Origin of the sequence: Kribbella sp. NPDC050470 (genome assembly GCF_044458365.1) — a bacterium.
Taxonomy (GTDB): domain Bacteria; phylum Actinomycetota; class Actinomycetes; order Propionibacteriales; family Kribbellaceae; genus Kribbella.
Genome location: NZ_JBITHV010000015.1, coordinates 1 through 114,266, shown reverse-complemented (window position 1 = coordinate 114,266; position 114,266 = coordinate 1). Strand labels below are relative to the sequence as shown.

101 protein-coding genes and 1 riboswitch (1 of these 102 running past the window's edge) are annotated in these 114,266 nt (G+C 69.5%); of the genes, 58 read left to right on the top strand and 43 right to left on the bottom strand.

Features of this window, described 5'->3' with window-relative positions:
- Positions 1-519: the 5' end (the start) of an MFS transporter gene (locus ACIBGM_RS39180; protein WP_360534536.1), read on the bottom strand. The gene continues 774 nt to the left of window position 1, outside the view; the window shows 519 of its 1,293 coding nt (coding positions 1-519); the start codon lies at positions 517-519; the stop codon falls past the left edge of the window.
- Between the two features lie 93 nt (positions 520-612).
- On the opposite strand from ACIBGM_RS39180, the gene ACIBGM_RS39175 reads away from it, so the two are divergent.
- Complete coding sequence (locus tag ACIBGM_RS39175; protein ID WP_360534538.1) at positions 613-1,290, top strand: DUF2848 domain-containing protein; 678 nt, start codon at positions 613-615, stop codon at positions 1,288-1,290.
- A 2-nt stretch (positions 1,291-1,292) separates the two neighbouring features.
- On the top strand, positions 1,293-1,625 hold the full coding sequence (locus ACIBGM_RS39170; protein WP_396388422.1) for a cupin domain-containing protein: 333 nt from the start codon (positions 1,293-1,295) through the stop codon (positions 1,623-1,625).
- Here ACIBGM_RS39170 and ACIBGM_RS39165 read toward each other — a convergent pair.
- A complete protein-coding gene (locus ACIBGM_RS39165; protein ID WP_396388421.1) occupies positions 1,614-3,110 on the bottom strand; it encodes a leucyl aminopeptidase in 1,497 nt (498 codons plus the stop codon). The two genes, ACIBGM_RS39170 and ACIBGM_RS39165, sit on opposite strands and share 12 nt — an antisense overlap.
- A gap of 98 nt (positions 3,111-3,208) precedes the next feature.
- Here ACIBGM_RS39165 and gcvT point away from each other — a divergent pair, with 98 nt between their 5' ends.
- From gcvT to ACIBGM_RS39125, 8 genes are all read left to right on the top strand, one after another.
- Entirely contained in the window at positions 3,209-4,312 is a 1,104-nt protein-coding gene (gene gcvT / locus ACIBGM_RS39160; RefSeq protein ID WP_360534544.1) for a glycine cleavage system aminomethyltransferase GcvT, read from the top strand.
- A 65-nt stretch (positions 4,313-4,377) separates the two neighbouring features.
- Complete coding sequence (locus tag ACIBGM_RS39155; protein WP_360534546.1) at positions 4,378-4,584, top strand: BTAD domain-containing putative transcriptional regulator; 207 nt, start codon at positions 4,378-4,380, stop codon at positions 4,582-4,584.
- A complete protein-coding gene (locus ACIBGM_RS39150; RefSeq protein ID WP_396388420.1) occupies positions 4,532-5,422 on the top strand; it encodes a hypothetical protein in 891 nt (296 codons plus the stop codon). Before ACIBGM_RS39155 ends, ACIBGM_RS39150 begins: the two co-directional genes overlap by 53 nt.
- A 404-nt stretch (positions 5,423-5,826) precedes the next feature.
- Entirely contained in the window at positions 5,827-6,834 is a 1,008-nt protein-coding gene (locus ACIBGM_RS39145; RefSeq protein ID WP_396388419.1) for an ABC transporter permease, read from the top strand.
- Between the two features lie 41 nt (positions 6,835-6,875).
- Positions 6,876-8,630 carry an ABC transporter substrate-binding protein gene (locus ACIBGM_RS39140; RefSeq protein WP_360534552.1) on the top strand — a complete coding sequence of 585 codons (1,755 nt, stop codon included), beginning with the start codon at positions 6,876-6,878 and terminating at the stop codon, positions 8,628-8,630.
- A 98-nt stretch (positions 8,631-8,728) separates the two neighbouring features.
- The gene (locus tag ACIBGM_RS39135) at positions 8,729-9,721 is read left to right on the top strand and encodes an ABC transporter permease (protein ID WP_360534554.1); all 993 of its coding nucleotides are present in this window, start codon (positions 8,729-8,731) and stop codon (positions 9,719-9,721) included.
- Positions 9,718-10,818 carry an ABC transporter ATP-binding protein gene (locus ACIBGM_RS39130; RefSeq protein WP_360534556.1) on the top strand — a complete coding sequence of 367 codons (1,101 nt, stop codon included), beginning with the start codon at positions 9,718-9,720 and terminating at the stop codon, positions 10,816-10,818. The genes ACIBGM_RS39135 and ACIBGM_RS39130 overlap by 4 nt, the downstream gene beginning before the upstream one ends.
- 19 nt (positions 10,819-10,837) lie before the next feature.
- The gene (locus ACIBGM_RS39125) at positions 10,838-11,899 is read left to right on the top strand and encodes an ABC transporter ATP-binding protein (protein WP_396388418.1); all 1,062 of its coding nucleotides are present in this window, start codon (positions 10,838-10,840) and stop codon (positions 11,897-11,899) included.
- Between the two features lie 43 nt (positions 11,900-11,942).
- On the opposite strand, the gene ACIBGM_RS39120 is transcribed toward ACIBGM_RS39125, so the two are convergent.
- The 14 genes from ACIBGM_RS39120 to ACIBGM_RS39055 all read right to left on the bottom strand — a co-directional run bounded on the left by ACIBGM_RS39120 (position 11,943) and on the right by ACIBGM_RS39055 (position 26,607).
- Positions 11,943-13,157, bottom strand: coding sequence for a low temperature requirement protein A (locus ACIBGM_RS39120; RefSeq protein WP_360534560.1), 1,215 nt, complete (start codon positions 13,155-13,157; stop codon positions 11,943-11,945).
- A gap of 87 nt (positions 13,158-13,244) precedes the next feature.
- A complete protein-coding gene (locus ACIBGM_RS39115) occupies positions 13,245-14,549 on the bottom strand; it encodes a sugar ABC transporter permease (protein WP_396388417.1) in 1,305 nt (434 codons plus the stop codon).
- Positions 14,546-15,361, bottom strand: coding sequence for an ATP-binding cassette domain-containing protein (locus ACIBGM_RS39110; RefSeq protein WP_396388416.1), 816 nt, complete (start codon positions 15,359-15,361; stop codon positions 14,546-14,548). Before ACIBGM_RS39110 ends, ACIBGM_RS39115 begins: the two co-directional genes overlap by 4 nt.
- A 160-nt stretch (positions 15,362-15,521) precedes the next feature.
- Entirely contained in the window at positions 15,522-16,592 is a 1,071-nt protein-coding gene (locus tag ACIBGM_RS39105) for a substrate-binding domain-containing protein (RefSeq protein WP_360534566.1), read from the bottom strand.
- Positions 16,593-17,590: 998 nt separating this feature from the next.
- Positions 17,591-18,772: an ROK family protein gene (locus ACIBGM_RS39100; protein ID WP_396388415.1), complete on the bottom strand. Its 1,182-nt coding sequence runs from the start codon at positions 18,770-18,772 to the stop codon at positions 17,591-17,593.
- 167 nt (positions 18,773-18,939) lie between these two features.
- Positions 18,940-19,704: an adenosylcobinamide-GDP ribazoletransferase gene (gene cobS / locus ACIBGM_RS39095; RefSeq protein ID WP_396388413.1), complete on the bottom strand. Its 765-nt coding sequence runs from the start codon at positions 19,702-19,704 to the stop codon at positions 18,940-18,942.
- Positions 19,705-19,733: 29 nt separating this feature from the next.
- On the bottom strand, positions 19,734-20,264 hold the full coding sequence (locus tag ACIBGM_RS39090) for a bifunctional adenosylcobinamide kinase/adenosylcobinamide-phosphate guanylyltransferase (protein ID WP_360535250.1): 531 nt from the start codon (positions 20,262-20,264) through the stop codon (positions 19,734-19,736).
- A complete protein-coding gene (locus ACIBGM_RS39085; protein ID WP_360535248.1) occupies positions 20,257-21,066 on the bottom strand; it encodes an ECF transporter S component in 810 nt (269 codons plus the stop codon). Before ACIBGM_RS39085 ends, ACIBGM_RS39090 begins: the two co-directional genes overlap by 8 nt.
- Entirely contained in the window at positions 21,063-22,673 is a 1,611-nt protein-coding gene (locus tag ACIBGM_RS39080) for an ATP-binding cassette domain-containing protein (protein WP_360535246.1), read from the bottom strand. The genes ACIBGM_RS39085 and ACIBGM_RS39080 overlap by 4 nt, the downstream gene beginning before the upstream one ends.
- Complete coding sequence (locus tag ACIBGM_RS39075; RefSeq protein ID WP_360535244.1) at positions 22,670-23,767, bottom strand: CbiQ family ECF transporter T component; 1,098 nt, start codon at positions 23,765-23,767, stop codon at positions 22,670-22,672. The genes ACIBGM_RS39080 and ACIBGM_RS39075 overlap by 4 nt, the downstream gene beginning before the upstream one ends.
- Positions 23,768-24,490 (bottom strand): SCO2322 family protein, encoded by a 723-nt coding sequence (locus tag ACIBGM_RS39070; RefSeq protein ID WP_396388412.1) that lies wholly within the window; start codon positions 24,488-24,490, stop codon positions 23,768-23,770.
- Positions 24,491-24,602: 112 nt separating this feature from the next.
- Positions 24,603-24,670, bottom strand: a riboswitch (cobalamin riboswitch).
- An 89-nt stretch (positions 24,671-24,759) separates the two neighbouring features.
- The gene (locus tag ACIBGM_RS39065) at positions 24,760-24,969 is read right to left on the bottom strand and encodes a hypothetical protein (protein ID WP_360535240.1); all 210 of its coding nucleotides are present in this window, start codon (positions 24,967-24,969) and stop codon (positions 24,760-24,762) included.
- On the bottom strand, positions 24,966-25,976 hold the full coding sequence (locus tag ACIBGM_RS39060) for an aldo/keto reductase family protein (RefSeq protein ID WP_360535238.1): 1,011 nt from the start codon (positions 25,974-25,976) through the stop codon (positions 24,966-24,968). Before ACIBGM_RS39060 ends, ACIBGM_RS39065 begins: the two co-directional genes overlap by 4 nt.
- A gap of 43 nt (positions 25,977-26,019) precedes the next feature.
- Positions 26,020-26,607: a DUF3043 domain-containing protein gene (locus ACIBGM_RS39055; protein ID WP_396388411.1), complete on the bottom strand. Its 588-nt coding sequence runs from the start codon at positions 26,605-26,607 to the stop codon at positions 26,020-26,022.
- A 169-nt stretch (positions 26,608-26,776) separates the two neighbouring features.
- On the opposite strand from ACIBGM_RS39055, the gene ACIBGM_RS39050 reads away from it, so the two are divergent.
- From ACIBGM_RS39050 to ACIBGM_RS39035, 4 genes are all read left to right on the top strand, one after another.
- Positions 26,777-27,589 (top strand): PspA/IM30 family protein, encoded by an 813-nt coding sequence (locus ACIBGM_RS39050; RefSeq protein ID WP_360535234.1) that lies wholly within the window; start codon positions 26,777-26,779, stop codon positions 27,587-27,589.
- Positions 27,586-27,861 (top strand): hypothetical protein, encoded by a 276-nt coding sequence (locus ACIBGM_RS39045; protein ID WP_360535232.1) that lies wholly within the window; start codon positions 27,586-27,588, stop codon positions 27,859-27,861. Before ACIBGM_RS39050 ends, ACIBGM_RS39045 begins: the two co-directional genes overlap by 4 nt.
- A 267-nt stretch (positions 27,862-28,128) precedes the next feature.
- Positions 28,129-29,658 carry a sugar transferase gene (locus tag ACIBGM_RS39040; RefSeq protein ID WP_396388410.1) on the top strand — a complete coding sequence of 510 codons (1,530 nt, stop codon included), beginning with the start codon at positions 28,129-28,131 and terminating at the stop codon, positions 29,656-29,658.
- A 131-nt stretch (positions 29,659-29,789) separates the two neighbouring features.
- Positions 29,790-30,347 carry a sigma-70 family RNA polymerase sigma factor gene (locus tag ACIBGM_RS39035; protein ID WP_360535228.1) on the top strand — a complete coding sequence of 186 codons (558 nt, stop codon included), beginning with the start codon at positions 29,790-29,792 and terminating at the stop codon, positions 30,345-30,347.
- Between the two features lie 82 nt (positions 30,348-30,429).
- On the opposite strand, the gene ACIBGM_RS39030 is transcribed toward ACIBGM_RS39035, so the two are convergent.
- From ACIBGM_RS39030 to ACIBGM_RS38995, 8 genes are all read right to left on the bottom strand, one after another.
- On the bottom strand, positions 30,430-30,804 hold the full coding sequence (locus ACIBGM_RS39030; RefSeq protein WP_360535226.1) for a hypothetical protein: 375 nt from the start codon (positions 30,802-30,804) through the stop codon (positions 30,430-30,432).
- Positions 30,805-30,809: 5 nt separating this feature from the next.
- Complete coding sequence (locus ACIBGM_RS39025; protein WP_360535224.1) at positions 30,810-32,447, bottom strand: right-handed parallel beta-helix repeat-containing protein; 1,638 nt, start codon at positions 32,445-32,447, stop codon at positions 30,810-30,812.
- A 32-nt stretch (positions 32,448-32,479) separates the two neighbouring features.
- Complete coding sequence (locus tag ACIBGM_RS39020; RefSeq protein WP_396388409.1) at positions 32,480-33,682, bottom strand: glycosyltransferase; 1,203 nt, start codon at positions 33,680-33,682, stop codon at positions 32,480-32,482.
- Entirely contained in the window at positions 33,679-34,917 is a 1,239-nt protein-coding gene (locus tag ACIBGM_RS39015; RefSeq protein WP_360535220.1) for a hypothetical protein, read from the bottom strand. The genes ACIBGM_RS39020 and ACIBGM_RS39015 overlap by 4 nt, the downstream gene beginning before the upstream one ends.
- Positions 34,914-36,545, bottom strand: coding sequence for a hypothetical protein (locus ACIBGM_RS39010; RefSeq protein WP_360535218.1), 1,632 nt, complete (start codon positions 36,543-36,545; stop codon positions 34,914-34,916). The genes ACIBGM_RS39015 and ACIBGM_RS39010 overlap by 4 nt, the downstream gene beginning before the upstream one ends.
- On the bottom strand, positions 36,542-37,759 hold the full coding sequence (locus ACIBGM_RS39005) for a Wzz/FepE/Etk N-terminal domain-containing protein (protein ID WP_360535216.1): 1,218 nt from the start codon (positions 37,757-37,759) through the stop codon (positions 36,542-36,544). The genes ACIBGM_RS39010 and ACIBGM_RS39005 overlap by 4 nt, the downstream gene beginning before the upstream one ends.
- An 83-nt stretch (positions 37,760-37,842) precedes the next feature.
- Positions 37,843-39,804 carry an alginate lyase family protein gene (locus ACIBGM_RS39000; RefSeq protein WP_360535214.1) on the bottom strand — a complete coding sequence of 654 codons (1,962 nt, stop codon included), beginning with the start codon at positions 39,802-39,804 and terminating at the stop codon, positions 37,843-37,845.
- Positions 39,801-42,050, bottom strand: a complete 2,250-nt coding sequence (locus ACIBGM_RS38995; protein WP_396388408.1) for a bi-domain-containing oxidoreductase — start codon at positions 42,048-42,050, stop codon at positions 39,801-39,803. Before ACIBGM_RS38995 ends, ACIBGM_RS39000 begins: the two co-directional genes overlap by 4 nt.
- A gap of 102 nt (positions 42,051-42,152) precedes the next feature.
- Between ACIBGM_RS38995 and ACIBGM_RS38990 the strand changes: the two genes are divergently transcribed.
- Entirely contained in the window at positions 42,153-43,349 is a 1,197-nt protein-coding gene (locus ACIBGM_RS38990; RefSeq protein WP_396388407.1) for an RNA-guided endonuclease InsQ/TnpB family protein, read from the top strand.
- 19 nt (positions 43,350-43,368) lie between these two features.
- Here the strand turns inward: ACIBGM_RS38990 and asnB are convergent, their stop codons facing one another.
- Genes asnB through ACIBGM_RS38975 form a run of 3 tightly spaced genes read right to left on the bottom strand, consistent with a single transcriptional unit; the run spans position 43,369 to position 47,836 of the window.
- Positions 43,369-45,288: an asparagine synthase (glutamine-hydrolyzing) gene (gene asnB / locus ACIBGM_RS38985; protein WP_360535207.1), complete on the bottom strand. Its 1,920-nt coding sequence runs from the start codon at positions 45,286-45,288 to the stop codon at positions 43,369-43,371.
- Positions 45,288-46,517, bottom strand: coding sequence for a glycosyltransferase family 4 protein (locus ACIBGM_RS38980; protein WP_396388406.1), 1,230 nt, complete (start codon positions 46,515-46,517; stop codon positions 45,288-45,290). The genes asnB and ACIBGM_RS38980 overlap by 1 nt, the downstream gene beginning before the upstream one ends.
- Complete coding sequence (locus ACIBGM_RS38975) at positions 46,514-47,836, bottom strand: nucleotide sugar dehydrogenase (RefSeq protein WP_360535203.1); 1,323 nt, start codon at positions 47,834-47,836, stop codon at positions 46,514-46,516. The genes ACIBGM_RS38980 and ACIBGM_RS38975 overlap by 4 nt, the downstream gene beginning before the upstream one ends.
- Before the next feature lie 189 nt (positions 47,837-48,025).
- Here ACIBGM_RS38975 and ACIBGM_RS38970 point away from each other — a divergent pair, with 189 nt between their 5' ends.
- From ACIBGM_RS38970 to ACIBGM_RS38925, 10 genes are read left to right on the top strand one after another with little or no spacing between them, the layout of a single operon-like run.
- On the top strand, positions 48,026-49,120 hold the full coding sequence (locus ACIBGM_RS38970) for an NAD-dependent epimerase/dehydratase family protein (RefSeq protein ID WP_396388405.1): 1,095 nt from the start codon (positions 48,026-48,028) through the stop codon (positions 49,118-49,120).
- Positions 49,120-50,352 carry a methyltransferase domain-containing protein gene (locus ACIBGM_RS38965; RefSeq protein WP_396388404.1) on the top strand — a complete coding sequence of 411 codons (1,233 nt, stop codon included), beginning with the start codon at positions 49,120-49,122 and terminating at the stop codon, positions 50,350-50,352. Before ACIBGM_RS38970 ends, ACIBGM_RS38965 begins: the two co-directional genes overlap by 1 nt.
- Before the next feature lie 26 nt (positions 50,353-50,378).
- Entirely contained in the window at positions 50,379-51,233 is an 855-nt protein-coding gene (locus ACIBGM_RS38960) for a glucose-1-phosphate cytidylyltransferase (RefSeq protein ID WP_360535197.1), read from the top strand.
- A complete protein-coding gene (locus ACIBGM_RS38955) occupies positions 51,233-51,883 on the top strand; it encodes a PIG-L family deacetylase (RefSeq protein WP_360535195.1) in 651 nt (216 codons plus the stop codon). The genes ACIBGM_RS38960 and ACIBGM_RS38955 overlap by 1 nt, the downstream gene beginning before the upstream one ends.
- A gap of 17 nt (positions 51,884-51,900) precedes the next feature.
- Entirely contained in the window at positions 51,901-53,022 is a 1,122-nt protein-coding gene (locus tag ACIBGM_RS38950; RefSeq protein ID WP_396388403.1) for a class I SAM-dependent methyltransferase, read from the top strand.
- A gap of 12 nt (positions 53,023-53,034) precedes the next feature.
- Positions 53,035-54,312 carry a hypothetical protein gene (locus ACIBGM_RS38945; RefSeq protein ID WP_360535191.1) on the top strand — a complete coding sequence of 426 codons (1,278 nt, stop codon included), beginning with the start codon at positions 53,035-53,037 and terminating at the stop codon, positions 54,310-54,312.
- Positions 54,309-55,256: a glycosyltransferase family 2 protein gene (locus tag ACIBGM_RS38940; RefSeq protein ID WP_360535189.1), complete on the top strand. Its 948-nt coding sequence runs from the start codon at positions 54,309-54,311 to the stop codon at positions 55,254-55,256. The genes ACIBGM_RS38945 and ACIBGM_RS38940 overlap by 4 nt, the downstream gene beginning before the upstream one ends.
- Positions 55,257-55,258: 2 nt before the next feature.
- Positions 55,259-56,512 carry a polysaccharide pyruvyl transferase family protein gene (locus ACIBGM_RS38935; protein ID WP_396388402.1) on the top strand — a complete coding sequence of 418 codons (1,254 nt, stop codon included), beginning with the start codon at positions 55,259-55,261 and terminating at the stop codon, positions 56,510-56,512.
- An 8-nt stretch (positions 56,513-56,520) separates the two neighbouring features.
- Positions 56,521-57,069 carry a dTDP-4-dehydrorhamnose 3,5-epimerase family protein gene (locus ACIBGM_RS38930; protein ID WP_360535185.1) on the top strand — a complete coding sequence of 183 codons (549 nt, stop codon included), beginning with the start codon at positions 56,521-56,523 and terminating at the stop codon, positions 57,067-57,069.
- Complete coding sequence (locus ACIBGM_RS38925) at positions 57,066-58,382, top strand: glutamate-1-semialdehyde 2,1-aminomutase (RefSeq protein WP_396388401.1); 1,317 nt, start codon at positions 57,066-57,068, stop codon at positions 58,380-58,382. The genes ACIBGM_RS38930 and ACIBGM_RS38925 overlap by 4 nt, the downstream gene beginning before the upstream one ends.
- Here ACIBGM_RS38925 and ACIBGM_RS38920 read toward each other — a convergent pair.
- Complete coding sequence (locus tag ACIBGM_RS38920) at positions 58,354-59,034, bottom strand: phosphatase PAP2 family protein (RefSeq protein ID WP_396388400.1); 681 nt, start codon at positions 59,032-59,034, stop codon at positions 58,354-58,356. The genes ACIBGM_RS38925 and ACIBGM_RS38920 overlap by 29 nt on opposite strands.
- Before the next feature lie 230 nt (positions 59,035-59,264).
- Here ACIBGM_RS38920 and ACIBGM_RS38915 point away from each other — a divergent pair, with 230 nt between their 5' ends.
- From ACIBGM_RS38915 to ACIBGM_RS38895, 5 genes are read left to right on the top strand one after another with little or no spacing between them, the layout of a single operon-like run.
- A complete protein-coding gene (locus tag ACIBGM_RS38915; RefSeq protein ID WP_360535177.1) occupies positions 59,265-60,773 on the top strand; it encodes a sugar transferase in 1,509 nt (502 codons plus the stop codon).
- On the top strand, positions 60,773-61,702 hold the full coding sequence (locus ACIBGM_RS38910) for a GDP-L-fucose synthase (protein WP_360535175.1): 930 nt from the start codon (positions 60,773-60,775) through the stop codon (positions 61,700-61,702). The genes ACIBGM_RS38915 and ACIBGM_RS38910 overlap by 1 nt, the downstream gene beginning before the upstream one ends.
- On the top strand, positions 61,699-62,682 hold the full coding sequence (gene gmd, locus ACIBGM_RS38905) for a GDP-mannose 4,6-dehydratase (RefSeq protein ID WP_360535173.1): 984 nt from the start codon (positions 61,699-61,701) through the stop codon (positions 62,680-62,682). Before ACIBGM_RS38910 ends, gmd begins: the two co-directional genes overlap by 4 nt.
- A gap of 1 nt (position 62,683) precedes the next feature.
- Positions 62,684-63,454: a WecB/TagA/CpsF family glycosyltransferase gene (locus ACIBGM_RS38900; protein ID WP_360535171.1), complete on the top strand. Its 771-nt coding sequence runs from the start codon at positions 62,684-62,686 to the stop codon at positions 63,452-63,454.
- A 9-nt stretch (positions 63,455-63,463) separates the two neighbouring features.
- Entirely contained in the window at positions 63,464-64,726 is a 1,263-nt protein-coding gene (locus ACIBGM_RS38895; protein WP_396388399.1) for a hypothetical protein, read from the top strand.
- Between the two features lie 1,272 nt (positions 64,727-65,998).
- Here ACIBGM_RS38895 and ACIBGM_RS38890 read toward each other — a convergent pair.
- From ACIBGM_RS38890 to ACIBGM_RS38880, 3 genes are all read right to left on the bottom strand, one after another.
- A complete protein-coding gene (locus ACIBGM_RS38890) occupies positions 65,999-67,495 on the bottom strand; it encodes a fibronectin type III domain-containing protein (RefSeq protein ID WP_360536927.1) in 1,497 nt (498 codons plus the stop codon).
- 130 nt (positions 67,496-67,625) lie between these two features.
- On the bottom strand, positions 67,626-69,146 hold the full coding sequence (locus tag ACIBGM_RS38885) for a fibronectin type III domain-containing protein (RefSeq protein WP_396388398.1): 1,521 nt from the start codon (positions 69,144-69,146) through the stop codon (positions 67,626-67,628).
- Positions 69,147-69,296: 150 nt separating this feature from the next.
- Entirely contained in the window at positions 69,297-71,510 is a 2,214-nt protein-coding gene (locus ACIBGM_RS38880) for a LamG-like jellyroll fold domain-containing protein (protein WP_396388397.1), read from the bottom strand.
- A 176-nt stretch (positions 71,511-71,686) separates the two neighbouring features.
- Between ACIBGM_RS38880 and ACIBGM_RS38875 the strand changes: the two genes are divergently transcribed.
- Both ACIBGM_RS38875 and ACIBGM_RS38870 read left to right on the top strand, forming a co-directional pair.
- A complete protein-coding gene (locus tag ACIBGM_RS38875; protein ID WP_360536921.1) occupies positions 71,687-73,312 on the top strand; it encodes a Wzz/FepE/Etk N-terminal domain-containing protein in 1,626 nt (541 codons plus the stop codon).
- A 2-nt stretch (positions 73,313-73,314) separates the two neighbouring features.
- Entirely contained in the window at positions 73,315-74,595 is a 1,281-nt protein-coding gene (locus ACIBGM_RS38870; protein ID WP_396388396.1) for an O-antigen ligase family protein, read from the top strand.
- A 137-nt stretch (positions 74,596-74,732) separates the two neighbouring features.
- Here the strand turns inward: ACIBGM_RS38870 and ACIBGM_RS38865 are convergent, their stop codons facing one another.
- Complete coding sequence (locus tag ACIBGM_RS38865) at positions 74,733-76,259, bottom strand: right-handed parallel beta-helix repeat-containing protein (RefSeq protein ID WP_396388395.1); 1,527 nt, start codon at positions 76,257-76,259, stop codon at positions 74,733-74,735.
- Between the two features lie 70 nt (positions 76,260-76,329).
- The gene (uxaC, locus tag ACIBGM_RS38860) at positions 76,330-77,736 is read right to left on the bottom strand and encodes a glucuronate isomerase (RefSeq protein ID WP_360536915.1); all 1,407 of its coding nucleotides are present in this window, start codon (positions 77,734-77,736) and stop codon (positions 76,330-76,332) included.
- A 179-nt stretch (positions 77,737-77,915) separates the two neighbouring features.
- On the opposite strand from uxaC, the gene ACIBGM_RS38855 reads away from it, so the two are divergent.
- From ACIBGM_RS38855 to ACIBGM_RS38830, 6 genes are all read left to right on the top strand, one after another.
- A complete protein-coding gene (locus tag ACIBGM_RS38855) occupies positions 77,916-78,911 on the top strand; it encodes a LacI family DNA-binding transcriptional regulator (RefSeq protein WP_396388393.1) in 996 nt (331 codons plus the stop codon).
- A 60-nt stretch (positions 78,912-78,971) separates the two neighbouring features.
- The gene (locus ACIBGM_RS38850; protein WP_360536911.1) at positions 78,972-80,186 is read left to right on the top strand and encodes an extracellular solute-binding protein; all 1,215 of its coding nucleotides are present in this window, start codon (positions 78,972-78,974) and stop codon (positions 80,184-80,186) included.
- Positions 80,183-81,229: an ABC transporter ATP-binding protein gene (locus ACIBGM_RS38845; RefSeq protein ID WP_396388392.1), complete on the top strand. Its 1,047-nt coding sequence runs from the start codon at positions 80,183-80,185 to the stop codon at positions 81,227-81,229. Before ACIBGM_RS38850 ends, ACIBGM_RS38845 begins: the two co-directional genes overlap by 4 nt.
- A gap of 76 nt (positions 81,230-81,305) precedes the next feature.
- Positions 81,306-82,190: an ABC transporter permease gene (locus ACIBGM_RS38840; protein ID WP_396388391.1), complete on the top strand. Its 885-nt coding sequence runs from the start codon at positions 81,306-81,308 to the stop codon at positions 82,188-82,190.
- Positions 82,187-83,026 carry an ABC transporter permease gene (locus tag ACIBGM_RS38835; RefSeq protein ID WP_396388390.1) on the top strand — a complete coding sequence of 280 codons (840 nt, stop codon included), beginning with the start codon at positions 82,187-82,189 and terminating at the stop codon, positions 83,024-83,026. Before ACIBGM_RS38840 ends, ACIBGM_RS38835 begins: the two co-directional genes overlap by 4 nt.
- Positions 83,027-83,039: 13 nt before the next feature.
- Positions 83,040-84,422, top strand: a complete 1,383-nt coding sequence (locus tag ACIBGM_RS38830; protein WP_396388389.1) for a mannitol dehydrogenase family protein — start codon at positions 83,040-83,042, stop codon at positions 84,420-84,422.
- On the opposite strand, the gene ACIBGM_RS38825 is transcribed toward ACIBGM_RS38830, so the two are convergent.
- Both ACIBGM_RS38825 and ACIBGM_RS38820 read right to left on the bottom strand, forming a co-directional pair.
- Positions 84,397-85,971 (bottom strand): right-handed parallel beta-helix repeat-containing protein, encoded by a 1,575-nt coding sequence (locus tag ACIBGM_RS38825; protein ID WP_360536901.1) that lies wholly within the window; start codon positions 85,969-85,971, stop codon positions 84,397-84,399. The genes ACIBGM_RS38830 and ACIBGM_RS38825 overlap by 26 nt on opposite strands.
- Before the next feature lie 126 nt (positions 85,972-86,097).
- Positions 86,098-87,693, bottom strand: coding sequence for a right-handed parallel beta-helix repeat-containing protein (locus ACIBGM_RS38820; protein WP_360536899.1), 1,596 nt, complete (start codon positions 87,691-87,693; stop codon positions 86,098-86,100).
- Positions 87,694-87,877: 184 nt separating this feature from the next.
- Between ACIBGM_RS38820 and ACIBGM_RS38815 the strand changes: the two genes are divergently transcribed.
- From ACIBGM_RS38815 to ACIBGM_RS38795, 5 genes are read left to right on the top strand one after another with little or no spacing between them, the layout of a single operon-like run.
- On the top strand, positions 87,878-89,089 hold the full coding sequence (locus ACIBGM_RS38815; RefSeq protein WP_396388388.1) for a glycosyltransferase: 1,212 nt from the start codon (positions 87,878-87,880) through the stop codon (positions 89,087-89,089).
- A gap of 19 nt (positions 89,090-89,108) precedes the next feature.
- Positions 89,109-89,534 carry an adenylyltransferase/cytidyltransferase family protein gene (locus tag ACIBGM_RS38810; protein WP_360536895.1) on the top strand — a complete coding sequence of 142 codons (426 nt, stop codon included), beginning with the start codon at positions 89,109-89,111 and terminating at the stop codon, positions 89,532-89,534.
- A complete protein-coding gene (locus ACIBGM_RS38805; RefSeq protein WP_360536893.1) occupies positions 89,531-90,262 on the top strand; it encodes a CDP-alcohol phosphatidyltransferase family protein in 732 nt (243 codons plus the stop codon). Before ACIBGM_RS38810 ends, ACIBGM_RS38805 begins: the two co-directional genes overlap by 4 nt.
- Positions 90,262-90,678, top strand: a complete 417-nt coding sequence (locus ACIBGM_RS38800) for an adenylyltransferase/cytidyltransferase family protein (RefSeq protein WP_396388387.1) — start codon at positions 90,262-90,264, stop codon at positions 90,676-90,678. The genes ACIBGM_RS38805 and ACIBGM_RS38800 overlap by 1 nt, the downstream gene beginning before the upstream one ends.
- On the top strand, positions 90,678-91,865 hold the full coding sequence (locus ACIBGM_RS38795; RefSeq protein WP_360536889.1) for a glycosyltransferase family 4 protein: 1,188 nt from the start codon (positions 90,678-90,680) through the stop codon (positions 91,863-91,865). The genes ACIBGM_RS38800 and ACIBGM_RS38795 overlap by 1 nt, the downstream gene beginning before the upstream one ends.
- Here ACIBGM_RS38795 and nadA read toward each other — a convergent pair.
- Positions 91,862-93,052: a quinolinate synthase NadA gene (nadA, locus tag ACIBGM_RS38790; protein WP_360536887.1), complete on the bottom strand. Its 1,191-nt coding sequence runs from the start codon at positions 93,050-93,052 to the stop codon at positions 91,862-91,864. The genes ACIBGM_RS38795 and nadA overlap by 4 nt on opposite strands.
- 73 nt (positions 93,053-93,125) lie before the next feature.
- Here nadA and ACIBGM_RS38785 point away from each other — a divergent pair, with 73 nt between their 5' ends.
- The 8 genes from ACIBGM_RS38785 to ACIBGM_RS38750 all read left to right on the top strand — a co-directional run bounded on the left by ACIBGM_RS38785 (position 93,126) and on the right by ACIBGM_RS38750 (position 101,788).
- Complete coding sequence (locus tag ACIBGM_RS38785; protein WP_360536885.1) at positions 93,126-93,809, top strand: NTP transferase domain-containing protein; 684 nt, start codon at positions 93,126-93,128, stop codon at positions 93,807-93,809.
- 38 nt (positions 93,810-93,847) lie between these two features.
- Positions 93,848-94,723, top strand: a complete 876-nt coding sequence (locus ACIBGM_RS38780; protein ID WP_360536883.1) for a MoxR family ATPase — start codon at positions 93,848-93,850, stop codon at positions 94,721-94,723.
- Positions 94,720-95,811: a VWA domain-containing protein gene (locus tag ACIBGM_RS38775; protein ID WP_360536881.1), complete on the top strand. Its 1,092-nt coding sequence runs from the start codon at positions 94,720-94,722 to the stop codon at positions 95,809-95,811. Before ACIBGM_RS38780 ends, ACIBGM_RS38775 begins: the two co-directional genes overlap by 4 nt.
- A complete protein-coding gene (locus ACIBGM_RS38770; RefSeq protein WP_360536879.1) occupies positions 95,804-96,925 on the top strand; it encodes an XdhC/CoxI family protein in 1,122 nt (373 codons plus the stop codon). Before ACIBGM_RS38775 ends, ACIBGM_RS38770 begins: the two co-directional genes overlap by 8 nt.
- A gap of 315 nt (positions 96,926-97,240) precedes the next feature.
- Positions 97,241-97,711 (top strand): (2Fe-2S)-binding protein, encoded by a 471-nt coding sequence (locus tag ACIBGM_RS38765; RefSeq protein ID WP_396388487.1) that lies wholly within the window; start codon positions 97,241-97,243, stop codon positions 97,709-97,711.
- A complete protein-coding gene (locus ACIBGM_RS38760) occupies positions 97,708-100,158 on the top strand; it encodes a xanthine dehydrogenase family protein molybdopterin-binding subunit (protein WP_396388386.1) in 2,451 nt (816 codons plus the stop codon). Before ACIBGM_RS38765 ends, ACIBGM_RS38760 begins: the two co-directional genes overlap by 4 nt.
- Positions 100,155-101,009, top strand: a complete 855-nt coding sequence (locus tag ACIBGM_RS38755) for an FAD binding domain-containing protein (RefSeq protein WP_396388385.1) — start codon at positions 100,155-100,157, stop codon at positions 101,007-101,009. The genes ACIBGM_RS38760 and ACIBGM_RS38755 overlap by 4 nt, the downstream gene beginning before the upstream one ends.
- Positions 101,006-101,788, top strand: coding sequence for an SRPBCC family protein (locus ACIBGM_RS38750; RefSeq protein WP_360538226.1), 783 nt, complete (start codon positions 101,006-101,008; stop codon positions 101,786-101,788). The genes ACIBGM_RS38755 and ACIBGM_RS38750 overlap by 4 nt, the downstream gene beginning before the upstream one ends.
- On the opposite strand, the gene nfi is transcribed toward ACIBGM_RS38750, so the two are convergent.
- Both nfi and ACIBGM_RS38740 read right to left on the bottom strand, forming a co-directional pair.
- Positions 101,774-102,427 carry a deoxyribonuclease V gene (gene nfi / locus ACIBGM_RS38745; protein WP_360538224.1) on the bottom strand — a complete coding sequence of 218 codons (654 nt, stop codon included), beginning with the start codon at positions 102,425-102,427 and terminating at the stop codon, positions 101,774-101,776. The genes ACIBGM_RS38750 and nfi overlap by 15 nt on opposite strands.
- A gap of 26 nt (positions 102,428-102,453) precedes the next feature.
- Positions 102,454-103,023, bottom strand: a complete 570-nt coding sequence (locus tag ACIBGM_RS38740; RefSeq protein ID WP_396388384.1) for a CGNR zinc finger domain-containing protein — start codon at positions 103,021-103,023, stop codon at positions 102,454-102,456.
- 85 nt (positions 103,024-103,108) lie between these two features.
- Between ACIBGM_RS38740 and ACIBGM_RS38735 the strand changes: the two genes are divergently transcribed.
- Positions 103,109-103,759 carry a LacI family DNA-binding transcriptional regulator gene (locus ACIBGM_RS38735; RefSeq protein ID WP_396388383.1) on the top strand — a complete coding sequence of 217 codons (651 nt, stop codon included), beginning with the start codon at positions 103,109-103,111 and terminating at the stop codon, positions 103,757-103,759.
- On the opposite strand, the gene ACIBGM_RS38730 is transcribed toward ACIBGM_RS38735, so the two are convergent.
- Entirely contained in the window at positions 103,756-104,154 is a 399-nt protein-coding gene (locus ACIBGM_RS38730) for a VOC family protein (protein WP_396388382.1), read from the bottom strand. The genes ACIBGM_RS38735 and ACIBGM_RS38730 overlap by 4 nt on opposite strands.
- 166 nt (positions 104,155-104,320) lie before the next feature.
- On the opposite strand from ACIBGM_RS38730, the gene ACIBGM_RS38725 reads away from it, so the two are divergent.
- Both ACIBGM_RS38725 and erpA read left to right on the top strand, forming a co-directional pair.
- Positions 104,321-105,415, top strand: a complete 1,095-nt coding sequence (locus ACIBGM_RS38725) for a glycerate kinase (RefSeq protein ID WP_360538216.1) — start codon at positions 104,321-104,323, stop codon at positions 105,413-105,415.
- 215 nt (positions 105,416-105,630) lie between these two features.
- Positions 105,631-105,987 carry an iron-sulfur cluster insertion protein ErpA gene (gene erpA, locus ACIBGM_RS38720; RefSeq protein WP_360538214.1) on the top strand — a complete coding sequence of 119 codons (357 nt, stop codon included), beginning with the start codon at positions 105,631-105,633 and terminating at the stop codon, positions 105,985-105,987.
- Positions 105,988-106,049: 62 nt separating this feature from the next.
- Here the strand turns inward: erpA and ACIBGM_RS38715 are convergent, their stop codons facing one another.
- Positions 106,050-107,516 carry a DHA2 family efflux MFS transporter permease subunit gene (locus ACIBGM_RS38715; protein WP_396388381.1) on the bottom strand — a complete coding sequence of 489 codons (1,467 nt, stop codon included), beginning with the start codon at positions 107,514-107,516 and terminating at the stop codon, positions 106,050-106,052.
- A 94-nt stretch (positions 107,517-107,610) separates the two neighbouring features.
- Between ACIBGM_RS38715 and ACIBGM_RS38710 the strand changes: the two genes are divergently transcribed.
- Together ACIBGM_RS38710 and ACIBGM_RS38705 are read left to right on the top strand one after the other, a co-directional pair.
- Entirely contained in the window at positions 107,611-108,321 is a 711-nt protein-coding gene (locus ACIBGM_RS38710) for a TetR/AcrR family transcriptional regulator (protein ID WP_396388380.1), read from the top strand.
- A 344-nt stretch (positions 108,322-108,665) separates the two neighbouring features.
- Positions 108,666-110,054: an MFS transporter gene (locus ACIBGM_RS38705; protein ID WP_396388379.1), complete on the top strand. Its 1,389-nt coding sequence runs from the start codon at positions 108,666-108,668 to the stop codon at positions 110,052-110,054.
- Positions 110,055-110,175: 121 nt separating this feature from the next.
- Here ACIBGM_RS38705 and ACIBGM_RS38700 read toward each other — a convergent pair whose 3' ends face one another.
- The 3 genes from ACIBGM_RS38700 to ACIBGM_RS38690 all read right to left on the bottom strand — a co-directional run bounded on the left by ACIBGM_RS38700 (position 110,176) and on the right by ACIBGM_RS38690 (position 113,430).
- Positions 110,176-111,429: an aspartate aminotransferase family protein gene (locus ACIBGM_RS38700; RefSeq protein WP_396388378.1), complete on the bottom strand. Its 1,254-nt coding sequence runs from the start codon at positions 111,427-111,429 to the stop codon at positions 110,176-110,178.
- A 628-nt stretch (positions 111,430-112,057) separates the two neighbouring features.
- Positions 112,058-112,705: a GntR family transcriptional regulator gene (locus tag ACIBGM_RS38695; RefSeq protein WP_360538204.1), complete on the bottom strand. Its 648-nt coding sequence runs from the start codon at positions 112,703-112,705 to the stop codon at positions 112,058-112,060.
- Complete coding sequence (locus tag ACIBGM_RS38690) at positions 112,702-113,430, bottom strand: maleate cis-trans isomerase (protein ID WP_396388377.1); 729 nt, start codon at positions 113,428-113,430, stop codon at positions 112,702-112,704. Before ACIBGM_RS38690 ends, ACIBGM_RS38695 begins: the two co-directional genes overlap by 4 nt.
- 163 nt (positions 113,431-113,593) lie before the next feature.
- On the opposite strand from ACIBGM_RS38690, the gene ACIBGM_RS38685 reads away from it, so the two are divergent.
- Both ACIBGM_RS38685 and ACIBGM_RS38680 read left to right on the top strand, forming a co-directional pair.
- The gene (locus ACIBGM_RS38685; RefSeq protein ID WP_396388376.1) at positions 113,594-113,878 is read left to right on the top strand and encodes a hypothetical protein; all 285 of its coding nucleotides are present in this window, start codon (positions 113,594-113,596) and stop codon (positions 113,876-113,878) included.
- Positions 113,839-114,072: a hypothetical protein gene (locus ACIBGM_RS38680; RefSeq protein ID WP_396388375.1), complete on the top strand. Its 234-nt coding sequence runs from the start codon at positions 113,839-113,841 to the stop codon at positions 114,070-114,072. Before ACIBGM_RS38685 ends, ACIBGM_RS38680 begins: the two co-directional genes overlap by 40 nt.
- The last annotated feature ends 194 nt before the right edge of the window (positions 114,073-114,266 follow it).

Below are 114,266 nucleotides of genomic sequence, written 5' to 3'. Positions count from 1 at the left end.
AGCAAGTACGCCGTTCGCCATCAACGTCCCGAGCGGCGGCCCCACCTGCGCCGCTGACGCCCAGAACCCGCGCTCGCCGGGCTTGCTGAACTCACTACTCAGCAGCACGGCTCCACCCCACTCGCCGCCCACGCCGACGCCCTGCGCGAAGCGGAGCGCGACCAGCAGCGTCGGCGCGATCGCCCCGGCCTGAGCGTGGGTCGGCAGCAGGCCGATGAAGAACGTGGCCACGCCGATCAGCAGCAGCGTTGCGACCAGCACCCGCTTGCGGCCGATCACGTCGCCGAGCCGGCCGAAGAAGATCCCGCCGAGCGGACGGGCGACGTACCCGACCGCGTACGTCGCGAAGGCCTGCAACGTGCCGGTGAGCGGGTCACTGCCGGGGAAGAACAAGTCGCCGAAGACGAGCGCGGCCGCGGAGGAGTAGACGGCGAAGTCGTACCACTCCAGCGAGGTGCCGGACAGGCTGGCGGCGAAGGCCTTGTAGAGGCCCCGGCGTTCTGACGGGGAGTTGGACATCGAGGTGGACCTCCTTGGGGGGATGCTCCATACTCGTTGTATACGACGTGTTCACGCAAGCGCTGACTGCAGAAATTTCGGAGGAGTCACCAGATGAGCCAGACCCTGCGCTTCACCCTGCCCGACGGCAGTGAGCGGGAGATCGCCGTCCGCTACGCCCTGAACGCCGGGTACGCCGGACGCGACACCGAGCAGGTCCAGCACCACGTGGACGAGCTGGCCGAGCTTGGCGTACCGGCGCCGCGCCGGATTCCGACCCTGTACCCGCTGTCCGCGTCGCTGGTCGGGCGGCCGGAGGTTGTCCAGGTCGCCCACGCCAAGACGTCGGGCGAGGCGGAGTGGGCGCTGGTGGTCGGGGAGAGCGACGTGCTGCTCACGGTCGCGTGCGATCACACCGACCGCGCGCTCGAGGTGCACGGTGTTGCCTGGAGCAAGCAGTCCGCGCCGGATGTGCTCGGCGACGTGGCCTGGCCGCTCGCCGACATCGAGGACGAGCTGGACCAGTTCACGCTGAAGGCGTGGGTCCGGCACGGCGACACCGAGCAGCTGATTCAGGACGGCACCCTCGCCCAGTTGCTGCCGCCGGCGTACTGGCTGAAGGAGCTCGGCGACCGGGTCGTCCCGGGCACCGTCCTGCTGAGCGGGACGATCCCGATGATCGCGGGCGTCGACCAATTCGCCGACGCCTGGCGGGTCGAGCTCACCGACCCGCGCGGCCTCACGAGCCGGATCAACTACACGGTCGAAGAGCTCGCGCCGGCCTGGGACTGACAATGAAGGCCGAGCGGGAATTCTTCGCGACGACAGAGCTGACCTGGACCGACGCAGGGGGCGGGATCACCCAACGCATCCTCAGCCAGGACCCCGAGGACGGGACGCTCACGCGCATTGCGCGCTGGGCGCCCGGCACCAGGTCGGGCGACGAGGTGATCAGGCACGAGTACGTCGAAGAGGTGTACCTGCTCGAGGGTGAGCTGACCGATCTCACCCTCGAGCGGACGTTCGGCCCAGGCGACTACGCCTGCCGGGCGCCGGGGATGCCGCACGGCCCGTACACGACGGCCGACGGCTGCGTGATGCTCGAGATCCGCTACTCAGCCGGCTGACGCGGCCAGCTCCACCAGGGTGCGTACGGCGTAACCGGTGCCGCCGGCCGGGGTGTAGCCGGAGGCGGAGCCCTCGTTGAACGCCGGGCCGGCCACGTCCAGGTGCACCCAGTCGATGCCATCAGCAACGAAGTCGCCGAGGAACGCGGCCGCCGCCAGCGCGCCGCCCCACGGCTCGCCGGTGATGTTGGCCAGGTCGGCGACCTTGGAGTGCGACTTCAGCTTGTCCAGCATCTCGGCCGGGATCGGCAGCGGCCACATCGCCTCGCCGGCCGCGACCGCGGCGTCCACCACCCGGTCCCGGGCGGTGTCGGTGTTCGCGAACGCGCCGGCCACCTTGGTGCCCAGGGCAACGACGCAGGCGCCGGTCAGGGTGGCCACGTCGATGATCAGGTCCGGCTGGTCCTCCGACGCCCGGACCAGGGCGTCGCCGAGGACGAGCCGGCCCTCGGCGTCGGTGTTCAGCACCTCGACGGTCTTGCCGCCGTACATGGTCAGGACGTCGGACGGGCGGGCCGCCGAGCCGGACGGCATGTTCTCGGCCATCGCGGCGTACGTGGTGACCTGGACCGGCAGGCCGAGCCGGGCGATCGCGACGGTCGCGCCGATCACCGCGGCGGCACCGGCCATGTCGGCCTTCATGCTGATCATCCCGCTGGCCGTCTTCAGCGACAGGCCGCCGGAGTCGAAGGTGATGCCCTTGCCGACGAACGCCAGGTGGGTGACTGCCTTCTTCGGGGTGTAGCTGATCCGGATCAGCCGGGGCGGGTTGGCCGACCCCTGGCCGACGCCGAGGATGCCGCCGTACCCGCCCTTGGTCAGCGCCTTCTCGTCCAGCACCTCGACCTTGACGCCGTGCTCCTTGCCGAGCTTGACCGCCTCGGCGGCGAAGTCGGCCGGGTTCAGGTCCGACGGCGGGGTGTTCACCCAGTCGCGCACCTGGCGGACCGCGTCCGCGGTCACCTCGGCGCGCTCGAGCGCGGTCCGGGCGACCTTGTTCCGGGCCAGGTCGGTCAGCACGGTCAGGTTGCCGGTCGCCTCCGGGGCGGAGTCGGAGGACTTGTACGCCGTGAACGCGTACCGCCCGAGCAGGGCGCCCTCGGCGATCGCGCGGATGCAGTCGGCGTCCGGGGTCGGCAGCGCGAAGGCGACCGACTGCGACGTCTTGGCGGCCCGGACGCCGGCGCCGGCCGCCGTCCGCAGGTCCTCGGTCTTCAGCGCACCGTCAGGCGCCTCGCCGAGGCCGACCGCGATCAGGGTCGCCGACTTGCCCGGCTTCGGCCCGGGCACCTTGGTGACCTCGCCGGCCTTGCCGGTGGCGCCGAGACCGGACAGCACCTCCACCAGCTTCCCGCCGTACGCGGCGTTCAGCGACTCGGTGCCGGCCGGCAGGGTGACACCGCCGCCGACCTTGACCACGCCGATGACGACGGCGTCGGTCCGGACGCCGGCCGCATCGGCCTTGCTCAGGGTGATGGTGCTCACGAAAATCTCAGTCCTCCTTGACCGGCGGGCGCAGCGGCCGGTCGTGACGGTACGTGAATGCTGCCTCCGCATGCTACGCGTCGGGTAAGTTCCGCTCCATGACCCCGTCTGATCTCAAGAAGTCCCCGCTGCACGAGCGCCACGTCGCCCTCGGTGCGAAGTTCGCCGAGTTCGGCGGCTGGGAGATGCCGCTGGAGTACTCCGGTGTCGTCGCCGAGCACACCGCGGTCCGCACGTCCGTCGGTGTCTTCGACGTGAGCCACCTCGGCAAGGCGACCGTGCAGGGCCCGGGCGCGGCGGCGTACGTGAACTCGTGCCTGACCAACGACCTGGGCAAGATCGCGCCCGGCCAGGCGCAGTACACGTTGTGCTGCAACGAGCGCGGGGGAGTGGTCGACGACCTGATCGCCTACCTGCACGCCGACGACGACGTGTTCCTGATCCCGAACGCGGCCAACACCGCCGAGGTGGTCCGGCTGCTGCAGGCCTCCGCGCCGGAGGGCGTCGTGGTCACCAACACGCACGACGACTACGCGATCCTCGCCGTCCAGGGCACGAACAGCGACGACGTCGTGAGCGCGATCGGGCTGCCGACCGGGCACGATTACATGTCGTTCGCGACCGCGGACTTCGCCGGTACGACGGTCGTCGTCTGCCGGACCGGCTACACGGGTGAGCGCGGTTACGAGCTCGTCGTACCGAACGCGGCCGCGGTCGCGGTGTTCGACGCGCTGCTCGAGGCCGGGGCGCAGTACGGGATCGTGCCGGCCGGGCTGGGCGCGCGGGACACGCTGCGGACCGAGATGGGCTACCCGCTGCACGGGCAGGACATCTCCCCGGATATCACGCCGGTGCAGGCGCGGTCCGGCTGGGCCGTCGGCTGGAAGAAGGAGCACTTCTGGGGTGACGAGGCGCTCCGGGCGGAGAAGGAGCGCGGCGCGGCCCGGGTTCTGCGCGGCCTGCTCGCGGCCGGCCGGGGCATCCCGCGGCCGCACATGACAGTGCTCGATCAGTCCGGCACGGCGCTCGGTGAGGTGACGTCCGGCACGTTCTCGCCGACGCTGAAGAAGGGCATCGCGCTGGCGCTGCTGGACGCGACGATCAAGGAAGGCGACCAGGTCGTAGTCGACATCCGTGGCCGCCAGGAGGCGTTCGACGTGGTCAAGCCGCCGTTCGTCACGGTGCACGTGCGGGAGAGCTGACCAGCGGCTGGGCGGCAGTCTCTGCTGCCGCCCGCCGCCTGATCGACCTGCTGTGGCCGGATGCCATGCCGAACAACCCGAGGCGGGCGCTGCAGGTCTACATGTCGCGGCTGCGGTCCGTGCTGGCGGCCGAGGCGCGTCTGACGACCGCCGAGCCGGCGCGGGAGACGTTCGCCGCGGCGACGATGCTGGCGCTGTACCGGTCCGGTCGACAGGCTGATGCCCTGGCCGCGTACGCCGAGCTGGTTTCTCGCGATCCGCGACGACCGTGAGACCCGGTACGAGGTTCTCCAGTCGGCCAGGGATGCTGTTGCTGGAGGCAACGAGGCCGAGCTCGAAGCAGAGCTCGACAGATCCTTGTTCGGCGCCTTGGCACAGGCCGGGACACCCCCGGAAGGCCTGCTGCAGCAGGCGGAACGCGGACTCGCGTCGGCCGAGCGGACCGGGCGCGTGGCCTTGCGCATCGCCGCGATGAACCAGCTCGCCTGGGCCTCGTCGGCGCAGGGAGACTTCCAGCGGTCGTTGCAGGTTGCGGAAGCGATAGTCGCGCTGGTCGACGGGGCCCCCGAGGCCGAGTCCTCGCGACCGCGAGCGATGGACCAGTTGGGCGGAGCGCTCGTGATGCTCGGCCGGATCCCAGAAGGCCAGGCGGCTCGCCGGGAGGCTTGTGCGCTCAGTGCTCCGGGCACCCGCCTGCACGCGATCCGCCTTGTCATGCTTGCCGAAGCGCTGCTCGCCGACGAGGATCTCGGTGCTTCGCACGTGTCCGAGCTGACGTCGATCCTGGCGGAGGCGCGCGAGATCGTCACCCGGATCGGCGACGAGCTCGGTACGGCGCACGTCGACAACACCGAGGCCCAGTTGCTGATCCTCACCGGAGACCGGGACGGCGGAGACACCTTGTTGCAGCGGGCGGCCGAGGTGCTGACCCGGCGCCCGGACGCGTCCGGGGCAGCAGCCAACGCGATCGGCCGGGCCCGGCTGAACGTCGCGCGCGGACGGCCCGCCGAAGCCCGCCGAATCCTCGAGACCGCGATCGCCGACGACCCCGCCGTCGGACACGCAGTCCAGGAAATCCAGCACCAGCAGAGACTCCTCGGCTGCGGCTGAAAGCCCCGCCGGCCTGTTGAACAGCTCACATTCACCCGAATTTGCTACTCAGCGTAGCGTCGACAGTCCGCAAGATTTGACTACGCTGTGTCAAAACGTGGCACAAAATGGACGCTGGCGAGGCTGTGCCGATGCTATTCGCAGCCGAATGACTGCACAGCGTGATTCTTCGATGGAAAAGTTCGGTTCCTTTTGAAGTTCCGGTAACGATTCGTGCATTCGAACCCAAGGCCGCTGGCTAGGGGTCGATGGCGTCGGGCAGGCTAGCGCGCGGTTGAGGCGGGGCCGGTCGTCAACCGAATTTGACGCGAGCCCGCCATCGGCCGAGGCTCTACCCCGATCTACAGATCGTGGCTGGTCCCCTCCCCGTACGAAATCTGGCTGACAGAGCTGACGGAGCGCGAATGAGCATCGGTTCACCCGACTCGACAGTTGGTGTCGAGGACCACCCGGCATCCGCCGAGCCGGTTCGGGATTCCGCCGTACCGCACGGCAAATCGCCGACCCGGATCGCGATGGACCGGCTCCGCAAGGACAAGGTCGCCGTCACCTGCGCCGCCATCGTGCTGTTCTTCATCCTGGTGGCGGTGCTCGCGCCGGTGCTGACCAAGATCGAGGGCGGTGACATCGGCACCTTCCACCCCGAACTGGTCGACGAGTACGGGTTCCCGACCATCGTCGCGAACGCCGAGCACTGGTTCGGTGTCGAGCCGAAGACCGGCCGGGACAACTTCGCCCGCTGGGTGTACGGCGCCCGCCCGTCGCTGATCGTTGCCTTCACCGCGACCGCGTTCGGCACCATCGTCGGCGTCGTGATGGGCCTGCTGGCCGGCTTCCTCGGCGGCTGGGTCGACCGGGTCATCTCCTGGGTGATCGACTTCGTGCTGAGCCTGCCGTACCTGCTGTTCGCGATCGCGATGGTGCCGATCGTGGAGAGCATGCGCGGCGGGTCCTTCAACCTGTCGCCGGGTGAGCAGGCCTCGACCCGGTTCTTCGTGCTGATCTTCGTGCTCTCGTTCTTCGGATGGGCGGGCCTGGCCCGGATCATCCGCGGCGAGGTGCTGTCCCTGCGCGAGCGTGAGTTCGTGCTCGCGGCGAAGGCGATCGGTGTCCCTACGTCGCAGGTGCTGTTCAAGGAACTGCTGCCGAACCTGGTCGCGCCGATCGTGATCTCGGCCTCGCTGGCGCTGCCGGCGTACGTCACCGCCGAAGCCGGCCTGTCCTTCCTCGGTGTGGGACTGATCGAGCCGATCCCGTCGTGGGGTCAGACGATCGCCACCGCGACCAACTGGTTCAAGGCGGATCCGCTGTACCTGTGGCTGCCCGTGCTGGGCATCACGGCGCTGGTGCTGTCCCTCGCCCTGCTCGGAGACGCCGTCCGCGACGCCTTCGACCCCAAGACCCGCCGGTAGCCCGGCGTTGCCCCAGCGGCAGAAAAGGAGAATCACGACAAATGCAGTGGAAACGGATCACCGCCGTTGTGGCGACGGTCATGCTGGCCGCGGTGGCTTGCGGCAGCCCGTCGTCGAACAACAACAGTGACGCCAACACGGGCGACGCGGGCACGGCCCAGGAGAAGGCCACCGACGCGACGGCCAAGGGCCCGGCGAAGGAGCTCGAGGGCGCGAAGAAGGGCGGCACCATCACCGTCCTGTCCGACGTCACGCCGGACACGCTGGACCCGACGAACATCTACTTCACCGACGGGAACCAGATCGGCAAGCTGATGTACCGCGCGCTGACGCAGTACAAGCTGGACGAGAAGACCCAGAAGCCGACCCTGGTTCCGGACCTCGCCGAGGACCTCGGCACCAAGTCCGCCGACGGCCTCACCTGGACGTTCAAGCTCAAGCAGGGCATCAAGTACATGGACGGCACGCCGGTGAAGGCGGCCGACTACGCGTACGCGATCAAGCGCTCCTTCGCGCACGACCTGTACGACGCCGGACCGACGTACCAGAACGAGTACTTCAAGGACGGCAAGACCTACAAGGGCCCGTACGCCAGCGGTGACAACTACGCCGGCGTCGAGACGCCGGACGACAACACGCTGATCATCCACCTGGCGAAGAAGTTCGACGACCTGCCGTTCTACGCCGCCTTCCCGATGTTCACGCCGATCCCGAAGGCGAAGGACACCAAGAAGAGCTACGACCTGAAGCCGATGGCGACCGGTCCGTACATGGTGGACCTGTACAACCCGGGCACCGAGCTGAAGCTCAAGAAGAACCCGCACTGGGACCCGAACACCGACCCGGTGCGCTACCAGTACCCGGACGCCTGGGACTTCAAGTTCGGCCAGGACACCCTGAAGGTGCAGCGCCAGGTGCTGGCCAGCTCCGGTCCGGACGCGAACGCGATGAACTACTCCGACCTGGACGCCAGCCTCATCCCTGAGCTCAAGGACAAGAGCCAGATCGTCAGCGGCGCCCAGCCGTGCACCCAGGTCTGGGGCCTGGACACCCGGAAGATCCCGATGGACGTCCGGCAGCTGATCGCCAAGGGCTACCCCTTCGACACCTACCGGAAGGTGGCCGGCCTGAGCCCGGAGAGCGCGATTCCGGCCTCGACGATCCTGCCGCCGGCCGTTCCCGGCCACGAGAAGTACGAGCTGCCGGGCCTGACCGGCAAGGGCAAGGGCGCCGAGGACCCGGCGGTCGCCGAGGAGATCAAGTCCAAGCTGAAGGAGCTCGGCAAGGAGAACTTCGAGCTCAGCTGGTACTACTCCAACGACGACAAGATCGCCACTCAGGTCAACCAGCTGCGCACCCAGGTCTACACCGCGGCCGGCTTCAAGGTGAACGCGATCGGTGTCCCGAAGGCCAAGATCCGGACCATGCGCAACGACCCGGCCGCGCCGGTGAACATCGGCCAGGGCCCGTCGGGCTGGTGCTCGGACTGGCCGTCCGGTGGTAGCTGGTTCCCGGTCCTGTTCCGCTCCGACGCCGTCGAGCTGAGCAACAGCATCGGCATGATCCAGGACAAGACCCTGGACGCCGAGATCGACCGCGTGAACGGCCTCGCTCCGGACCAGCAGCTCAAGGAGTGGCCGAAGATCGACAAGACGATCATGGAGAAGTACCTGCCGCTGATCCCGCTGTACTACACGGCCAGCTACTACCCGGTCGGCAAGAACCTCGGGCACGTCGTCAACGACCCGACCCAGGGCCTGCCGGAGTTCACCTCGATGTACCTGAAGCAGCCCTGATCCGGACTGCCGTAGTACCTGCAGTCTGATCATCTGATGGTGGGGTGGTGACCGGGCCCCGGTCCGGTCACCACCCCGATCGGTGAGGAGAAACCCTCGTGCTCTACTTCGTGGCGCGCCGGCTGGTGAGCGCGCTCAGCGTCGTGCTGGTCACGCTGATCGCGACCTTCACGCTGTTCTTCGTCGCCCCGACCGACCCGGCCGCGGCGATCTGTGGCGATCGCAACTGCACCCAGGAGCGATACAACGAAATCAAGGCCAACCTGCACCTCGACCGGCCCAAGGTTCAGCAGTTCGCGGAGTACACGGTGGGCATCGTCGCCGGGCGGACCTTCGAGACGGCCGGCGTGAAGCAGGAGTGCAACGTGCCCTGCCTGGGCTTCTCCTTCAAGAACGACCGGCCGGTCACCCAGATGCTGAAGGACCGGCTGCCGGTCACGGTCTCGCTGGTGCTCGGGTACGCCGTGATGGTCCTGACCATCGGTGTCTTCGTGGGCTCGATGGCTGCGAAGAGACGGGGCACCGTCGGCGACCGCGCGCTGATGAGCAGCACGCTGATCCTGAGCTCGGTGCCGTACTACATCGTCGCCCTGATGGTCTCGCTGTACCTGACGATCCTGTACCCGGTCCTGCCGCGCGGCGGCTACACGCCGTTCAGCGACAACCCGGGCGCCTGGTTCGCCGGCCTGTTCACCCCCTGGCTGGTGCTGGGCATCTACAACTGCACGCAGTACGCGCGCTACTCCCGCGGCTCGATGGTCGAGGCGCTCAGCGAGGACTACATCCGGACCGCCCGGGCCAAGGGCCTGTCGGACCGGCAGGTGACCTACAAGCACGCGCTGCGCTCCGGGATGATCCCGGTGATCACGATCTTCGGCCTGGACATCGCCGGCAGCCTGGCCGGCGCGATCTTCACCGAGCGGATCTTCGACCTGCCCGGCCTGGGCAACCTCGTGCTGGAGAGCCTGAACAACTACGACCTGCCGGTGATCATGGGCACCGTCCTGGTCGCCTCGGTGATCCTCGTCGCGATGAACTTCCTCGTCGACGTCGGCTACAGCCTGATCGACCCCCGAGTGAGGCTGACATGAGCATCAATGATGAGCTGAAGCGGCCGTCGGTCGTCACCCGCGAACGCCGTCAGGGGGCGATCAACCCCAGCGGCGAGACGCCGTACCTGGTGGTCCGGGACCTGACCGTGAAGTTCCCGACCGCCGACGGTGTGGTCAGCGCGGTGAACGGACTGAACTACTCGGTCCCGCTCGGGCGCACGCTGGCGATCGTCGGTGAGTCCGGCTCCGGCAAGTCGGTGTCGAGCATGGCCGTGATGGGCCTGCACGACCGCCGGCGGACCCAGATCACCGGATCGATCACGCTCGGCGGCGACGAGATCGTCGGCCTGCCGGAGAGCGAGCTGATGAAGGTCCGCGGCGACGCCGTCGCGATGGTCTTCCAGGACCCGCAGTCCTCGCTGCACCCGCTGTACCCGGTCGGCAACCAGATCGTCGAGGCGTACCGGGTGCACCACAACGTCAGCAAGGAGGTCGCGAGGAAGCGCGCGATCGAGATGCTCGACCTGGTCGGCATCCCGAACCCGCAGCGCCGGTTCTCGCAGTACCCGCACGAGTTCTCCGGCGGGATGCGGCAGCGCGCGATGATCGCGATGGGCCTGGTCAACGACCCGAAGCTGGTGATCGCCGACGAGCCGACCACCGCGCTCGACGTGACCGTGCAGGCGCAGATCCTGGACCTGCTGAACAACCTGCAGAAGGAGTTCGGCTCCGCGATCGTGCTGATCACCCACGACCTGGGTGTGGTCGCCGAGATGGCCGACGACGTGCTGGTCATGTACGCCGGCCGCTGTGTCGAGTACGGCACCGCCGAGGACGTGCTGGCCCGCCCGCGGATGCCCTACACCTGGGGCCTGCTGGAGTCGATCCCGACCGTCTCGGCCGCGAACGAGCGGCTGCGCCCGATCAAGGGCCTGCCGCCGAGCCTGCTGAACCTGCCCACCGGTTGCTCCTTCAACCCGCGCTGTCCCTACAAGGACCGGGTGAAGGGCGAGCGCTGCACCACCGACCTGCCCGAGCTGATGCCGGTCGACGGCGCCGGCGCCCACACGTCCCGTTGTCACCTGCACGACAAGGCCTCGATCTACGAGGCCGAGGTCGCGCCGAGACTGGGCTGAGCGGGGGCTGAGGAGAGAGATGAGCGACAACGTGCGTACGGTCGACGCCGTGCCGGCGGCCGCGGGAGCCCCGCTGCTGCAGGTCCGCGATCTGAAGATGCACTTCCCGATCAAGGAAGCGGCTGGGCTGGGCCGGACCAAGAAGGTGGTCCAGGCCGTCGACGGCGTCAGCTTCGACCTGAAGGCCGGCGAGAGCCTCGGCCTGGTCGGCGAGTCCGGCTGCGGCAAGTCGACCACCGGCCGGATGATCACCCGGCTGCTGACGCCGACGGCGGGCGAGATCAGGTTCAAGGGCACCGACATCGCGCAGCTGAGGGAGCGGGAACTGCGCCCGTTCCGCCGCCAGTTGCAGATCGTCTTCCAGGACCCGTACAGCTCGCTGAACCCGCGGCAGACGGTCAGCAACATCATCAGCACGCCGCTGCGGGTGCACAACCTGGTCAAGAAGGGCAAGGAGCTCGACCGGGTCCAGGAGCTGCTCGAGCGGGTCGGCCTGAACCCCGAGCACCACAACCGGTACCCGAACGAGTTCTCCGGCGGCCAGCGGCAGCGGATCGGCATCGCCCGGGCGCTCGCGGTGGAGCCGGAGGTGATCATCGCCGACGAGCCGGTGTCCGCGCTGGACGTGTCCATCCAGGCCCAGGTGATGAACCTGCTGGAGGACCTGCGCCGCGACCTCGGCATCGCGTTCGTGTTCATCGCGCACGACCTCGGTGTGGTCCGGCACTTCTGTGACCAGGTCGCGGTGATGTACCTGGGCAAGATCGTCGAGCAGGGTCCGCGGGAGCAGATCTACGGCGCTCCGCAGCACCCGTACACCCAAGCGCTGCTGTCCGCCGCACCCGACCTGGGCACCATCCGCGGTGTCCCGCCGAAGGAGCGGATCCGGCTGGTCGGCGACGTACCCTCGCCGATCGACCCGCCGAGCGGCTGCCGGTTCCGGACCCGCTGCTGGAAGGCCGAGGACATCTGCGCGACCCACGAGCCGCCGCTCGAGGCCAAGCCGCAGTCCCCGGCCGGGCACTCCGCCGCCTGCCACTTCGCGGAGCCGAAGGTGGACCTGACGGCCGCCACAGCCTGAGCTCTTCGCAGAAGGCCCCCGCACTGCGGGGGCCTTTCTTTCTTCAGGTGTGCTGCTCGCCGTGCTTCAATTCGTCACGCTCCTGCGCGAACCGGATCGACTCGAAGGTGACCAGCCCGGCCAGCAGGACAGTCAGTACGGCGAGCTGCCCGAGCGCGGGCACCTTCGCGACCAGCGGTATGGCGACCAACACGAGCGCAGCGGTGACGAGCCGGGACACGCTCAACCGGTGCATCGTCCGCCACTTGAAGCCGACGTGTCCGAGCAGATAGAAGATGACGCCGACGAACAGCGCCCAGAGGCCGATGCCCTTCAGGGGGTCGTCGAGGCTGTGGTGCTCGGTGTCACCGACGTACTCGAGCACCTTCTTCAGGCCGAGGGCGAGCAGGATGATTCCGGCGATCATCGGGAAGTGCAGGAAGGTGTACGCGTCGCGGGCGAGGGCCGCCCGGGTGTCCTCCGGCTCGGACGCCAGCGCGTGCTCGCCGTACAGAACAGTCGCGTCGAAGTAGATCCACCACAGTGCGGACGACACCATCAGGCCGAGCACGGAGGCGATCAGGATCGGCCACGAGATCGGCAGGTCGGTCACGCCGACACCGATCGCCACGATCGACTCGCCGAGCGCGATGATGATGATCAGCCCGTGCCGCTCGGCGAAGTGCGTCGCGGAGTGGAACCGCCAGCCGTGTGCGTCGATCAGGTACGTGCCGCCGTAGTCGACGGCGAGCGCGGCGGCCCACAGCAACGTCTGCGTCCGGCCGTCGTACTGCGAAGCGACCAGGAGCAGCGCGCTGGCGCCGAGCATCGAGAGGGAGAAGCGGAGCAGCGTACGGCGTAGCTGCTGGTCGCCCTCGGCGATCAGCCAGAAGAGCACCAGGTGGAGTGCCCGGAAGAGGAAGTACGCGCCGGCGATGACCACCGGTCCGGGCAGACCACCCGGTAGGTCGTGGAAGGCCTCCGGGATCGCGAGTGCGATCAGGAACATCGCCGCCATCGCCGCCAGCATCACGCCGCGGACTGCGCCCTCGTCGGCCTTGACCAGGTTGCACAGCCAGGAGAAGCCGATCCAGCTCCACCACAACAGCCCGGTCAGCAGGAGGCCGCGGCCTACGCCGTGCCAGGTGAGGTCGTGGGCCATCAGCGCGGTGACCTGGGTCAGCGCGAAGACGAACACCAGGTCGAAGAACAACTCCAGCGTCGTGACGGTATGACCCTCGCCGGTCTGCTCCGCCTTGATGGGTCTTCTGGACTTCATGCGGCACATCCTGCCACCAGAACAGGCTGCCGGAATGGAAACGGCGGGCTCCCACCTGGTCAGGGTCAGGGGAGAGCCCGCCGTGCTCTAGGCGCGGCCGTGAGCCTGGCGGCTGCGGCGGCTGAGGGAGTCGATGGTGACGGCGATCAGCAGGACGCCGGCGGTCACCATGTAGCGGACGCTGGAGTCGAGGCTGAGCAGGGCCAGGCCGTTCGAGATCGACATGATCACCAGGGCGCCGAGGAGCGCGGAGTACGCCGAACCGCGGCCGCCGAACAGGCTGGTGCCGCCGATCACCGCAGCCGCGATCGCGTTCAGGTTGGTGTCCGCGCCGCCGCTGCTCTGGTTCACCGCGACCAGCCGCGCGGCGGCCAGTAGTCCGCCGACCGCGGCGAAGGTGGAGCAGGCCGCGAACACCGACAGGTAGATCATCCGGACGTTGATACCGGCTCGCCGGGCAGCCTCCACGTTGCCGCCGACGGCGACGACCGAGCGGCCCCAGCGCGTCCGCCGGATCGCGAAGTCGGTCGCCACCACGAGGCCGAGGAAGAGCAGGAACATCGACGACACCCCGCGGTCGCCGTTCAGGATCACGACCGGGATCAGCAGGACGACGGCGAGCGCGGCGGCCTTGATCGCGATGACCGAGTTCGGCGCCGCCGACAACCCGGCCGCCACGCGGGCGGCTCGGCCGCGCAGCCTGGTCAGCAGGTACACCGCGACGACCACCGCGACCAGCCCGTAGGCCAGCGCGGGGGAGAGGAAGCTGCGGGTGCCGAACCCGACGAGCGCGGAGTCGAAGGGCAGGTTCAGCGAACCCTCCTTGCCGAGCACCAGCAGCTGCAGGCCAAGGAAACCGAGCAGGCCGGCCAGCGTGATGACGAAACTCGGCACGCCGAACCTGGTGTAGAGCGCGCCGTAGAAGAGCCCGATCACCAGCCCGAGCGCGACCCCGACCAGCAGCGACAACGCCAGCGGCCAGCCCTTGTTCACGAACGTGACCCCGAGTACGGCGGCCGACAGCCCGCTGACCGAGCCGACCGAGAGGTCGATCTCGCCCAGCAGCAGGACCAGGACGATGCCGATGGCAATCACCCCGACGGACGTGGTCTGCAGGGTGAGGTTGACCAGGTTGCGGCTGGACAGGAACGAGCTGTTCGCGATCTGGAAGACCGCCCAGATGATGATCAGGCCGACCACCACCGGGACCGAACCGAGGTCGCCGGACCGCAGCCGCGCGGTGAACGCCGAGACGGCGCCGCTGATGCCGTGGCTGGCGATCAGCCGCTCGTCCTGCAGGTCGGCGGGCAGCTCGGTGCTGCCGCCGTTTCCGTTTCCGCTGCTCGGGCGTGGAGCGTCCTGCGGCCGGATCTCGGATCCGTGCAGCGTCATGATGCGGTCCCCTCCTCACGGGTCCGGCGCGCTGCGCGCTCAGAGACCGCGTTGTTTGTGGCGCCGGTGATGGCGGCGATGATGTCCTGCGTCTTGGTCTCGCTGACCACGAAGACGCCGTTGTTCCGGCCGAGCCGCAGTACGGCGACCCGGTCCGCGACCGCCATCACGTCGGCCATGTTGTGGCTGATCAGGATCACCGCGAGACCGCGCTCGCGGAGCCGCTCGACCAGGTTGAGGACCTCGGCGGTCTGAGCCACGCCGAGAGCCGCGGTCGGCTCGTCCAGCATCACGACCTTGGGCTGGCCGAGCAGCGAGCGGGCGATCGCGACGGTCTGCCGCTGGCCGCCGGACAGGCTGGCGACCGGGATCCGGACCGACGGGATCTTCGCCGACAGCTGCCGCAGCAGCTCCCACGACGAGCGTTCCATCTCGACCTCGTCGAGCACCTTGCCGGTGCGCAGCTCGCGGCCGAGGTACAGGTTCGCGACCACGTCGAGGTTGTCGCACAGGGCCAGGTCCTGGAAGACCGTGGCGATGCCGAGCTGCTGCGCCTCGGCCGGACTGCCGACCCGCACCTCCCGGCCGTCGAAGACCATCGTGCCGTCGTCGGCGGTGTAGACGCCGGCGATCGTCTTCACCAGCGTCGACTTGCCGGCGCCGTTGTCGCCGACCAGGGCCAGCACCTCACCGGCCCGGACGTCCAGCTCGATGTTCTTCAGGGCCTGCACCGCGCCGAAGCGCTTGGAGATGCCCCGCAGCGACAGCACCGTGGTGGTGCCGACCGGGGCCGGTGTGGGGGTGACAGTCACTCGATCAGCCTCCTGGGCTTTGTCTTCAGGCCATGATCGCGGCGTTCCGCCGCCCGGGACAGCCTTCTTGGTTCCGGAACCGCCCGGCATCGCCCCGCTCCCTTCGCTCCTCAGTCCAGGCCGGGAGGCCCCATGAAGCGGGGCGACACCAGGGGGCGGGTCAGCTGAGGCCGGCGGCGGTGCAGGCGGCGGCGAACGACGCGGTGCAGATGTCGGTCACCTTGTAGATGTTGTCCTTCACCACGGTGTCCTTGATGTTGGCCTTGGTGACCGCGACCGGGTCGAGGATCGTCGACGGCACGCCGTTCTTGTCCGTGGTCGATTCCGGCTTGCCGCCGTTGGCCAGCGCGACCGCGCCCTTGGCGGCCGCCTCGGCCTGCGGCTTCACGGCCTTGTAGATGGTCATCGCCTGGTCGCCGGCCACGATCCGCTGGATCGCGGCGAGCTCGGAGTCCTGGCCGGTGACCGGCGGCAGCGGGGTGACGCCACCGCCCTTGAGCGCTGCGATCGCGCCGCCCGCCGTACCGTCGTTGGCCGCGTACACACCGACCAGGCCGTTCTTGATCGCGCTGAGCTGGCCCTCCATCCAGGCCTGCGCCTTGTCCGGGCTCCAGTCCGGGGTGTCGAACTCGGCGGCGACCTTGTAGCCGCTGGCGTCGAGCACGCTGTGCGCGCCCTTCTTGAAGTCGGCCGCGTTCGGGTCGGTCGGCGAGCCGTTGATCATGGCCAGGTTGCCGGAGGTCTTGCCGGCCGCCTTCAGGGCGTCGACCAGGGTCTGCGCCTGGAGCTTGCCGACCGCCTCGTTCTCGAACGAGACGTAGTAGTCGGCGTTCTCGATGAACCGGTCGTAGGCGATCACCGGGACGTTCTGGCCCTTCGCGGAGGCGACCACCGCGGCGGCGGCCTTGCCGTCGACCGGGTCCAGCACCAGCACGTTCGCGCCCTGGGTCAGGGCCGCCTCGGCCTGCTGTTGCTGCTTGGCCGCATCCTGGTCGGCGTTGCTGTAGATCAGCTCGCAGTTGGCGCAGGCCGCCTTGAGCGCCTCGGTGAAGAGCGGCCGGTCCAGCGCCTCGTACCGGGTGGTCTTCGACTCGGGCAGCAGCAGCGCGATCTTCTTGGCCTCGCCGGAGCCTCCGGCGGCGGGTTCGTCCGACCCACAGGCCACCAGAGACAGGGCGAGGGCCGAGACGGTCAGGCCGAGCCCGACGAGACGGGATGGAGAGACGAACATGTGGCGGCTCCTTGACGTGATGGCCCGAGTAGGCCTGACCGAAGTCAAGCCGCGCGAAGCTTTGACGTCAAGACTTGAATTCAAGAAATAGACATATTGGCGTGACAACCCCGGAACTCAACCACCCACAACCGCCCCTCACCCCCCGAGCGGCCACGCGCGAGGTTGCCCACCGAACTCGGGGGTTGCCCACTGAGAATTTCGATGGGCAACCCCTCACCTGAGGGGCAACCCCCCAGGTGAGGGGTTGCTCGGCCGATCGAGGGGTTGCCCCGCCAGGTGATGGGTTGCCCACTGAGAATTTCGGTGGGCAACCCATCAGTTGAGGGGTTAACCGGCTCTTGTGACACATGTGTGGGTCGGCTTGGTGCCCCAGTTCGCCACCCAGGTCGGTCGAGTGCACCCACCTCCGACCACTCCGCCCCTGCGAACGGGATCCCGATGCTGCGGACCGCCAGGCCATCACAATCACCACCTCCACCCCGGCACCCTGCCTGCCACCGTCGACGCCGACCGACTGTGATGGCCTGGCGGTTCGCCCCTCGACGCGCCCACACCCAACGGCGTGCGCCCGCTCACCCCGCGCCCACCCTTCCGCCAGAAGAGCGGATATCCGTCCGTGTTGTGCCTTCTCCTCTCGTGTATCGAGGGAGAAGGCACAACAGCACCGGATATCCCCGCCACAGGAGCCCCGCCGGCCGCGGCCCGCAGGCTGGCAGGTGTGGTGGCGTCCGGCGGCGGGCGACGTTGCGTGGGCGGCCGGGGACAGATGGACAGGTAGTGCAGCGGCGAGACGCCGTACACACCGAGCCGACCGCGCTCAACCGCACTACCGGCGGCTGGGCACTACCTGATGAAATGCACGTCTCGCCGCCACCGCAGACTCACGCACGGCCCGGCCAGATCAGCGCACCGCTCGCCCGCCAAACCAACCCACCCACACGTCAGTCACATGAGCCGGTCAACCCCCCGGGTGAGGGGTTGCCCCCGACGTGGGGTCAGGCGAAGGACTTGGTGGCTGTGGTGTGGCTGAGGACTGAGGCTAGGTGGATGGCGCCTTGGATGTCGGCTTCGTCGCCGAGTTCGGCGGGGCGGAGCTCGACGGTGGCGGCGGCGCTGGGGATGGCGCAGCGGTCCAGGGCCTCGCGGAGCGGGGCGAGGATCAGGTCGCCGGCTTCGGCCATCAGGCCGCCGACGACGATCACCTCGGGGTTCAGCAGGTTCACCAGCCCGGCCACCGCGACCCCGACCCGGCGGCCCGCGTCCTCGATCACCCGGCGGCAGCCGAGGTCGCCATGCAACGCCCGGGAGACGATGTCCTTCAACCGCAGCGGACCGTGCGACGCGGCCAGGCTGTTGATCAGCGCCCGCGACCCGACGAACGTGTCCAGGCACCCGCGGTTCCCGCACCGGCAGATCGGCCCGTTCTCGTCGATGGTGACGTGCCCGATCTCACCCGCCGTACCGGCAGACCCGCGGAACACCTCGCCGTCCAGGACGATCCCGGCGCCGACGCCGTACGAGAACTTCAGGTAGCAGCCGTGCCGCACGCCGCGCAGCGCGCCGTTGCGGAGCTCGCCGAGCGCGGCCAGGTTGGCGGTGTTGTCGAGCGCGACCGGCGCGCGCAGATGCCCGGCCATCGCCTCGGCGACGTTGACGCCCCGCCAGCCCGGCAGTACGGCGTCCGACCCGGCCTCACCGCTGACCGAGTCGACCGGCGCGGGTAGGCCGAACCCGATCGCGGCGATGTCCTCGACGCCCGAGCTGACCGTCTCGGCCAGGTCGGCGAGCAGCCGGGCGGCGCGTTCCATCCCGTCGTCGGCGACGTGGTCGGCCTGCAGCGGCATCAGTTGCTGGGCGAGGATCTCGCGGGACTCGTTGGCGATCGCGACCCGGACGTCCCGCTCGCCGAACGCGACTCCGGCGAGCAGCCCGCCGCCGGACGCGAGCGACACCAGTACGGCGCGGCGGCCGTTGCGGATGCTCCGGGACAGGCCGACCATTCCGGCCTGGTCGAGCTCGCGGACCATGTTCGACACGGTCGCGGCGGACAGGCCGGAGGCGGCGGCGATCTCGACCTGGGTCAGGGGGCCGTGCTGCCGGACGACTCCCAGAACGCGCTCGCGGTTGGCTTCGCGCAGCGAAGCCTGCGACCCAGGCGCCGGGCGGGTTGCGTTCATTACATAAACATAACGGATCGCGAGGCCTTCGTTGCCAACTGCCGCTGAACAACCCTCAACATCGCCATCCGACCTCGCCAATCACTGCCCCACAGCTGCGTCCCCGGTGACAGTAATGCACGGAGGCCGCGCGGGGGTGCGGGCACGCCAGGAGGGCTCGCGCCGCATCAGACGGTGAGCGCCAGGGTGAGAAGAGTGACTGGTAGAGCCAGCTCGATGGCAGCGCCGAGTACGTCGCCGGTGACACCACCGAGCGCCGATCGAGCCCGCCGGGTGACGAGCAGGCTGACTACGACAGCCAGCAGTACGGCGCTCGCGCTGCCGACCAGTCGCGCGCTGTCAAACCAAGCGAGGGCGAGCGCCCCGGCCAGTACGACGATGGATGTGAGGACTGCTGCGATCGGTCGGACGGTCGCGGCGACGGTTGCGCCGAGACCACCGGGACGTGCGGACGGGACCGTCGTACGGCAGGTCCAGGGGAGCGTCAGGCGGCTCGCGGTGACGGCGATGAGCGCGGCCTGCCAGCCGAAGCCGGCCTGGATGCACGCCGTGAGCGCGGCGACATCGAGCAGCAGCACCGCGACGATCGCGACCACTCCGAACGGGCCGATGTCGCTCTGCTTCATGATCCGAAGCATCGTCTCGCGGTCCCGCCGGCTCCCTAGCGCATCCGAGAAATCGGCCAGCCCATCCAGGTGCAACCCGCCGGACACCACCACAACCACCAGCACCCCCAGCACGCCGGCCAGGTACTCCGCATCCGGCCGCAAGAGTTGAGCCAGCGCTACGACACCCGCTGAGATCGCGCCGATCAGCGCCCCGACCGCGGGTGCCAGGATCATCGCCCGTCCGCCCACCACCCGATCCACCCGCGACGGCATCCGAGCCGGCAACACGGTGAGCGTCCCAAGTGCCAACCAGGTGCCGTCCACCCATCCACCCCGCCCGCTGCCGCCGGAGCTCACGTGAGCGGGATGGTTCGGCCGGCCACGGTCCAAAGGACAGTGGTGGAGTTGAGGGAGATGGTGGTGTTGAGGCGGCCCATGAGGTCGCGGAAGAGGCGGGTGCCGGGGTCGGCGGGGACCACGCCGGAGCCGACGTCGTTGCTGACGGCAACCACCAGGCGCGGGGTGCCCGACCAGGCTTCGGCGAGGGATTCGATGGCCTGGTCGACCAGGCCGGCGCGGCCGAGGTCGGACCAGATGTCCAGGGCGTCCATCGTCCGCGACAGCCACAGGGTCAGGCAGTCGATCAGCAGCGGCGGACCGGGGGAGGCGAGCAGCGGGACCAGATCGATCGTCTCGGCCAGGCCCCAGGACGCCGACCGGCGGGCGCGGTGCTTGGCGATCCGCTCGGCCCACTCCGGGTCCGACGAGCCGTCTCCGCCGGTGGCGACGTACAGGACCTCGGGCTCGTCGCTCAGCAGCCGCTCGGCGGCGATCGACTTGCCGGACCGGGCGCCGCCCAGGATCAACGTGCGCTGCTCAGCCATCAGACCTCCTCGACTCGAACACCACTGGTACGTCGAAGGCCGCCTTCCGCGCCGTACGACGGAAAGCCGCCAGCACCGGCCGCCCCAGCAGCAGAACCATCACCGCGGACAGCACCCCACGCGGGATGTCCCACCCGAGCGACGTCGCCACCACAAACAGCAGGTACCGGTGCAGGTTCTCCGTCAGCGCGTCGCCCGGGATGAACGAGAAGTCGCTGCCGAACGTCGCGTAGGGCCAGAACCACAGGTTCATCAGCACGCCGTACAGCACCCCCGACACGAGCGCGTACGCCCCCAGCACCAGCAACTCGAGCCGCCCAGCCGCCCGCGGCAGCAGCCCGGCCAGGCACCCCACCCACGCGCAGGCGAACATCTGGAACGGCATCCATGGCCCGACCCCACCACTGATCAGCGCCCCACCCAGCAACGACACAGCGCCCAGTACGAATCCGAACCCGGCCCCGAACGCCCGGCCCGCCAGCACCAGCAGGAAGAACCCAGGCTCCAGCCCAGCCGTGCCAGGACCGAGCGCCCGCAGCGCAGCGCCCACCGCCGCCAGCATGCCGAGCAGCGAAATCACCTTGGCGTCGATCCCCGACTCGGACAGCTCAGCCAGTACGACGGCCACCAGCAACGGCAGCAGCAACACGAACAGCCACGGCGCATCAGTGGTGTGCCCGATCGCCGACTCACCCGCCTGGTCGGTGATGTACAGCAGCGGCCACCCGAAAGCCAGCAACCCGACCAGGGAGGCGATCAGCAGGGCCGCAGTACTGCGTGGCTTGAGCCGGACAAGCTTCACGACGCGCGTTCCAGAGCTGTGGCGACCTCACCGACGGTCAGGAACGGCAACGGCGCAAGGATCTTCGCCACCTGCGGCGCAAACGCCGGCGACCCCGCGATCACGGTCGCAGTCTCCCCGTCACTCACCAGCTCACCCTCAGCCAGCACCAGCACCCGGGTGGCCACCTCAGCCACCATCTCCACGTCATGCGTAGACAGCACGACGGCATGACCCGCGGCAGCCAGCTCCCGCAGGATCGCCACCAGCCGCCGCTTGGCCCCGTAGTCCAGCCCTCGCGTCGGCTCGTCCAACAGCAACAGCGGAGGAGCACCACACAGTACGACGGCCAGCGCAAGACACAGCCGTTGTCCCTCGGACAGGTCCCGCGGATGCATCGCCACGTCGATGTCCGGAGCCAGCCGCTTCAGCAGCGCCCGGCAGCTACCCGCCGGGACCCCGAAGTCCTCGTCGGCCCCGGCGCACTCGTTAGCCACCGTCGCCGCATACAACAGGTCAGCCGGCTCCTGGGGGACCAGCCCAACCGCCTTCACCAGCTTGGAAGGCGGCGTACGGCGCGGGTCCGCCCCAGCCGCAGCTGCCGTCCCCGACCGCGGCGGCACGATCCCGACCAACGCATTCAGCAGCGTCGACTTGCCGGCGCCGTTGCGACCCATCAGCGCAACGACCTCACCGGCCTGAATGCTCAGCGACACCCCACGCAACGCAGTGACCCCGCCGTACCCGGCCACTAGGTCCTTGCAACGCGCCAGCTCGACGCCAGGGTCTGCCGATGACCGCTGCGGCACAGCCGAGTCCAACCGGGTGCGCAGCGAGACCGCAGCCCGCCGCGCATCCCGCACCGACAGCGGCAGCGGGGACCAGCCGGCAAGCCGTCCCAACTCCACCACGGGCGGTGCGACCGGCGCAGTGACCATCCGCTCGGCTGGAAGCCCAGTAGCGACAGCAGCCGAGCCGCCTGGGACCTCGATCACCCGGTCGGCGTACTGGATGACTCGCTCGAGCCGGTGCTCAGCCATCACCACAGTGACGCCCAGGTCGTGCACCAGCCGCTGCAACGCGGCGAGCACTTCCTCAGCCGCCTGCGGGTCCAGAGCCGACGTCGGCTCGTCCAGCACCAAGACCGCGGGGTGAGAGGTGAGGGCAGCGCCGATAGCGGTCCGCTGCCGCTGTCCGCCGGACAGAGAGGTCAACGCACGATCCCGTACGTCGGCCAGCCCCAGCAGATCCAGCGTCTCCTCGACTCGGCGTCGCATCACGTCCGGAGCCACCCCGAGCGACTCCATGCTGTAGGCGAGCTCGTCCTCGACCGTGTCGGTGACGAACCCGGCCATCGGGTCCTGACCGACCATGCCGACCACATCGGCCAGGTCACGCGGGCGGTACTCGCTGGTGTTCCGGCCGTTGACGACGACCCGGCCGGACAGCGTGCCGCCGGTGAAGTGCGGCACCAGGCCGTTGATTGCCCGCAGCAACGTGGACTTGCCGGAGCCGGTCCGCCCGATCACCAGGGCCAGCTCACCCTCAGGCACCATGAAGCTGACGTCCTGCAGCGCAGGCGCCTCGGCGCCGTCGTAGGTCATCGTGACCCGGTCGAACTCGATCATGCGGTCACCAGCTCACGTCGAGAGGGCAAGGGCGGCGCGACCACCGCGGGAGCCAATCCGAGCAGGATGCCGATCACTGGCAGCGCCGGGACCGGTGGCACGACCAGCGGACCGGCCAGCACCAGCCCTTCGACGCCCCGAGTCGCGGCGGCGATCATCGACCCAGCAGCCAGGGCACCGGACAAGGTCACCAGCCACTCCGGCAAGGCCCACGGGTCCGGTCGATAGCGCGTGCGTGTCACTCGCTGCCGCCCGACCGCCATGGCACCCACCGCCAGCAGCAGTCCGACCAGCAACACGCTAGCGGCGAACGGAAACGCCATGGAGTCGGTCAGCAACGCATAGACACCGAGCAGGATGCCCAGCAACCCCAGCAGCACGCACAGCCCGGTGATCCGGCGCTGAAGTCGTGGGACATGCGCCGTACGGCCGTAGCCGCGGGAGTCCATCGCGGCGGCGAGCTCCACGGAGCGGTCCAACGCGCCTTCCAGCACGGGCATGGCTGTCGTACGGAAGGAGCCGCGGGTGCGGCCGCGGAGCCGGCGGGCGGCGCGGATCCGACGGGCGTCGGTGACCAGTTGCGGTGCGAAGGTCAGCGCGACCACACAGGCCACGCCCATCTCGTAAAGGGCTCCAGGCAACGACTTGAGCAGCCGCCGTGGACTGGCGAGTGCGTTGGCCGCGCCGATGCAGCAGAGCATCACGGCCAACTGAAGGCCGTCGTACAGCGCGGTCAGCAACGCCTCGAGCGTGACCTCGCCGCCGAGCTTCACGCCGTTGGCCCAGGCAGGCAACGGGACGTGGGGGAGGACGAACAGGACTGTGTTGCCCTGTGAGCGTGTCGACAGCAACGCCTGCAGCACCACGCGGACGGCGATCACCGCCAGGCCGAGCTTGAGGAACGCGGCGTAGCTGTGGGCCCAGGGAGCGTCGCTCCGCCGGGCCGACACCACGAAGCCGGTCACCACGAGGATCAGCACCAGCAGTACCGGGTTGCGCGTCCTGCTGGCGGCCACTGCCATGCCCAGCGCCCACAACCACCAGGCCCCCGGGTGCAGAGCCCGGGGGAGCGTCAGGTGATGGACAGTACGCACCTAGCTCTGCTGACTCGCACGCCGACGGTTGAGCGCCAGACCGCCACCAGCCAGTACGACGACCACCACCGCGGCGATGATGATGCCGGTCCACGGCGCGCCACCGGAGTCGGAGGAGCTGGCAGCCGGCGACGTGGTCGGCGAGGGCGCGGCGCTGGACCCGACCGCGGCGCCGATCTGCAGCGTGACCGGGTCGTCGGTGGCCGGGACCTGGATGTTCTTCACCTGGTCACCACAGCCCGCGGACGGGTAGCCGGCGATCCCGCAGGTCAGGCCCTTCTCGATGCGCACCGGGGCAACGGCCGCCAGGATCTTCGCGCCGGTCGCCTGCGCGTCCGTGACCACGCAGGTGCCGGTGGCAGGTCCCGGAGTCTGACCGTTCAGCGCGTCGGCCGGCGTACCCGGGTCGACCACCAGAGCCACCCGCTTCTTGCCGGACTCCGCCGGGGTGCTGCCGCAGATCGCCTGGAAGTCACCGGCTGCGCGCGGCACCCGCGGCTTGGCGCCGCCCAGGGCGTACCGCCAGCCCTCCACGGCTCCATCGGCCGGTACGACGCCGTCGGCGCCCTTCTGCGCGAAGGCCCACTGGCCGCCGCTCCACTGGTAGTAGCCCCAGAACCGGTAGCCGTCCTCGGCCTGCGCGGTGGTGGCGACTGTCCCCGCCAGCAGGAGACCCGCCAGCAGGCTGAGGACCAGTCGTACGGTCCGGCGATATGCAGTCATGTCATGTCCTCGATCGGGCCGTGCCCGGTGGAGGAAGTCCCGCCTGCGTCGGCAGGGTGGGGCTCCACCCGCGGACCACGGCGGGTAGCTGAGCCTGTCTGCCTGCGTCACAGTGTTCCGGCTCGCCACCGGGGAGGTGGCCTACGGTTGCGGGTCAGCGCCGGACTTGGACCGGCTTCCCTGCGAACACAGGAGTGGTTCAGCCGCAGCTTAACAAGCAGGAACCCGTACGACGCCGCCCAGGACGTCGTACGGGTTCCAACTGCTGCTTACTCCGGGGCGGCGAGGCTCATCGGGCCGTAGACCTCGCGGCCGTCCTCGAGCAGGAAGACCTGGCCGATTCCGTGCTCGGCCAGATCGCGCCAGCTCTCGCCGAGCCAGCTCTCCGCGTCGCCCTGGGCGGAGAACTCGGCCCCGCCGACCTCACCCGGGTCGACGACGGCGCCGGAAGCGGTCTCGAACCGCCAGCTCCAGCTCATGAGCCCGGCCGGGTCTGCGGAGCGTTCTGCTCGGTCTTGGCCGGGTCGCGCTCGATGATGCTGCCGAGCACCTCGTCGATCTGCTTCAGCAGGCCCTCCTCGAGCCGGACGCCGGAGGCCTTCACGTTCTCGACGACCTGCTCGGGCCGGGAGGCGCCGATGATCGCCGAGGAGACGTTCGGGTTCTGCAGCACCCAGGCGATGGCCAGCTGGGACAGCGACAGCCCGGCCGACTCCGCCACCGGCTTGAGCTCCTGCACCCGGCTGAGCACGTCGTCGTTGAGGAACCGCTTGATCATGTTCGCGCCGTTGGAGTCGGTGGCCCGGGAGCCCTCCGGCGGCTGCTGGCCGGGCAGGTACTTGCCGGTCAGCACCCCCTGCGCGATCGGCGAGAACACCACCTGGCCGATGCCGAGCTCCTCCGACGCCGGCACCACCTCGGCCTCGATCACCCGCCAGAGCATGCTGTACTGCGGCTGGTTCGAGACGAACGGGATGCGCAGCTCACGGGCCAGCCGGTGGCCCTCCTGCAGCTGCTCCGCGGTCCACTCCGACACCCCGATGTAGAGCGCCTTGCCGGACCGGACGACGTCGGCGAAGGCCTCCATCGTCTCCTCCAGCGGCGTCTCGGAGTCGTACCGGTGCGCCTGGTAGAGGTCGACGTAGTCGGTCTTGAGCCGCTTCAGCGACGCGTTGATCGACTCGTGGATGTGCTTGCGGGACAGGCCGACGTCGTTCGGTCCGCCCGGGCCGGTCGGCCAGTAGACCTTGGTGAAGATCTCCAGCGACTCGCGCCGCTCGCCTTCCAGCGCCTCGCCGAGCACCGACTCGGCCTTGGTGTTGGCGTAGACGTCGGCCGTGTCGAACGTGGTGATGCCGGCCTCCAGCGCCGCCCGCACACACGCCTTGGCCTGATCGTTCTCCACCTGGGAACCGTGCGTCAGCCAGTTCCCGTACGAGATCTCGCTGACCTTCAAACCACTGTTGCCGAGATAGCGGAAGTCCATACCCCGACCCTACTGCCCGTGCCCGCGTCGTTCCCGTCGAGTCTCAGCTGGGCTTCTCGCCGCGCTTGACCATCGGCTTGGGCAGCCGCCAGCGGCGCATCTGCATGGTCCGGCGGACCGCGTAGAAGCCGACGCCCTTGGCCGAGTCGTTCGGGAACTTCACCGAGACCGCCTTCTTCAGGCCCGCGGTGAGCAGGAACCAGTCCGCCGCGATCAGCAGGATCATCGCCAGGAACAGCAGGTTGACCGTCCCGGCCAGCCACGGGAAGGCCGGTGAGAAGACCACGCCGAGCAGCGACACCACCAGCAGGATCGGCAGCGCGAACTCCATCACCGAGTAGCGGGCGTCGACGTAGTCCCGGGCGAACCGCCGGACCGGGCCCTTGTCGGCGGCCGGCAGGTACCGGTCGTCACCGGTCTGCATCGCCGACTGCATCTTGGCGCGCTCGGTGCGCATCTTCTCCCGCCGGAGCGCCGACGCCTCCTTGCGGTTGCGCGGCTTCTTGAACGACGCCTTCCGGGCCGCCTCGGCTTCCCGGCGGCTCGGGGTGGGGCGTCCCTTACCGCCCGGCTTGGCCTGGGGCTCGGCGGGTACGGTGGTATCTGTCTCAGACTTGGTACGACGGAACACGGGGTCTGAACCTCATTCGGCAGGGCAGGTCGCGACTCGGGGGAGTCCCCGGAGCTGACCACCACTTTATCCGGGCCGGTCCTGATGGTGTGGTGACCCGTGGAGACATAGGGTGGTTGACACGCACGCCGGGTCGACTGTCGCCGGCACAGAAGGGGTACGGATATCGATGAGCATCTTCAAGAGGATGTCGACGATCTTCAAGGCCAAGGCGAACTCCGCCCTGGACAAGGCCGAGGATCCTCGCGAAACCCTTGACTACTCGTATCAGAAGCAGCTGGAGCTGTTGCAGAAGGTGCGGCGGGGTGTGGCCGACGTGGCCACCAGCCGGAAGCGGGTGGAGCTGCAGGCGTCTCAGCTGCAGTCCCAGTCGGCCAAGCTGCAGGAGCAGGCCCAGAAGGCGCTCTCGATGGGCCGTGAGGACCTGGCCCGGGAGGCTCTGACCCGCAAGTCCGGGCTGCAGGGCCAGATCGACGACCTGCAGACCCAGCACGCCCAGCTGCAGGGCGAGGAGGAGAAGCTGACGCTCGCCTCCCAGCGGCTGCAGGCCAAGGTCGAGTCGTTCCGGACCCGCAAGGAGACCATCAAGGCCACCTACACCGCGGCCGAGGCGCAGACCCGGATCAACGAGGCGTTCTCCGGCATCTCCGAGGAGATGAGCGACGTCGGCCTCGCGGTCCAGCGGGCCGAGGACAAGACCCAGCAGATGCAGGCCCGGGCCGGCGCGATCGACGAGCTGCTCGCCTCCGGCGCGCTCGACGACGCCACCGGCACCAGCAAGGACAGCATCACCCTGGAGCTGGAGCGGATGTCGTCCAACTCCGACGTCGAGGACGAACTGGCCGCGATGAAGGCCCAGATCTCCGGCGGCAGCGCCCCCAAGGAACTGTCCGGTGACGCCACACCGGGATCCGCCCAGGCACAGCCCACGCAGCAGCCGGCCGCCGAGCCGGTGCGACCTCAGGACGGAGACGCCCGATGATCGTTCGGATCATGAGTGAGGGCCAGTGGCGACTGGCCGACGAGAAGCTGGACGAGCTCAACAAGGTGGACGGCGAGCTCGAGAAGGCTGTCTCAGCCGGCGACGAGGAGGCCTTCAAGGCCGCCTTCGCCGCCCTGCTCGAGTTCGTCCGGGCCGGCGACCGGCTGCCCGACGACGAACTGCACGACTCCGACGCGATCCTGCCGCCGAGCGACAGCTCGCTGGCCGAGATGCGCGAGCTGATCAGCGGCGACGGCCTGATCGCCGGCTGACAGCCACCCCGATCGGCGCCCCGACCCGGCGGCCGGTCACCCGAAGTAGTCGAAACGAGACCCCTGGGACCCGTATCTGGGCCCCGGGGGTCTTTCTCTTGCTTGGTGATTGCGCACGGGTAAACACTCGCGATTGCTACTGTGCGCAGCCGCTGTGACGTAGTACTCTCTGGATCACGCCGTTGTGGGGGCGGCGTTTCATCGAAGTTCGTGACGGGGTGTGGGTTGGTCACGTGCTTCGGATTCACCTGTGGGGGGTGACTGTGCGTGACTGAATTTGTCATGTCCGAGGAAGGGTTGGCCGATTCGGCTGCCCTTCGGCCGGCGCCGTCGGGGGAACGACGCCGGCCGGTCTGGGTCGTACCGGACGAGGTCCCGGCAATCGTGCCGCGGGCTGCCCGGCTCACCGAGGCGCGCTGGGTGTCGAAGTACCGGTGGGCCGCGCTCGCCGGCGACGTCGCCGCCGCGCTGGTCGGTGGGTCGCTGGCCCTCGTCGCCCGGTTCGGCGGCCAGATCAACCTCGGCTACTTCATACTCGGCGCCGTGCTGCCGATCGCCTGGCTGGCGTGCGTGGCGCTCGAACGCGGCTACGAGAGCCGGTACTTCGGCACCGGTCCGGAGGAGTTCCGCTCGATCATCCGGGCCGCGGTGGCACTGACCGCGCTGGTGGCGATCACGTCGTACGCCATCAAGCTCGAGGTCGCCCGTGGTTTCGTCGTGCTGGCGGTCCCGATGACCTGCCTGGCGGCGATGTTCCTGCGCTGGCTGCTGCACCGCGCCATCTCCCGGCGGCGGTTCGACGGCCGGTGCATGCGCCACGTGCTCGTTGTCGGACGCAACGACCAGGTGACCACGCTGCGGCGGCACCTGGAGGAGCGGCCGGCCGACGGGTACGTCGTGGTGGCCAGCTGCCTGCCGCGCGGGGACGCGTTCGACGAGGCCGAGCCCGAGCAGCTGGGCCGGACCGAGATGGACATCCTGGCCGCGGTCGACCAGTTCGAGGTCGACGTGGTCGCGGTGGCCGCCGACCCGGAGCTGGCCGGGCACTCGCTGCGCAAGCTGTCCTGGGCGCTCGAGCAGCGCGGGGTCGAGCTGATCGTCTCGCCCGGCATCGTCGAGGTCGCCGGCCCGCGGATCTCGATCCGCCCGGTCGCCGGCCTGTCGCTGCTGCACCTGGAGCGGCCGTCGGTGAGCGGCGGGCCGCACCTGCTGAAGAGCATCTTCGACCGGATCGTCGGCGGCCTGATCCTGGTCGGCGTGCTGCCGGTCCTGCTGGTCACCGCGTTCCTGGTGAAGATCACCAGCCGCGGACCGGTGCTGTTCAAGCAGACCCGGGTCGGCCACGCCGGCGAGCGGTTCCAGATGCTGAAGTTCCGCACCATGGTGGTCGACGCCGAGGAACGCAAGTCGGAGCTGCAGAAGCTGAACGAGGGCAACGGGGTGCTGTTCAAGCTCCGTGACGATCCGCGCGTGACGAGGGTCGGCAAGTACCTGCGCCGGTTCTCGATCGACGAGCTGCCGCAACTGGTGAACGTGCTCCGGGGGGACATGTCACTGGTCGGGCCCCGGCCGCCGCTACCGGCCGAGGTGGCGCGCTACGCGATCGAGGACGAGCGGCGGATGCTCGTGAAGCCCGGACTGACCGGCCTGTGGCAGGTCAGCGGGCGCAGCGACCTGACGTGGGAGGAGTCCATGCGGCTCGACCTGCGGTACGCCGACAACTGGTCGATCGCGCTGGACCTGCTCATCTTGTGGAAGACCGCCCGCGCTGTCCTCGGACGCGACGGCGCCTACTGAATCCGCCCCCGGCCATCTGCCGGCCGGGCGGCATCACAAGCACCACACATCTGAGGACGACAGCGGTGCATTCCCGAGGGGGGAATCCAATGTTGCAGCAACTCAGTGCCCCATCAGGCACTGACGAACCTATGCCCGGCGACCAGTCCGGCCGGTCCGAGGCCGCGAACCTGGTGATCCAGGCCGCGTCCGGCGACCAGGGCGCGTGGAGCCGGTTGGTCGACCACTACGCCCGGCTGGTCTGGGCGGTCACCCGCAGCTTCCGGCTCAGCGACAGCGATGCCGCCGACGTCTCCCAGATGGTCTGGTTGCGGTTGCTCGAGCACATCCACCGGGTCGACCCCGAGCGGGTCGGCGCCTGGCTGGTCGTCACCACCCGCCGGGAGTGCCTGCGGGTGCTGGCGTTCCGCAAGCGGGTGCTGCTGACCTACGAGTCCGCCGCGTTCGAGGGCGTGGCCGGTGACCAGCCGGAGCTGGACGCCGACCTGCTCGCCGACGAGCGGGCCGATGACGTACGGCGGGCTTTGCAGAGCCTCCCGGATCGGTGGCAGCAGCTGATGGGCATGCTGATGGCCGACCCGCCGGCGCCGTACGCCGAGATCTCCGCGACGATCGGGATCCCGATCGGCAGCATCGGCCCGATCCGCGGCCGGTGCCTGGAGAAGCTCCGGATGCTGCTTGCCTCCTGAAGCAGCAGACGGGCCCGGCCCGGCAACTCCCTGCGGATTGCCGGGCCCGGCTTAGCCGGCGGCCGGTTTCGGGCCGCGCGAGTCAGAGCATGACCCACGCGGTTCGGACCGGCCGCTGTGCCGTGCCCGGCCAGCGCAGCAGGAAGCTCACCAGCCGGGCGTTCGTCGGGCCGTCCTCCGAACCTCGGGACTCGACCACCACCGGTCCGGCGGGGGAGACGCGCAGTTCGACGGTCAGGTCGCCGCGGCCCCGGACGTCGACGTCCAGGGTGATGCCGTGGCCTGCGAAGCGCAGCGCCCGTACCTCGTCGCGGCAGCTCTCCGGGGCGTCCACCAGGCTGTCGAAGACCAGGTCGAGGACGTCGAGGTTCCGCTCGTGCCGCCCGAACGCGGCGTAGCCGACCGAGCGGAGCAGTGCGATCTGCTCGCCGGCGGCACGCTCAGGAGGCCCGATCATCGCGCTCAGCGCTCCCCTTGCACCTTGATCACGCTGTCCGGGTCCTGCCCGTACGGCGCGCCCTGCCAGGCCGCCCAGTTCACCCGGTTGCCCTGCTCGTGCACGATGAAGTTCCACGGGCCCGCGTAGGTGTTCTCGTAGAACTTGTTGCCCTGCTTGTAGGTGATGGCATCCTGCACGGTGGCCTTGTGGTACGGCGACCAGGTCGGGAACGTGCCCCAGTTGGAGAACAGGCCGTTGTAGCCGCAGCCGGCCCGGGACGCGCAGGTCTTGCCGATCTTGTCCGGGTCGAGGGAGAACACGTTGTCGTGCACTCGCACGTTCTGCGTCTTCCACCGGCAGTCGCTCAGGTACGGCTCGTTCCGGATGTTGTCCGCGTTGCAGGTCTTGGCGGTGACGACGGCCGGGTTGACCAGGGTGCCGGCGCCGGTGCTGGTGTTGGCCGCCGAGCCGGAGAACCGGTCGGAGTTCTCCCACAGGATCACGCCGGACCAGTTGTCGGTGAACACGTTCCCGGCGATCTCGAAGGTCTGGTTGAACACGCTCTGCACCCGGTTGTCGCTGCCGGACTCGGAGATGTACACCGCGGGGGTCGGGAAGCCCTGGTTCAGCGGGCCCTTGCCGAGGCCGTTGCGGACGAACGAGTTGCCCCGGATACCGGCGTTGTAGCTGGTCTCGTAGACGATGCCCTCGGCCAGGTTGTTCGAGATGTAGTTGCCCTCGATCACGAAGCCGGAGTTGTTGGTGTCCGCCCACAGCCCGGCGCTGAGGTTGTCGTGCACCCAGTTGTTCCGGATGATCGCGCCGGTGACCTCCCAGAACTTGCCGCCGCCGGTGCAGCCGCAGCCGACCTTCAGCTTCTCCCAGTCGTCGGTGTTGTTGCCGGCGATCTCGTTGCCCTCGATGGTGATGCCGTTGACCTTCTCCGGGTGGTAGGCGTTGAACCCGTACTGGCCGTTCTGCTGCAGGCAGTTGCCCTTGACAACGTTGTGGTCGCCGACCATCACCCCGGCGCCGGCGTTCAGCCGGATCGTGTTGGCCTGGATCGTCCAGCGGCCGGACGCGTTGTGGTTGACCACGCCCTCGTCGTTGTTGCTCCGCGGCGCCCCGAAGTTCTGGATGGTCAGGTTCTTCACCGTGACGCCGTTGGCGTACCCGGTGAACGCGTACCGGTTGCGCTTGCGGCCGTCCAGGACCGCGCCGGGTGCGCCGACGTAGGTGTTGCCCTCCTTCGGGATCACCTGGGCGTACGGGCCGTTGCCGAGGATGTGCGTGCCGGCGGTGAGGTAGAACGTCGTGCCGGCCGGGCTCGCCTCGGTGAGCTGGTTGAGGTTCTGGGTCGTGCTGACCACGACTGCGCCGGCCGGGGCCTGGGCCGGTCCCGCCAGCGCGGTGGTGTTGCCGCAGATCTTCGCCGGCGGCGTGGCCGGAGCGGGCGGCGCCGGCTGGTTGTGCGGCGCGGTCGGCGTCGTCGCCGGACTGGCCTGTGCCTCTTCCTGTGCCGGATCACCGCCGGTGACGGCGAGGCCGATCGCCACCAGTGCGGCGACGACGATCAGCGCCGCGGCGCCGAGGATCCGACGGTCGCGGTACCACGCGGTGCTCCGCCCAGGGGCCGGAGGGGGCGGGTCGCGATGCTCCATGACACATCCTTCAGGGGCAGTTGTTCCGGGACTCAGCGGTGCGCCGAGGCCGGGTTGCGGACGGCGAACCGGTAGATCTCGAGCAGTTGCTCGAGGTTGTGCTCTGGCTGGTGCTTCTCCTCGTAGGTCTTGCGGGCGCGGCGGCCGAGCTCCTCGTACCGGTCCGGCGTGGTGTCGACGTCGAGCAGCAGCTTGGCCAGCGCGTCCGGCCGGCCGGGCTCGAACAACATGCCGTCGACCTCGTGCTCGACCAGGTCCGGGAACGATCCGTGACCGGACGCCAGCACCGGTACCCCGACCGCCATCGCCTCGACCACCACGAGCCCGAACGTCTCCTCCCACTCCGACGGCAGGACGACGGCCCGGGACCGGCTGATCAGCTCGAAGACCTCCTGCTTGCTCATCAGGCCGCCCAGCTGGACCGACGGCCGCTCGGCGGCCCAGGCGGTCACCTCGTCCTGCAGCGGCCCACCGCCCGCGACGACGAGTTGGAGGGCGTCGTCCCCGGCGATCGCCCGGTACGCGTCCCAGCCCTTCATCAGCAGCGGAGCACCCTTGGCCGCGTCCAGGCGGCCGACGTAGCTGACCTGCCGATCCCGGGCGCCGCCGAGTGGTCCGTCGTACGGGACCATGTTGTGCTTGACGAACGAGCGGTGCGGGTCGAAGTCCATCCCGTTCATGAGTAGCCGCTGCGACTCGGAGATGAAGACGTACGCCGAGACCAGATTGCGCCACGTCCGTCGATGGCCGCGGGTGTTGAGCACGGTGGTCGCGGTCGCGAGCTTGGAGCCGCGGTAGCAACCGTGCTTCACCCCGGGGAGCGGGTTGCCGCCGGCGCAGTCGTGGCAGACCGCGCCGTCGCGGAAGAAGTCGCCGCTGGCGCAGAGCAGCTTGTAGTTGTGCAGCGTGATCACGACCGGCACGCCCGCGTCGCGGCAGGCGTACAGCACCGACGGGCTGAGCAGCGGGAACGTGTTGTGCACGTGGACGACGTCCGGCCGGAAGCGCTCGAGCTCCGCGGCGAGGTCGCGCTTGCTGGCCGGGTTCCACACCACCCGGGCCGGCAGCGTGGCCTTCTGCCAGGCCGGCCAGTCCTCGATCTCGTCGCTGAACCGCTCGAAGTGCCGGACATCGTGGCCGTGCTCGGCCAGCGCCGCGCTCTCCTGGTCGACCACGCGGTTCTCCCCGCTCGGAGCGGTCGACCGGTACCTGTTGTGCACCAGCAGGATCTTCATCGCGCTCCCTCACGGGTGTTCACGTTGTACACGAGCGACGCCGCCAGCGTCAGTTCGAGCAGGTACGGCGAGGCCTCGCTGAGACCGCTCTCGGTGAAGGACGCGACCACGCAGTAGGCGACCAGGAACAGCGCCAGCGCGCGCTGCGGTCCCTGCGGCCGGAACCACGCGGCGGTCAGCACGAACAGCACGAGCATGATCGTGATCGCCACCCCGACCAGGCCCACGTCGTAGTACGTGCCGAGCCAGTTGCTGTCGATCGGGAGCCCGTTGAACGACTTGTTGGACAGGCCGAACCCGAAGAACGTCTCGAACGTCGACCGTGGCGCGGCCAGGATCGACTCCCAGACCGCCCGCCGCCCGGTCAGCGCGGTCACCTCTTCGGAGTCCTGCCCACGCGCCAGCCAGGTGGTCACCACCGAGCCGAGCGTCAGCGCCCCGACGGTGAAGACGATGACACCGACCGCGAGGAACCGCCGGGCCCGGGTGCGCGCGGTGAACAGGCTCAACCCAGCGATCAGTACGCCGGCCAGCAGCGCGACCAACGCGGTCCTGGTGTGGGTCAGCAGCAGCACCGGGACGGCCACCAGCACGCTGGCCAAGGCGACACTGCGTCTCAGCAGTCCGGAGAACCACAGCACGACCGTCAGACCCGTCGCCACCGCGGCGTAGTGCCCGACCTGGGTCGGCGGGATCGGCCAGATGACTCCGTGCAGCCGCTCCTCGAACATCGCGGTGCCCGGCGATACCAGCAGTCCGAGCACGACCGTGCCGAGGATGCCCCACAACGCCATCAAGTGGGTCCGGACCAGCAGCAGGTCGCGCCGGGTCCACCACGGCGTCAGCAGCCACAGCACCATCGCGAACGTCAGCAGCCGGCCGGCCCGGAACAGCGCGCCGAACAGGAACTCGGCCCGGATGCTGGACAGCAACGCCACGGACGCCAGCAGAAGCAGCAGGAAGATGAAGACGCTGGGCCGGACCCGGACCGGCCGGTTGACCATCAGGACGACCACCAGGGCGCCCACCAGCGCACCCTGGGCGATGAGCTTGCCGATCATGCCCGGGATCGGGAGCAGGTACGGCGCGCCGGCGAAGAACGTCATCACGTTCAGCACCAGCAGCGCCCAGACCAGCTGGACGCGGCGACGCCGGCGAACTTCGGGCGCGCGCACCCGCCGGGTCGGCCGGCGGCCGATCCGGGTCGCCAGTCGTTCGCTGAGTCCGGTCGTCATCGGCCGAACATCTCCACATCCACGGTCCGGGCGGGGGCCGCCTCTGCCTCGGCGACGCCGACGGTCTCGTCGGTGCGGTCCGGCCGCAGTACGACGGCGGTGTCGATCTCGAGCCCGGCCAGCCGCAGCATCTCGCCGGTGGCCTGGATCTTGGCGGTGGTCGACCGGCCGGCGGTCACGACGACCGCGGCGTGCGAGGCCCACGTGCCCAGGTGGTCCGCGCCCAGCTCCGGCGTCAGCGTGGCCAGCGTCAGCACCACGTCGGCGACCTCCCAGGCCGCGTCGAGCGCGATGTCACCGCTGCTCTCCGGCCGGCTGGTCTCGCTCAGCCGCAGGTAGCAACCCTGCGCCGGACCGCCGTCCGGATCGGGCAGGTAGACGTCGATCCGCCGCTGCGGCTCGCTGAACCGCGACTCGCGCGTACCCGGCGCCTTGACGCCGAGCATCATCGCCAGCAGCCGGGTCTCGCTGAGGTCGGCCACCAGGACGTGCTTGCCTTCCTCGGCCAGCGAGACCGCCAGCGCGGCCACGACCAGCGCGGAAGTGCGGACGTCGTCGACGCTCACCACGACGGTGGCCGGCGTGGGCCGTTCACCCCAGAAGATGCGCTGGCCGAAGTGCTGAACCATCAGCCGGACTTCCGGGTTCCGCCGCTGGGACGAACGCAGGTAGCGCGGGAACGGCAGCAACTGCAGGCGGGACGGCCGGGGACTGCTCAGCCGGACCCGCGCGCCGAGGGCGCCGGCGATGTCCTGCCGCTTCCACAGCCGATCGGAGATCAGCGCCCGGACGATCACGAAGGCGATGCCGATGAACAGGCCGGCGAGCAGGCCGGTGCCGGCGTTGATCGCCAGCGTCCGCTTGGCCGACACGGGCACCGGCGCGGCCACGTCGAGGATCCGGCTGCTGTTCATCCGGGAGGCCTGGACCTCCTGGTCCAGCATCTGCTGGCGGACGTACTGCAGCCGGTCCCGGGCAACCCCGAGCCGGATCATCTGCGTGCTGTTCGGTCGGTCCGGTTCGTCCGGGTTGTCGCCGGCCGCCCGGACGGCCGCCTCGGCCACCGAGACCGCCGAGGTCGCAGCGGTCAGGTCGCGGCCCAATGGCACGTCCTGCAGCGCGATCTGCTCCTTGCGGAAGATCAGGAACACCTGGGCGATGACGGTCGCCTGCCTGGTGGCCTCGTCGGTCGTCTTGGCCTGGACGGCGACCTCGAGCACCCGGTCGGTCTTCGGGGTCGCGGTGTACCGCTTCAGCAGGTCGTCCGGCGTCTCCGGCAGCTTGAGCAGGTCGATCACCCGCTGCGCGACTGTGTGCGTGGTCGCCAGGCTGACGTCCGTCGCCATCGCCTTGGCCGGGTCCTCGCCGTCCTTGTGCGTCAGCACCAGGCGGGTCGAGGACACGTGCGGCTGCGGCAGGACGAACGTCGACGCCAGGCCGCCCAGCAGGCCGACGGCGGCCAGGATCAGCCAGATCCGCAGGTGCCGGCGCAGGGCGTCGCGCAGGAAGCGGAAGGTGACCAGGCTGTCCGGCGGGTAGGCGTTGGTCGGCTCGGTCGCGAACAGGCCGTCGTCGTCGGTCCAGCCGGGATCGGTGGCGACGGGCTGGTTGTAGGGCTGGTTGCTCACTTGGTCCTCCTCGCGGTGGTGCCGGTGAGGAGAGTGGGCAGTCGCGAGCCGGAGCGGCGGACGGACTGCGAGACGCGGCCGATGGTGCGGTCGGACGGGTCGGGATCGGTGACGACCAGGCCGTCGATGATGCGGTCGTCGGCCGCGGCCGCGACCGCCAGTCGGGCGAGCTCCTCGGCCGTGACCGTGCCCGCCGACAGCGCGACGATCGTGCGCGTCGTCCGGGTGGTGCCGGCCAGGTGCGGGGCGTCCTTGTCGACCACAACCAGGTGGATGTCCAGGGCAACCTCCCCGGCCGGCTCCTGGTGCGTGTCGACCACGATCGAAGTGGTGATGCCGATCGAGGTCGCCAGCGCGGCCAGTTGCGGGCCGAGCGGGAGCGCCTTGTCGTCGCCGGCGAACGAGATGACCGTCAGCGACTGCTGGGTGCCGCCCTTCAGATCCAGGTTCAGGTGGTGCAGCGTCTTGCGCAGGCTCCACGCCTCGACCGAGGTCGGCGAGTAGTGCTCCAGCAGATAGGTCCAGTCGGACACGTCAGTCGCCCGGTACGACGAGACGGACGCCAGCACCGGCAGTCCGACCGCGTCGGCGATCTCGTCGCGCAACCGCAGCCGGCGGTCACCGCGCACCTTGGCCAGTACTCCGATCGAGCCTGCGACGGCGCCGATCAGCGCGCCGAGCAGTCCCCAGATCCCCAGATGGACCGCGAGGTTGCCACCTCTCGCGGTTGTCGCCTGCTCCAGCACCCGAGCCCCCGTTTTCTTTCCCAGGTCGCCGGGCAGCACCTGGTCGGTGGTGATGAAGACCAGGTAGACCTCGGAGACCGCGTTCGCCAGCCGCATCGACTGCGCGGCCGTCTCGCCCTTGGCGTCGATCTTGATGACGTCGTCGGTCAACGCCGTCACCTTCACCCGTTCCCGCACCACCTTGGTGGACAGCGCCGGGCTCAGGTTCTGGCCGGCGCTCTTCAGCACCGGCTCGCTCCCGGCGATGAACACCTGGGTCTCGATGCTCTGCGTGCCCTCGGCCTTCTGCGGGTCCGCAGCGGGCGGTGGCGGCAGCACGACGAGCGAGGTGGCAGTGTGCAACGGCGGCACCAGCAGGCCGTAGCCCAGCCCGCCGAGCAGGCCGACCGCTGCCACGGCGGCGACGATGAGTCGGTGCCGCCGGATGGCACGCCAGGACTTCTTGACGTCGAGCTGCTGTGAACTCACAGGCCCCGCCCCTCCAGTCGAACGTCACGAACGGTTCGAGTAATAGAGGGACCGAAACCGGGGGTGATACAGCAAGACTCCGGTCAGGACCGGAACTGGAAGCTGCTGACCGCGGGGGAGTCCGGTCCGAGTACGCCGGAGCCGACCAGGGTGGTGATCGGCACCTTGCGGCCGAAGCGCGGTGAGTACCAGCCGAGCAACGGATCGTCGCCACCGCAGTGGGCGGTCCAGCTCAACCCGGCCGGCAACTCGGCGACCGCGGATCCGTTCGGCCACTTCAGCCGCCCGGTCGCGCCGTCGAGGTCGACCGTCACCTCCGGCCCGAGATGCCAGGCGATCCGTACGTCGGCCGAGCCGTCCAGCTGATCCTCGACCCGCAGCACGCCCGCATCCAGTACGGCGGTCCGCCGATGCGTGATCGGGGTGTCGCCGGACCGGTAGCCGTCGTGCTCGGCATCCCAGGTCACCACGTCGCCGTCGGCGGCGTACCGCCGTACCCGGCCTGTTGCGCCGCGCAGCCAGAGGAACGGGCCGCCCCAGACGGACTGCTCGGCGCCGGCGACCTCGACGGTGTTGTGGGCGATCGTGGAGCGGAAGTAGTTCCGCCACTCCTCCTCGCCGTGGTAGCAGTAGGTCCCCGGGTCGGCCAGGATGTCGACGCCGCCCACCCGGACCTCGAGCGAGAGCGCGTCGCAGTGCGCGTGCGCGGCGATGGACAGGAATCCGTGCGGCCCCGCGTCACCGCGGCACCAGATCTCGGGACCCTCGTCTCGACTGCGCAGGATCGTGATCCCGGCGTCGGCGAAGTGGTCCGGGCGCTGAGCCGGCCGATGCGGCTGCGCGCCGTTGACCAGACTCCCAGCCAGTACGGCGGCCGCCGTCTGCGGACTGTCCGGCCACCACTCGGCGCGCCCGACGACCGCGGCACCGAGAGAGAGGAACGCCGACCAGCTGTGGACGTTGGGCGGATCGAGGACGAGCACCATGCCCTCGTCGTCGTCGCCCTGACGCGGCGGGCGCAGCGTGTTGTCGACGATCGCCGCGGCCACGTCGACGGTCCGGGTCAGCAGCGCCCAGGTCTGCCCGCTCAGCGGATGACCGGCCTTGTCCGCCTCCACAGCGGCGTACAGGCCGAGCTCGGAGACGAAGCGGTGGTAGTCGGTCGCGAGCTCGCGGTTGACGCCGGACGGGAACGTGTTGGCGTCCAGCTCGCGCTCCAGCAGTTCGGCCGCGTTCGTGCGCCACTTGTCGCTGGGGGTGAACCAGGGGAAGGCACAGGCGCCGACCAGCTGGCCGGCGGCCTCGGCGATCACGTGGTTGTTCGCCGACGAGCCGCGGCTCTCGAAGGCGGCGAGGTAGCGCTGGTGCCAGTACAGCTGCCGCAACGCCAGCTCGTTGTGCTCGAACAGGTCGGTGACGTCGGGCCAGTCGTCGAGCAGCCGCCGGATCCAGGCCCAGCTGATCAGCCGGATCCCGATCTCGATCCCGCTGGCCCAGTGCACCCCGGACAGGAACGGGTTCGACCGCCACCAGTCGTTCAGGTGGTCGGCGACGCGGTCGGCGTACGTGTCGTCGTGGGTCAGGTACCAGGCCGCGGCGAGCTGGGTCAGGTGGTGGTGCCGGGACAACTCCCAGACCTGCTTGATGTTCCCGACCAGGTCCTCGTTGCGGTGGTTGAGCTTGAACGTGTACTCCGCCGGGTCCGACCGGCGGCCGGTGGTCGGGTCGCGGAACCAGTCCGGCGCCTTCAGGTCGGTCCGGTCGACGCCGAGCACCTCGAGCTTGCCGGCCAGGATCGCGTCGGCGGTCTCGATGATCGCCGTACGCGCCTCGTCGGGTACGCCGTCGGCGGCGTGTGGCGGCAGCACCGCCGGGAACGTCAGCTCCCGGCACAGTGGCAGTTGGATGTCGGCGTCCTGCCCGGGCCGGACCTGCTGGTAAGCCCAGGCAGTACGCCGTACGTGGTCACGCGTTCGCCAGGCCAGCTCGGTGGGGGACATCCGGCGCAGGCGGCGGACGTACCAACCCAAGGGCTGGCGGCTCATATGGTTCCCTGACCGGGGCGGTGGGATGGGGGCAGAATTTGCTCAGCTTTGCCGCTGGCGAGGCTGCGGTCGACGGCGATGGTCGCGCGGGTGGTGGCGACCAGCGAGTCGAACGGGATCGGCATCGGTCCACCGGACTTCACCGCCTGGACGAAGCGTTCCAGCTCGACTCGCTGGCCCTTGTCGGTGCCGCGAGCCTTGCGGGTCGACGGCTTCCGGCCCGCCCACACCGACGCGCTCTGGAAGTTGTCCAGTCGGCCGTTGCGGCCGCCACCGGTGATGTCCAGCGTCTCCTTCGGGAACCGCGAGTTGCCGCCGCCGACATAGCTGATCGTGGCGGCCGACCCGTTCGCGAACCGCAGGCTGACGATGACGTCGCCGGCGTCCGGTCCGGGTACGGCGTACACCTCGGTGGGCGGGCTGTCGAGCCACCAGCTCACCGTGTCGATGAAGTGGCCGCCCTCGCCGCCGAACCGGCTGCCTTCCTTGTCCTGGTCCAGGTACCAGCTGGACGGGTCCAGCCGGCCGGCGTTCACCAGGTAGCGCAGGGAGGAGCCGCCGCCGGGGGTGCCGAAGCGCTCCCGCAGGTCGGTCAGCAGCGGCGCGAACCGGCGGTTGAACCCGACCATCAGGCGGTCGTTGCCGGTCTGCTCGACGGTCGCGACGATCCGGTCCAGGTCCTCGTCGTTCAACGCGAGCGGCTTCTCGACGAACACGGCCTTGCCGGTCTCGAGTGCCTTGCACGCGAGGTCCGCGTGCGTGCTGTGCCGGGTCACCACGAAGATCGCGTCCAGCGACTCGTCGTCCAGCACTGCTTGGGCATCCGTCGAGATCTGCTCGAACCCGAACCGGCGCTGGGCGTTCGCGGCCGACAACGACTTGTTGGTCGCGACGTGCGCGAGCGCAACATCCTCGTTCTTGTGCAGGTGCGGGAGAAGCATGGAAGACGCGTAATTGCCGGCACCCACAAACCCCAACCGGGCTGCGCCGGCGTGAGCCGGCTTGCCGGCCGGCTCCCGCCGGCGCGTTGTGGTCGAGGCGGCGACACCCTGGCCGGTGGTCGAGGCGCCGGGGCCGCGGGTGGCGGCGGGCTCGCCCTCGCCTTGCGGCTCGGGCTTCGGGTATTCGAACAAGAAGCCGACGCCCTGGAAGGCGCCGGAGGAGAGCTGTTGGTAGACCTCGGTGGCGTCGGCGATGGGGAAGACCCTGGCTACCAGGGAGCCTACGTCGATCTGTTCGCGGGCGATCAGGTCGATGAAGCACTCGAGGTTGCGGCGTTCGGTCCACCGGACGTAGCCGGCGGGGTAGTCGATGCCTTCGAGCTCGTAGCGGTCGTCGTACCGGCCGGGGCCGTAGGAGCGGGAGAAGCGGACGTCGAGCTCTTTGTCGTAGTAGGCGTTCCACGGCAGGTCGAGCTTGGTCTTGCCGATGTCGACCACCCGGGCGCGGTCGCGGGCCAGCCGGGCCGCAGTCTCGACCGGGCCGTTGGTGTGACCGCCGGCGGCGAGCAGGATGTGGTCCGCCCCGAGCCCGTTCGACGCCTCCAGCAACGACCGCTCGAGTACGGCGATCCCCGCCTCGTCCGCCGACGAGCAGTGCAGCGCGCCGGCCTTCTCCGCCATCCGGCACCGGTCCTCGACGGTGTCGATGCCGAACACGCGGACGCCTGCCGCGACCAGCAGCCGCACCACGAGCTGTCCGACCAGGCCGAGCCCGATCACGACCGCGGTGTCGCCGAGCTGCACCTCAGACTGCCGGACGCCGTGCATCGCGATCGCGCCGACGGTCGAGAACGCGGCCTGCTCCGGCGGCACCCCGTCCGGCACCGGAACGCACAGGTTGACCGGTACCCAGTTGTACTCGGCGTGCAGCGCGAACTCGTTGCCCGCGGCAGCGACCAGCTGGCCGACGCTGAATTCCTCGGCCCCGGCGCCCACCTCGACCACGACACCGCACAGTGAGTAGCCCAGCGGCGTGTAGGAGTCGAGCTTGTTCATCACCTTCTTGTAGGTGTTGAGCGCACCCTGCTGAGCGACGGAGTCCAGCACCTTCTTCACCTGGTCCGGCCGGGCCCGCGCCTTGCCGAGCATCGACAGCTTGGCCTCGCCGACCTTCATCAGCTCGGTGCCGGTAGAGATCAGCGAGTACAGCGAGCGGACCAGCACGCCGCCGGGCGCACAGGTGGGCGGCGGCACGTCGAGCACCGCCAGCTCGCCGGACTTGTAGTTCTGTGCAACCTGTTTCATCGGATGGGTCGCGGGGGCTCCCGTCACTCAAGACGGGAGGAACCGCGACGCCCTCCCCTCGAAGATCGGGGACTGTCGGTCCCTGCTGATTGGGTGGTTGGCATGTCTCGGTTCCGGATGTACCCGACGCCCGCGCAGCAGGCTGCATTGCTGGAGCAGTGCCGGCATGCCCGGTACATGTGGAACCTGGCGCTCGAGCAATGGTCGATGTGGACTCGCGACAAAGGCCCGGTGCCGGGTTTTGCCGAGCAGTGTCGGCAGCTGACCGAAGGGCGAGCTGAATTCGCGTGGCTGCGCGCCGGGTCGCAGATCGTGCAACAGCAGGCGCTGCGGGACTTCGACCAGGCCGCCAAGAGCTTCTACGCCGGAACGCACCGAAGACCGACCTGGCGCAAAGCCGGGCGGCACGAAGGGTTCCGCATCGTCGGCCCCAGGGCTTCCCGGGTCGTCAAGCTGAACCGCAAGTGGGCACGGGTGTTGGTGCCCAAGGTCGGCTGGGTACGGTTCCGGCTCTCGCGCGCCGTTCCCGCCGCCAAGTCCTACCGCGTCACCCGCGACCCGGCGGGACGCTGGCATCTCGCCTTCGCCGCGATCCCACCGCCGATCCCCGCACCGGGCACGGGCGAAGAGGTCGGCGTCGACCGCAGCATCACAGTCTCGGCCGCCCTCTCCACCGGCGAACGCCTGACCTGCCCTGGCCTGTCGAAACGTGAAGCCGAACGGCTGAAGCGTCTGCAACGTCGGCTGTCGCGGTGCTGTCGCGGCTCCAACCGGCGTCACCGAGTGAAGGCTGCGATCGCCAAGCTGTACGCCCGTGCCGGCGACCGGCGGAAGGACTGGGTGGAGAAGACCAGCACCGACCTCGCGACGAGGTTCGATGTCATCCGGGTGGAGGACTTGCGCATCGCTCAGCTGACCAGGCGGCCCAAGCCCAAGCCCGACCCCGACCGACGAGGTGGGTACCTGCCGAATCGTCGCCGGGCCAAGGCCGGGCTCAATCGGGGCGTCCTGGCCAACGGCTGGGGCAGCCTGGTGGCCCGGCTGGAGGACAAGGCGCCGGGCCGGGTCGAGAAAGTAGACCCTGCGTACACGTCGCAGACCTGCAGCGTCTGCGGGCACCGTGCGTCGGAGAACCGCGAGAACAAAGCGGTCTTCCGATGCACGGCCTGCGGACATCGGGCGAATGCCGACGTGAACGCCGCTGTCAACATCGCGGCCGGACGGGCCGTCAGCGCACGCCGAGAGACGCCCGTACGGGTCTCGCCGAAGCGTGAACCTCAACACGCTACCTCCGCGTAGTTTGTGAAATCCCCGACCTTCAGGATGGGGAGGACGTCAAGCCCAGGGAGCGCATGTTTCGCATCCAGGTCTCGAGCGTCAGCAGCTGCCAGATCTGCTTGGAGTAGTCCTGCCGCCCGGCCCGCTCGTCGTCGACCAGGCGCTGTACGGCGGCCTGCTGCAGGAAACCGCTGCCGACCAGCTCACCGCGCAGCAGCACGTCGTCCACCAGTTCGCGCAGGTCGTTGCGGACCCAGGCCCGCAGCGGCGCGCTGAACGACGCCTTCGGCCGGTAGATGATCTCCTTCGGCAGCCAGGCCTCGGCGGCCTTCTTCAGCGCGAGCTTGCCCTGGCGCCGGTGGATCTTCTCGCGGCCCGGGATGGAGAACGCGGCCCGCGCGACGATCGGGTCCACGAACGGCGTCCGGACCTCGGTCGACGCGGCCATGCTGGACCGGTCGGTGTAGGCCAGGTTCAGGCCGGGCAGGAACATCCGCGCGTCGGCCAGGCACATCCGGTTGACGTGGTCGTCGAGCGTGGTGTCGTGGTAGATGTCGCTGTGCTCGGAGATCAGCTTCCCGACGTACGGCTCCAGGTCCGGGCTGAGCAGGCAGGCCAGCTCGTCGGCGTCGTACATCGTGTAGCTGCGCCGGAACGCGGCCTCCTCGGGCAGGTCGGCGAAGGTCAGGAACCGCTTCGCCCACCGCGCGTACCGCAGGCCGCGCCCGTTCGCGGTGACCGGCAGCCGCCGGACGGCGGGACCGACGAGACCGTTGCGCAGCACGCCCGGGAGTCGCTGGTACTGCGCTCCCATCACGCAGGCGAGGTGTTTGCGGTAGCCGCCGAACAGCTCGTCGGCGCCCATGCCGGACAGCAGCACCTTGACCCCGGCGTCGCGGGCGGCGTCGCACATCAACAGCGTGTTGATCGCGGCCGGGTCGCCGATCGGCTCGTCGAGCACGTCGACGATCCGGGGGAGCAGGTTCACCACGTCGGGCGCGATCTCGATCTCGTGCAGGTCGATGCCGAACTGCTGGGCCACCTTGCGGGCGTAGATCGCGTCGTCGGGCATCGCCTCGAGCCGCTGGTCCTGAGCCCGGAAGGTGATCGTGTACGAGTCGATGCCGGGGTCGAGCCGCTTGGCCAGCACCGTGACCAGGCTGGAGTCGAGCCCGCCGCTGAGGAACGTCGACACCCCGACGTCGGCGACCAGGTGCGCGGCGACCGATTCCTCGATGACCGTGCGCAGGTCGGCGCGCGGACCGGCGGCCGCCTCGGTGGCGACGTCGGTCACCCGCCAGTACGTCTCGTGCCGGCTGCTCCCGTCCGGCCGGAACTCCGACCACGAACCCGGCGGCAGCTTCTCCACGCCGTCGATCGCGCAGCGCTGCTCGGGCAGCCAGTAGTACAGCATCGAGGAGATCAGCGCGCCGGGATCGGTGCGCAGCTCCGGCCCGATCGCGGCGACCAGGGCCTTCAGCTCGGACGCGAAGATGACGCCGCCGTGCCGGCGCAGGAAGTACAGCGGCTTGATGCCGAGCGGGTCGCGGGCCAGGAACAGGCTGCCGCTGTCCTCGTCGAGCATCGCGAACGCGAACATGCCGCGAAACCGCGACAGCGCCGCCGGACCCCAGCGGCGCCAGGCCTCCAGCACCACCTCGGTGTCGGAGTGCGTCCGGAATGTCACCCCGGCCCGGACCAGCTCGGCGCGCAGCTCCTTGTAGTTGTAGAGCTCGCCGTTGTAGCTGATCGTCAGGCCGCGCTTGGTGAACGGCTGGTCGGCCCCCGAGGACAGGTCGATGATCGACAGCCGGCGGTGCGCGAGGTACGCCCGGATGTCACCGTCCTCGAACCGGTACACGCCGTCGGCGTCCGGACCGCGGTGCGCGATCCGGTCGTTCATGGTCTGCGCGAGGGCGAGACCGTCGTGCTGCTGGTAGCAGCCGGCGATGCCGCACATCAGGACCCCGCAGCCTTCGGGAACTCGCCGACGGCACTCGGGTGGCCGGTGAGCCGGTCGTACACCTCGAGGTAGGCCTTCTGCTGGTGCTTCCAGGCGAGCACTTGCTCGACCCGCTCGCGACCCAACCGGGCCATCCGGCGGCGCCGTACCTCGTCGTCGAGCAGGTCGACGATCGCCTGGCCGTACTTCGTCACGTCGTTCGGCTCGACGTACACCGCGGCGTCGGCGGCCGAGACCTTGGTCTCGATCAGGTCGAAGGCGACGACCGGCAGCTCGAACGCCATGTACTCCATCGTCTTGTTCATCGTCGAGACGTCGTTGAGCGGATTCTTCGGGTCCGGCGACAGGCCGAGGTCGGCGGTCGACATCACCGCGCGGACCGTCTCGTCCGGCACCCGGCCGGTGAACTCGACATGGTCCTGCAGACCCAGCTGGTCGCGCAGCGCGACCACGTCGTCGAACGCGTCGCCGCCGCCCATCAGCGTGAACGCGATGTCGGTCCGTCCGAGCTTGTTGACCACCACATCGGCGGCCCGGACGACGATGTCGACGCCGTCCTGCGGGCCCATCACGCCGATGTAGGTGACCAGGTACCGGTGCCCGCGGCGCACCGACTCGTCCGGTGCGCCGCGGCGCAACCGCTCCGGATCGGGACCGGTCCGCACGACGGTCACGTCGTGGTTGGCCTTGCCGCTCCGGGTGATCGCGATGTGCCGGTAGGAGTCGTTGGTCGACGTGACGTGGTCCGCCGTCCGGTGCGTGCGCCGCTCCAGCCAGCGCAGGCCCTTGTACGCCGGGCTCGTCGTACCGCCGAACCGGGACTGGAACAGCTCCGGGCACAGGTCGTGGTGGTCGAAGACGAACTTGGTCCGGTCCAGGCGGCGCAGCAGGATCGCGATCGGCCAGAAGATGTCCGGCGGGTTGCACGCCTGCAGCACCTGGAACTTGCCGGCCTTCCGTGCCCGCAGCACCAGCAGCAGCGTCATCAGGAACGAGTAGGCGTACTCCGCCACGAAACTGAGCTTGCTGCCACCGGGCGCGTACGCCTTGTACTTGTGCACGGTGACGCCCTCGAGGACCTGGTACGACGGATCACCCGGGCCCTTGGGGCAGACCACGGTCACGTCGTACCCGGACGCCGTCAGGGCCTTGCACTCCAGCCAGACCCGGCGGTCGAACGGCACCCACAGGTTCTGGATGATGATCAGGACGCGCGGACCGCTCACCAGCCCACTCCTTCGTATCCGGACAGCGCCTCGACCTCGGCGCCCAGCCGGCCGCTCAGGTCGATGGTCCGGGCCGGGGGCGTGGTCAGCAGCGCGCTGATCGCCGCGTGGTCGGTGGCCGAGACCAGCGCCACGTCGGCGTCGCGCAGCGCCTCGACCGGGTCGGCGGTGAGCACCCGCTGCAGGTGCGGCAGCTTCGACCTCACGTGCCGCAGGTTGGCGCCGACCAGCCGGCTCGGGTTCACGATCGCGTCGTAGATCCGCAGGTTGTAGCCCTTGCCGATCAGCCGTTCGGCCAGCTCGACGCTCGGGCTCTCGCGCAGGTCGTCGGTCGCGGTCTTGAAGCTCAGGCCGAGCAGCGCGACCTCCCGGCCCGGTCCGGCCACCACCCGGTCCACGACGTCGCGGACGGTCAGCTCGTTGGTCGCGAGCGTGCCGGCCAGCAGCGGCAGGTCGGTGTCGTTGACCCGGGCCAGGTGCAGCACCGAGCGCAGGTCCTTCGGCAGGCACGAGCCGCCGAACGCGAACCCGGGGCGCAGGTAGTACGGCGAGATGTTGAGGCTGGTGTCCTGCACGAAGAGCCGCATGACCTCCCGCGAGTCCACGCCGTAGTACCGAAAGATCCGGCCCATCTCGTTCGCGAACGAGACCTTGGTGGCGTGGAACGCGTTGCAGGCGTACTTGAGCGCCTCGGCGGTCCGGACGTCGACCACCTGCACCTCGGCGGGGAGGAAGCCGAAGAGGTCGGTCAGAGCGGTACCGACCCGAGGGTTCCGGGTGCCGACCACGACGAACGGCGGGTCGTAGAAGTCCGCCAGCCCGGACCCCTCCCGCAGGAACTCCGGGCACATCGCCGTACCGAAGGTGAAGTCGTCGGAGCCGGGCACCTCGGCCAGCACCTGCTCGACGACCTCGTCGACGGTGCCCGGCGGAACGGTGCTGCGGACAACGATGCTGTGGAAGCCCGACGCCGGCGGCGCGACCACGCCGGCCGCCTCCGCGATGTCGCGGACCGCGCGCCGGATATAGGTGAGGTCGGTGCTGCCGGCCGGTGTCGACGGCGTCCCCACGCAGATCAGGGAGACGTCCGCTCCGTCCAGCGCCAGTCGCGGGTCGGTGGTCGCGTGCAGTCTGCCCGCGGTGACGCCCGCCGCGACGAGCTCGTCCAGGCCGGGTTCGACCACCGGGCTGTGTCCCTCGGTGATCGGTCCGACCTTGGCAGTGTCGACGTCGACCCCCCAGACGTCGTGGCCGGCAGCAGCCAGGCAGGCCGCCGTCACCGACCCCACGTAGCCCAAGCCGAATACGGCAACCTTCATAACGCCCCCCAATTGAGCGTGTCCCTGCGATTGAACTTGGCCCCTTGCTGGTCTCAGCCCTCTATGGAGCAGTCACCCTCCGGCGCTGATACACCGGACTTGCCGGAATCGAATCCGCGGGCGGTGTATCACCGCGCCCGCTCGGTGATCTGTTACAGCGACGACAGAGCCGAGCGGAGGAGCGGGCGGATGAGAGTTCTGGTCACCGGGGATCGCGGGTACATCGGTGCGGTGATGGTGCCGTTCCTGCGGGACGCCGGGCACCAGGTCGACGGGCTGGACACCGGGCTGTACGAGGGCTGCGACCTGCTCGGCGGGCCGGACCCGATCGGCTCCCGGAAGCCGCGCGACATGCGGGACGTCACCTCCGCCGAGCTCCAGGGGTACGACGCCGTCGTCTGCCTGGCCGCGTTGTCCAACGACCCGCTCGGCCACCTGAACCGGGACGCGACCTACTCGGTCAACCTGGACGGCACCCTGAACGTCGCCCGCGCGGCCAAGGAAGCCGGCATCGAGCGGTTCCTGTTCGCCTCCTCCTGCAGCCTGTACGGCGCGGCCGGCTCCGAGGCGGTCGCCGAGGACGCCGAGATGTTCCCGGTGACGCCGTACGGCGAGACCAAGGCGCTGGCCGAGGCGGAGCTGTCCAAGCTCGCCGACGACCACTTCAGCCCGACGTACCTGCGCAACGCGACCGCGTACGGCGCCTCCACCCGGCTGCGGCTGGACATCGTGGTGAACAACCTGACCGCGATCGCGATGACGAGTGGCCAGGTCCGGCTGGAGAGCGACGGCACGCCGTGGCGGCCGCTGGTGCACATCGAGGACATCAGCCGGGCGTTCCTGAAGGTGCTCGAGTCGCCACGCGAGGTGATCCACGACCAGGCGTTCAACGTCGGCCGGTCCGAGGACGTGGTCCAGGTCCGCGACATCGCCGAGATGGTCCGCGACGCCGTACCGGGCTCGACGCTGTCGATCGCCGAGGGGGCGGGTCCGGACCTGCGCAACTACAAGGTCGACTTCGCCAAGCTCAACGACACCTTCCCGGACCTGCAGCTGCAGTGGACGGTGCGCAAGGGCGTCGACGAGCTCGCCGCCGCGTACCACCGGCACGGCCTGACCCAGGCGGACTTCGACTCCGCCCAGTTCGTCCGGCTGCGCCGGATCCAGCAGCTGCTGTCCGCGGGGCTGGTCGACGACCAGCTGCGCCGGCAGACCGATGACCAGTTCCCGGGACCGGGGGCACCAGTGTTCACCAAGAATGACGCAGCCGAGGAGAAGCACTGATGGGGGAACCAGTCGCCTGCCGCCTGTGCGGCGAGCCCTTGACCCGTACCTTTGTCGACCTGGGGATGTCGCCGCCGTGCGAGAGCTACCTGCGGGCCGACCAGCTCGACAGCGGTGAGACCTTCTACCCGCTGCACGTCCGGATCTGTGACAACTGCCTGCTCGTCCAGCTGCCGGCGTACGTCGCGGCCGACGACGTGTTCAGCGACTACCTGTACTTCTCGTCGTACTCGACCAGCTGGGTCGAGCACGCCCGCCGGTTCGTCGTGGACATGCAGGAGCGGCTCGACCTCGGCGCCGAGAGCCTGATCGTGGAGGCGGCCAGCAACGACGGCTACCTGCTGCAGCACGCGGTGGCGCTCGGCATCCCGGTGCTCGGCATCGAGCCGGCCGCGAACATCGCCGAGATCGCCAACGAGAAGGGCATCCGGACCGAGAGCTACTTCCTCGGCGAGGAGACCGGCCGGGACGCGGCCGCCCGGCACGGCCAGGCGGACCTCGTCGTCGGCAACAACGTGTTCGCGCACGTGCCGGACATCGTCGACTTCGCCAAGGGCCTGCGGGCGCTGGTCAAGGACGACGGCCTGGTGTCGCTGGAGTTCCCGCACCTGCTCCGGCTGATCGAAGGCCGCCAGTACGACACGATCTACCACGAGCACTACCAGTACCTGACCCTGAAGACCGCTGCGGCCGCGCTGGAGAAGGCGGGGCTGAAGGTGGTCGACGTCCAGGAGCTCGTCAGCCACGGCGGCTCGCTGCGGCTGATGTCGCAGCCGGTGGAGACGGCGGGGGAGCCGTCGGAGCTGGTGCTGAAGGTCCTGAAGGACGAGGAGGACGCAGGGCTGCACACGGTCGAGGGGCACGCCGGGTTCGCCAAGGACGTCTTCGCGATCAAGGCCGACCTGGTCAGCTTCCTGGTCAGCGCCGCCCGGGCCGGCAAGTCGGTCGCCGGGTACGGCGCTCCCGGCAAGGGCAACACGCTGCTGAACCACTGCGGCATCCGAGAGGACCTGCTGCCGTTCACGGTCGACCGCAGCCCGCACAAGCACGGCATGTTCCTGCCCGGCACGCACATCCCGATCCACGCGCCGGAGCGGCTGGCCGAGGCGCGCCCGGACTACATCGTGATCCTGCCGTGGAACCTGCGCGAGGAGATCGTCCACCAGTTGGCCTACGCACGGGAGTGGGGCGCGAAGTTCGTCGTACCGATCCCGCGCCTCGAAGTGATCTGAACACGACCCCGGGGAGGGAAACAGCAATGAAGGTCGTGATCTTCTGTGGGGGGTTCGGGCTGCGGATGCGCAGCGGGGTGGACTCCGCACCGAAACCGATGATGACGATCGGCGACCGGCCGGTCCTGTGGCACGTGATGCGCTACTACGCGCACTTCGGGCACACCGAGTTCATCCTCTGCCTGGGCTTCGGCGGCTCGGCGGTCAAGGAGTACTTCCTGCGGTACGACGAGACCGTGTCGAACGACTTCGTGATGACCAAGGGCGGGCAGCGCATCGAGCTGCTCGACTCCGACATCAGCGAGTGGAAGATCACCTTCGTCGACACCGGGATCGACACCTCGATCGGGGAGCGGCTGCGCCGGGTCCGCCCGTACCTGGAGGACGACGACGCGTTCCTGGCCAACTACGGCGACGTGCTGACCGACGCGCCGATGGACAAGATCGTCGACCACGTGATGACCAGCGACATCACCGCCAGCCTGCTCGCGGTCCCGCCGCAGGCCTCCTTCCACGTGGTCGAGTTCGGCACCGACGCCCGGATCACCGGGCTGCGCTCGGCCGCCGACCTGAACATGTGGATCAACGGCGGCTACTTCGTGATCAAGAAGGAGATCTTCGACGTCCTGCACGAGGACGAGGACCTGGTCGGGGACGCGTTCCCGCGGCTGGCCGCGATGAGCAAGCTGGAGGCGATCCCGCACCACGGGTTCTGGGCGCCGATGGACACGCTCAAGGAGCGCAGCCAGCTCGAGGAGCTGTACCGCACCGGCAAGAAGCCGTGGGCGTTGTGGAGCCACGAGACCCGCGAGCAGCGGGCCCAGGTGCTGCAGAAGCCGGAGTTCCTGTCCGACGACTCGCCCATGGTGGTGGCGATCTGATGCTGCCGTTCCAGCTCGGCCTGATCGAGCGCCCGGTCCACCTGGTGGCCCTGGGCGCGCATCCGGACGACATCGAGATCGGCTGCGGCGGCACGCTGCTCAAGCTGGCCGAGTCGGTGCCGGAGCTGACCGCCGAGTTCGTGATCGCGACCGGCAGCCCGCTCCGGCTCGACGAGGCCCGGCGGGCCGCGGAGCTGTTCCTGCCCGAGTGCGAGGTGACCGTCACCTCGGCCGAGCTGCCGGACGGCCGGCTGCCGGCGTTCTGGAACGAGACCAAGGAGTTGCTCGAGGCAACGGCCCGGGGGAGCAGGAGCCCCGACCTGGTGCTGGCGCCGAGCCGCACCGACGCGCACCAGGACCACCGCCTGATCGCGGAGCTCGCGCCGACGGTGTGGCGCAGCCACCTGGTGCTGCACTACGAGATCCCCAAGTGGGACGGCGACATCGGCCGGCCGTGGCTGTACGTCGACCTGACCGAGGAGCAGCTGCGGGAGAAGATCACCCGGCTGCACAAGGCCTACCCGTCCCAGGTCCCGCACGACTGGTTCGACGAAGAGGTCTTCGCCGGGCTGGCGAGGCTGCGCGGCATGGAGTGCCGGGCGCCGTACGCGGAGGCGTTCACCACGGCCAAGGCGACATTGACATGGTGATCGAGGGGGATGGGCGAGTGAGCTTCAAGTGTCGTGGCTGCGCGGGCGAGGACGTCGTACCCGTGGTGGACCTGGGTGCGCAGCCGTGTGCCGACTACTTCCCGCCGGCGGAGACGCCCGGTCCGGATCCGCGCTGGCCGCTCGAGCTGTGGCTGTGCCGGGACTGCACCCTGGTCCAGCTCGGCCCGGTCGAGCCGCAGCTGCCGGAGGAGCCGCTGGCGGTCGAGTCCGCGACCAGCATCGCGCACGCGGAGAAGTCGGTGAAGGAGATCCTGGCCGACTACCCGGAGCTGATCGGCGGCGTCGTGTTCGAGTTCGCCAGCCACCACGGCGGTTCCTGGCTGCAGCACTTGTACGCCGCCGGGTGCCGGCTGGCCGGTGACGGCAAGCAGGCCAACCTGGTGGTCGACGTCCACGGGATCGTGCACGAGCCCGCGTTCGGTGACCTGCTGAAGCTGCGGGCGGACCGGCTCGCCCCGGGCGGTCTGCTGGTCATGGAGTTCCACCACCTGCTGCCGTTGTTCATCGGCAACCAGTTCGACACCATCCGGCACGGCCACTGGTCGTACATCTCGCTGCGGGCGCTGCAGCGCGTCGCCGCACTGCACGGCCTGACCGTCGAGTCGGTCAAGCAGGTCGAGATGTTCGGCGGCAGCCTGATGGTGATGCTGCGGCACACCGCGGACGCGAAGCCGGACCCGTCGGTCGACGTGGTGCTCGAGGACGAGGAAGCGGCCGGCATCGCCGACGAGGTTCAGCTCGGCAGCTTCCAGGAGGCCGCGTGGCACGCGGCCGGAGTGCTGCACGAGGAGCTCGCCCGCCACCAGGCCGCCGGCCGGACGGTCCTCGGGTACGGCGCCCCCTCGAAGGCGCCGGTGCTCCTGGACCTCAGCAAGGTCACCACCGACCTGCTGCCGTTCACGGTCGACCTGGCCCCCGGCAAGCACGGTCGCCGGATCCCCGGCGGCTGCGGCGTCCCGATCCGGCCGATCGAGGAACTGCGGGCCGCGCAGCCGGACGTCGTCCTGGTGCTCACCTGGGACATCGCCGACGAAGTGATCACTCAGCTCGAGTCCGCCGGCGGCTGGGGCGCCACGTACCTTGTCCCGCTGCCCGAACCGCACGAAGTCGTGGGCTGACCCATGCGAGGGGTGCTGCGCCGCGTTACCTGGGGACTTGCTGACCAGGCTGTCACCAGCCTGGTCAGCTTCGTGGTCGGCATCGTCGTCGCCCGCTCGCTGGGCGCTGCAGAGTTCGGCGCCTTCAGCCTGGCCTGGGTGACGTATGGCCTGGTGGTCAACATCTCCCGTGGACTCGCGACCGATCCGCTGGCGGTGCGGTTCAGCGGCGTGCCGCACGAGGTCTGGAAGAAGGCCGTCGCGCGCTCGTCCGGGATGGCGATCGCGGTCGGTCTGACGACCGGCGCGATCTGTGCCGCGGTTGGCTTGGTGATAGGCGGCCGGCCGGGCGCCGCCTTCATCGCGCTGGGCTGCGTGCTGCCCGGACTGATGCTGCAGGACAGCTGGCGGTTCGCGTTCTTCTCCTCCGGCCAGGGCGGCAAGGCGTTCCTCAGCGACATCACCTGGGCGTTCGCGCTGGTGCCGCTGCTGTACGTGGCCAAGCACGACGGTCCGAGCGTGACCAAGTTCGTCCTGGCCTGGGGTGCGGCCGGGATCTTCGCTGCGCTGGTGAGTGGTCTGCAGGCGGGCGTCGTACCGAGGTTGTTCCAGGCTCTGCACTGGCTGCGGGAGCACAAGGACCTCGGGCTGCGGTACCTGGCCGAGAACACCACGATCAGCGGCGCGTACCAGCTGAAGATGTACGGCCTCGGCGCGTTCGCCGGCGTGGCCGCGGTCGGCACCGTCCGCGGCGCCGAGATGATGCTCGGGCCGTTCTTCATCGTGCTCTCCGGGATCGGTCTGGTGGCGGTTCCGGAGGCGGCGCGGATGCTGCGCCGCTCACTGCGAGCGCTGGGGAAGTTCTGCCTGCTGCTCGGCACAGCCCAGGCACTGGCGGCGCTGACCTGGGGCCTGGCCCTCGTGCTGTTCCTCCCGCACGCGTGGGGGCACGTGGTGCTCGGCGAGGTCTGGGACGCGACCGAGCCATTGTTGGTGCCGGCAACTTTGTCGGTGATGTTCGCCAGCTTCTACACGGGTGCGTCGGCAGGCCTGCGCGCACTCGGGGTGGCTCGGCGGAGTCTGCGGGCCCAGCTGTACGCCTCGGCGGCGTACCTGGTGGGCGGGGTCGGCGGCGGGGCGCTGGGGGGCGCCCTCGGGTCGGCCTGGGGGACGGCGGGCGCGACGTTCGTCGGGGCGATCGTCTGGTGGTGGAGTCTCGGGGTGGGCATCCGCGAACGGCGGCATGAGACAGAACCGGAACCGGCTGGGGCGGCGGACCGGGTACAGATGCCAGAAATGAGGAGCACATGAACGCGGTACCAAGGCTGAGTGTCGGTCTACCGGTCTACAACGGGGAGAAGTATCTGGCCGAGTCCCTGGACGCCCTGCTGGGACAGAGCTACGGCGATTTCGAGCTGGTCATCTCGGACAACGCCTCGACCGACAGCACGGAGGAGATCTGCCGCGAGTACCTGGCCAAGGACTCGCGGATCAGCTACTACCGGCAGCCGGTGAACATCGGCGCGACACCGAACCACAACTGGACCTTCGAGCACAGCGGCGGCGAGCTGTTCAAGTGGGCGTCGTACGACGACCTGTACGGCCGCGACCTGCTGCTGCGCTGCATCGAGGCGCTCGACGCCGACCCGGCGCTGGTGCTGGCGCACGCGCACCAGGCGATCATCGACGGCAACGGCGACATCGTGCTGAAGGTCGACTACCCGCTGGCCACCGACGACCCGCGGGCGCCGGAGCGGTTCAAGAGCCTGCTGTTCGGGGTCGGCGGCGACGACTTCTACGGCGTGATGCGCTCGGACATCCTCCGCCGGACGCCGCTGAACGGCAGCTATCACCACTCCGACCGGACGATCATGGCCGAGCTGTGCCTGTACGGCCGGTTCCACCAGGTGCCCGAGCTGCTGTTCTTCCGCCGGGACCACCCGGACCGGGCCGAGCGGGCCAAGCCGACCATCCGGTCCCGGTCGGCGAACATGGAGCCCCGCCGCGCCAGCCGGCTCAAGCACCCGACCGCCCGGCTGCTGGCCGAGTACGTCGGCGGCTTCGTCGGCGGCATCCGCCGCGCGCCGCTGTCGTCGTCGGACCGGCGCAAGTGCTACGGCCACCTGGCGCACTGGCTGCGGGACCGGGCGATGCCCGGCTCGTCGTCGCGCCGGATCGAGGACAGCGCATCGCCCAGCGCCCCGACCGCGATCCCGGAGAGTTCCGCGGTCGCCGGTCAGCGGAGGGCTTCCTAGGAATGACTACCGCGGAGACTCGCAGGCCGCTACGGATCGCGATCTTCGGCCTGCTGGGATCGGGCAACCTGGGCAACCACGGGTCGCTCGACGCGATGCTGCGGTTCCTCCGGGCCAGCCACCCGGATGCCGAGATCAGCTGTGTGTGCTCCGGCCCTGAGGAGCTCGAGCGGCAGTACGGCATCCCGTCGACGGCGATGACCTGGTACGGCGCCCACGGTCCGGGCCGGACGCGGATCACCACGGTCTTCCGCAAGCTGTTCGGCAAGGTCGCTGACCTGGTCCGGATGCCGCGGCTGTTCCGCCGGTACGACGTCGTGGTGGTGCCCGGCATGGGCGTGCTGGAGACGACCCTGGAGCTGAACCCCTGGGGCTGGCCGTTCGCACTGTTCCTGATGTGCGTCTCTGCCCGGATGGGCGGTGCCAAGGTCGCCCTCGTCAGCGTCGGCGCGAACGTGGCCCGGGAGCGGTCGATCCGGTGGCTCTACACCGGCGCGGCACGACTGGCGACGTACCGCTCGTACCGGGACAACCTGTCGCGCGACTCGATGCGGGCGATGGGCGTCGACGTCAGCCAGGACGAGGTCTACCCGGACCTCGCGTTCGCGCTGCCCGAGCCGATTCCGCCCGAGCCGTCGCTGCGGCCGCGCAAGACCGTCGGGCTCGGACTGATGGAGTACCACGGCACGAGCGCCGACCGGGGCCGGGCGGACGAGATCTACGCCGAGTACGAGGCCAAGATCGTCGAGTTCGCCCGCTGGCTGGTCGACGACGGCTACCGGATCCGGCTCGTCACCGGCGACCCGGCCGACGAGGTCGTGGTGACCGCCGTGTACGACGACCTACGGAAGAACCGGCCCGAGCTGGTGGAGTCCCGGCTGGTCCGGGAACCGGCGGACTCGCTCGGCGAGCTGATGGGCCAGCTGGCCGGGACCGACCTGGTCGTTGCCTCGCGCTACCACAACGTGCAGTCCGCGTTGCGGTTGTCGAAGCCGACCATCTCGATCAGCTACGCCAGCAAGAACGACATCCTGATGGAGGACATGCGGCTGGCGGAATTCCGCCAGTCCATCCGCACCCTCAGCGTGCCGCGGCTGATCGAGCAGTTCCGCGCGCTCGAGGCGCGGGCGAACCGGCTCGAGCCCGCCATGCGCGAGAAGAACACCGAGTACGCCGTCCTGCTCGAGCAGCAGTTCGCGGTGCTGTCCAAGACCGTGTTCGACGCCGGCTCGCCGGTGCGGGTCAGTAGGCACTAGGAGGATCGATGGACGTCATCCAGGTACCGAGGATCGCCGGCGGGCTGATGTTCCTGCCGACCCCGCACCGCGACGAGCGCGGCTTCTTCTCGCGGACGTACGACCGCGACGTGGTCGCGGCGGCCGGCCTCGACCCGGACGCCTTCGTGCAGGACAGCATCTCCCGGTCGGTGAAGGGGGTCGTCCGCGGCATGCACGTGCGCGCGGGCGCCGGCGAGGCGAAGCTGGTCCGCTGCTCGTACGGGGCGGTCCTCGACGTCGTCGTCGATCTGCGACCGGACTCGCCGACCTACCGCAACGTCGAGTACTTCGAGCTGACCGGCGACAACCAGGTCACCGTCTACGTCCCGGCCGGGTGCGCGCACGGCTTCCAGGCGCTCACCGACCCGGCCGACGTCTCGTACCGGATCGACCGCGCCCACGACCCGAGCGAGGACGTGTCGATCGCCTTCGACGATCCCGGCCTGGCGATCGAGTGGCCGCTGCCGGTCACGTTGATGTCCGAGCGGGACAAGGCCGCGCCTTCGCTCGCCGAAGCCACCAGGAGACTGTCATGACCAAGTCGTTCGGCAAGTCGTACCGGGCCAACGCCCGGTTGCACGAACTCGTCCCGGGTGGCGCGCACACCTACGCCAAGGGCGACGACCAGTACCCGCAGGACATGGCGCCGGTGATCTCGCACGGCCTCGGCGCGCACGTCTGGGACATCGACGGCAACGAGTACGTCGAGTACGGCTCCGGCCTGCGCGCGGTCAGCCTGGGCCACGCCCACCCGAAGGTGCTGGAGGCCGTCCGGCGCGAGCTCGGCCGCGGCAGCAATTTCGTCCGGCCGAGCATCGTCGAGCTCGAGGCAGCCGAACGGTTCCTGGCCTCGGTGCCGACCGCGGACATGGTGAAGTTCGCCAAGAACGGCTCCGACGCCACCACCGCCGCGGTGAAGCTGGCCCGCGCGGTCACCGGGAAGCCGCTGGTCGCGATCTGCTCCGACCACGCGTTCTTCTCGATCGACGACTGGTTCATCACCCGGACCCCGATGGCGGCCGGCATCCCGGACGAGATCGGCGAGCTGACGGTGGCCTTCCCGTACGGCGACCTGGCCGCGACCGAGGAGCTGCTGACCCGGCACGAGGGCCAGATCGCCTGCCTGATCCTGGAGGCGGCCACCCAGCACGACCCGCCGGAGGGCTACCTCAAAGCACTCCGCGATCTCGCCCACCGCTACGGCGCACTGCTGATCTTCGACGAGATGATCACCGGCTTCCGCTTCTCCGAAGCCGGCGCCCAGGGCGTGTACGGCGTGACGCCCGACCTCTCCACCTTCGGCAAGGCCCTCGGCAACGGGTTCGCCGTGTCGGCGCTGGCCGGCAAGCGGGAGTTCATGGAGCGCGGCGGTCTGCGCGACGACCACGAGCGAGTGTTCCTGCTGTCCACCACACACGGCGCCGAGACGCATGCGCTCGCGGCTGCCATCGCGGTGATGGACGTCTACAAAGAGGAAGGCATCGCTGCCCGGTTGCACGAGCTCGGCGACCAACTGGCGGCCGGGGTCCGGGAGGTCGCGGCGGCAGCCGGGGTCGAGGACCACGTCGTCGTCCGGGGCCGGCCCAGCAACATGGTCTTCGCGACTCTTGACCAGGAAGGCCAGCCGTCGCAGGAGTTCCGCACGCTGTTCCTGCGCGAGTTGATCCTCGGCGGGGTGATCGGGCCGTCGTTCGTAGTCAGCGCGGCGCTCACCGACGCGGACATCGCGCACACGGTCGACGTGGTCGGCCAGGCCTGCGTCGTGTACCGCAAGGCACTGGACGGCGACGATCCGACACCGTGGATGGGCGGACGTTCGGTCAAGCCCGTCTTCCGCCGGTTCGCCTGAGCGCTGCGTCCGTCAGCAGCGCGGTCGCCGGGACCACGGCCAGGGCCAGGCCGAAACCGCCGACCGTGTCGGTGGGGTAGTGGGCGTCGAGGACGATCTGCGCCCACGAGGTCACGGCGGCTCCGGCCACAGTGACTCCGAGGATGACCGCCGTACCCGCGATCGGGCCGAGGTTCAGGAGGTCGGCCAGGAGTAGTCCCACGATCAGTGCGGCCGCGGTGAGGGCTGCGGTGTGGCCGCTGGGGTAGCAGAGGAAGCCGGCGTGAATGCGCCTGCCCACCAACGGTTTCAGCGCAGTGGCGAGCAAAGTGACGGTGACCATGCCGACGACACTGGTGAGCGCCAGCGCGCGGCGACCTGCGGCCAGGCAGGCCAGTGTGACGACTACCAGCAGCAGGGCCCGGCCGACCGGTTCGCCGAGCCAGTCGATGCCGCGGATCAGGTCGTACGTGCCGCCCGGTGCGCTCTCGACGACCGCCTTCTCCACGCGGAGGTCCAAGCGGCTGGGACCGGTGTCACCGGCGAAGATCAGCGCGGGCACCACCAGCGCCACCAGCCCGAGCAGCGCCAACGCCACGACCGGCCGGCGCACCGCCGGCGCGAGCGCCGGGCGTGCGGGCAGACGCGACCGCCCGATGTCGTCCTGTGTCATTTCCCCCACTCCACTCCCACGCAAATTCTAGCCAAGCATCCCCGCGTCTCCGTCCCTGGCGGCCCTCGCGCGTAGTACTCTGCGATGTCGCGCCGCCGACCGGCGGGTGAATTTCTGGGGATTCAGGCAACGCAGTTGTTCCGTCACCTTCGGTGGCGATCTCCGTTTGACAGTGGGTAGGGCAGACTGCAGACTGCGGCGGGCACATACCGTGACCCAACAGTCGCAGCGTGAGACGAGAGGCCGGAGTGAGCGGAGCAGAGGCGCCGGATGCGGTCGATGGCCGCCGTCCGCTCTGGGTGGTGCCGCACGAGGTCCCCGCGATCGTTCCGCTGCCGTCCCGCTCGACCGAACCCCGCTGGGTCGGCGTCTACCGCTGGGCCGCGGTCGGTGGCGACCTGCTGGCCGCGATGGTCGGTGTCTCGGTCGCCCTGCTGACCCGGTTCGGGTACCACGTCGGCAGCGGCTACCTGATCGTGAGCAGCGTGCTCCCGCTGGCCTGGGTGGGTGCGGTCGCCCTGTCGAAGGGTTACGACCCCCGCTACTTCGGAGCCGGGCCGGACGAGTTCCGGTCGCTGTTGCGTTCCGGTGTAGGGCTCACGGCTGCGGTCGCGATGGCGTCGTACGTGACCAAGACCGAGATCGCCCGCGGCTTCGTCGTACTGGCGATTCCGGTGATGGTGGGGACGGCGCTGGTACTGCGTTATGCGCTGCGGAAGGACCTGCACCGGCACCGGGTCCGAGGTCGCTGCATGCATCGGGTTCTCGTGGTCGGGCGCAGCGGTCCGGCCGCGACCTTGTGTGAGCACCTCGAGAGCCGGCCGACCGACGGGTTCCGGGTGGTCGCCACCTGCCGGCCGCGCGGCGACGGGCACTCGACCGGGCCGATGCAGCCGGAGGAACTGGACGAACCCGACATCCTGGCCGCGGCCGACCGGCACGCGGTCGAGGTGGTCGCGATCGCGACCGACCCCGAGCTGGCCGGGCAGTCGCTGCGCCGGCTGTCCTGGGCGCTCGAGCAGCGCGGCATCGAGCTGATCGTGTCACCGGGCATCATCGAGGTCGCCGGGCCGCGGATCTCCGTCCGCCCGGTCGCCGGCCTGTCCCTGCTGCACCTGGAGCGGCCATCGGTGAGTGGCGGACCGCACCTGATGAAGGCCGTCTTCGACCGGGTGTTCGCGCTCGGTCTCATCACCTTGCTGTCGCCGGTGCTCCTCGGCCTGGCGATCGCCGTACGGCTGTCCAGCCCGGGGCCGGTGCTGTTCCGGCAGCAGCGGGTCGGTCGCGCTGGTGTCGAGTTCACGATGCTGAAGTTCCGGAGCATGTACTCCGACGCCGAGCAGCGGCTCGGTGACCTGTACGCGCTCAGCGACGGCAACGGCGTGCACTTCAAGATGCGCGACGACCCGCGAATGACCCCGCTCGGCCGGTGGATCCGCCGCTTCTCGCTCGACGAGGTGCCGCAGCTGTTCAACGTGCTGCGGGGCGACATGTCCCTGGTCGGCCCGCGGCCGCCGCTGTCGGAGGAGGTCGCCCTGTACGCCGCCGACGACTCCCGCCGGATGCTGGTCAAGCCCGGCATCACCGGCCTGTGGCAGGTCAGCGGCCGCAGCGACCTGTCCTGGGACGAGTCGGTCCGGCTCGACCTGCGGTACGTCGACAACTGGTCGATGACCCTCGACCTGCTGATTCTCTGGAAGACCGTGCGCGCGGTGATCTACGGCGCAGGAGCGTACTGATGGACCTTCATGCACCCGTCTATGTGGCCGGCCACCGTGGCCTGGTCGGTTCGGCGATCTGGCGCCGGCTCGAAGGAGCCGGTTACCAGCACCTGATCGGCGCCTCGTCGTCCGACCTGGACCTGCGGGACCGGGCGGCGACGTTCGCGTTCCTGCGCGAGCACCGGCCGGCCGTGGTGATCGACGCGGCGGCCCGGGTCGGCGGCATCCTGGCCAACCGGGACCACCCGACCGAGTTCCTCAGCGACAACCTGCGCATCCAGGTCAACCTGATGGACGCCGCGCTCGAGGTGCGGACGCCGCGGCTGCTGTTCCTCGGGTCGTCGTGCATCTACCCGAAGTTCGCCGAGCAGCCGATCCGCGAGTCGAGCCTGCTGACCGGCTCGTTGGAGCCGACGAACGACGCGTACGCGATCGCGAAGATCGCCGGGATCATGCAGGTCCAGGCGGTCCGGCGGCAGTACGGGCTGCGGTGGATCTCGGCGATGCCGACGAATCTCTACGGACCGCACGACAACTTCGATCCGTTGAGCTCGCACGTGCTGCCGGCGCTGATCCGGCGGTTCCATGAGGCGCGGCAGGCTGATGCGCCCGAGGTCGTGCTGTGGGGGAGCGGTACGCCGCGGCGCGAGTTCCTGCATGTGGACGATCTGGCCGACGCGTGCATGCACCTGCTGGAGCACTACGACGAGCCGGAGCCGATCAACGTCGGAGTCGGCGCGGACGTGACCATCCGCGAGCTGGCTGAGCTGGTGGCCCGCGTGGTCGGTTACGAAGGTGCGATCAGCAACGATCTGTCCAAGCCGGACGGGACCCCGCGCAAGCTGCTCGACGTGAGCCGGCTGAACGCGCTGGGCTGGAAGCCGTCCATCTCCCTCGAAGACGGTGTCGCCGCCACGTACGCCTGGTACCTGCAGGAGGCCGTGTGAAGAAGGCGTTCGTCACCGGGATCACTGGTCAGGACGGGTCGTACCTGGCCGAGTTGCTGCTCGCCAAGGGGTACGAGGTGCACGGCCTGATCCGGCGTGCGTCGACGTTCAACACCCGCCGGATCGACCATCTGTACGAGGGTCCGCAGGCTGAGGACAAGCGGCTGTTCCTGCACTACGGCGATCTGACCGACGGGTCCCGGCTGGTGACACTGCTGGCGTCGATCCAGCCGGCCGAGGTGTACCACCTGGCCGCGCAATCGCATGTCCGGGTGTCCTTCGACGAGCCGGAGTACACCGGTGATACCACCGGGATGGGTACGACGCGGTTGCTCGAGGCGATCCGGATGATCGGGCTGGACTGCCGGTTCTACCAGGCGTCGTCGTCGGAGATGTTCGGCGCGACGCCACCGCCGCAGAACGAGGACACCCCGTTCTACCCGCGGTCGCCGTACGGCGCGGCTAAGCTCTACGGCTACTGGATGACCCGGAACTACCGCGAGGCGTACGACATGTTCGCGGTCAACGGCATCCTGTTCAACCACGAGAGCCCGCGCCGCGGCGAGACCTTCGTGACCCGGAAGATCACCCGCGCGGTGGCCCGGATCAAGCTCGGCCTGGACAAGCGGCTGTACCTGGGCAACCTGGACGCCTGCCGGGACTGGGGGTACGCGCCGGAGTACGTCGAGGCGATGTGGCGGATGCTGCAGCACGACACCCCGGCGGACTACGTGATCGCGACCGGGACGTCGTACTCGGTGCGCGATTTCGTCAGCCTGGCCTTCGAGCACACCGGGATGGACTGGGAGGACTTCGTCGACCACGACGCGCGGTACGAGCGCCCGACCGAGGTGGACTCGCTGATCGGCGACGCGTCCAAAGCCAACACCGAGCTCGGGTGGAAAGCCCAGGTGCACGTCCCCGAGCTGGTCCGGATCATGGTCGACGCGGACCTGGCCGCACTGACCGAAGAGGACTGACATGCAGACGGCCATCGACACCGCAGCCCGCGTCGACGTACTCGGCATCCACGTCAGCGTCACGAACCTCGACGACACCGTCGAGACGTTCGGCCGCTGGATCGACCGCGACGAGCGGCACCTGGTCTGCGTGACCGACATGAACTCGCTGCTGCACGCGCGCGCCGACGAACAGCTCACCGAGGTGTTCAACACGTCAGGGCTGACCGTGCCGGACGGGATGCCGCTGGTGTGGGCGGGCAAGCGAGCCGGGTTCGAGCAGATGGCGCGGGTGGCCGGGCCGGACCTGCTCGAGCGGGTGATGGCCGAGGCGGCCGAGCGTGGCTGGACGCAGTACTTCTACGGTGGCGCCGAGGGAGTTGCCGAGGACCTGCGGTACAGGTTCCAGGAGCGGCACCCGGCGTTGAAGGTGGTCGGCGTCGAGTGCCCGCCGTACCGGCCGTTGACCGAGGCCGAGGACGCCGAGATGGTCGCGCGGCTGAACGAGGCCCGACCGGACATCATCTGGGTCGGGCTCGGCGCGCCGAAGCAGGAGCGCTGGATGGCCGAGCACCGGGACCGGCTGAACGCCGCGATCCTGATCGGAGTCGGCGCCGCGTTCGACTTCCACACCGGCCGGCTCGACCGCGCGCCGCAGTGGATGCAGCGCGCCGGCCTCGAGTGGAGCTACCGGCTCTACAAGGAGCCCCGCCGCCTGTGGAAACGCTACGTCCTGGGCATCCCACGCTTCCTGTACGGCGTCCTGCGCAAACCCCCGGCACCTGTCTCATAGAGTGCTGTCGTGAAGTTCCCCCGGCGGCCGAAGCTCCGGCGACTGGCCGGACCGGCCGGCCGGGCGAGTTGGGGATTGGCCGACCAGGCGCTGTCCAGCCTGAGCAACCTTGCCGTCGGCGTGGTGGTCGCGCGGTCCAGCACGGTCGCCGACTTCGGTGTCTACGCACTCGCCTTCGGCGGATACACGATCGCCCTGAACGTCTCCCGGGCGATCGCCACCGAGCCGTTGGCGGTCCGCTACTCCGGTGAACGCAACCCGGCCTGGGAGCGGGCGGTTCGGGCCAGTACGGCGACCGCGTTGCTGATGGGATTCGCCGGGCTGCTCGTCGGTCTCGCGATCGCGGCCTTCCCGGGGGTGCCGTCGAGGGGTGTGCTGATCGCATTCGCGGTGACGATGCCGGGGTTGCTGCTGCAGGACGCGTGGCGGTGGGCGTTCTTCGTCGTCGGCGAAGGCCGACGGGCCTTCGTGAACGACCTCATTTGGCTGCTCGCCATGCTCGCGATCTTCGGCGGACTTTACTTGACCGGTACGGCGACGGCGTTCTCGCTGACGCTTGGGTGGGGCCTTGGTGCGGTGATCGCGGCCGTTGCCGGGCGATTCCAGGCGGGTGTGTCACCTCGCCGGCAGCTGATCCGCGAGTGGGTGAAGGCGCACTGGGACCTCACCCCGAAGTACATGGGGGAGATGCTCGCGGTGTCCGGCACCATCCAGGTCTACATGCTCGGCATCACCGCCGCCGCCGGCCTGGCCGCGACCGCCGGCATCCGCGGTGCGCAGGTCCTGCTCGGCCCGGTGAACGTGCTCAACCAAGGCATCCGGATGATCTCCGTCCCCGAAGCCGCCCGCGCACTCCGGCACTCCTACCGCCGCCTCTGGCTCGTCGGCCTCGCAATCTCACTCGGCGTCGGCGCCGGCGCGCTGGCCTGGGGCGCCATCTTCCTCCTGCTCCCACCGGTCGTCGGCCGGGAACTGCTGGGCCCCGGCGTCTGGGAACAAGCCCACAGCGTCCTCATCCCCGTCATCCTCCTGCAGGCCTTTGGCGCCTCGAACGCCGGCGCCTTCGCCATCATGCGAGCCCTCACCGCCGCCACCCGCGGCCTCCGAGTCCGCCTGATCTCCTCCGTCATCCTCATCCTGTGCGGAGTAGGCGGCGCCTACCTCTGGGGCGCCCGCGGCGCCGCCTGGGGCCTCGCCTCAGCCTCCTTCTGCACCCTCCTCCTCTGGTGGAACGAAGCCCACCGAGCCATAACCGCCCACCGCCGGACGTAAGGACACCGCCTGCGGCGGCGGCTGTTCTTCTGGCGCCTGCGGCGCGCCGCACAGCGCGGGACGCGTGAAGGTGTTCGGCGGACAGCCCGCCCAAAGGTCACCGCCTTCGGCGGCGGCTGTTCTTTGTGGCGCCTTCGGCGCGCCGCACACCGCGAAACGTCTGAAGGTATTCGGCGGACGGGACGTGCAAGGGACACCGCCGCACAGCGCGGGACGCGTGAAGGTACTCGGCGGACCGGACCGTGAGACGCGCAATGGTCACCGCCTTCGGCGGCGGCTGTTTGTTGGCGCCTTCGGCGCAGCGCGGATCGGTGAGCGGCTGGGGACGGTTGACGGGGCGGCATGGGGGCGCGGCTCCGGGCTGCTTGATCGTGCTAGTCGTGGTGGTGTGCGTCAAGGGCGCCTTCGGCGTCCGCTGCGCGGATCTTCGACCCTTGACCCACACCACCACGACCAGGGAAGGACGCAGCTGTCCCGGAGCAGCTCACTGGAGTGGTCGCGTGCCGGGGTGGATTCGGTGTGCCGGTGTGGATCCGGGGGATCTGGATCATGGGATTGGGTTCGGGTGGGGCGTGTTGTGTCGGCGGCGCGTCCGGAGATCGGGTTCGGATCGGACGGTGTTTGCCGGCGGTGCATCCGGAGGCTGGGTTCGGATGAACCGAACCGAGGCGGAGGTCGTCAACACATCGTCGGGCTGATCACCGCCGCGGGCCTGGAGCGTGTCGGCGGCGCTTGAACTCCGTGGCTTCAGGTCCTTGAGGAGATGGTTCGGTGGGTGGTCGGATTTGTCCGCATGCTGGTCAGGTTCGGCTGAGAGCCGTGGGTTTGAACACCCTCCGGGGACCTCGGACATCACACAGCCTGTCCTAGGTCCCCAGTTCCTGTGCAAGCCACCAGCTGATTCCACCGGTGTCCCGGGATGCGGACGAAACTGGCCATATGCCGGGCAAACCGGGGAGCCGGGCGAACCGGCCGAGCTGGGTCAGCCGGGTAAGTCGGGTGGAGTTGGATCAGCCGGGCGGGCTGGGTCGGTTTGCCGAGCTGGGTCAGCTGGGCATGCCGGGCGAGACCGGCCATTCGCCGGGGAAGCCGGGGAAGCTGGGCGAGCTGGGTCAGCCGGGGGAGCTGGGTCAGGGGGGCAAGACCGGCCACATGCGGGGCGGCTCTGTTGGCAGCGGTGGTTGGCGGGTTGTGTCGTCGTTGGCGTGCTGCAACCCGGCTGTGCGCACAGACCCGTCAGTGCGGACGGAACTCGGCGGCCGAGAGGCCGGGTTAGCGGACGGTGATGGTGGCGTGGCCGCCGCGTACGGGGTTTTGGTTGTCGGTTACTTCTATTCGGTAGAGCTGGGTGGTGCCGGAGGGGGCTGTGGTGTCGGTGAGGGTGATGGTGGGGCGGCTCCAGAAGGTGGAGTTGGCGGTGGTGGTGGCTACTACGGTGTTGGTGGCGCCGCGGAGGAGGCGGTAGGTGAGTTTGATGTCGTCGTTGTCCAGGGACGTTTGGACGGTGGCCTTCACCTGGCCGGGTGTCGTGCTGGACAGGGTCGGCAGGGCTGGGCCTAGGGGTTTGGCGCCTGGGCCCAGGTTGGTGAAGCGGGTGAGGCCTTGTTGGCCGACGCCGTTGACCTTGGTGAAGTCGCCGCCGACCCAGAGGTCTGCGCCGCCGGTGGCGGAGACGAGTGGGCCGACCTCGGTTGGCGGGCCGGCGTTGGTGTTCGGGAACCAAGGGCCGAGTGAGCCGGTGGCTGGGTTTTGCAGGAGGAGGAAGTGGGCGCCGGTGCCGTCCTGGAACCCGCCTGGGCAGCTGTGTGCGTGCGAGCCCTTGAACAGCCAGCCGTTGACGTAGGTGACCGCCTCGGTGGCGCCCAGGCAGTTGTTCTTCCAGACCAGGTTGCCGGTGGCGACGTCCGCGGCCCATGTTCCGTCGAAGCAGCCGCCGCCGTCGCCGGCGTTGGCGAAGTACACCCGGTTGCCGGCAGTCTCGATGTCCTTGACCCGCGACGTGCAGCCACTGGACGGCAGCGGTACGGCGGATGCCGCAGCGAACGGGAGCAGCGCGCCGGTGGAGTTGTTGACGCTGGCAACCGCCCAGCGGTTGACCCCGCCGATCTTCGCGAACGTGCCGCCCAGATACACCTTGGAGTTGTCGTCGGCTGCGTCGATCGCGTACACGTCCGCGTCGGCGTTCGGGTTCCACGGCAGCAGGCTGCCGTTGACTGTGCTGATCGCGGCCACGCGGTTCCGGGTGACGCCGTTCACCAGGCCGAACGAGCCGCCGAAGTACAGGCTGGACCCGCCGACGGCGAGTGCCTTCACCCGGTAGGAGACGCTCGGTTTGATGGTCGAGACCAGTGCCCCGGTCGCCGTGTCGAAGGCCGCGATCCGGTTCCGCACCTGGCCGTCCACGCGGGTGAAGTCACCACCGACGTACACCCGGGAGCCGTCCGGCGCGGCCACGATCGACCAGACGACGCCGTTCAGCGTGTGGTTGAACGTGGTGTCGAGCGCACCGGTGGTCTGGTTGAACGCGGCCAGGTAGGTTCGCGTGGTCTGGCTGGTCCCCGCCGCCGCGCCCGGCGGACGGACCTTGGTGAACCGGCCACCGACGTACGCCTTGCCCTTGGCAACGGCCAGCCCGAGCACACTGGCGTCGGTCTGCCAGGCCGAGTTCGCGACCGCGGTCAGCGACGCGCCGGTCCCGGTCGCGGGTTGGAGAGGTACGGCGCTCAACGCGAGACCGGCCGCCCCCAGCACAGCAATGACTCTCCCCATGAGAAGTCCCCCTTGCCCCAGACAACCAATGTACGACCGGCAACCCCCTGCCCGTCTATAGCAAGAGGGGTCTGCCCGATCAGGCAGACCCCTCTGGACCGGTACGACGGCCGGTTTTACGACGGCCGGCTTACGGCACCTTCACGCTGACCGACGGGCCCTTCATGATGTTGCGCCCGTCGTGCACCTCGATGTGGTACGTGTACGTCTGGCCGCGCTTCACCCCGGTGTCGGCCACCGTGTAGGCCTTCCGCGCCTCCCAGTAGTACGACATGTACTTGAACGACCCGATGTTGGTCGTCCCGCGGAACACGTTGTAGGTCAACGAGATGTTGTCCAGGTCGTACACGTCGCTGAACTTCACCTGCACCTTGTCCGAGGACGGGATCAGGATCGGCGCCTTCGGTACGGCGGGAGCCGCGCCACCCGGCGTGTTGGTGAACCGGGTCAGTCCCTGCTGGATCTTGTTGTTGACGTGCAGGAAGTCGCCGCCGACCCACAGGTCGGTGCTGGTCCCGGCTATCGCCAGCGGGCCGACCTTGGTCGTGCTGCTCTGGTTCGCGTCGGTGTTCGGGAACCACGGGCCGATCTTGCCGTTGATGGCGCTCTCGACCAGCAGGTAGTGCGTCCCGGTGCCGTCCGGGAACGCGCCGCTGTCGCTGCAGTTGTGCGCGTGCGAGCCCTTGTAGACCCAGTTGCCGATCGCCTTGATCGCCTCGGTCGCGCCCAGGCAGTTGTTCTTCCACAGCAGCTTGCCGGTGCTGACCTGGGCGGCGAGCACGCCGTCGTAGCAGCCGCCGCCGTCACCGCCGTTGGACACGTACACGTTGTCGCCGAGGGTGTCGATGTCCTTCACCCGGGTGGTGCAGGTCGCGGTCGGCTTCGGGATCGCCGCCGCGGCCGGGAACGAGTACGCCGCGCCCGTGGTGTTGTTCGTCATCGCCAGCGAGTAGTGGTCCTTGCCGTTGATGGTGCTGAACGGGCCGCCGACGAACACCCGGGTGCCGTTGTCGGACAGGTCGATCGCGTACACGTCGCCGTTGGCGACCGGGTTCCACGGCAGCAGGTCGCCCTGGATCAGCCGGACCGCGCCGAGCCGGCTGCGGACGGCGCCGTCGATCCGGCCGAACGAGCCGCCGATGAACACGCTGTTGCCGAAGATGGCCAGCGCCTTGACCCGGGCCGAGACCACCGGGTCCCAGGCCGCGACCAGCTTGCCGGTGACGACCGAGAACATCGCGATCTTGCTGCGCTTGATCCCGTTCACGGTGGTGAAGTCGCCACCGATCACCACCCAGTTGCCGTCCGGGCTGGTGGCGATGCTGTAGACCGGGCCGTTCAGCTTGGGCGCGAACGCCGTCGGCGCCCCGGTGGTGCGGTTGAAGGCGGCAATGTAGGTGCGGGTGGCCTCCCCCTGGCCGGCCGGCTTGCCTGGTTGCCGGATCTTGGTGAACAGACCGCCGGCGAACACCGTGTTGCCGCTGATCGCCAGCGCGTTGACGCTGTTGTTGGTCTGCCACGAGGTCTGCTTGATGGCCGAGACGGCCGAAGCGAAGCCCGGAGTCGCCGCCTCCACCGGCGGTCCGGAGGGGATCAGCGCGGCGGCGACGACGGCCGCTGCGGTGACAAGGGCGAACACATACTTCTTCATCAATGTCCTTTGGACTGGGCGGGGGTCAGTCGTGGGGCGGTGCGTGCCTCACTGCACGCACCCAGCGGACCTTAGCGCTGCGTGAGGTCGACCGGAAGCCGACCTCACGCCCGCGTTATGACTTTGTGCTGCAGTTCCCAGACTCTGCGTTCATCGAGCGGCGAAGTGGTCCTGTACCTGAACCGCGCTGAGCGCGTACGGGTAGACCGCTGCCTCGTCGATCCCCATGCCGGTCTGGGGCGCCCCGCCACCCGGCCAGCTGTTGGTGTTGTCGTACCCCACCCGCCACCAGCCGTAGTACAGCGACGCCTGGCCGACGCTCGCGCTGCCGGCCAACGCGCCGTCGACGTAGAGCTTCATGGCGCCGTTGTCGAAGGTGCCGACCACGTGGTGCCACAGGCCGTCGTTCTTGCCCGACGTGCTGGTCAGCGTGCGCTGCGAGCCGTCGTTGACGCCGAACACGATCGTGCCGTTCGTGCGCATGTACAGCATCCGGTCCCCGCCGCCACCGCTGCTGGTGGTCTTGGAGTTGCCGAAGCCGATGATCCGGCCGCCGCGGTTGAACCCGCTCTGCTTGACCCAGGCCTCGACGGTGAACTGCTGCGGCATGCTGTACGCCTTCTCGCCGGCCATCCGGCCGCCGCTCGAGCTCGTCGTCATCGCCGTGTTGCCCGCGATCGCCCCGGCGGTGCCCAGCGTCACCCCGGTGTACGTGCCGTTGTTGCTCTGACCCGAGGAGTCGACCGAGGCCGTCGCACCGGCCGGCTCGCCCAGCCGCCAGTACGCCTGCGGGCCGTCGGCGTTGATGATCTGGTCGTACGACGTCGCAGGCGCCGAGGCGACCGTGACCGGGTCGGAGTAGTTGCCGCGGATCGTCGTACTGCCGTCGGTCACCTCGACGCGGTAGTTCGTCACCTCGCCCGGTGCCGACGAGGTGTCGGTGAAGTGCAGCCACGGCCGGTCCCACGGGGTCGACTTGGCGGTCACGGTGGCGATCGTGGTGTTGCTGAACCCCTTCAGCAGCCGGTATGTCAGCGTGCTGTCGTCGTTGTCGACCACGGTCGGGAAGTGGATCTGCACCACTCCCGGCTGGACGCTGTACGGGAGCAGCTTGGCCGGCTTGGCAGGCGCGGCACCCGGGGCCGCGTTGGTGAACCGGGTCAGGCCCTGCTGGCCGACGCCGTTCGTGGTGGTGAAGTCGCCGCCGACCCAGAGGTCGTTGCCGCCGGACGCGAAGGCGAGAGGGCCGACCTCGGTGGGCGGTCCGGCGTTCGTGTTCGGGAACCAGGGGCCGAGCGTGCCGTCGGACAGGTTCTGGGTCAGCAGGAAGCGGTAGCCGAAGCCCTGCGGGAAGCCGCCGGCGCCCTGGTTCACGCAGTCGTGCGCGTGCGAGCCCTTGTAGAGCCAGCCGTTGACGACCTTGACCGTCTCGGTGGCGCCCAGGCACTGGTTCTTCCACTTCAGCGTGTTGGTGGCGATGTCGACCGCCCAGGTGCCGTCGAAGCACCCGCCGCCGTCCCCGCCGTTGCCGAAGTACACGGTGTCGCCGCTGGTGTCGATCGCCTTGACCCGGGTGGTGCAGGAGCCGTTCGGCGGCGGTACGGCGGACGCGCCGGGGAACGGCAGGACGCCGCCGGACAGCGGGTCCAGGCTCGACACGGTGTTCTGGTTCGTGCCGTTGACCGTGCTGAACTGGCCGCCCGCGTACACCTTGGAGCCGTCGTCGGCGACGTCCACGGCGTACACGTCGCCGTTCACGGCCGGGGCCCACGGCAACAAGGTGCCGGCGTCCGCGGTGACCGCGGCCAGCCGGAGCCGCTCGATGTTGTTGACCAGGCCGAACGAGCCGCCGAAGTAGACGGTGCCGCCGGCAACCGAGATGGTCTTCACCCGGTAGGAGACCGAGGGCTTCCAGTTCGTCACCAGCGCGCCGGTGGCAGTTTCGAAGGCGGCGATCCGGTTCCGGGTGACGCCGTTGACGGTGGTGAAGTCACCGCCGATGAAGATCCGCGAGCCGTCCGCGCTGGCGGCCACCGCGTACACCTGGCCGTTGAGAACCGGGGTGAACGCCGTGACCAGGTCACCGGTGGTCTCGTCGAAGGCGGCCAGGTAGGCCTGCGCGACCTCGTTCGTCCCGGCTGCGGCGCCCGGCGGACGGACGCTGGTGAACCGGCCCCCGGCGTACACCTTGCCGTCCGCGACAGCGATCCCCTGCACGCTCGCGTTGGTCTGCCAGGTCGGGCTCTCGGCCGCCGACAACGAGGCCTCGATACTCTGCGCGGGCGGTGCCAGCACCAGCACCAGCGACCCGGCGATGAGAGCGCCCACGACCCCCAGACGCGCGAACAGCCATCTCTTCTTCATGCTGCGGTGTCCCCCTCGGACAGGCGCGATCGCCGCGCCGCATCGACTCTCCGGACTGCCCCCGGAGATCCCCGAGAAGAGAGTAGGCCACAGACAGAGATGGTTTGGCCACCCCGCGCCCACGGCCCGGGTCTGCCTATATCCTGGGTCGCTGGCTCGAAGGGAATGGGGTACGGATGGAACCGGGCACCGTGGTCTGGCGGGAGACCGCGCAGTCACTGCTGCGGCAGAAGTGGCTGATCATCGGCTGCATCCTGCTCGGACTCGTCGGCGCCTCGGTGTTCGCGTTGTCCCAGACCGAGCGCTGGACCGCGTCCAGCCAGTTGGTCATCGGCCCCGCCGTACCGCCCGCCTTGGTCGGGAAGCTGCCCAGCAGCGCGGACAAGACCGGCCCGCTCGGCATGGACCTGCCGGCCGAGACCCAGGCCCGGGTGATGGCCAGCCCGACCCTGCTGCGCAGCGTCGCCAAGTCGCTCGGGCTGCCGACCACCGACCGGACCGTCCAGGACCTGGCCGCGGTCACCCGGGTCAAGGCGGTCACCGACAACGCGTACCTCGTCACCACGGACGGCCCGACCTCCTCCGAGGCGGTACGGCGCGCCAACGCCATCGCGGCCATCTACCTCAAGCAGCGCAACGACGAGGCCAAGTCCCTGCTGACCACGCTGGCCAGCCAGGCGCAGGACCGATCGAAGACCGCCACCCAGCAGTCCCGGAGCCTGGTCAGCCAGATCGACGAAGCCGTCCAGCGAGGCGACTCGCAGACCGCGGCCGCGCTCCGCGACCAGCGCGTCGGGCTGGCGACCGAGGCCCGCCAGGCGGCCGACGACGCGGCCGCGATGCTCAAGGCGCTGACCGCAGTCGGCGCCGGCAGCGAGCTGGTCACTCCGGCCACCACGGACACCGCGACCGCGTCGCCGATGGTTGCGCGGGACGTGTTGGTCGGCGGCATTCTCGGCCTGGTGCTCGGCTTCGGCCTGGCGCTGCTGCGGTCGCACCTGACGCCGTACATCCTGACTCGTGACCAAGCGGCCCGCGCGGCGAGCTCGCCGGTGATCGCGGCGTCCGAGGGCAACCGGCGCCGGTTGTGGCACCGGGAAGCTCCCGAGCTACCGCAGTACGAGATCACCGCGCTCGGGGCCGAGGCGAGCGGCGCGCTCGCCCGCCGCGAGCTGAACCCGCGCGCCTTTGCCGGCGGCGGTCCCGGTGCGCTGCTTGTCGTCTCCGCCTCACCGACGCCGAACTCGGCCGGGATCGCGCTCGCGATGGCCGAGGCGAACGCGCGGGACGGTCGCGAAACCCTGCTGATCCTGGCCGACGTCGAAGGTACGCCGGTTCTCCCGCACGTGACCGGGCACGAGGGGCTCACCGACCTGGTGCACGAGCCGGCCGCGACCCGCGCGATCCGGGCGCGGAAACTGTTCCGTCCGGGCACGGTCGCCGACCTCTACGTGCTGCCGCCGGGCCTGAACCACGAGGAGACGGCCGAGGCTGTCGGGCCGTCGCTGGTGCCGGGCATCGTCGCGGACCTACCGCCCGGGTACTCCGTGGTCATCCACGGTCCGGCCGCGGTCGGACGGCACGGCATCACGCCGCTGGCCGCCGCGGTCGACGCGTCGGTGCTGGTGGTGCAGGTCGGTCATGACAAGGAGATGGATGTCGCCCGGCTGACCGGCGCTCTGCAGTTCGCTGGGGCTCCGGTGCTGGGCGTCGTACTGATCGGCGCCTCGGCGCATGACGAGACGCTGGGTATCCCGCTGAACTTCAAGCCGGTCGAGTCGGCCGCTCCACCGATCCGCTGACCGTGTCGACGTACCAGCTGGCTCGGCCGGTGCCGGGGACCGTTGACGAGGTCCAGAAGCCGGCCTGGTTCTGGCTGATGCTGTGGTGCCTGTTCGTGCTCGGCGTCCAGCCGTGGTCGTCGCGAGTGGCCGCTCCGCAGGGCACGACCGGCTCGACGAACAGCCTGATGAAGGGGCTGCTGCTGGGAGCGATCTTCCTGATCGCGCTGGCGGCGACCAAGCCGGGGTTCCGGACGCGGGTCAATCCGACCAGCAGTCTGTACGTGCTGTACGTGATGTTCGCGACCGCGACCGCGTTCCTGCTGGCCGAGCCGACCGGGCCGTTGATGCGGCTGGCCCGGTTCCTGATCGGGCTGGTGCTGGTCTTCCTGCTGTGGCGGCCGCTCGTGCAGGTCCCGGAGCGGTTGATCCGGGCCCATCTGTGGGCGCACCTGTTGCTTGCGTCAACGGTCGTGCTGAGTCTGGCGTACGCACCGAGCCAGGCCTGGCGGCCGTTGAGCTCGCTCGGGACCGGGTACCGCCTGCAGGGTGTCATCATCCCGATGCTGCCGCCGCGGGTCGGCGAGGTCGGGGCGATCCTGCTCGGGCTCGCGCTGATCGGGTTCATCTGCAAGAAGCTCTCGTTCGTGCCGGCCGCCGGACTGATCGGGATGGGCGTCGTCCTGGTCGCGGCGAGCCGGACCCGGACCTCGGCGGCGGCGATCGCGTTCGGGCTTGTGCTCGCGCTGATCCTGACAAGAAAGACGTGGTTCGGTCGGTTCGTGAGCCTCGCGGTGCCGGCGCTGGTCGGGATCGCGTTCCTGACGATCGGGTCACTGCATACCTGGCTGCTGCGCGGGCAGGGGACGCGGCAGATCAGCTCACTCAGTGGCCGGACCACCAGCTGGCAGGCAGTGCTGGACGAGAAGGTGTCGCTGCAGACGGCGATCATCGGTCACGGCCTCGGCAACAAGCGGGTGCTGCTGCGGCGCGGTGAGGGCGACATCGACGTGATGGCGATCGACAACAGCTGGCTCGGCCTCTACTGGGAGACCGGCCTGGCCGCGGTCACGATCGTCGCCATCGCGCTGATCGTCGCCTGGGTGGCGGTCCTGCGCGCGCCCACGCCGTACGTGAAAGCCTGCGGCGCCCTTCTGCTCGGCTACATCACCGCCGCCTCCCTCAACGAAAGCGGCCTGTCCGACCTCAGCTCGATGACCCTCCACCTCCTGGTCGCCGCCGCCGTCTGCGACGCCGACCGAATCCGCCACCGAGCCAGACAGGCGGCCGCCGCTCAGCGATAAGCAGGCTCGATCGCCCGAGCCAGCATCACCACGGGAATCGGCTTGGCGGCGGTCACGTCCTCGGCTGTCCACTTACCCGTCAGCGTCGGCGGGACCCGCTCGCACAGGCTGTTCGAGCCGCAGCGTAGCCGGTCTGGTCAGGTGGTGACGGAGTCCTGGTCGAAGCCGGCTTCTTGCCATTCGGGCCAGGTCATGGTTTTGCCTTGGTAGGCGAAGCGGTTGCCGGTGAGCTGGTAGCTGTTGCGGCGGAAAGTGACGGCGCCGGGTTTGGTGGGGGAGCGCTTGTTCTCGACGACGCCGGTGCTGGCGGTGGCGTTGTCCATCACGACCAGGTTGCCTTCGATGACGACGTCGGCCAGGACGTAGGTGCCGCGCGGGCCGTCGCCGCGGGTGCGGGACTGGATCGAGATGCCGTTGCGGTTGCTCTTCACCAGGTTGCCGCTGACCTGCACGCCGGCCGAGGTGTTCACGTTGATCCCGCCGCCGTCCCACAGGCTCCCGCCGGACCCGCGGCCGGTGCCGAAGCCGTTGCCCTCGACCACGTTCTGGTCGATCACCGCCTGGTAGCTGATCTCGTACCGGATCCCGTCCGCGGCGTTGGCCCGGATCCGGTTGCCGGTGATCCGCCGGTCGTACTCGGCGATGTCGCTCCACATCCCGATGCCGCGGTTGGCCACGATGTCGTTCCCGGACACATCACCCGAGGACCGGGTGGACTTGATCCCGCCGGACTCCCAGTCGGCGATCCAGAACCCGTCGGTGTTGTTCCGGGTGACCAGGTTCCTGGTGATCCGGACCCCGGCCGACTTGTACTGCCCGATCCCGAGCTGGCCGTTGTCGGCGACCGTGTTCCCGCTCAGCTCGGCCCGGTCGCCCTCGATCACCATGATCCCGACCGCGTGGTTCCAGCGGACCTCGTTCGCGGTGACCTTCCAGCCCGGGCCGACCTGCAGCGCGCCACCTTGCGGCCGGCTGGCGAAGTGCTCGATGGTCAGCCCGCTGACCGTCACGTTCCTCGCCGACTTCTCGATCGCGGTCGGCGTCCGAGACATCTCGACCACCCGGCCGTCCGGATCCTCGGCGACGTACACGGCGTTGCTCGAGTAGTCGCCGTAGAACGTTCCCGGCTTCAGCTCGTCCAGACTCATCACCCGGGTCAGGTGCTTGCCGTCGACAAACACCTGCTCACCGCGCTGGCACGGCTTGGTCTTGTCGTCCTCGCACTGTCCTTTGAGCTCGTACGGCGCCGGCAGCACCCCACGCACCACCCACCGGTCGCCGTCCCGCTTCCACCCGTCCAGCTGCACAGATCCGGTTAGTACGACGCCAGCGCCGCCACCCAACGTGTCGCCGGTCCGCGGCCGGATCGCCCGGCTGATCCGATGCACGCCCTTGGCGAAGCAGAACGTCGTCCCGGAAGGCTGCCCGTCGATGACCTGCTGCGGATCGGCTCCGACCGGAATCGCAGTACCCCGGCAGGGCATCGCCGTACCAGGGCCGGTCGGACCGAGCGCCGCGGCGGCCGCAGCCGGGGGAGCGGTCGGCACTGTCACGGTCGGCGTCGCGGCTGAGGTCGTCGGCGATGGTGCGCCCGAGTCGTCCGAGCAGCCGGCCAGCAACAACAGCAGCACGGCACCACCGGCCGTGACAGCACGACGCCTCATCCACGTTCCTTCACAGCTGCCCCCGGCCAACAGATCTGCTGGAGACTACCGGCAGGAGGGGCGACGCACGTCAGCCGAGGTAGGTGTCTCGCGCGAGGTTGTAGGCGAGGTCCTGGGCGACCCGGAAGGCGTCGTCCTCATCCAAGCGGTGCTGGACGACCAGGTTGGCCAGGTACCCGGCGTCGATGCGGCGCGCGAGGTCGTGCCGCGCGGGGATCGACAGGAAGGCCCGCGTGTCGTCGACGAAGCCGGACGTGTTGTAGAACCCGGCGGTCTCGGTGACGAGCTCGCGGAACCGCCGCATCCCGTCCGGGCTGTCGAGGAACCACCACGGCGCCCCGAGCCGCACCGCGGAGTACACACCGGCCAGCGGCGCCAGCTCCCGCGAGTACACCGTCTCGTCGACCGTGAACAGCACCATCCCGAAGTTCGGCGAGTGCCCGAACCGCTCGAGCAGCGGCTGCAACGACCGGGTGAACTCGGCCGCCACCGGGATGTCGTGCCCCTTGTCCGGGCCGTACGTCGAGTGGATCGCCGGATCGTGGTCCCGCAGCACGCCCGGGTGCAGCTGCATCACCAGCCCGTCCTCGGCCGACATCACCGCCGACTGGTACAGCATGTGCCCGGCGAACGCACTCGCGTCCACCGCCGAGACCTCACCCTTCAACGCGGCAGCGTAGATCCGCGACGCCTCGTCGTCCGACAGCGGAATCGCGGCCGCGCTCAGGTGCCCGTGGTCGGTCGCCCGCGCACCCGCCTCCACGAACGCCTGCCGACGCTGACGGATCGCCTGCAGATAACCCCCGTACGTCGAGGTGTCGACGTCGGCCAGCGCGCCGAGCTGCTCGATCAGGTCACGCCAGTCCGGCCGGTCCAGGTGTACGACGGCATCCGGCCGGAAGGTCGGGATCACCCGGCCGGGCAGGTCCGCAGCGAGCTTCGCGTGCTCGGCCAGGTCGTCGGTGGCGGCGTCGGTCGTGGAGATCAGCTCGATCGCGAACCGGTCGAGCAGCGCCCGCGGCCGGAAGTCGGGCTCGGCGAGCCGCGCGGAGATCTGGTCGTACAGCTCGTCGGCGGTCTCGGCCGACGGGTGCGTGGTGACGCCGAGGACCTCGGCGAACTCGTGCTCCAGCCAGTACCGGCTCGGGGTGGCCAGGAAGAGGTGCCAGTTCGCGCAGAACTCGCGCCAGATCTCCCGCGGGTCCGCGGCCGGGGCGCCGTCGCGGCGGGGCAGGCCGAGCCGCTCGGGGGAGATGCCCTGCGAGATCAGCATCCGGGTGACGTAGTGGTCCGGGACGACCAGGAGCTCGGCCGGGTTGCCGAACGGCGCGTCGGTGGCGAACAGCGAGATGTCGACGTGCCCGTGCAGGCAGAGCAGCGGCAGGTCCTTCGTCGACGCGTGGATCCGCCGGGCGATGTCACGTGCCTCGCCGGCGGGCAGTGCGCGGTCCGGATGAGGCTGCAGTGCCTTCGGCATGGGTCCTCCGGGAGGGGTCGGCTGCAACGGATGCTGCAAAGGATTGCAGTCGCCACCGACCTGACACAAGTCCTTGTCCACAAGGCGAATCCGAAGCGCTGCAAAAGTCCGTCAACGAAACCTTGACATGCTGCTGAAACCGATTGCAGACTCAGGCCTGACCCCGGGAGGAGGTGACCATGCCTGCGACGATCCGTGACGTCGCGCGGCTGGCGGGTGTGTCGCCGTCCACCGTGTCCCGTGCGCTGTCGATGCCGGAGATGGTCAACGCCGCCACCCGGGCCCGGGTCACGGCCGCGGTTGAGCAGCTCGGCTACCAGCCGAACCGGGCCGCCCGTGGGCTGATCACCGGCCGGACCGGCAACATCGGCCTGGTCGTGCCGGATCTTGCCAACCCGTTCTTCGCCAGCGTCGCCAAGGGCGTCCAGGCCCGCGCCCGGCGGTACGACGTGGCCGTCTTCGTCGCGGACACCGACGAGGACGCAGCGGCCGAGGTCGGTCTGGTCCGGGCGCTGGCCAAGCAGGTCGACGGGCTGATCCTGTGCTCACCCCGTGCGGGTGATGCCGACCTGTCCGCGATCGCCCAGGAGACGAACGTCGTACTGGTCAACCGCACGGCCGAGGGTGTGCCCGGTGTCATTTACGACAACGAGGGCGGCATGCAGCAGGCCGTCGCGCACCTGGTTGCGCTCGGCCACCGCCGGATCGCCTGGGTCGGCGGACCGGTCACCTCGTGGTCGACGCAGCACCGCAGCATCGGCCTGAGCAACGCCCTCTACGCCCACGGCGCCGAGCTGGCCAGGGTCGGCAGCTTCGCCCCGACGTACGAGGGCGGCATCGCGGCGGCCGACCAGGCCGTCGCCACCGGCGCCACCGCGGTGGTCGCCTACAACGACCTGGTCGCGATCGGGCTGCTGGCCCGGTTGCACGCCCGTGGGATCTCGGTGCCCGGCGACCTCAGCGTGGTCGGCATCGACGACATCGCCATGTCCCGGATGGCCAGGCCGTCCCTGACCACGGTCCGGCTGCCGAAGCAGGAGGCCGGCCGGATCGCGGTCGAGCTGCTGCTCGCGGTCCTCGACGACCCGGACCCCGACAGCGCCGTCGGCACCCGCGGGACGCTGCACGGCGAGCTCATCGTCCGGGAGTCCACCGGTCCAGCACCACACGCCTGATCCGACGATCAATCCCGGCCCCGTGCCGGGACCGCCCTTGATCCAGAGGAGACACCGCCGATGCCCATTCAGCGGAGGATGAGCAAACTCGCCGCCGTCAGCGCCATCGCCGTACTGGCCGCCTGCGGCGCACCTACCACCAACCAGCCGGCCGGCGAGAGCACCGGCGACGTCCCGGACAAGCCGGCGAAGGCGGTGACGCTGAACATCCTCGACGTGGCCGGCAACCTGCAGCTGACCCAGGGCATGATCGACGACTTCGTCCAGCAGCACTCCGACGTGATCTCGAAGGTCACCTACTCCAAGGCGCCCGCGCCGGAGCTGGCCGGCAAGATCAAGGCCCAGCAGAACGCGAACCGCGTCGACATCGACCTCGTCCTGACCGGCGTCGACGGCCTGGCCGCAGGTCGCGACCAGGGCCTGTGGACGGACCTGCTGCCCAAGTACGCCGACCGCGTCGCCGGCATGAAGGACTACCTCCCGCCCGCGCAGAAGATGCAGGAGCTGGCCGGCAACAGCGGCGTCACCGTCACCTACTACCCGTCCGGCCCGCTGCTGGAGTACCTGCCGGCCAAGGTCCCGTCGCCGCCGAAGACCGCCGCGGACCTGCTCGCCTACGCGAAGGCCAACAAGGGCAAGGTCATGTATGCGCGCCCGTCCAACTCCGGTCCCGGCCGCACGTTCCTGATGGGCTTGCCGTACATCCTCGGCGACAAGGACCCGAAGGACCCGGTCAACGGCTGGGACAAGACCTGGGCCTACCTCAAGGAGCTCAACCAGTACGTCGACTTCTACCCGTCCGGCACCGCGGACACGATGAAGGCACTGGCCAACGGCTCGGCCAACATCATCGCCAGTACGACGGGCTGGGACATCAACCCGCGAGTGCTCGGGACCGTGCCGAAGGAAGCCGCGATCGGCACCCTGGAAGGTTTCCACTGGGTCACCGACGCGCACTACGCCGTCGTACCGAAGGGTGTCTCGACCGACAAGCAGGCCGCGATCCTGCAGCTGCTGAACTTCATGCTCACCCCGGAGCAGCAGGCGAAGGCCTACGACAAGGGCTACTTCTACCCCGGTCCGGCGATCAAGGGTGTCGAGCTGTCGCAGGCGCCGCAGGACAGCCAGGACGCGATCTCCGAGTTCGGCCGGCCGGAGTACGACAAGCTCATCGCCGACCACCCGACCGAGGTGCCGCTGGACGCCAAGAGCCTGGTCGCGGCCTTCGACAAGTGGGACCGCGAGGTCGGCGGCAGCAAGGTGAAGAAGTCGTGAGTGGATTCGACCGGCTGCGGCTGGACGGGGTCGGCCGCCGGTTCGGTACGGCGGATGCCCTCGCCGGACTGGATCTGACGATCGAGCGGGGCGAGTTCATCGCCCTGCTCGGTCCGTCCGGCTGCGGCAAGTCGACCGCGCTGAACTGCCTGGCCGGCCTGCTGCCGCTCACCACCGGCAGCATCTGGCAGGACGAGAAGCGGATCGACACGCTGCCGCCGGAGAAGCGCGGCTTCGGCATGGTCTTCCAGAACTACGCGCTCTTCCCGCACCTGACCGTCCGCGACAACATCGCGTTCGGCCTGCGGATGCAGCGCCTGCCCAAGGACGCCGTACGGCGCCGCACGGCCGCGGCGATCGAGATGGTCCGGCTCGAGGAGCACGCCTCGAAGCTGCCCGGCCAGTTGTCCGGCGGTCAGCAGCAGCGGGTCGCGATCGCCCGGGCGACCGTGCTCGAGCCGTCGCTGGTGCTGATGGACGAGCCGCTCAGCAACCTGGACGCCAAGCTGCGGCTGGAGATGCGCACCGAGATCCGCCGCCTGCACCAGTCGCTCGGCCTGACCACGGTGTACGTCACGCACGACCAGGAGGAGGCGCTCAGCATGGCCGACCGCCTGGTCGTCATGCGCGCCGGCCGGGTGAAGCAGATCGGCACCCCCGAGGAGGTCCACACCAAGCCGTCCAGCTGGCACGTCGCCGACTTCATGGGCTACCGCAACCTGCTGACCGTGAAGGTCAAGGACGTGACCGGCGCCGGCGCTGCGATCGAGCTCGGCGGCACACCGGTCACCGGCGCGGCCCAGGCGACGGTCGCAGCCGGGGACGAGGTGATCGCGGCCGTGCGACCGGAAGACGTGAAGCTCGGCGACGAAGGCGTGAAAGGACTCGTCGAAGTGGTCGAGTACCAAGGCCGTGAGCGTGCCTTGGAGGTGGTGCTGGACGACGGCGTCCGGCTGCACGTCCGCACCGAACGCAAGGTCGACACGGGTGAACAGGTGGCCCTCACCGTCACACCCGGCCGACTCCTGGTCTACCCATCATGAGCGAGCGTAGCGAGCGAACAAAGGGCACAGCCGCAATCGCGCTCATGCCGGAGCCGAGCGCTAGCGAGGTAGAGGCATGAGCGCGACCACGAGCTGGCAGCACCGGCTGGCCGAGCGCGGCGTCGACCGCAAGCTCTGGTTGTTGCTGCCGGCCACGATCTTCGTGCTGCTGCTGTTCGTGTACCCGTTCCTCTACGGGCTGAGCCTGTCGTTCCAGCCGCTGAACGGCGGCGGCGTGCTCGCCAACTACCAGAAGTTCTTCGGCGACGCCTACCAGCGCGACACCATCATGACCACGCTGAAGATCGCGCTGCCCGCGGCCTTGCTGAACGTGCTGGCCGCCGTGCCGATCGCGTTCCGGATGCGGGGGAGGTTCCGCGGGAAGCGGCTGCTCACGACGCTGCTCGTCGTACCGATCACGCTCGGGACCGTGCTGACGGCGCAGGGGTTGCTGAACTACCTCGGCCCGACGGGCTGGTTCAACCGGGTGCTGACGTCGTTGCACCTCGTCGACGACCCGATCCGGCTGACGAACAACTACTGGGGTGTGTTCTTCTCGCTGATCATCACCGGGTTCCCGTTCGCGTTCCTGCTGGTGCTGTCGTACCTGAGCGGGATCGACCCGACCCTGGAGCGGGCGGCCGCGACCCTCGGCGCGTCCCGGTCGCAGCGGTTCCGGCGGATCACGCTGCCGCTGCTGGCGCCGGGGCTGGCCACGACGTTCCTGCTGACCTTCGTGCTCGCGTTCTCGGTCTTCCCGTCGGCGGTGCTGGTCGGTAACCCGGCCGGCTCGACCCGGGTGATCTCGCTGGCCGCGTACCAGGCAGCGTACGAGCAGTACGACTACGCCTACGCGTCGGCGATCGCGATGATCATGGGCGCGGTCGAGCTCGTGGTCGTGGTGATCGTGCTGCTCTGGCGGTCGCGGCTCTACACCGGATCGACGGGAGGCAAGGGATGAGCACCCGGGCGATCAGGGCGACACCGACCGCGTGGTTCATCTGGGCCGCGGTCATCTTCTTCTTCGTCAACCTGGCCGGCGTGGTCGGGTCGGTGCTGGTCAGCTCGTTCGGCAGGCGCTGGTTCGACACCTGGATCCCGGACGGTTTCACCAGCCAGTGGTACGGCGACGCGTGGCGCGAGTTCGGCCTGTTGCAGGTCATCTCGGTGACCCTGCTGGCGTCGGGGCTGGTCGTCGTACTGTCGGTTCTCGTCGGAGCGCCCGCGGCGTACGTGCTGGCCCGGCAGAGCTTCCCGGGGAAGCGGCTGGTGTATCTGACCTTCCTGCTGCCGATCCTGATGCCGCCGATCACCTACGGCATCCCGCTGGCGACGGTGCTCTACAAGTTCGGGTTCGCCGGGCACCTGTCCGGCGTGGTGCTGGCCAACCTGGTGCCGTCGGTGCCGTTCGTGATCCTGACGATGACGCCGTTCATCGAGCAGGTGGACCCGCGGATCGAGAGCGCGGCCCGGATGCTCGGCGCGAACACCCGGGCGATCTTCCTGAAGATCCTCGCGCCACTGCTCGTCCCGGGCCTGCTGGCGTCGGCGATCCTGGTGCTGGTGCGGACGGTCGGCATGTTCGAGCTGACCTTCCTGACCGCCGGGCCGGACTCGCAGACCCTGGTGGTGGCGCTCTACTACTCGATGTCGGCGGCCGGGATCCGTGCCCAGCAGTCGGTCGACGCGATGGCCGTCATGTACACGGCGATGATGCTGGTACTGCTGGTGGTGGCACTGCGCTTCGTGAACCCCACCCAGTTGGTGGCCCGTGTGAAGGAAGAACCATCGGAATGAAGGAGTACGTCGCTTGAGCAGGCTGAGTCTCACCAACCTTCCCGTCGCCCCCGCGGTCGATCCGCGGCAACTGTCGGTCGGCGTCGTCCACCTCGGGCTGGGCGCGTTCCACCGCGCGCACCAGGCGGTGGTCACCGAGCGGGCCGCCGTGGCCAGTGGGGACACCCGGTGGGGGATCGCCGGGGTGAGCCAGCGCTCGGCGAACGTCCGCGACCAGCTCGCACCCCAGGACGGTCTGTACGCCGTCCTCGAGCGCGGTCTCGGTGATCCGTCGGTCCAGGTGATCGGCAGCATCCGCGAGGTGCTGACCGCGCCCGAGGACCCGGAGGCCGTGGTCGCGCGGATCGCGGATCCGGCGGTGTCCGTGGTGACGCTGACGGTCACCGAGAAGGGCTACCGGGCCGCCGGGTCCGGGCTCGACCTGAACGATCCGGAGATCCAGGCCGACCTGACCGGCCGGCCGCCGCGGACAGTCGTCGGCCAGTTGGCCGCCGGGATCGCCCGCCGGGTCGAGCCGCTGACGATCGTGTCCTGCGACAACCTGGTCGCCAACGGCCCGTTCCTGCGCAAGCTCGTGCAGGAGTACTTCGAGGCGCTCGGCAAGGTACCGGAGTTGTTCGAGGCGACCCGGTTCCCGGCCAGCATGGTGGACCGGATCGTGCCGGCGACGACCGACGCGGACCGGGACGAGGCCGCCCGGCTGCTCGGCGTCCGCGACGAGGCCGTCGTGGTCGCGGAGCCGTTCCTGCAGTGGGTGATCGAGGACGACTTCGCCGGCGACCGCCCGGCCTGGGAGCTCGGGGGAGCGGTCCTCACCCAGGACGTCGCGCCGTGGGAGCAGGCCAAGCTCCGGATGCTCAACGCGACCCACTCGATGCTCGCCTACCTCGGCGCCCTCCGCGGCTACGAGACGATTGCCGAGGCGGTCCGCGACGACGAGCTCTCCGGCTTCGCACGGGCGCTGATGACCGAGGACGTCGTACCGACCCTGACGCCGCCCGACGGCCTGGACCTGACGTCGTACGGCGCCACCGTCCTCGAGCGGTTCGCGAATCCGACGCTGAAGCACCGGACGACGCAGGTCGCCATGGACGGGTCGGTCAAGCTGCCGGTCCGGATGCTCGGCACGGTCCGCGACCGCCTGGCCGCCGGCGCCGAGCCACGGGTGATCTCGCTCGCCGTCGCAGCCTGGATGGTCTACGTCCTGAAGACCCCGACCGTGGACGACCCGCAGGCCGACCGGCTGAAGGCGGCGTTGGCAGGCAAGTCCGAGCCGGCCGCCGTGGTCGACGCGTTGCTGGGCGTGGAGTCCGTGTTCACGCCGGAGCTGCGCGACTCACCGGTCTTCCGGGACCTGCTGGTCGAGCACGTCAGCGCACTACTTTCCCGACCCTGAAGGTGCTGCCTGCGTCCTGGCCGGTCTGCCGCCACTCGGCCGCCGTGAACCACTGGCCGGTCTTCTGGAACCGCTCGGCGGTCAGGCTGTCCAGGATGTAGGTGTTGGCCTTCAGCGTGACCTCGCCGGTCGGGATCACCGCGCCGGAGTTCTGCACCATGCCGGTCGCGGTGGTGCCGCCCTTCATGGTCACCTGGTTGCCGGAGACAACGATGTCGCGGAGCACGTTCAGCCCCCACGGGCCGGAGCCGCGAGTACGGGACTGGATCGAGATGCCGTTCACGTTGTTCGCGACCACGTTGTCGCGGACCTGGACGTTCGAGGAGGTGTTGACGTTGATGCCGCCGCCGTCCCACAGCGAGGTGCCGGACCCGCGCCCGGTGCCGAGGCCGTTGCCGGTGATCACGTTGTCCTCGATCACGCCGTTGCGGCCGATCTCGTAGCGGATCCCGTCGGCCGCGTTGTCGACGATCTGGTTCCCGTTGAACGTGCGGCCGTCGTCGTACGCGTCACTCCACAGGCCGACTCCGCGGTTCGCCTTGATCAGGTTGCCGGTCACCCAGCCGCCGTTGGACCAGGTGGTCTTGATCCCGCCGGACTCCCAGTCGGCGATCCAGAACCCGTCGGTGTTGTTGTAGCTCACCTCGTTGTTCGCGATCGTGCCGCGCAGCGTGCTGTACTGCCCGATGCCGAGCTGGCCGTTGTGGTGGATCAGGTTCTTCTCCAGTACGGCGCCGTCGGCGTTCACCAGCATCGCGCCGACCGCGTGGTTCCAGCGGATGTCGTTGGCGTACACCTTCCAGCCCAGCCCGAGCTGGATCGCACCTCCCTGCGGGGGCGTGGCGAAGTGCTCGATGGTCAGGCCGCGCACGGTCACGGTGCCCGCGCTGGACTGGATCGCCCGCTCGGTCCTCGACATCTCCACCTGACGCCCGGCCGGGTTGTCGCCCACGTACACCGCGTTCGCCGCGTAGTCGGCGTAGAAGGTGCCCGGGGCAACCTTGTCCCGAACGGCCACCCGGGTCAGGTGCTTGCCGTCCAGGAAGACCTGCTCACGCAGGTAGCAGATGTTCGCCACGTTGTCCTCGCACTGCCCGGTCTGCCCGTACGCGGGCGGGAGCACACCAGTGGTCACCCAGTCGCCGTTCGACGCGGTCCACCTGGTCAGCCGGACCGACCCGGTCAGTACGGCGCCTTGGTCGCTGGCGAGCACCTGGTCGGCCTTCGGGCGGATGGTCTGCGTGATCCGGTGCAGGCCGGCGGCGAAACAGAACGTCGTACCGTTCGGCGCTTCGTCGACGAGCCTGGCCGCGTCCTGGCCGGGCTTGATCGTGACACCGGCGCAGGTGGGCGCCTGGGACGGGCCGGCGGGCAGGGCCGAGGGCGTGGGCGGGGCAGGTTGCGTCGGCTCGTCGTCCGGGAGGAGGCCGGAGACCAGGTCCGGCTGGTCGTCGTCCAGGATGGGGGAGCTGCTCGCGGGCAGGACCGTGGCGGCGACCGTGAAGGTGCCTGCTGCAACGATCGCGAGAACGGCGCTTGATGCCTTCATTGCGGAGCCTCCGGGGGCACAGGTGGGTCCTGAGCGCACCCCCCATGGCGCGGCTTCGCACAGCAGACTACTACTTCAGGTAGTCACGTCAATACATTCCGGCAGAAAAGTTGCCGTGGGCCCCGGTCAGTTCGCCAGGAAGCTGCCGATCGTGTCCAGGCCGGCCTGCTTCCAGCCCGCCGCGGTCAGCTTGGCGCCGAACTTGGCGAACCGCTGCGCGCCGAGCGCGTCCAGCACGTACTTGTTGCCGCTGAAAACCACCTCGCCGGCCGGGACCTGGGCGCCGGAGTTCTGCACCATGCCGGTGGCCTGGGTGCCGCCGGTCATCTCGATGGTGTTCCCGGTGACCTCGACGTCGCGCAGCAGGTAGGTGCCCCACGGCCCGCTGCCGCGGGTCCGGGACTGGATGGTGACGCCGTTGACGTTGCCGGAGACAACGTTGTTCCGCACCGTCACGTTCGTCGAGGTGTTGACGTTGACGCCGCCGCCGTCCCACAGCGACGTGCCCGAGCCGCGGCCGGTGCCGAAGCCGTTGCCGCTGATCGTGTTGTTCTCGATCGTGCCGTTGCGGCTGATCTCGTAGCGGATCCCGTCGGCGGCGTTCCCGACGATCTGGTTGCCGCTGATCACCCGGCCGTCGTCGGCCACGTCGGCCCACATCCCGACACCCTTGTTCTGCTTGATCAGGTTGCCGCTGACCGTCCCGGACGACTTGGTCGACTTGATCCCGCCGGACTCCCAGTCGGCGATCCAGAACCCGTCGGTGTTGTTGCCGGTGATCACGTTGCGGGTCACGGTCGCCGCGGCCGAGGCGTACTGGCCGAGGCCGAGCTGTCCGTTGTTGCGGATCAGGTTCTTCTCGACCCGGGTGTTGTTCGCCTGCACCAGCATGACGCCGACCGCGTGGTTCCAGCGGACGTCGTTGGCGGTCACCTTCCAGCCCGGGCCGGAGACCAGCGCGCCGGCCTGCGGTGCGCTGGCGAAGTGCTCGATGGTCAGGCCGCGGACGACCACGCCGGTTGCGCCGGACTCGATCGCGGTCTTCGTCTTCGACATCTCGACCTCGTGTCCGGCCGGGTTGCTGCCCAGGAAGAGCGCGTTCGCCGCGTAGTCGGCGTAGAACGTGCCGGCCTTGACTGCGGCCAGGCTCGCGACCCGGGTCAGGTGGGTCCCGTCGACGAAGACCTGCTCGCGCAGGTGGCAGATGTTCGCCTTGTCGTCCTCACACTGCCCGCTCATCCCGTACGCCGCCGGCAGTGCGCCACGCACCACCCAGGCGGCCCCGGACTTGGTCCATCCGGTCAGCGGCACCGACCCGGTCAGTACGGCGCGGGCCGCGCTCGCCAGCGTGGTGTCCGCCTTCGGCCGGATCGTCTCGGTGATCCGGTGCAGGCCGGCCGCGAAGCAGAACGTCGTACCGGCGGGCTTGGAGTTCACGATCGACTGGGCGTTCTGGCCGGGCTTGATCACGACACCGCTGCACGGGCCCGCGACGGCCGGGCCGACGTCACCTTCGTCGGCGGCCGGGGCCTTCGTCGTCGTGGTTGTGGGCGTGGTGGTCGGCTTCGGCTTGGGGGACGCGGGCGGCGTCGCGGCCGGCTTCTTGGAGGGCGCTGCGGTGGCGGCCGACTTCGGCGGGATCTTGGCCGTAGGGGTCTTCGAGGTGCGGTGTGAGGGGAGGACGCCGGAGCTCACCGAGTCGGAGGCGGCGCGTGACTTCACGGCCTCTGTCGCGTTCTTCTGATTGGCGATGACCGGGAGCGCGACTGTAACAACGGTGAGCGCAGCCGCGATAAGCGCTGCGAACCACAGCTTCCTCAAATTGCACCCTCCGGGTGAGGCGGCCCTGGTCGATGTCAGTCCGGAACCAACCAGGTGTAGCCACCGCGAGACTTAAGGTAGTGCCATGCGGGTCGCCATGTTGCACAACCGTTACCGGACGGGTCAACCCAGCGGCGAGAACACCGTGGTCGCGCAAACGGTCGATTTGCTGGGTAACTCAGGACATGACGTCGACCTGTACGTGCGAAACAGCGACGATATCGCTGGGTTGGCCCGAAAAGATCGCGCACTGTTACCGTTCCGCTCCGTTTGGTCATATTCCGCAGAGCGCGATTTAACAGTTCTATTGCAGGAGCAGCGGCCCGACGTCGTGCACGTGCACAACACCTTCCCGCTGTTCAGTGCCTCGGTGCTCCGGGCGGCGCACCGGCTGAACCTCCCGGTGGTGGCGACCCTGCACAACTTCCGGCTGATGTGCGCCAACGCGGTCCTGCAGCGCGACGGGCGGCCGTGCGAATCCTGCATCGGCAAGATTCCGTGGTCCGGCGTCCGGCACGGCTGCTACCGCGAGTCCCGTGTGCAGACGTTGCCGCTGGCCACCAGCATCGGTGTTCACCACAAGCTCCGCACCTGGCAGCGGTACGTCACCACGTTGATCGCGCCGTCGGAGTTCGTCCGCGGCCGGTTTGTGGCCGGCGGCTACGACCCGGACCAGATCGTCGTGAAACCGCATGCGGTGCCGCACTCGGGCCTGGTGCGCGAGGGGCCGGGGGAGGCCGTGGTGTTCCTCGGCCGGCTGGTGGAGGACAAGGGGTTCGCGGATCTCCTGCAGGCGTGGGACTCCTCGCTCGGCACGCTGGTCGTGATCGGCGACGGTCCGCTGCGGGCCGAGGCGGAGGCGCGGGCGGCGCGGGACTCGTCGATTCAGGTGAAGGGTCAACTACCGTGGGCCGAGGGGATGGAACTCCTGCGATCCGCGCGCGTCGCCGTCGTACCGGCCCGTTCGTATGAGACGTTCGGTCTCGTGGTTGTGGAGGCCTTCGCGCACGGCGTACCGGTGGTCGCGTCCCGGCTGGGGGCGCTGGCGGAGCTGGTCGACGACGGCGAGACCGGGGCGCTGACCGAGCCGGGCGACCCGGAAGGGCTGCGGAAGGCGATCGGGTTGGTCGGCGATCCCGTCACTTCGGTAGCCTTCGGCGAACGGGCCCGACAGGTTTACCTCGACCGCTTCACCCCGGAGCGGGATCTCGTGGGCACGGAGAGGATCTACTCGGATGCGATCGCCCGGCACGCGGACAGCGGCCGGACTCGTCGCGGAGCAGGTGGGGGACGGTAGTTTGCTGGGGGAAAGTAGCGTGCCGCGGATCGGATTTCTGGCCGGGGTCTTCGACCTGTTCCACGTCGGGCACCTCGACGTGCTCGGACGCGCGCGGCAGGCGTGTGACCGGCTGGTGGTCGGCGTTCTGACCGACGACTGGGCGGTGGACGCCTGGGGTGCGCGCCCGTTCGTGCCGCTGGTCGAGCGGGCCCAGATCCTCGAGCACCTGCGTTGTGTCGATGAGGTCGTCGTGGTGGACGCCGTCCGGTCCGACTGGCTGACCGGCGTCCTGGGGGCGCAGACCGTGTTCGCCGCGGGCGGGACCGACGGGGTGCTCGGACCGGAAGAGCTCGACGGGATTCCGGCCGAGCTCGTCAGCGTGCTGCCGACCGGCCGCGCTTCCCGCAGCCCGATCCTGCGCGCCGCGATCGACCAGCGGCAGTCACGCAGTTCGGTCGCATGAGGGCGACTTCGCTGCGAGACGTCGTCGGGCAGCTCTCGCGCGCGCAGAAGCCGTCGGCCGGCACACCGGCGTACTCGCGGTTCGTGAACCGGCGGATCGGGCGGGTCTTCGCGGCCGCCGCCTTCCTGGGCGGCCGGACGCCGAACCAGGTCAGCCTCGCGTCCGGGTTCTGCTCGCTGGTGGGCATCGTGCTGGTCGCGACCGTCCGGCCGTCGGCGCCGCTCGCGCTCGCGGTGACCGCGTTGCTGGTGCTCGGGTACGGCCTCGACTCCGCCGACGGCCAGCTGGCCCGGCTGCGCGGTGGCGGGTCGCCACTGGGGGAGTGGCTCGACCACATGATCGACGCGGTCAAGATCGTCCTGCTGCACAGCGCCGTACTGATCTCGTTCTTCCGCTTCGATGCCTTCAGCAACGAGTTGGTGCTGCTGGTGCCGCTCGGCTACGTCTGCATGTCCTCGGTGCTGTTCTTCGGGCTGATCCTGATCGACCAGCTGCGCCGGCGGCACGGCGGCGCGCAGCAGCCCAACCAGCGCGGCGACTCCGTGGCCAAGTCGTTGCTCATCGCACCGACCGACTACGGCGTGCTGTGCCTGGTCTTCCTGACCTTCGCCTGGCCGGCGCTGTTCGCCGTCCTGTACGGCGCGCTGCTCGCGGCGAACCTGCTGTTCCTGGCCGCGGCGATCGCCAAGTGGTATCGGGAGATGGCCGTCCTCGGGGTGGCGCGCTGATGGGCGTGGTCGGGTATGCGCCCGGTGTGTACGACATGTTCCACATCGGTCACCTGAACATCCTGCGCCGGGCCCGCGAGCACTGTGACCACCTGATCGCCGGCGTGGTCGAGGACGACGTGGTGGCCCGGATCAAGGGCCGGCCGCCGGTGGTCCCGCACGACGAGCGGATGGAGGTCGTCCGGTCGCTCGGCCTGGTCGACGAGGTGGTCAGCGACTGGTCCAGCGACAAGTTCGAGATGTGGAAGCAGCTCCGGTACGACGTCCTGTTCAAAGGTGACGATTGGAAGGGCACCGAGAAGGGGAGAAGACTGGAAAGGCTGCTCGGCGAGGTCGGCGCCAGCGTGCACTACTTCCCGTACACCGCGTCGACCTCGAGCACGGACCTGCGCAGGCTCCTGGAGGGGATGGGCTGATGTCGACCCGGCCGAAGGTCCTGCTCAGCGCGTACGCGTGCCGGCCGAAGGGCGGGTCGGAGCCGGGTGCGGGCTGGGCCTGGGCGAAGGCTGCCGCCCGCGACCACGACGTCTGGCTGCTCACCCGCGGGAAGTTCGCGCACGAGATTGCCGAGGAGCTCGCGATCCGGCCGGTTCCGGCACTGACCGTCGTGCCGCTGGAGCTGCCGAAGTGGGTGCTCAAGCTGCGCCGCCGGCCGTCCGACGTGTACTGGTACTACCCGTTGTGGCAGCGGCTGGCCCGGCAGACCGCGCGGCGGCTGCACGCGGAGCACTCGTTCGATGTCATCCACCACCTGACCTTCGCGGTCGACTGGATGGCGGCCGGGGTGGTGGAACCGTCGTCGGCCAAGGTGATCTGGGGCCCGGTCGGCGGATCGACCACGGCGCCGCTGTCGATGGCGCACTGGCTCGGGCCGCGCGGTCTGATGGCGGAGCTGGTACGGCGGACCTACACCGGCATCCGGCGCCACCTGACCGGGCGCAAGCACGCCCAGAACGCTGACCTGATGGTTGCCCAGAACAACGATGTGGCCGAGGTGTTCGGCAAGTACGCGCGGGAGGTCGTGGTCCAGCCGAACGTCGCGATCAGCCGATTCACCGCGTCCGGGCCGTACGAGCCCTTCGGTGGTCCGGGCGTCAAGACGGCGTTGTTCGTCGGGCGGCTGATCCCGTGGAAGGGTGTGCTGCTCGGGATCAGCGCGCTGGCGCGGCCGGAGGCGGCGAACTGGGAGCTGCGGATCATCGGCGACGGGCCGGACTGGGGGCGTGCTGAGCGGCTCGCGTTGGAGCTTGGAGTCCGCGATCGGGTCGAGTTCATGGGGCAGTTGCCGCGCGAGGACGTGCTGGCTGCGATGTTCCGCGCCGACGCCCTGCTCGCTCCCGCGCTGCGTGAGGCGGCGGGCTGGGCGGTGACCGAGGCGTTGGCGTCCGGCTGCCCGGTCGTGTGTGTCGAACGCGGCGGGCCGGCGGTCATCGTCGGCCCGGGCGAGGGCGTCGCCGTCTCCTGGCGCGGCGACGTGGTGGGTGAGCTCGCCCGCGGCCTCGCATCACTCCAAGGCCGCATCACCCCAGTAGACCGCTGGGGCCCCGACCGCCTCCCCGACCTCCTCGCAGCCTGGTACACCCCCGCCCGCGTCTCCCACTAGTCCCGTGCGGTTTTGCCGGGGAGGGCGAGCATGCGGTCGAGGGCTAGTTTGGCGTACTTCTCGGTGTCGGGGTCGACCTTGATCGGGTTGACCACGTGGCCGGCGAGGAGGTTCTCCAGCGCCCACACGAAGTGCGGTAGGTCGATCCGGTTCATGGTGGCGCAGTAGCAGACCGCCTTGTCCAGGAACACGATGTTCTTGTCGGTGTGCTGCTTCGCCAGCCGCTGCACCAGGTTCAGCTCGGTGCCGACCGCCCACGACGTACCGGGCTCGGCCTTCTCGAGGGTGTTGATGATGTACTCCGTCGAGCCGACCAGGTCGGCCTTGGTGACGACCTCGTGCCGGCACTCGGGGTGCACGATCACGTTGACGCCGGGGATCCGCGCCCGTACGTCGTCGACCGAGCCAGCTGTGAACCGGCCGTGCACCGAGCAGTGCCCGCGCCACAGGATCATCTTCGCGGCCTTGAGCTGCTCGACGGTGAGCCCGCCGCCCGGCTTGTGCGGGTCGTACACCACGCAGTCGTCCAGGCTCATGCCCATCTTCAGTACGGCGGTGTTGCGGCCCAGATGCTGGTCGGGCAGGAACAACACCTTCTCGCCCTGCTCGAACGCCCACTCGAGCGCGGTGTCGGCGTTGCTCGACGTACAGACCGCGCCGCCGTTGCGGCCGCAGAACGCCTTGATGTCGGCGCTGGAGTTCATGTACGTGACCGGTACGGTCACGTCCGCGACACCCGCGTCGGCGAGCGCGTCCCAGGCTGCCTCGACCTGCTGGATCCGGGCCATGTCCGCCATCGAGCAACCGGCCGCGAGGTCCGGCAGGATCACGGTCTGCTGGTCGTTGGTGAGGATGTCGGCCGACTCGGCCATGAAGTGCACACCGCAGAAGACGATGTACGGCGCGTCCGGCCGGGCCGCCGCGTCGCGGGCGAGCTTGAACGAGTCACCGGTGACGTCGGCGAACTGGATCACCTCGTCGCGCTGGTAGTGGTGACCGAGCACGAACACCTGGTCACCGAGCGCCGCCTTCGCCTTCAGCGCCCGCTCGACCAGGTCCGGGTCGGAGGCCGGCGGCAACGCGCCCGGGCACTCGACACCCCGCTCCGAGTGCGGGTCGGTGTTCTGTCCCAGGAACAGCAGGGGAAGAGCCTTCGGGCCGTCCGCAGTAGTCGTCACGTCAAACATCGTGCCATGCCGCACTGCCGGGATCCCGTGGCGCACGTCACTGCTCAGAGTGTGAAATCGCTACCCTCCTACCGTGAAGACCGCAGGCCTGGTCCTGGCCGCCGGCGCCGGCCGCCGGATGGGCACCCCCAAGGCCCTCATCCGCGACGCCACCGGTCTCTCGTGGGTTGCCCGCGCGACTCAGCTGTTGAAGTCAGCCGGCTGTTCCCCGGTCGTAGTGGTCGTAGGCGCCGCCGCCACCCAGGTGACCGCTGAGCTGGACGACTCGGTGCACGTGGTCGAAGCAACCAACTGGCACGAAGGCATGGGCGCCTCCCTCCGAGCCGGCCTGACCGCCCTTCAACACCTCACCACCCCGCTCACCGCGGAAGGCGGTGCTGGCACGCCTCGGCACTCCGACCTCACCGCGCCTTCGGGCACCGCGGAGCGCGGTGCCGCCGCGCCACAACCAGTTGCAGACGCAGTGGTCGTGGTTCCAGTGGATGTTCCTGGGCTGACGGTTGAGGTGCTTCGGCGGGTGGCTGCTCAGGCGGATCCGGCCGCGCTGGTGCGTGCTGTCTACGACGGGTCGCCGGGGCATCCCGTCGTACTGGGGAGGGAGCACTGGGCGGGGGTGACTGCGACTGCGGTGGGGGATCAGGGGGCTCGGGCCTACCTCCGGGAGCATGCGCCGGTTGAGGTCGAGTGTGGGGATCTGGCGGACGGGGTGGATGTGGACACGGTGGGGGAGTTGCCGGAGGGGCATCGGATCGGCTGAGCCTTGGCAAGGCGGGCGGGCCGGGTGACGATGAGGAGATGAACGCAGTCGGCTCCGCGGCAGAGCTCGCCGAGCGCCTGCGCGGGACCGGGTACCTCGCCGACGACGGCCTGGCCACGGTCGGCTACCTCGCCCTAGCCCTGCACCGCCCGCTGCTCCTCGAGGGCGAACCGGGCACCGGCAAGACCTCGCTCGCCGCCGCGATCGCCGAGGCGCTCGACGTCCAGTTGATCCGGCTGCAGTGCTATGAGGGCATCGACTCGACCCAGGCGCTCTACGACTGGGACTTCCCGCGGCAGATCCTGCACCTGCGCACCGTCGAGGCGACCAGCGCCGACGCCGACACCGAAGAAGTCGAGAAGAGCTTGTTCGACGAGCGCTTCCTGCTCGCCCGCCCGGTGCTGCGCGCCTTGCGGGAGAGTCCCGCCGTCCTGCTGGTGGACGAGATCGACCGCGCCGACGACGAGTTCGAGGCGTTCCTGCTCGAGGTGCTGTCGACGCACGAGGTGACGATTCCCGAGCTCGGTACGGTCACCGCCGAGGTCCCGCCCATCGTCGTACTGACGTCGAACCGGACCCGCGAGATCCACGACGCGTTGAAGCGGCGCTGCCTGTACCACTGGATCGACCATCCCGGCCTGGCCCGCGAGGTCGAGATCGTCCGGACCCGGTTGCCGGAGGTGTCCCAGCGTCTCGCCGAGCAGGTCGCGCGCTCGGTGCAGCGGATGCGCGACCTCGACCTGCTGAAACCGCCCGGCGTCGCCGAGACCCTCGACTGGGCGCGTGCGCTCGACGCACTCGGCACGGACACCCTCGATGTAGAGGCGGCCGCCGCAACGCTGGGAGCCGTACTCAAGTACCGAGAGGACACCGACCGAGTCCGCGAATCCCTGGACCGGTTGCTCGCATCATGACCGCACCGGACCTCGCGCTGACCGGCTTCGCTTCGGCACTCCGGCACGCGGGGCTGGCTGTGACGGCTGACCGGGTCCAGCTGTTCCTGCGCGCGGTCGCTGCACTCGATGCGGGCGCGACTGCCGATGTGTACTGGGCCGGCCGGTCGGCGTTGTGCAGTGGTCCGGACGACACCGCGCGGTACGACGAGGTGTTCGCCGCCTGGTTCTCCGGAGAGCGAGTCGGTAAGGCAGTCCGCCGTACGGCGACCACGACGATGCAGGCTGCACTCGACGTCGACGAGTCCGCCGCGGGCGAGGACAGCGGCCGGTCGCTGACCGTCTCCGCGAGTAGGACGGAAGTCCTGCGCCACCGTGACGTCGCCGAGCTGTCCGCGGTCGACCGTGCCGAGTTGGCGAGACTGTTCAGCACGCTGCGCCCGCGGGTCCCGGTCCGCCGCGCCGCTCGCCGCCGCCCATCGCATCGCGGCGAGATCGACCCACGGCGGACGCTGCGAGCCCAGCTGCGTCAGGTCGGCGAGCCCGCGCGAGTCCTCTACCGCCGACGCGGCACTCGCCCGCGTCGCGTGGTCGTGCTGGTCGACGTGTCCGGCTCGATGCGCCCGTACGCCGACAGCCTGCTGCGACTCGCGCACACGCTGGTCCAGGTCGCGCCGCGGTCGGTGGAGGTCTTCACCATCGGTACGCGGCTCACCCGGGTGACGCCCGCGCTGCGGCACCGCGATCCGGAGTTCGCGCTGCGGCTGGCGGGCGACGTCGTACCGGACTGGTCGGGTGGGACTCGGCTGGGCGAGGTGCTGAAGGTGTTCCTGGACCGCTGGGGTCAGCGCGGTACGGCGCGCCGGGCGGTCGTAGTGGTGTGCAGCGACGGGTGGGAGCGGGGCGACGCGTCGCAGCTCGGTGAGCAGGTGGCGCGGCTGGCCAGTCTCGCGCACCGGGTGGTCTGGCTGAACCCGCACCGTGGCAAGGCTGGGTATGCGCCGGTGCAGGCCGGGATCGTCGCCGTACTGCCGCATCTGAACGACCTTGTCGCAGGGCACAGCCTGGCCAGCTTTGCGGATCTTCTGGAGGTGGTGGCCGATGCGTGACGTGCTCGAACGGCTGGTGGAGTGGTGGAACACGGGCGAGCCGGTTGCTGTAGGCACCGTTGTGGCCACGTTCGAGTCCGCACCGCGGCAGCCCGGCGCGGTGATGCTGGTCGGCCCCGGTGGTGAGGCGGTCGGCAGCGTGTCGGGTGGTTGCGTCGAGGGCGCGGTCTACCAGCTAGGTGAGGAGATCCTGGAGTCCGGCGAGCCCGTACTGCAGCGGTACGGCGTGAGCGACGAGTCGGCGTTCGCAGTCGGACTGACGTGTGGCGGGATCATCGACATCTTCGTGGAGCGGGTGGACCAGACGTCGTACCCGTTGTTGGGCGAGGTGGCTGACGACATCGCCGCCGGCCGACCAGTGGCGGTGGCAACCGTCGTCGCGCATCCGGATCCCGCTCGTATCGGTCGGCGCCTGGTGATCCGGCCGGATGCACCGACGCAGGGGAGCCTTGGGTCGGAGCGAGCCGATGACGCGGTGACGGATGATGCGCGGGGCCTGCTGGAGTCCGGGCGGACGGAGACGTTGGAGTACGGGCCGGACGGGCAGCGGCGCGGTGAGGGGATGCGCGTGTTCGTGTCGTCGTACGCGCCGGTGCCGCGGTTGCTGGTCTTCGGTGCGATCGACTTCGCGGCGGCGGTCGCGAAGGTCGGCGCGTTCCTCGGTTACCGGGTGACGGTGTGCGATGCGCGTGGCGTGTTCGCGACGGCCACGCGGTTCCCGTCGGCGAACGAGGTGGTGGTCGACTGGCCGCACCGGTACCTCGCGGCGGAGGCGGCGGCCGGTCGGATCGACGGCCGGACGGTGGTCTGTGTGCTCACCCATGATCCGAAGTTCGACGTACCGCTGCTCGAGGTCGCGCTCCGGCTGCCGGAGCTCGGCTACATCGGGGCGATGGGCTCCCGCCGTACGCACGACGACCGGGTCAAGCGTCTGCACGAGGCCGGCCTGACCGACGACGAGATCGCCCGCCTGGCCAGCCCGATCGGTCTCGACCTGGGCGCCCGTACGCCGGAGGAGACCGCGATCAGCATCGCCGCCGAGTTCATCGCCCAGCACTGGAAGGGCAGCGGCACCCGGCTTTCGGAGCAGGCCGGACCCATTCACCATCATTGAATGCCGCGCTGCCGCGCGGCGGGTCATGGGGCTGGAACTCCCGGCCTTCCCTCGTCACTCCAGTCGCTTCGCTCCCTCCGCTCCTCAGTCCAGGCAGGGAGGCCCCATGACTGTGTTGAATGCCGCGCTGCCGCGCGGCGGGTCATGGGGCTTTAACTCCCGGCCTTCCCTTGTCACTCCAGTCGCTTCGCTCCCTCCGCTCCTCAGTCCAGGCCGGGAGGCCCCATGACCGGGGTGATCCGATCTCTTGTGGTGAACATCACACGGGAGCAGGATCGGCAGTAGGTGGGTGCTTACTTCTGGGAAGGCGGGGCGATGACCCGGATCACGGTGCAAGTCGACGGAAGCAGCTTCACGGACGAGGTGGAGCCGCGCACGCTGCTGGTGCACTACCTGCGCGAGCAGCTGGGAAAGACCGGGACGGTGATCGGGTGCGACACCGGCAACTGCGGTGCGTGCACGGTTCATTTCGACGGGCGGAGCGTGAAGTCCTGCTCGCTGCTCGCGGTACAGGCCGACGGGCACGAGGTGACCACGATCGAGGGCCTGGCGACCAACGGGCAGCTGCACCCGATGCAGCAGGCGTTCCACGAGAACCACGCCCTGCAGTGCGGCTTCTGCACGCCCGGCATGATCATGCAGTCGATCGATCTGCTGGCTGACAACCCGGACCCGAGCGAGGAGGACGTCCGGGTCGGCCTCGAAGGCAACCTCTGCCGGTGCACCGGCTACCAGAACATCGTCCGCGCCGTGCGCGCGGCGGCCGCCGCTGGAGGTGACCGATGACCACGATCGAGGATCGCCCGGCCACCGAGGTCGGCACTCCGCGCAAGCGCAAGGAGGACGCGCGGCTGATCACCGGCCGCACGCGCTGGACGGACAACGTCGTCCTGCCCGGCATGCTGCACCTCGCGATGGTCCGCAGCCCGTTCGCGCATGCCCGGATCACCGGTGTGGACACCGAGTCGGCGCGGTCGGCGTCGGGCGTGGTCGCCGTACTGACCGGCGCTGATCTTGCCGAGGAACAAGGTGGTCTGCCGTTTGCGTGGACGGCGGCCCCCGAGCAGGTGCAGCCGAACCACCCGTCGGTCGCGGTCGACACGGTGAACTTCGCCGGCGAGATCGTCGCCGTCGTGGTGGCGCGCTCCGCGGCCGAAGCATGTGACGCGGCCGAGCTCGTCGACGTCGACTACGAGGAGCTTCCGGCCGCTCTCGAGCTGAAGGCAGCGGCCGCGGACGAGGTGCTCGCGCACCCCGATCTCGGCACCAACGTCTCGGCGACGTTCGTGTACGACTCGGCCGAGGCCGGCCACGGCAGCGACGTCGAGGCGGCGATCGCGACCGCCCGGGACGGCGGCATCGTGATCGAGCGCGAGTTCCGCCAGCAGCGGCTGATCCCGGCGTTCATGGAGCCGCGGTCGATCGTGGCCGACCCGACCGGCGAGCAGCTCACCGTGTGGAGTTCGACCCAGGTGCCGCACTTCGTGAAGATCTTCATCTCGCTCGTCCTCGGCATCCCGGAGCACAAGATCCGGGTGATCGCTCCGGACGTCGGCGGTGGGTTCGGCGGCAAGCTGCAGTTCACGCCGGAGGAGGTGCTGACGGTTATCGCGGCTCGCCGTACCGGGAAGCCTTGTAAGTACAGCGAGACCCGGTCGGAGTCGTTGATGGCGGCGCACCACGGCCGCGACCAGTGGCAGAAGGTCACGCTGTCCGCGGATCGCGACGGCACCGTGACCGGGCTCAAGGTGGAGCTGCTCGCGGACATGGGCGCGTACCTGGGCCTGGTCTCGGCGGGCATCCCGATCCTCGGGGCCCTGATGTACAACGGGATCTACAAGTTCCCGTCGTACCGGCTGACCAGCACCAACGTCTTCACGAACAAGACCTGGACCGACGCCTACCGCGGCGCCGGCCGGCCCGAGGCGACGTTCGCGATCGAGCGGATGATGGACGAGCTCGCGGTCGAGGTCGGCGTCGACCCGCTGGAGATCCGGGAGCGGAACTGGATCAAGCACGAGGAGTTCCCGTTCCCGACGGTGTCCGGGCTGCAGTACGACTCGGGCAACTACGAGGCCGCGACCGCCAAGGCTCGTGAGCTCTTCGGGTACGACGAGTTGCGCGCCGAGCAACTGAAGCGGCGCGAGTCCGGCGACCCGGTCCAGCTCGGCATCGGCGTCTCGACGTACACCGAGATGTGCGGGCTGGCGCCGTCGCGCTGGCTCGGCTCGATGGGGTACGTCGGCGGCGGCTGGGAGCACGCGTCGATCCGGATGCTGCCGACCGGCAAGGTCGAGGTGATCACCGGGACGAGCCCGCACGGGCAGGGACACGAGACGGCGTGGAGCCAGCTCGTCGCCGATCGGCTGGGCGTGGCTTTCGAGGATGTTGAAGTGCTGCACGGTGACACGCAGGTCGCCGGGCGCGGGCTGGACACGTACGGCTCGCGGTCGCTGACCGTTGGTGGGATGGCGGTGCTCGCGGCGGCCGACAAGGTGATCGAGAAGGCGAAGCCGATCGCGGCCCAGTTGCTGGAGGCGAACGTCGACGACCTGGAGTTCACGGGCGGCCGTTACGGCGTTCGCGGAACCGAGTCGGGCATGACGCTGGGGGAGCTGGCGTTCGCGGTGTTCCAGGGCCACAAGCTCGGCGGCGCCGCGGAGGGTTGCCTGGACGCCGACGCGACGCACGAGCCGGACGACTTCTCGTTCCCGCACGGCACGCACCTGTGTGCGGTCGAGGTCGACACCGAGACGGGCGGGACGAAGATCCGGTCGTACGTGAGCGTCGACGACGTCGGGGTTGTCGTCAATCCGTTGATCGTCGAGGGCCAGGTGCACGGCGGGCTCGCGCAGGGGATCGCGCAGGCACTCTTCGAGGAGGCCGTGTACGACGAGGCGGGCACGTTGGTGTCCGGGTCGTTCGACCAGTACCTGGTGCCGTCGCCGCCTGACTTGCCGTCGTTCGAGACGGCGCGGACGGAGACGCCGGCTACGACGAATCAGCTCGGGGTGAAGGGGGTCGGTGAGGCGGGGACGATCGCGTCGACGCCGGCCGTGGTGAACGCGGTCCTGGACGCCGTACGCCACCTCGGGGTGTCCGACATCCCGATGCCGTGCACGCCGTACCGCGTGTGGAAGGCCTTGCAGGGCGGGGCATCTGCTTCGGCTCCTGGGCAGCCCGCTGCCGGGATGTCGGGTGCCGTCCAGTCCGGGGAAGGGGCGCCGTCATGATTCCTGCAGCCTTCGAGTACTTCACGCCGACCACGATCGACGAGGCGGTGTCGCTGCTGAGTGAGCACACCGACGCCAAGGTGCTGGCCGGTGGGCAGAGCCTGCTGCCGGTGCTGCGGTTGCGGCTGGCCGCGCCGGAGTCGATTGTCGACATTGGGAAGATCGACGAACTGCGGGGGATCCGCGACGACGGCGACGCGCTGGTCGTCGGTGCGATGACACAGCACAGCACGGTCCAGTTCGACCCGCTGATCGCCGAGCACACCCGGCTGATCTCGTTGGCCGCGGCATCGATCGCGGATCCGCAGATCCGGCACCGCGGGACCTTCGGCGGTTCGCTGGCGCACGCCGATCCGGCCGGTGACCTGCCCGCGGTCTCGGTCGCGTTGGACGCGTCCTTCGTGATCGCCGGACCGGGTGGCCGCCGTACCGTCGGTGCTTCGGACTTCTTCCAGGGCGTCTTCAGTACGGCGGTCGGCGACGACGAGCTCCTGGTCGAGGTACGGGTGCCGAAGTACACCGGCTGGGGCGCGCACTACGAGAAGTTCAGCCGGGTCGCGCAGGGCTGGCCGATCGTCGCGGTCGCGGCGGCGGTCCGGCTGGACGGTGATTCGATTGCCGAAGCACGGGTCGGGCTGAGCAACATGGGCTCGACGCCGATCCGGGCGATCGCGGTCGAGGACGCGCTGATCGGCCGGCCCGCGACCGCCGAGGCCGTCCGCTCGGCCGCGGCCCGGGCCGCCGACGGGACGTCGCCGGTGACGGACCTCAACGGTGACGCCGAGTACCGCCGGCACCTCGCCTCGGTGCTGACCCGGCGGGCCGTACTGGCCGCGGCAGGCACTGGATGAAGCTCGAGCACAAGTTCGTCGTACCGGCCCCGGTCGAGGAGACCTGGGCCGCGTTCAACGACCTCGAACGGGTGGTGCCGTGTTTCCCCGGCGCTACCCTGGCGTCGTACGACGGTGACAGCTTCACCGGCGCGTGCAAGGTGAAGCTGGGGCCGGTCTCGCTGCAGTACGCCGGCAGCGGGACGTTCGTCGAACGCTCTCCGGCGGACCATCGCGCGCTGATCGAGGCCAAGGGCAAGGACCGCCGCGGCAACAGCACAGCCAGCGTCCGCGTCACGGCGCAGCTGGATGCGTCCGGCGACTCGGCCACCGCGGTCACCGTCGAGACGGATCTGACCATCACTGGTCGCCCCGCCCAGTTCGGCCGCGGCCTCATCCAAGACGTCTCCGACCACCTCCTGGCGCAATTCGTCAAATGCCTGACCACAACCCTCACCCCGGAGGCCCAGCCCACCACCGCCACCGCCACCACACCGACCGCTGGCACGCCGACCGCCGCTGCGCCCGCCGAAGCGACGCCCGCCGGTCCAGCCAGCGCCGCCGGTCCCGCCAGCACCGCCGGCACCGCCACACCAGCCAGTCCCACTGCCCCGACAGCACCCACTGCCCCCACCGCACCCTCCAAGGAACAGGCCGGCGCACCTCCATCCGGCGCCTCATCCCTCGACCTCGGCGCGGCACTCCTGCCTGCTCTCCTGCGCCGTGCCCGCCCCTACCTCATCGGCGCCGCAGGAGCCCTCCTGCTCGGCCTCGTTCTCCGGCGCCTACTCCGCCGCTGACAAGGCCTGCCGACACAACCGATCAGCCGCCCGCGTCGTCTCCGGCAACCGATACCGCGGCGCCAGATGCAACACGTGCTCGACGGCGGTGTCGAGGCTGACCCGATGCCCGATGGACACGTACACGGGCTTCACCCCGTCCCGCGTACGCACCACCGCGCCAACAACCTGATTGTCAACAATCAGATCAGCGACAGAACCCCGCGCCGCCCCAGGCTGCGTGTACGTCCCGACGAACGCCGTCTTAGCAGCCCCGATCGCCGGCACCCCGGTCAGCACCCCGAGGTGACACGCCAGCCCGAACCGCCGCGGATGCGCCAACCCCTGCCCGTCACACACCAGCAGGTCCGGCGTCGTCCTCAACTTGCTGAGCGCCTGCAACAGCCCTGGAACCTCCCGAAACGCAAACAACCCAGGCACATAAGGGAATGTCGTCTCCCCGAGCACCACAGCCCGATCCACCTCGGCCAACGTGTCCCAGTCCAGTACGACGACCGCAGCCGCCAGCCGATCGCCGTCGTACGCGACATCAAGTCCGGCGACGTACCGCGGCGCCCTGTCGACATCCGTATCGTCGACAATCGACCGCAGCTCCTCCTGGACAGCAATCGCCTCAGCAGGCGTAGTCGGCCACCGCATCCCGGCACGGTATCCACGGCACGGGATCAGCCCGTTCGGTGGCTCCGGCGGTACTTCGCAGCGCGAGCCCGGTTCTGACACGTCACCGAGCAGAACCGCCGCCGTCCGGCCGGCGAACCGTCCACGTAGATGTCGGCACATCCACCATCGACGCAGATCCCGAGCCGACCGGGATCTTCGTCGGCCAACTGGTCCCGCAGTGCCAGCAGCGCTGCCGCGAGCAGCGCGTCCTCGGCCGCTGTCCACCACGTCCGCCGTACCTCATGGCCGTCCATCACGACGTCGGGCCGCACATCGATCCCCGTCAGCAACTCGGAGACCGCCGCCACGCGCCCAGCCGTACCCTCCGCCGCAAACACCCCGAAAACCGTGTCGGCAAATCGAACCAGCCCGTCATCCGTCAACGCGCTCGCCACGGCCGTGGGGATCCCGGTCCGGCGGTCCGGACCCGCATCAGCGGCCGCCGCGCCCTCACCGAAGTACTCGGCAAGAACCGGCACGCCCGTCCGTGCACCCGCCCGCCGAGGCTCGACCCCCCAGCCGTTCACCACCTCGACCAAGGTCTCGAGCGCCATCGGCACAACCTGAACACGCACCACCCCAACATAACGCGATAACCCCCGTTAACGCGTTGCACGACCTCCCACGCTCCCGTAACGTGATGAATCAGACCATTACGTTATGCTCGAGGAGGGATCGATGACGGCGCGGATGCGTGACGTGGCCGAGCGAGCCGGCGTCTCGGTGAAGACCGTCTCCAACGTCATCAACAACTACCCGCACATCACCCCGGCCACCCGAGCCCGAGTCGAAGCCGCGATCGCCGACCTCGACTACCGGCCCAACCTCGGCGCCCGCTCCCTCCGCAAAGGCACGTACGGCGTGATCGCTCTGGCGATCCCCGACCTGGCCAACGAGTACTTCGCCACCCTGGCCGCCGCGGTAGCCCGAGCCGCCAGGAAGCACGACGTAGCCCTCCTCATCGAGCAAACAGAAGGCGACCCCACCGCAGAGTCCCAAGCCCTGACCGGCCTCCGAGACCGCCCCGTAGACGCCATCCTCCTCTGGCCAACCCACCCCACCGCCACCGGCGCAAAGTCAGCTCCCGCGGAGTCGATCAACGGCGGCCCGGCTGCCGGCCGCCTCGTCAGGAGCGACGCGGCCTCCAGCCGCCCAGTCGTCCTCCTAGGCGCCGCCCTCGCCGAACAGGCGGCTGACAACGAGGCCCTAGCCGAACAGGCGGTCTGCCTCGCCCTCGAGCACCTCTCGGATGGCACCCCGCCCGCGCCACGCCACCTCTCGATCCAACGAGCTGAAGCCGCCGGCAGCTAGTCGCCGACCGTGGGAGGTCCGCCTGGGGGCCATTCGACCAGTTCTATGCGGTAGCCGTCGGGGTCGACCAGCCAGGAGGTGGCTGGGCCTTCGGGGCCTCCTGGGTGTTCTGGAGGGCCGGGGTGGAGGCCGGCTGTGGTTAGGCGGTCGATGGTGGTGGTCAGGGACTCGACCTCGATTGCGAGGTGTTCGAAGCCGCCGGGCTCGACGGGTCCGGCGGCCGGGCGGTGGACCAACTCGAGTGACACCGACGTCTCGCCGGACAGCTTCAGCCAGACCAGCTTGCCGCCATCGTCGAACGGCACCGTGCCAAGCTCGGTGTAGCCCACGGCCCGGTAGAAGGCGAGCGACCGCTCGAGATCACTCACCCGGTACGCGAACAGGATCGTCTTCATGCCCGCCGATCCAACAGGCCCTCCCAAGGCGCGTCAACGAACAGGCGGTGTGTCGGCAAGCGCAGGCAGCGAGGTGAGCGGCCGGGCTGGAGGTGGTCGGGCGAGCGGTGTCCGCGAGATGGTTGCCGGCGAGCAGCACCACCGGCAGGTGGGAGAGGATGTCGGCATGCGAGTGCTGATTGCGCCGGACAAGTTCGCGGGGACGTTGACTGCTGTCGAGGCGGCGGCTGCCATCGAGGAAGGGTGGCGGCGGCGGGACCCGGACGCGGAGGTTCTGGTCGCGCCGATGGCGGACGGTGGGCCCGGGTTCATCGACGTTCTGGAGGCTGTTGTCGACGGCACCCTGCTGTCGGTGACCGTACGCGGGCCGCTCGGCGAGGACACCCCGGCCACGGTCCTGCTCGCGGGCGAGACGGCGTACGTCGAGACCGCCCAGGCCTGCGGCCTCCACCTGGTCGAGCCGAAGCTGCGCCGCCCGGAGGACGCGACGACGTACGGCGTGGGTCAGCTGATCGCGGCCGCGGTCGACGCCGGGGCGAAGCGGATCGTCCTCGGCCTCGGTGGATCCGGTACGAACGACGCCGGCGCCGGGATGCTCGCCGCGCTGGGGGCGACCGCTGCCGGGGGCAGCCTGGACGCCGGAGCGGCCGGGCTCGCGACGCTGACCGAGGTCGACCTGGAGCCGGCGCGGACGCGGATGGCCGGGATCGAGTTCGTCGCGGCGAGTGACGTCGAGAACCCGATGCTCGGGCTGCGCGGCGCGACCAGCGTGTTCGGCAAGCAAAAGGGGATTGTCGACGATCGGAAGCCCGAGGTCGACGGCTGGCTGACCCACTTCGCGGAGCTCGCGGACCGCAAGACCGCGGACCAGAAGGGCGCGGGCGCGGCCGGCGGGCTCGGCTACGCGCTGTTGCTGCTCGGCGCTGAGCGGGTGTCCGGCATCGATCTCGTCGCAGAGCTGACCGGTCTGAAGGAGAAGGCGTCCCGCGTCGACTTGGTGCTCAGCGGCGAGGGTGCGTTCGACTTCCAGTCCCGCGACGGCAAGGTGATCGCCGGTGTCGCGAAGGTGGCGAACGACGCGATGCGGCCGTGCGTCGTACTGGCCGGCAAGGTCCTGATCGGCTCCCGCGAGATGCGCACGATGGGGGTCGAGTCGGCATATTCCCTGGTCGACGCGGTGGGAGAGGCCCAGGCCTTCGCCGACCCGCACGGCTCACTCGCCGCCGTCGCAGAGCGGGTCGCCCGCACCTGGGCCCGCTGACCCCCCGTCCGATCCGGTACGGCGTACGCAGTTGAGCTCAACCGCGTCGTACGGCGGTCCACGCAGCGAGGCGGGTAGTTGATCCTGGAAATTGGTGTGCGACCATGGGAATGGTTCCGGATCAGCGGTTGTTGGCCCGGAATGACAGCGGACTTTCCGCGCGCGGCTGCCTGCCCACCTGCAGCCGGGCGCTCACGAGATGACTGGAGTCAGGAATGACTGAAGCGCAGACCGAGCAGGCCGTCGCCACGGGTGTGATCCTCACCGACGGGGCCGCCGCCAAGGTGAAGGCGCTGCTCGACCAGGAAGGTCGCGACGACCTCGCGCTGCGGGTCGCCGTTCAGCCGGGCGGTTGCTCCGGCCTGCGGTACCAGCTGTTCTTCGACGAGCGTCAGCTCGACGGCGACGTGGTGGCCGACTTCAATGGCGTCAACGTGGTGACCGACCGGATGAGCGCGCCGTACCTGAAGGGCGCGTCGATCGACTTCGTGGACACGATCGAGAAGCAGGGCTTCACGATCGACAACCCGAACGCGACCGGCTCCTGCGCCTGCGGCGACTCCTTCAACTGACGTACGCCGAAGCCCCGCTCCTCGACTGCTCGAGGAGCGGGGCTTTCGCATGCCCGAAACCGTCAGTGGGCTGAGGCGCCTTCGCGGGCGCGCTTCGGCAGCAGGAAGCTGACCGCGAGGCTCACCACGAACAGGCCGATCGCAACCAGCACGGTGTTCTTGGTGGCGCTGAGGAACGCGTGGTCCGGCAGCAGCTGGAAGAAGATCGTGCCGATCACCGCGACCCCGATCGCGCCACCGAACTGCTGCATCGCGGTCAGTACGCCGGATGCCGAACCGGCAGCCTGGTCGTCGATCGAGGCCAGGATGATGTCGAACAGCGGCGCGAACACCAGGCCGGCTCCGATCCCGGTGGCTAGAGTCGCCGGGACCAGGTTCCAGATCGTCGTCGCAGCGCCGTACGTGTGCAGGGTGAACCAGACGCCGCCCATCGCGAGCGCCATCACCACGATGCCGAGCTGCAGCGCCTTGCGGCCGAGCCTCGGTGCGAGCAGTCCGCCGGACAGTGGCGCGCCGATCGCGATGCCGAGTGAGAACGGCACCATCGCGAGGCCGGCCTTCAACGGGCTGTAGTGCAGGCCGAGCTGGGTGAACAGGTTAAACACCAGCATGAAACCGGACATCGCCAGGAAGAACGTGGAGATCACGCCGAGGCCGGCGACGTACCCGCGGCTGCGGAACAGTGACGGGTCGATGACCGGGTTTCCCGACCGGCGCTCGCGCCAGCCGAACAGGGCGAAGACCGGTACCGACGCGGTCAACATCAGGATTGTCCACAATGGCCAGCCGAGCTCGCGGCCCTGGACGAGCGGGTAGATCAGCAGCCCGGACGCCAGGCTGACCAGGATCACGCCGGCCGCGTCGAGGCGGGACGCGCCGGGGGTCTTCACCTCGGGCATGAAGCGGAGCGCGCCGGCCAGGGCGAGGATGCCGATCGGGACGTTGATGAAGAAGATCATCCGCCAGCCCGCGTCGAACCAGTTCGCGTCGATGAGGACGCCGGCGATGATCGGTCCGGCGACCGCCGACAGTCCCATCACCGGGCCGAACATGGCGAACGCCTTGCCGATCTCGGCCGGCGGGAAGACCGCCTTCAGGATCGCGAACCCCTGCGGGATCATCACCGCGCCGAGCAGTCCTTGGGCGACCCGGCTGCCGATCAGCAGCTCGGGCGAGGTGGCAAGCCCGCAGACCGCGGAGGCCACCGTGAACCCGACCGCCCCGATCACGAACAACCGCCGCCGCCCGACCAGGTCCCCGAGCCGGCCGAAGCTGATCAGCCCGATCGCGAAGGCGAGCGTGTACCCGGCGAGCATCCACTGCATCGCCGACTCCGACCCACCCAGCTCGGCGCGGATCGACGGCGCCGCAATGTTGACAATCGTCGCGTCGACAAGATCCATGATCTCGGCCACCAGCACGGTCGCCAGAACCACCCACCGCCAGCGGTACGGCGTCGCAGGTGACCTCCCCGATTCCGACGTACCGGTGGGGGTGGCTGCAGGTGAGGTGGTGGTTGAGGTACTCATCGGTGGCTCCTGATTCGAACGGTGTTCGTTGACGAACACTGTGCTACGCACGAACGGTGTTCCTGTCAAGTACGGCGTTCGCTAGAGTGGAGCCATGACCCAGTCGCCGTGGCAGCCGATCAGTCCCGCGAAGCCGGCGCGCCCGCCCAAGGAGCCGCTCACCCGGGACCGGATCGTCGATGCGGCCATGCAACTGCTGGTCGAGCACGGGTACGACGCGGTCTCGATGCGCAAGGTCGCCCAGGCGCTCGGCACCGGGCCGGCATCGCTGTACGCGCACGTCGCGAACAAGAAGGAGCTCGACCAGCTCCTCGTCGACCGTGCGGCGCAGGACATGAAGCTCCCCGAGGAGCCGGATCCCGACCGCTGGCAGGAGCAGCTGAAGGACGCGATGCGGGAGGTTCTGCGCGTGATGCGGGCGAATCCGGGGGTCGCCCGGGCTGCGATCGGCCAGGTGCCGCTGGGGGAGCAGGCGCTGCTCAGCACCGAGCGGATCCTCGGCATCCTCAAGGCCGGCAACCTCCCTGATCAGGCCGCCGCATGGGCGGTCGACCTGCTGCCGCTGTACGTCACCGCGATCGCGTTCGAGGAGACGGTGCAGGGCGCCTGGGCCTGGACCAAGGAAGACATCGAAGGATTCGTCACCGATCTCCGGGCGTACTTCGAGTCCCTCCCGCCCGACCGCTTTCCCCTCACGATTGCCCTCTCCGGCGCGCTGACCGCCGGCTCCACCGGTGACGAGCGCTTCGAGTTCGGCCTCACCGTCCTGGTCGCCGGCCTCGCCTCCCTGGCCGTCCCCGCCTGAACCTGCCGCCGAATCCGCTGGTCGGGAGACCGTCCAGCCGCCCCGCCGGGAGCCAGTGCAGTCGATGGATGGCAGCCAGTGCAGCCGGTGGGCGGTTGCCAAAGCAGCCGGTGAGTGGTTGCCAGCGCAGCCGCTGAGTGGTTGCCGGGCGTGACGGCGCGGGTGGGATGAGTGCTTGCCGTTCACGAGTTCACATGGTAAATCTTCGGATTGTCAACAAAACTACGACCTGGTCGTCTGGGTGTGCCGGCGTGAGGCGGGCACGTTCGCCGAGCGCGTAGGCGGGCGTGCTGATGGCGTGGGGTGGGCACCCGGGTGAGGCCGCACGACGACAGGAGAGCCCCGTGGACGCCGAGAGTCAGCCGCCGGTCGAGAGGAAACCGCCGGTCGAGACCGAACCACCCCCAGGAGTGCTGAAGAAGGCAATCGCCGCCTCGGCCATCGGCAACGCGACCGAATGGTTCGACTACGGCATCTACGCGTACGGCGTGACCTACATCTCGGCGGCGATCTTCCCGGGTGACACCGAGAGCGCGACCCTGCTCGCGCTGATGACATTCGCGGTCTCGTTCCTGGTCCGCCCGCTCGGCGGCCTGATCTGGGGCCCGCTCGGCGACCGCCTCGGCCGCAAGCACGTGCTGGCGATCACGATCCTGTTGATGTCCGGCGCGACCCTGTGCGTCGGCCTGGTTCCGACGTACGACGCGATCGGGCTGTGGGCGCCGATCCTGCTGGTCCTGCTCCGGATGATCCAGGGCTTCTCGACGGGTGGCGAGTACGGCGGCGCCGCGACGTTCATGGCGGAGTACGCCCCGAGCCGCAAGCGCGGCTTCCTGGGCAGCTTCCTGGAGTTCGGCACGCTGGCCGGCTTCTCGCTCGGCGCGCTGCTGATGCTCTGCTTCTCGCTGATCCTCGGCGACGACGCGATGCACTCGTGGGGCTGGCGGCTGCCGTTCCTGGTCGCCGCGCCGCTCGGCCTCGTCGGCGTCTACCTGCGGTCGCGGCTCGAGGACACTCCCGTGTTCCGCGAACTGGAGGCGAAGGGCCAGAAGGAGGAGGAGACGACCACGCAGTTCAAGGATCTGCTAGCCGGCTACTGGCGGCCGATCCTGCAACTCGGCGGTCTGGTGATCGCGCTGAACGTCGTCAACTACACGCTGCTCACGTACATGCCGACGTACCTGGAGAGCGAGATCGGCCTCAGTTCGGACGAGTCACTCATCGTGCCGATCATCGGAATGTTGACAATGATGGTGTTCCTGCCGTTCGCCGGCCGGATCTCGGACCGCGTCGGCCGCAAGCCGCTGTGGTGGTTCTCGCTGGCCGGGCTGTTCGTCTTCGGGGCGCCGATGTTCCTGCTGATGGGCACGAACCTGGCCGGCGCGATCATCGGGTTCGCCGTACTCGGCCTGCTCTACGTTCCGCAGCTGGCGACCATCTCGGCGACGTTCCCGGCGATGTTCCCGACCCACGTCCGGTACGCCGGTTTCGCGATCGCCTACAACGTGTCGACCTCACTCTTCGGCGGTACGGCGCCCGCCGCAAACGACTGGCTCACGGCCCAGACGGGCAACGCCCTGATGCCGGCGTACTACATGATGGCCGCCTGCGCGATCGGCGCCATCGCCCTCCTCAAGGTCCCCGAAACCACCCGCTGCCCCCTCAACGGCACCGCCATCCCCGGCACCGCCGAGGCGCTCCCACCGGTAGCCCTCGAACCCACCAAAGCCTGACCGCTGGAGGCTCGCCGGACCAACCCTCCGGCGAGCCCCACCTGCGCCGCGATCCGCTCCGCGCTGCTCAGCCACAGCCCCGCTGTGCGCAGCCGCCCCGGGCCTGCCCGGGTAGCGGGGGTTAGGAGGTCACTGCGGTGACGGCGTCGGACCAAATGGCAGCGGCCTCGTCGATTTCGGCCGGGTTGACCACGAGGGCGGGGATGAAGCGAACGACCTGGCCCCAGGCGCCGCAGGTGAGGAGCAGGAGACCCCTCCTGGCTGCCTCCTGCTGCACGGCGGCGGCCGTGACCGGGTCGGGTTTGCCGTCGGCGTCGCGGAACTCGTTGCCGATCATCAGCCCGAGCCCGCGGACGTCCGTGATCCGCTCATGCTTGTCCGCCACCAGTTGCAGCGCCTGCTTGAGCTGCGCACCCCGCTCCGCCGAGTTCTGCACGAGCCCCTCGTCCTGAATGACATCCAGCGTCGCGACTGCCGCCGCGCACGCCACCGCGTTGGCGCCGTACGTCCCGCCCTGCGAACCCGGCCACGCCTTCTCCATCAGCGCGGACGACGCCGCGATGCCCGACAGCGGGAAGCCGGACGCGAGCCCCTTCGCCGTGATCAGGATGTCCGGGTGCGCACCGAAGTGGTCGCCGCCCCAGAACTTCCCGGTCCGGCCGAACCCGGTCTGCACCTCGTCCACGACGAGCAGGATCCCGTGCTGGTCGGCGCGTTCCCGCAGCCCGGCGAAGAACCGCTCGTTCGCCGGCACGTACCCGCCTTCGCCCAACACCGGCTCGACCACGAACGCCGCTGTGTCGGCCGGCGTACTCAACGTCTGCAGCACGTAGTCGAGTTGGCTCAGCGCGAAGTCCGTCGCCTGCTCGACCGGCCAGCCGAGGTGCCCGGGGTCGGGGAACGGCGACACGTGTACGCCGGCCATCAGCGGGCTGAACCCGGATCGGAACTTCGTGCCTGACGTCGTCATCGAGGCCGCCGCGACCGTCCGGCCGTGGAATCCGCCGTGGAACACGATCACGTTCGGGCGACCCGTGGCCTGGCGGCTGAGTCGGAGCGCCGCCTCGACTGCCTCGCTGCCGGAGTTCGCGAAGAACATCCGGTCGAGGTGCTGGGGGAGGACCTCGCCGAGCCGCTCCACGAGGTTGAGGAGTGGGCGGTGCATGACCGTCGTGTACTGCGCGTGGATGATCTTGCCGACCTGCTCCTGCGCGGCCGCGACGACGCGAGGATGGCAATGCCCGGTCGACGTCACCCCGATGCCGGCCGTGAAGTCGAGATACCGCCGATCGTCCTCGTCGAACAGCAACACACCCTCGCCGCGCGCGGCGATCACTCCGGTTGCCTGTTTCAACACCTGCGACAGCTCGGCCACGGCGGATCCCCTTCACACGTCCGATCAAACACCCGATTGTCAACCGTAAGATTGTCGACAATCTAGCCTAACCCAGCCCCCCACCCTGTCAATCCAATGCCACCGCGCCCGATCGCGCCGACGACACAGAAGGACGCGTCGTCCATCTCGGCAGCTTCTCGAAGATCCTTGCCCCACACCTGACCGCGCCGACCGCACCCGACCGCGCCGACCGCGGCTACCGCGCCCGACCGCGGCTACCGCGCCCGACCGCGCCGACCGCACCTGCCGCGGCTACCGCGCCCGACCCCGCCGCAGCCGGGCGCCGACGAACCACCGCCGCACGGCAGCCCGCCTCACGGCAGCCTGCCGGCGGCCGCCGGGGCCCGTGCGCTCGACCGCCGATCCGGCGCCGACCGACGTTCGGCCAGCGCCGCCGGGTCTGTCGCTGGCGACGGGTTGCCGGTAGGGCGGGTTACGCGGAGTGAGTCGGGATTACCGGAATGCCGGGCCGTACCTGGGCATGGGTCGGCGGTCGCGCGGCTGTTGCCGGGGCGTGGCGCCGTACGTGAGGTCGGCTGCCAGAGTGTGGCGCCGTCGGGGTGCGGTGGTTGCCAGGGTGGCGCCGTACGTGGGTGGTGGGGTGGGGTCAGCGGTTGGTTAGGCGGGTTATGGCGTCGTCCATGTGGGCCATCAGGAGGTCGTCGGCGTGGAGGTAGTCGCCGGCGGCGATGGCTTCGGCGAGGGCCTTGTGCTCCTCGATGCGGGCGTCGGAGACGGTGTAGGTCTCGGCGAGGGCGTGGATGCACATGCGGGTCTCGGTGATCGAGGTCGCGTGCATGCGGGACAGCCGCGGGCTGCGGGCGAGCTGGACGAGGCGTTCGTGGAAAGCGATGTCGAGCTCGCTGACCGCGGCGGGATCGCCCTCGGCGGCGGCCATCTGCTCGACGATGGCGAGCAGCTCCTTGCCGGCCGCCTCGTGGTCGCCGTCGGCGATCCGCCGGGCGGCGGCGCGCTCGATCGCCTCACGCGCCAGGTACATGTCCCGGACGTCCTCCGGCGTCATGTCGATGACGAACAACCCGCGGTTGCGGATCGAGACCAGCAACCCCTCCGCGGTGAGCCGCTGCATGCCTTCGCGGAGCGGGCCGCGGCTCACGCCGAGCTTGCGGGCCAGGTCGGCCTCGCCGAGCTGCGCGCCGGGTTTGAGCTCGCCGTGGCTGATGGCCTGGCGCAACTTGTCGGCGATGATGCTCGGCGTCGACTCCTGCGCCAACGGCTCGATGAAACTGGTCACGCGTGTGTCCCCCTCGCTGAAAACAATCGGCCCAAGCCTGGCAGTGACGGTACCGGGCCGGTCAACTGCAACCCCTTCCACACCGTCACCTGGTTGGCCGTGAGTACCGGCTTGCCGACCGCGGCCTCGAGATCGTCGACGATCTGCAGCGTGTGCATCGCGGTGTCCGGCACCAGGATCGCCTCGGCGTCCGGGTGGTCCGCGGCCTTCACCATCGCGACCACCCGCTCCGGATCGAGCGTGCCGACCTCGGCCGCAGTGATGATCCCGTGGCTGCCCATCGCGACCACCTCGACCCCGCCGGCGGTCAGGAACCGGACGAAGTGCGTCGCGACGTCTTCCGGGTACGACGCGGCGACTGCAACCCGCCGTACGTCGAGAGCGCGGCAAGCGTCGACGAACGCGAGCGAGGTCGACGACGCCGGTACGCCGAGCGCCTGGGCGACCCCGGACGCCTGGTTGCGGGCGCCCTCGGGGCCGAAGACGAAACTGCCGGACGTGCAGGCCCACATCACCGCGTCCGGCTGGGCGGCCGCCAGTTCGGAGGCGCCTTCGGCGAGCCGCTCGGCGCGGCCCAGGTCGAGGAGTGCGTCCACGCGGTGCGCGTCCTCGCCGACCGAGGTGATCACGACCGGCAGTTTGATCGAACCGTCCAGTCGCGCCTCGAGCGCCGGGTAGTCGTCCTCCGCGCTGTGACCGGGATAGAGCAGCCCTACCGTGACCATCCAACCTCCTGGCTGATCGCACCGAAATAGGTAGATTGTCGACAATCTTACCCCCAGATTGTCACCAATGAGACACACCGCGAAGCGCCCAGGTAGCGGACAGAACCTGTCCGGTTCCCGGCCTAGCGTTGCTGGTGTCCGGGAACGAGTGGAGGAGAGTGGGATGGCGATTCCTGAGGGGTACACGACCGTGACGCCGTGGATCATCGGGCAGGACACGGACGGGCTGATGGACTGGCTGACGCGGGCGTTCGGGGCCGAGGAGATCGATCGGATGGTGGGTCCGGACGGGCGGATCGGGCACGCGGAGATGCGGATCGGGAACGCGATCGTGATGATGTTCGACGCCGGCCGGAGTGGCCGGCGACACCGGCGTTCCTGCGGCTCTACGTCGACGACGCGGAGGCCGTGCACGCGCAGGCGGTCGCGGCGGGCGGCACGTCGGTGACCGAGGTGACGCACCTGTTCTTCGGCGACAAGGTCGGCCGCGTGCGCGACCCGTACGGCAACCTCTACTGGATCCAGACCCGCATCGAAGAACTCACCGAACAGGAAATGCTGGCCCGCCTGGCCGACCCCGAATTCACCCGCCGCATGGAATACGTCCAAAACGCCGACTTCTTCCCCGACGCCACCCCCTAGCACCACGCCCACCCCACCGAGGCCGCAACCCCGCGACCGGATATCCCCTGCCTCTATGCCTTCTCCCTTGGTGCACGAGGGGAGAAGGCACAACACGACGGGATATCCGGCTCTTGTGACTGATGTGTGGTTGGTATGGCGGGTGTGCTGGTCTGGCTGGGCCATGGGTGAGTCTGCGGTGGCGGCGAGACGGG

Bases quoted from the DNA above. Each gene is read 5' to 3' on its own strand.
- ACIBGM_RS39170 (WP_396388422.1), top strand. From the start codon at position 1,293: ATGAAGGCCGAGCGGGAATTCTTCGCGACGACAGAGCTGACCTGGACC.
- ACIBGM_RS39130 (WP_360534556.1), top strand. From the start codon at position 9,718: ATGAGCATCAATGATGAGCTGAAGCGGCCGTCGGTCGTCACCCGCGAA.
- ACIBGM_RS38875 (WP_360536921.1), top strand. From the start codon at position 71,687: ATGGAACCGGGCACCGTGGTCTGGCGGGAGACCGCGCAGTCACTGCTG.
- erpA (WP_360538214.1), top strand. From the start codon at position 105,631: ATGACTGAAGCGCAGACCGAGCAGGCCGTCGCCACGGGTGTGATCCTC.
- ACIBGM_RS38780 (WP_360536883.1), top strand. From the start codon at position 93,848: ATGAACGCAGTCGGCTCCGCGGCAGAGCTCGCCGAGCGCCTGCGCGGG.
- ACIBGM_RS39120 (WP_360534560.1), bottom strand. From the start codon at position 13,157: ATGAAGTCCAGAAGACCCATCAAGGCGGAGCAGACCGGCGAGGGTCAT.
- ACIBGM_RS38885 (WP_396388398.1), bottom strand. From the start codon at position 69,146: ATGAAGAAGTATGTGTTCGCCCTTGTCACCGCAGCGGCCGTCGTCGCC.
- ACIBGM_RS39115 (WP_396388417.1), bottom strand. From the start codon at position 14,549: ATGACGCTGCACGGATCCGAGATCCGGCCGCAGGACGCTCCACGCCCG.
- ACIBGM_RS38800 (WP_396388387.1), top strand. From the start codon at position 90,262: ATGGGCGTGGTCGGGTATGCGCCCGGTGTGTACGACATGTTCCACATC.
- ACIBGM_RS38900 (WP_360535171.1), top strand. From the start codon at position 62,684: ATGCAGACGGCCATCGACACCGCAGCCCGCGTCGACGTACTCGGCATC.
- ACIBGM_RS38685 (WP_396388376.1), top strand. From the start codon at position 113,594: ATGGCGATTCCTGAGGGGTACACGACCGTGACGCCGTGGATCATCGGG.
- ACIBGM_RS39150 (WP_396388420.1), top strand. From the start codon at position 4,532: ATGCCCTGGCCGCGTACGCCGAGCTGGTTTCTCGCGATCCGCGACGAC.
- ACIBGM_RS38890 (WP_360536927.1), bottom strand. From the start codon at position 67,495: ATGGGGAGAGTCATTGCTGTGCTGGGGGCGGCCGGTCTCGCGTTGAGC.
- ACIBGM_RS39090 (WP_360535250.1), bottom strand. From the start codon at position 20,264: ATGGCTGAGCAGCGCACGTTGATCCTGGGCGGCGCCCGGTCCGGCAAG.
- ACIBGM_RS39070 (WP_396388412.1), bottom strand. From the start codon at position 24,490: ATGACTGCATATCGCCGGACCGTACGACTGGTCCTCAGCCTGCTGGCG.
- ACIBGM_RS38935 (WP_396388402.1), top strand. From the start codon at position 55,259: ATGACTACCGCGGAGACTCGCAGGCCGCTACGGATCGCGATCTTCGGC.
- ACIBGM_RS39105 (WP_360534566.1), bottom strand. From the start codon at position 16,592: ATGTTCGTCTCTCCATCCCGTCTCGTCGGGCTCGGCCTGACCGTCTCG.
- ACIBGM_RS38725 (WP_360538216.1), top strand. From the start codon at position 104,321: ATGCGAGTGCTGATTGCGCCGGACAAGTTCGCGGGGACGTTGACTGCT.
- ACIBGM_RS38925 (WP_396388401.1), top strand. From the start codon at position 57,066: ATGACCAAGTCGTTCGGCAAGTCGTACCGGGCCAACGCCCGGTTGCAC.
- ACIBGM_RS39020 (WP_396388409.1), bottom strand. From the start codon at position 33,682: ATGAAGATCCTGCTGGTGCACAACAGGTACCGGTCGACCGCTCCGAGC.
- ACIBGM_RS38855 (WP_396388393.1), top strand. From the start codon at position 77,916: ATGCCTGCGACGATCCGTGACGTCGCGCGGCTGGCGGGTGTGTCGCCG.
- ACIBGM_RS38770 (WP_360536879.1), top strand. From the start codon at position 95,804: ATGCGTGACGTGCTCGAACGGCTGGTGGAGTGGTGGAACACGGGCGAG.
- ACIBGM_RS38815 (WP_396388388.1), top strand. From the start codon at position 87,878: ATGCGGGTCGCCATGTTGCACAACCGTTACCGGACGGGTCAACCCAGC.
- ACIBGM_RS38835 (WP_396388390.1), top strand. From the start codon at position 82,187: ATGAGCACCCGGGCGATCAGGGCGACACCGACCGCGTGGTTCATCTGG.
- ACIBGM_RS39000 (WP_360535214.1), bottom strand. From the start codon at position 39,804: ATGAGCCGCCAGCCCTTGGGTTGGTACGTCCGCCGCCTGCGCCGGATG.
- ACIBGM_RS38760 (WP_396388386.1), top strand. From the start codon at position 97,708: ATGACCACGATCGAGGATCGCCCGGCCACCGAGGTCGGCACTCCGCGC.
- uxaC (WP_360536915.1), bottom strand. From the start codon at position 77,736: ATGCCGAAGGCACTGCAGCCTCATCCGGACCGCGCACTGCCCGCCGGC.
- ACIBGM_RS38825 (WP_360536901.1), bottom strand. From the start codon at position 85,971: ATGAAGGCATCAAGCGCCGTTCTCGCGATCGTTGCAGCAGGCACCTTC.
- ACIBGM_RS38730 (WP_396388382.1), bottom strand. From the start codon at position 104,154: ATGAAGACGATCCTGTTCGCGTACCGGGTGAGTGATCTCGAGCGGTCG.
- ACIBGM_RS38960 (WP_360535197.1), top strand. From the start codon at position 50,379: ATGAAGGTCGTGATCTTCTGTGGGGGGTTCGGGCTGCGGATGCGCAGC.
- asnB (WP_360535207.1), bottom strand. From the start codon at position 45,288: ATGTGCGGCATCGCCGGCTGCTACCAGCAGCACGACGGTCTCGCCCTC.
- ACIBGM_RS39030 (WP_360535226.1), bottom strand. From the start codon at position 30,804: ATGATCGGGCCTCCTGAGCGTGCCGCCGGCGAGCAGATCGCACTGCTC.
- ACIBGM_RS39015 (WP_360535220.1), bottom strand. From the start codon at position 34,917: ATGACGACCGGACTCAGCGAACGACTGGCGACCCGGATCGGCCGCCGG.
- ACIBGM_RS38840 (WP_396388391.1), top strand. From the start codon at position 81,306: ATGAGCGCGACCACGAGCTGGCAGCACCGGCTGGCCGAGCGCGGCGTC.
- gcvT (WP_360534544.1), top strand. From the start codon at position 3,209: ATGACCCCGTCTGATCTCAAGAAGTCCCCGCTGCACGAGCGCCACGTC.
- ACIBGM_RS39035 (WP_360535228.1), top strand. From the start codon at position 29,790: ATGCCCGGCGACCAGTCCGGCCGGTCCGAGGCCGCGAACCTGGTGATC.
- ACIBGM_RS38965 (WP_396388404.1), top strand. From the start codon at position 49,120: ATGGGGGAACCAGTCGCCTGCCGCCTGTGCGGCGAGCCCTTGACCCGT.
- ACIBGM_RS38715 (WP_396388381.1), bottom strand. From the start codon at position 107,516: ATGAGTACCTCAACCACCACCTCACCTGCAGCCACCCCCACCGGTACG.
- nfi (WP_360538224.1), bottom strand. From the start codon at position 102,427: ATGCGGTGGCCGACTACGCCTGCTGAGGCGATTGCTGTCCAGGAGGAG.
- ACIBGM_RS38975 (WP_360535203.1), bottom strand. From the start codon at position 47,836: ATGAAGGTTGCCGTATTCGGCTTGGGCTACGTGGGGTCGGTGACGGCG.
- nadA (WP_360536887.1), bottom strand. From the start codon at position 93,052: ATGTTTGACGTGACGACTACTGCGGACGGCCCGAAGGCTCTTCCCCTG.
- ACIBGM_RS38970 (WP_396388405.1), top strand. From the start codon at position 48,026: ATGAGAGTTCTGGTCACCGGGGATCGCGGGTACATCGGTGCGGTGATG.
- ACIBGM_RS39050 (WP_360535234.1), top strand. From the start codon at position 26,777: ATGAGCATCTTCAAGAGGATGTCGACGATCTTCAAGGCCAAGGCGAAC.
- ACIBGM_RS38990 (WP_396388407.1), top strand. From the start codon at position 42,153: ATGTCTCGGTTCCGGATGTACCCGACGCCCGCGCAGCAGGCTGCATTG.
- ACIBGM_RS39100 (WP_396388415.1), bottom strand. From the start codon at position 18,772: ATGAACGCAACCCGCCCGGCGCCTGGGTCGCAGGCTTCGCTGCGCGAA.
- ACIBGM_RS38735 (WP_396388383.1), top strand. From the start codon at position 103,109: ATGCTCGAGGAGGGATCGATGACGGCGCGGATGCGTGACGTGGCCGAG.
- ACIBGM_RS38765 (WP_396388487.1), top strand. From the start codon at position 97,241: ATGACCCGGATCACGGTGCAAGTCGACGGAAGCAGCTTCACGGACGAG.
- ACIBGM_RS38955 (WP_360535195.1), top strand. From the start codon at position 51,233: ATGCTGCCGTTCCAGCTCGGCCTGATCGAGCGCCCGGTCCACCTGGTG.
- ACIBGM_RS38775 (WP_360536881.1), top strand. From the start codon at position 94,720: ATGACCGCACCGGACCTCGCGCTGACCGGCTTCGCTTCGGCACTCCGG.
- ACIBGM_RS39080 (WP_360535246.1), bottom strand. From the start codon at position 22,673: ATGATCGAGTTCGACCGGGTCACGATGACCTACGACGGCGCCGAGGCG.
- ACIBGM_RS38920 (WP_396388400.1), bottom strand. From the start codon at position 59,034: ATGACACAGGACGACATCGGGCGGTCGCGTCTGCCCGCACGCCCGGCG.
- ACIBGM_RS39045 (WP_360535232.1), top strand. From the start codon at position 27,586: ATGATCGTTCGGATCATGAGTGAGGGCCAGTGGCGACTGGCCGACGAG.
- ACIBGM_RS39155 (WP_360534546.1), top strand. From the start codon at position 4,378: ATGCCGAACAACCCGAGGCGGGCGCTGCAGGTCTACATGTCGCGGCTG.
- ACIBGM_RS39145 (WP_396388419.1), top strand. From the start codon at position 5,827: ATGAGCATCGGTTCACCCGACTCGACAGTTGGTGTCGAGGACCACCCG.
- ACIBGM_RS39125 (WP_396388418.1), top strand. From the start codon at position 10,838: ATGAGCGACAACGTGCGTACGGTCGACGCCGTGCCGGCGGCCGCGGGA.
- ACIBGM_RS38795 (WP_360536889.1), top strand. From the start codon at position 90,678: ATGTCGACCCGGCCGAAGGTCCTGCTCAGCGCGTACGCGTGCCGGCCG.
- ACIBGM_RS38850 (WP_360536911.1), top strand. From the start codon at position 78,972: ATGCCCATTCAGCGGAGGATGAGCAAACTCGCCGCCGTCAGCGCCATC.
- ACIBGM_RS39140 (WP_360534552.1), top strand. From the start codon at position 6,876: ATGCAGTGGAAACGGATCACCGCCGTTGTGGCGACGGTCATGCTGGCC.
- ACIBGM_RS39060 (WP_360535238.1), bottom strand. From the start codon at position 25,976: ATGGACTTCCGCTATCTCGGCAACAGTGGTTTGAAGGTCAGCGAGATC.
- ACIBGM_RS38755 (WP_396388385.1), top strand. From the start codon at position 100,155: ATGATTCCTGCAGCCTTCGAGTACTTCACGCCGACCACGATCGACGAG.
- ACIBGM_RS38865 (WP_396388395.1), bottom strand. From the start codon at position 76,259: ATGAGGCGTCGTGCTGTCACGGCCGGTGGTGCCGTGCTGCTGTTGTTG.
- ACIBGM_RS38750 (WP_360538226.1), top strand. From the start codon at position 101,006: ATGAAGCTCGAGCACAAGTTCGTCGTACCGGCCCCGGTCGAGGAGACC.
- ACIBGM_RS39175 (WP_360534538.1), top strand. From the start codon at position 613: ATGAGCCAGACCCTGCGCTTCACCCTGCCCGACGGCAGTGAGCGGGAG.
- ACIBGM_RS39025 (WP_360535224.1), bottom strand. From the start codon at position 32,447: ATGGAGCATCGCGACCCGCCCCCTCCGGCCCCTGGGCGGAGCACCGCG.
- ACIBGM_RS38690 (WP_396388377.1), bottom strand. From the start codon at position 113,430: ATGGTCACGGTAGGGCTGCTCTATCCCGGTCACAGCGCGGAGGACGAC.
- ACIBGM_RS38930 (WP_360535185.1), top strand. From the start codon at position 56,521: ATGGACGTCATCCAGGTACCGAGGATCGCCGGCGGGCTGATGTTCCTG.
- ACIBGM_RS38710 (WP_396388380.1), top strand. From the start codon at position 107,611: ATGACCCAGTCGCCGTGGCAGCCGATCAGTCCCGCGAAGCCGGCGCGC.
- ACIBGM_RS39065 (WP_360535240.1), bottom strand. From the start codon at position 24,969: ATGAGCTGGAGCTGGCGGTTCGAGACCGCTTCCGGCGCCGTCGTCGAC.
- ACIBGM_RS38910 (WP_360535175.1), top strand. From the start codon at position 60,773: ATGGACCTTCATGCACCCGTCTATGTGGCCGGCCACCGTGGCCTGGTC.
- ACIBGM_RS38880 (WP_396388397.1), bottom strand. From the start codon at position 71,510: ATGAAGAAGAGATGGCTGTTCGCGCGTCTGGGGGTCGTGGGCGCTCTC.
- ACIBGM_RS38995 (WP_396388408.1), bottom strand. From the start codon at position 42,050: ATGAAACAGGTTGCACAGAACTACAAGTCCGGCGAGCTGGCGGTGCTC.
- ACIBGM_RS38940 (WP_360535189.1), top strand. From the start codon at position 54,309: ATGAACGCGGTACCAAGGCTGAGTGTCGGTCTACCGGTCTACAACGGG.
- ACIBGM_RS38805 (WP_360536893.1), top strand. From the start codon at position 89,531: ATGAGGGCGACTTCGCTGCGAGACGTCGTCGGGCAGCTCTCGCGCGCG.